82 protein-coding genes (2 of these 82 cut by a window edge) are annotated in these 115,343 nt (G+C 41.3%); 49 read left to right on the forward strand and 33 right to left on the reverse strand.

Translation table 11 applies throughout. The features are described 5' to 3' along the window. The 13 genes from R2S08_RS15640 to R2S08_RS15700 form a co-directional block, all read left to right on the forward strand. Positions 1-1,628, forward strand: partial view of a SusC/RagA family TonB-linked outer membrane protein gene (locus R2S08_RS15640; RefSeq protein ID WP_316836026.1) — the 3' portion only. The gene continues 1,306 nt to the left of window position 1, outside the view; the window shows 1,628 of its 2,934 coding nt (coding positions 1,307-2,934); the start codon falls outside the window, past its left edge; its stop codon occupies positions 1,626-1,628. A gap of 10 nt (positions 1,629-1,638) precedes the next feature. Then, positions 1,639-3,144, forward strand: coding sequence for a RagB/SusD family nutrient uptake outer membrane protein (locus tag R2S08_RS15645; RefSeq protein WP_316836027.1), 1,506 nt, complete (start codon positions 1,639-1,641; stop codon positions 3,142-3,144). Between the two features lie 95 nt (positions 3,145-3,239). After that, positions 3,240-4,163, forward strand: coding sequence for a fasciclin domain-containing protein (locus R2S08_RS15650; protein WP_316836028.1), 924 nt, complete (start codon positions 3,240-3,242; stop codon positions 4,161-4,163). Positions 4,164-4,174: 11 nt separating this feature from the next. Then, a complete protein-coding gene (locus R2S08_RS15655) occupies positions 4,175-5,221 on the forward strand; it encodes a DUF5007 domain-containing protein (RefSeq protein WP_316836029.1) in 1,047 nt (348 codons plus the stop codon). 38 nt (positions 5,222-5,259) lie between these two features. Beyond that, complete coding sequence (locus R2S08_RS15660; protein ID WP_316836030.1) at positions 5,260-8,412, forward strand: SusC/RagA family TonB-linked outer membrane protein; 3,153 nt, start codon at positions 5,260-5,262, stop codon at positions 8,410-8,412. Between the two features lie 10 nt (positions 8,413-8,422). Next, positions 8,423-9,892, forward strand: coding sequence for a RagB/SusD family nutrient uptake outer membrane protein (locus R2S08_RS15665; RefSeq protein ID WP_316836031.1), 1,470 nt, complete (start codon positions 8,423-8,425; stop codon positions 9,890-9,892). 15 nt (positions 9,893-9,907) lie between these two features. Then, on the forward strand, positions 9,908-10,597 hold the full coding sequence (locus tag R2S08_RS15670; RefSeq protein ID WP_316836032.1) for a fasciclin domain-containing protein: 690 nt from the start codon (positions 9,908-9,910) through the stop codon (positions 10,595-10,597). 110 nt (positions 10,598-10,707) lie between these two features. Then, on the forward strand, positions 10,708-12,246 hold the full coding sequence (locus tag R2S08_RS15675) for a DUF5008 domain-containing protein (protein WP_316836033.1): 1,539 nt from the start codon (positions 10,708-10,710) through the stop codon (positions 12,244-12,246). Between the two features lie 214 nt (positions 12,247-12,460). Continuing rightward, positions 12,461-13,027 carry an RNA polymerase sigma-70 factor gene (locus tag R2S08_RS15680; protein WP_316836034.1) on the forward strand — a complete coding sequence of 189 codons (567 nt, stop codon included), beginning with the start codon at positions 12,461-12,463 and terminating at the stop codon, positions 13,025-13,027. Between the two features lie 64 nt (positions 13,028-13,091). Next, a complete protein-coding gene (locus R2S08_RS15685; RefSeq protein ID WP_316836035.1) occupies positions 13,092-14,204 on the forward strand; it encodes a FecR family protein in 1,113 nt (370 codons plus the stop codon). 231 nt (positions 14,205-14,435) lie between these two features. Beyond that, positions 14,436-17,822, forward strand: a complete 3,387-nt coding sequence (locus R2S08_RS15690; protein ID WP_316836036.1) for a TonB-dependent receptor — start codon at positions 14,436-14,438, stop codon at positions 17,820-17,822. An 18-nt stretch (positions 17,823-17,840) separates the two neighbouring features. After that, positions 17,841-19,484, forward strand: coding sequence for a RagB/SusD family nutrient uptake outer membrane protein (locus tag R2S08_RS15695; protein ID WP_316836037.1), 1,644 nt, complete (start codon positions 17,841-17,843; stop codon positions 19,482-19,484). A 226-nt stretch (positions 19,485-19,710) separates the two neighbouring features. Beyond that, positions 19,711-20,163, forward strand: coding sequence for an alpha-L-fucosidase (locus tag R2S08_RS15700; RefSeq protein WP_316836038.1), 453 nt, complete (start codon positions 19,711-19,713; stop codon positions 20,161-20,163). 2 nt (positions 20,164-20,165) lie between these two features. Here the strand turns inward: R2S08_RS15700 and R2S08_RS15705 are convergent, their stop codons facing one another. Then, the gene (locus tag R2S08_RS15705) at positions 20,166-21,281 is read right to left on the reverse strand and encodes a thiol-activated cytolysin family protein (RefSeq protein WP_316836039.1); all 1,116 of its coding nucleotides are present in this window, start codon (positions 21,279-21,281) and stop codon (positions 20,166-20,168) included. Between the two features lie 252 nt (positions 21,282-21,533). On the opposite strand from R2S08_RS15705, the gene R2S08_RS15710 reads away from it, so the two are divergent. After that, positions 21,534-22,538 carry an aspartyl protease family protein gene (locus R2S08_RS15710; RefSeq protein WP_316836040.1) on the forward strand — a complete coding sequence of 335 codons (1,005 nt, stop codon included), beginning with the start codon at positions 21,534-21,536 and terminating at the stop codon, positions 22,536-22,538. A 54-nt stretch (positions 22,539-22,592) separates the two neighbouring features. On the opposite strand, the gene R2S08_RS15715 is transcribed toward R2S08_RS15710, so the two are convergent. From R2S08_RS15715 to hutH, 7 genes are all read right to left on the reverse strand, one after another. Then, entirely contained in the window at positions 22,593-24,191 is a 1,599-nt protein-coding gene (locus R2S08_RS15715; RefSeq protein WP_316836041.1) for a carboxypeptidase-like regulatory domain-containing protein, read from the reverse strand. A 10-nt stretch (positions 24,192-24,201) separates the two neighbouring features. After that, the gene (locus tag R2S08_RS15720; protein WP_316836042.1) at positions 24,202-25,170 is read right to left on the reverse strand and encodes a FecR family protein; all 969 of its coding nucleotides are present in this window, start codon (positions 25,168-25,170) and stop codon (positions 24,202-24,204) included. Between the two features lie 4 nt (positions 25,171-25,174). Then, complete coding sequence (locus tag R2S08_RS15725) at positions 25,175-25,798, reverse strand: RNA polymerase sigma-70 factor (RefSeq protein ID WP_316836043.1); 624 nt, start codon at positions 25,796-25,798, stop codon at positions 25,175-25,177. Continuing rightward, the gene (locus R2S08_RS15730) at positions 25,791-26,726 is read right to left on the reverse strand and encodes a sterol desaturase family protein (protein WP_316836044.1); all 936 of its coding nucleotides are present in this window, start codon (positions 26,724-26,726) and stop codon (positions 25,791-25,793) included. The genes R2S08_RS15725 and R2S08_RS15730 overlap by 8 nt, the downstream gene beginning before the upstream one ends. 136 nt (positions 26,727-26,862) lie before the next feature. After that, the gene (locus R2S08_RS15735) at positions 26,863-28,863 is read right to left on the reverse strand and encodes a urocanate hydratase (RefSeq protein WP_316836045.1); all 2,001 of its coding nucleotides are present in this window, start codon (positions 28,861-28,863) and stop codon (positions 26,863-26,865) included. 4 nt (positions 28,864-28,867) lie between these two features. Beyond that, on the reverse strand, positions 28,868-30,127 hold the full coding sequence (gene hutI, locus R2S08_RS15740; RefSeq protein ID WP_316836046.1) for an imidazolonepropionase: 1,260 nt from the start codon (positions 30,125-30,127) through the stop codon (positions 28,868-28,870). Between the two features lie 3 nt (positions 30,128-30,130). Then, entirely contained in the window at positions 30,131-31,702 is a 1,572-nt protein-coding gene (gene hutH / locus R2S08_RS15745) for a histidine ammonia-lyase (RefSeq protein ID WP_316836047.1), read from the reverse strand. Positions 31,703-31,783: 81 nt separating this feature from the next. On the opposite strand from hutH, the gene R2S08_RS15750 reads away from it, so the two are divergent. Further along, the gene (locus R2S08_RS15750) at positions 31,784-32,665 is read left to right on the forward strand and encodes a LysR family transcriptional regulator (protein ID WP_108554049.1); all 882 of its coding nucleotides are present in this window, start codon (positions 31,784-31,786) and stop codon (positions 32,663-32,665) included. Between the two features lie 2 nt (positions 32,666-32,667). On the opposite strand, the gene R2S08_RS15755 is transcribed toward R2S08_RS15750, so the two are convergent. The 3 genes from R2S08_RS15755 to R2S08_RS15765 form a co-directional block, all read right to left on the reverse strand. Beyond that, the gene (locus R2S08_RS15755) at positions 32,668-33,210 is read right to left on the reverse strand and encodes a GNAT family N-acetyltransferase (RefSeq protein WP_316836048.1); all 543 of its coding nucleotides are present in this window, start codon (positions 33,208-33,210) and stop codon (positions 32,668-32,670) included. 76 nt (positions 33,211-33,286) lie between these two features. After that, positions 33,287-33,871, reverse strand: a complete 585-nt coding sequence (locus R2S08_RS15760; RefSeq protein ID WP_316836049.1) for a PhnA domain-containing protein — start codon at positions 33,869-33,871, stop codon at positions 33,287-33,289. 32 nt (positions 33,872-33,903) lie between these two features. Further along, positions 33,904-35,754 carry a PQQ-binding-like beta-propeller repeat protein gene (locus tag R2S08_RS15765; protein WP_316836050.1) on the reverse strand — a complete coding sequence of 617 codons (1,851 nt, stop codon included), beginning with the start codon at positions 35,752-35,754 and terminating at the stop codon, positions 33,904-33,906. Positions 35,755-36,136: 382 nt separating this feature from the next. Between R2S08_RS15765 and R2S08_RS15770 the strand changes: the two genes are divergently transcribed. The 10 genes from R2S08_RS15770 to R2S08_RS28895 all read left to right on the forward strand — a co-directional run bounded on the left by R2S08_RS15770 (position 36,137) and on the right by R2S08_RS28895 (position 49,420). Continuing rightward, the gene (locus tag R2S08_RS15770) at positions 36,137-36,730 is read left to right on the forward strand and encodes an RNA polymerase sigma-70 factor (RefSeq protein ID WP_316836051.1); all 594 of its coding nucleotides are present in this window, start codon (positions 36,137-36,139) and stop codon (positions 36,728-36,730) included. A gap of 64 nt (positions 36,731-36,794) precedes the next feature. Then, positions 36,795-37,922, forward strand: a complete 1,128-nt coding sequence (locus R2S08_RS15775; protein WP_316836052.1) for a FecR family protein — start codon at positions 36,795-36,797, stop codon at positions 37,920-37,922. A gap of 158 nt (positions 37,923-38,080) precedes the next feature. Further along, a complete protein-coding gene (locus tag R2S08_RS15780; RefSeq protein ID WP_316836053.1) occupies positions 38,081-41,461 on the forward strand; it encodes a SusC/RagA family TonB-linked outer membrane protein in 3,381 nt (1,126 codons plus the stop codon). Positions 41,462-41,471: 10 nt separating this feature from the next. Beyond that, positions 41,472-42,932 (forward strand): RagB/SusD family nutrient uptake outer membrane protein, encoded by a 1,461-nt coding sequence (locus R2S08_RS15785; RefSeq protein ID WP_316836054.1) that lies wholly within the window; start codon positions 41,472-41,474, stop codon positions 42,930-42,932. 14 nt (positions 42,933-42,946) lie between these two features. Further along, positions 42,947-43,720 (forward strand): DUF4843 domain-containing protein, encoded by a 774-nt coding sequence (locus tag R2S08_RS15790; protein ID WP_316836055.1) that lies wholly within the window; start codon positions 42,947-42,949, stop codon positions 43,718-43,720. Positions 43,721-43,737: 17 nt separating this feature from the next. Then, on the forward strand, positions 43,738-45,279 hold the full coding sequence (locus R2S08_RS15795) for a PKD-like family lipoprotein (protein ID WP_316836056.1): 1,542 nt from the start codon (positions 43,738-43,740) through the stop codon (positions 45,277-45,279). 39 nt (positions 45,280-45,318) lie between these two features. Further along, complete coding sequence (locus R2S08_RS15800) at positions 45,319-46,701, forward strand: TlpA disulfide reductase family protein (RefSeq protein ID WP_316836057.1); 1,383 nt, start codon at positions 45,319-45,321, stop codon at positions 46,699-46,701. Positions 46,702-46,709: 8 nt separating this feature from the next. Continuing rightward, positions 46,710-47,867, forward strand: coding sequence for a TlpA disulfide reductase family protein (locus R2S08_RS15805; protein WP_316836058.1), 1,158 nt, complete (start codon positions 46,710-46,712; stop codon positions 47,865-47,867). Beyond that, positions 47,857-49,059, forward strand: coding sequence for an aspartyl protease family protein (locus tag R2S08_RS15810; RefSeq protein ID WP_316836059.1), 1,203 nt, complete (start codon positions 47,857-47,859; stop codon positions 49,057-49,059). Before R2S08_RS15805 ends, R2S08_RS15810 begins: the two co-directional genes overlap by 11 nt. 73 nt (positions 49,060-49,132) lie before the next feature. After that, on the forward strand, positions 49,133-49,420 hold the full coding sequence (locus R2S08_RS28895) for a helix-turn-helix domain-containing protein (protein WP_410479528.1): 288 nt from the start codon (positions 49,133-49,135) through the stop codon (positions 49,418-49,420). A gap of 129 nt (positions 49,421-49,549) precedes the next feature. Here R2S08_RS28895 and R2S08_RS15815 read toward each other — a convergent pair whose 3' ends face one another. From R2S08_RS15815 to R2S08_RS15825, 3 genes are all read right to left on the reverse strand, one after another. Continuing rightward, positions 49,550-51,016, reverse strand: coding sequence for a PAS domain S-box protein (locus R2S08_RS15815; RefSeq protein ID WP_316836060.1), 1,467 nt, complete (start codon positions 51,014-51,016; stop codon positions 49,550-49,552). Positions 51,017-51,139: 123 nt separating this feature from the next. Continuing rightward, a complete protein-coding gene (locus tag R2S08_RS15820) occupies positions 51,140-51,472 on the reverse strand; it encodes a helix-turn-helix transcriptional regulator (RefSeq protein ID WP_316836061.1) in 333 nt (110 codons plus the stop codon). A 73-nt stretch (positions 51,473-51,545) separates the two neighbouring features. Beyond that, positions 51,546-54,308, reverse strand: coding sequence for a substrate-binding domain-containing protein (locus tag R2S08_RS15825; RefSeq protein ID WP_316836062.1), 2,763 nt, complete (start codon positions 54,306-54,308; stop codon positions 51,546-51,548). Between the two features lie 284 nt (positions 54,309-54,592). Between R2S08_RS15825 and R2S08_RS15830 the strand changes: the two genes are divergently transcribed. The 7 genes from R2S08_RS15830 to R2S08_RS15860 all read left to right on the forward strand — a co-directional run bounded on the left by R2S08_RS15830 (position 54,593) and on the right by R2S08_RS15860 (position 66,995). Continuing rightward, a complete protein-coding gene (locus R2S08_RS15830; protein ID WP_316836063.1) occupies positions 54,593-55,927 on the forward strand; it encodes a sugar porter family MFS transporter in 1,335 nt (444 codons plus the stop codon). A gap of 11 nt (positions 55,928-55,938) precedes the next feature. Beyond that, on the forward strand, positions 55,939-56,868 hold the full coding sequence (locus R2S08_RS15835) for a carbohydrate kinase (protein WP_316836064.1): 930 nt from the start codon (positions 55,939-55,941) through the stop codon (positions 56,866-56,868). 29 nt (positions 56,869-56,897) lie between these two features. Further along, positions 56,898-60,002 carry a TonB-dependent receptor gene (locus tag R2S08_RS15840; protein ID WP_316836065.1) on the forward strand — a complete coding sequence of 1,035 codons (3,105 nt, stop codon included), beginning with the start codon at positions 56,898-56,900 and terminating at the stop codon, positions 60,000-60,002. Between the two features lie 11 nt (positions 60,003-60,013). Then, the gene (locus R2S08_RS15845) at positions 60,014-61,732 is read left to right on the forward strand and encodes a RagB/SusD family nutrient uptake outer membrane protein (RefSeq protein ID WP_316836066.1); all 1,719 of its coding nucleotides are present in this window, start codon (positions 60,014-60,016) and stop codon (positions 61,730-61,732) included. An 18-nt stretch (positions 61,733-61,750) separates the two neighbouring features. After that, positions 61,751-63,295, forward strand: coding sequence for a glycoside hydrolase family 32 protein (locus tag R2S08_RS15850; protein WP_316836067.1), 1,545 nt, complete (start codon positions 61,751-61,753; stop codon positions 63,293-63,295). Positions 63,296-63,407: 112 nt separating this feature from the next. After that, positions 63,408-65,477: a sulfatase-like hydrolase/transferase gene (locus R2S08_RS15855; RefSeq protein ID WP_316836068.1), complete on the forward strand. Its 2,070-nt coding sequence runs from the start codon at positions 63,408-63,410 to the stop codon at positions 65,475-65,477. A gap of 9 nt (positions 65,478-65,486) precedes the next feature. Beyond that, complete coding sequence (locus R2S08_RS15860; RefSeq protein ID WP_316836069.1) at positions 65,487-66,995, forward strand: arylsulfatase; 1,509 nt, start codon at positions 65,487-65,489, stop codon at positions 66,993-66,995. Positions 66,996-67,530: 535 nt separating this feature from the next. On the opposite strand, the gene R2S08_RS15865 is transcribed toward R2S08_RS15860, so the two are convergent. From R2S08_RS15865 to R2S08_RS15880, 4 genes are read right to left on the reverse strand one after another with little or no spacing between them, the layout of a single operon-like run. After that, the gene (locus tag R2S08_RS15865; protein ID WP_316836070.1) at positions 67,531-68,862 is read right to left on the reverse strand and encodes a DUF5690 family protein; all 1,332 of its coding nucleotides are present in this window, start codon (positions 68,860-68,862) and stop codon (positions 67,531-67,533) included. A 9-nt stretch (positions 68,863-68,871) separates the two neighbouring features. After that, positions 68,872-69,468, reverse strand: a complete 597-nt coding sequence (locus R2S08_RS15870) for an HD domain-containing protein (RefSeq protein WP_316836071.1) — start codon at positions 69,466-69,468, stop codon at positions 68,872-68,874. Between the two features lie 20 nt (positions 69,469-69,488). Beyond that, positions 69,489-70,652, reverse strand: a complete 1,164-nt coding sequence (locus R2S08_RS15875) for a TauD/TfdA family dioxygenase (protein WP_316836072.1) — start codon at positions 70,650-70,652, stop codon at positions 69,489-69,491. Positions 70,653-70,707: 55 nt separating this feature from the next. Further along, positions 70,708-71,862: a TauD/TfdA family dioxygenase gene (locus tag R2S08_RS15880; protein ID WP_316836073.1), complete on the reverse strand. Its 1,155-nt coding sequence runs from the start codon at positions 71,860-71,862 to the stop codon at positions 70,708-70,710. 580 nt (positions 71,863-72,442) lie between these two features. Here R2S08_RS15880 and R2S08_RS15885 point away from each other — a divergent pair. After that, the gene (locus R2S08_RS15885; protein ID WP_316836074.1) at positions 72,443-73,405 is read left to right on the forward strand and encodes a CorA family divalent cation transporter; all 963 of its coding nucleotides are present in this window, start codon (positions 72,443-72,445) and stop codon (positions 73,403-73,405) included. Between the two features lie 367 nt (positions 73,406-73,772). Here R2S08_RS15885 and R2S08_RS15890 read toward each other — a convergent pair whose 3' ends face one another. Next, the gene (locus R2S08_RS15890) at positions 73,773-74,267 is read right to left on the reverse strand and encodes a hypothetical protein (protein WP_316836075.1); all 495 of its coding nucleotides are present in this window, start codon (positions 74,265-74,267) and stop codon (positions 73,773-73,775) included. Positions 74,268-75,282: 1,015 nt separating this feature from the next. Further along, positions 75,283-76,275 carry a hypothetical protein gene (locus R2S08_RS15895; protein WP_316836076.1) on the reverse strand — a complete coding sequence of 331 codons (993 nt, stop codon included), beginning with the start codon at positions 76,273-76,275 and terminating at the stop codon, positions 75,283-75,285. Positions 76,276-76,759: 484 nt separating this feature from the next. Here R2S08_RS15895 and R2S08_RS15900 point away from each other — a divergent pair, with 484 nt between their 5' ends. Both R2S08_RS15900 and R2S08_RS15905 read left to right on the forward strand, forming a co-directional pair. Next, positions 76,760-77,704, forward strand: a complete 945-nt coding sequence (locus R2S08_RS15900) for an Rpn family recombination-promoting nuclease/putative transposase (protein ID WP_316836077.1) — start codon at positions 76,760-76,762, stop codon at positions 77,702-77,704. 390 nt (positions 77,705-78,094) lie between these two features. Beyond that, on the forward strand, positions 78,095-78,337 hold the full coding sequence (locus tag R2S08_RS15905) for a hypothetical protein (protein ID WP_316836078.1): 243 nt from the start codon (positions 78,095-78,097) through the stop codon (positions 78,335-78,337). An 88-nt stretch (positions 78,338-78,425) separates the two neighbouring features. Here R2S08_RS15905 and R2S08_RS15910 read toward each other — a convergent pair whose 3' ends face one another. Next, positions 78,426-87,662 carry a neuraminidase-like domain-containing protein gene (locus R2S08_RS15910; RefSeq protein ID WP_316836079.1) on the reverse strand — a complete coding sequence of 3,079 codons (9,237 nt, stop codon included), beginning with the start codon at positions 87,660-87,662 and terminating at the stop codon, positions 78,426-78,428. 21 nt (positions 87,663-87,683) lie between these two features. Next, on the reverse strand, positions 87,684-95,249 hold the full coding sequence (locus R2S08_RS15915) for a SpvB/TcaC N-terminal domain-containing protein (RefSeq protein ID WP_316836080.1): 7,566 nt from the start codon (positions 95,247-95,249) through the stop codon (positions 87,684-87,686). Between the two features lie 289 nt (positions 95,250-95,538). On the opposite strand from R2S08_RS15915, the gene R2S08_RS15920 reads away from it, so the two are divergent. The 9 genes from R2S08_RS15920 to R2S08_RS15960 all read left to right on the forward strand — a co-directional run bounded on the left by R2S08_RS15920 (position 95,539) and on the right by R2S08_RS15960 (position 102,957). Further along, positions 95,539-95,862: a DUF4870 domain-containing protein gene (locus tag R2S08_RS15920; protein ID WP_133779593.1), complete on the forward strand. Its 324-nt coding sequence runs from the start codon at positions 95,539-95,541 to the stop codon at positions 95,860-95,862. Between the two features lie 58 nt (positions 95,863-95,920). After that, positions 95,921-96,910 carry a hypothetical protein gene (locus tag R2S08_RS15925; protein ID WP_316836081.1) on the forward strand — a complete coding sequence of 330 codons (990 nt, stop codon included), beginning with the start codon at positions 95,921-95,923 and terminating at the stop codon, positions 96,908-96,910. Beyond that, a complete protein-coding gene (locus R2S08_RS15930; protein WP_316836082.1) occupies positions 96,907-97,560 on the forward strand; it encodes a hypothetical protein in 654 nt (217 codons plus the stop codon). Before R2S08_RS15925 ends, R2S08_RS15930 begins: the two co-directional genes overlap by 4 nt. Positions 97,561-97,660: 100 nt before the next feature. Beyond that, on the forward strand, positions 97,661-98,704 hold the full coding sequence (gene mnmH / locus R2S08_RS15935) for a tRNA 2-selenouridine(34) synthase MnmH (RefSeq protein WP_316836083.1): 1,044 nt from the start codon (positions 97,661-97,663) through the stop codon (positions 98,702-98,704). An 11-nt stretch (positions 98,705-98,715) separates the two neighbouring features. Next, positions 98,716-99,759, forward strand: coding sequence for a selenide, water dikinase SelD (selD, locus tag R2S08_RS15940; RefSeq protein WP_316836084.1), 1,044 nt, complete (start codon positions 98,716-98,718; stop codon positions 99,757-99,759). A gap of 78 nt (positions 99,760-99,837) precedes the next feature. Continuing rightward, positions 99,838-100,275 (forward strand): hypothetical protein, encoded by a 438-nt coding sequence (locus R2S08_RS15945; protein WP_133779588.1) that lies wholly within the window; start codon positions 99,838-99,840, stop codon positions 100,273-100,275. Between the two features lie 4 nt (positions 100,276-100,279). Continuing rightward, positions 100,280-100,942, forward strand: coding sequence for an MgtC/SapB family protein (locus tag R2S08_RS15950; RefSeq protein ID WP_316836085.1), 663 nt, complete (start codon positions 100,280-100,282; stop codon positions 100,940-100,942). 12 nt (positions 100,943-100,954) lie between these two features. Beyond that, positions 100,955-102,163: a DUF2252 domain-containing protein gene (locus R2S08_RS15955; RefSeq protein WP_316836086.1), complete on the forward strand. Its 1,209-nt coding sequence runs from the start codon at positions 100,955-100,957 to the stop codon at positions 102,161-102,163. 17 nt (positions 102,164-102,180) lie between these two features. Further along, positions 102,181-102,957 (forward strand): HAD-IIA family hydrolase, encoded by a 777-nt coding sequence (locus R2S08_RS15960; RefSeq protein ID WP_316836087.1) that lies wholly within the window; start codon positions 102,181-102,183, stop codon positions 102,955-102,957. 27 nt (positions 102,958-102,984) lie between these two features. On the opposite strand, the gene R2S08_RS15965 is transcribed toward R2S08_RS15960, so the two are convergent. Continuing rightward, on the reverse strand, positions 102,985-103,536 hold the full coding sequence (locus R2S08_RS15965) for a hypothetical protein (RefSeq protein WP_316836088.1): 552 nt from the start codon (positions 103,534-103,536) through the stop codon (positions 102,985-102,987). Between the two features lie 157 nt (positions 103,537-103,693). On the opposite strand from R2S08_RS15965, the gene R2S08_RS15970 reads away from it, so the two are divergent. Then, positions 103,694-104,674 (forward strand): hypothetical protein, encoded by a 981-nt coding sequence (locus tag R2S08_RS15970; RefSeq protein WP_316836089.1) that lies wholly within the window; start codon positions 103,694-103,696, stop codon positions 104,672-104,674. A gap of 124 nt (positions 104,675-104,798) precedes the next feature. Here the strand turns inward: R2S08_RS15970 and R2S08_RS15975 are convergent, their stop codons facing one another. From R2S08_RS15975 to R2S08_RS15985, 3 genes are all read right to left on the reverse strand, one after another. Continuing rightward, the gene (locus tag R2S08_RS15975; protein WP_316836090.1) at positions 104,799-105,881 is read right to left on the reverse strand and encodes an aminotransferase class V-fold PLP-dependent enzyme; all 1,083 of its coding nucleotides are present in this window, start codon (positions 105,879-105,881) and stop codon (positions 104,799-104,801) included. A 93-nt stretch (positions 105,882-105,974) separates the two neighbouring features. Then, on the reverse strand, positions 105,975-106,535 hold the full coding sequence (efp, locus tag R2S08_RS15980) for an elongation factor P (RefSeq protein WP_108554985.1): 561 nt from the start codon (positions 106,533-106,535) through the stop codon (positions 105,975-105,977). A 47-nt stretch (positions 106,536-106,582) separates the two neighbouring features. Then, a complete protein-coding gene (locus tag R2S08_RS15985) occupies positions 106,583-107,335 on the reverse strand; it encodes an NYN domain-containing protein (RefSeq protein ID WP_316836091.1) in 753 nt (250 codons plus the stop codon). Positions 107,336-107,406: 71 nt separating this feature from the next. On the opposite strand from R2S08_RS15985, the gene R2S08_RS15990 reads away from it, so the two are divergent. Continuing rightward, positions 107,407-107,895, forward strand: coding sequence for a GNAT family N-acetyltransferase (locus tag R2S08_RS15990; RefSeq protein ID WP_316836092.1), 489 nt, complete (start codon positions 107,407-107,409; stop codon positions 107,893-107,895). Between the two features lie 34 nt (positions 107,896-107,929). Continuing rightward, positions 107,930-109,288, forward strand: coding sequence for a sulfatase-like hydrolase/transferase (locus R2S08_RS15995; RefSeq protein WP_316836093.1), 1,359 nt, complete (start codon positions 107,930-107,932; stop codon positions 109,286-109,288). Here R2S08_RS15995 and R2S08_RS16000 read toward each other — a convergent pair. Next, positions 109,285-110,205, reverse strand: a complete 921-nt coding sequence (locus tag R2S08_RS16000; RefSeq protein WP_316836094.1) for an NADP-dependent oxidoreductase — start codon at positions 110,203-110,205, stop codon at positions 109,285-109,287. The two genes, R2S08_RS15995 and R2S08_RS16000, sit on opposite strands and share 4 nt — an antisense overlap. Before the next feature lie 51 nt (positions 110,206-110,256). After that, positions 110,257-111,036, reverse strand: coding sequence for an exodeoxyribonuclease III (xth, locus tag R2S08_RS16005; protein WP_316836095.1), 780 nt, complete (start codon positions 111,034-111,036; stop codon positions 110,257-110,259). 222 nt (positions 111,037-111,258) lie between these two features. Between xth and R2S08_RS16010 the strand changes: the two genes are divergently transcribed. Next, a complete protein-coding gene (locus tag R2S08_RS16010) occupies positions 111,259-111,798 on the forward strand; it encodes a GNAT family protein (protein WP_316836096.1) in 540 nt (179 codons plus the stop codon). A 1-nt stretch (position 111,799) separates the two neighbouring features. On the opposite strand, the gene R2S08_RS16015 is transcribed toward R2S08_RS16010, so the two are convergent. Genes R2S08_RS16015 through R2S08_RS16025 form a run of 3 tightly spaced genes read right to left on the reverse strand, consistent with a single transcriptional unit; the run spans position 111,800 to position 113,354 of the window. After that, positions 111,800-112,150, reverse strand: coding sequence for an MmcQ/YjbR family DNA-binding protein (locus R2S08_RS16015; RefSeq protein ID WP_316836097.1), 351 nt, complete (start codon positions 112,148-112,150; stop codon positions 111,800-111,802). A gap of 49 nt (positions 112,151-112,199) precedes the next feature. Continuing rightward, on the reverse strand, positions 112,200-112,805 hold the full coding sequence (locus tag R2S08_RS16020; protein WP_316836098.1) for an FMN-binding negative transcriptional regulator: 606 nt from the start codon (positions 112,803-112,805) through the stop codon (positions 112,200-112,202). Between the two features lie 6 nt (positions 112,806-112,811). Next, entirely contained in the window at positions 112,812-113,354 is a 543-nt protein-coding gene (locus R2S08_RS16025; RefSeq protein ID WP_316836099.1) for a GNAT family N-acetyltransferase, read from the reverse strand. Positions 113,355-113,580: 226 nt separating this feature from the next. Between R2S08_RS16025 and R2S08_RS16030 the strand changes: the two genes are divergently transcribed. Continuing rightward, positions 113,581-114,489: a hypothetical protein gene (locus tag R2S08_RS16030; protein ID WP_316836100.1), complete on the forward strand. Its 909-nt coding sequence runs from the start codon at positions 113,581-113,583 to the stop codon at positions 114,487-114,489. Here the strand turns inward: R2S08_RS16030 and R2S08_RS16035 are convergent. Continuing rightward, positions 114,482-114,958: a DUF6265 family protein gene (locus R2S08_RS16035; protein WP_316836101.1), complete on the reverse strand. Its 477-nt coding sequence runs from the start codon at positions 114,956-114,958 to the stop codon at positions 114,482-114,484. The two genes, R2S08_RS16030 and R2S08_RS16035, sit on opposite strands and share 8 nt — an antisense overlap. A 62-nt stretch (positions 114,959-115,020) precedes the next feature. After that, on the reverse strand, positions 115,021-115,343 hold the final stretch of the coding sequence (locus R2S08_RS16040; RefSeq protein ID WP_316836102.1) for a helix-turn-helix domain-containing protein. Its footprint extends 478 nt past the window's final position; the window shows 323 of its 801 coding nt (coding positions 479-801); the start codon falls outside the window, past its right edge; its stop codon occupies positions 115,021-115,023.

A 115,343-nucleotide genomic window follows, 5' to 3' on the forward strand; every position in this document is an offset into this window, starting at 1 on the left:
GGGTATATCTGGATAATTCATTGTCTTACCATGATGCAATTGGCGATGGCCATGAAGTTAAATTCTCCGTTGGTCAGACTTTAAGGTACGATAAGTACAAATACGATTATACCAAAGCTTACAGGGGGCCATCTGATTTTATTAAGATTATTAAGACCAACGGGTACTTTAATAACACATTTGATCCAACTATGGTTTATGCCTATAAGGACTATATTAACCAGAATGTTGTTTCTTTTTATGGAACGGCTGGCTATAATTATAAAGAGAAATATGGAGCAGACCTGATGCTCCGTACAGACGGCAACTCTTCTCTCTACCAAAATGGAACAAGTTGGTTTTTTTCACCTTCTGTAAATGCATACTGGAATGTAAACAAGGAGGATTTTTTCAAACCATCAAAACTTTTTAGTGAATTAAAATTATTTGCTGGATTTGGTAGAACAGGTAAAGAGTTTTTGGACAATAACAACGGTTATGGCCCGGGTTATACCGTTGATATTGGTTGGACTGGTAGTCAGAATATACCATCTTATGCAGGTATTCCTACTTTAAGTTTGCCATTTAGCAGAGGTTACAGTGGTTTTGGTTTGCGATCCGCTTATACAGAACAATTTAACGCTGGGGTAGATATGACCATGCTTAACAAAAGACTTAATGCAGCTATAGAAGTATATAACAAGACGGATAAAAATCTGACGATTCAGGTACCGGTACCTGGTGAGTATGGATTTAGCAGTGAGCTCTTAAATGGAATGAAGGTCAGGAACAGGGGGATAGAACTTACATTGAGTGGTCAGGCTATAAATTCTAAGAATTTCAAGTGGACTCCAGGTCTGGCGCTGCAGAATAACAGTAATACATTGTTGTCCTTACCAAATCAGGTCAATTCTATTGTTAATGGTAACCGGAGAATTATGGTAGGAATGCCTATTGATAATTTCTGGTTATTGCAGAACGAGGGTATTTATAAAACGGATTCGGAGATTCCTGTTAATCCTGCGACTGGTAAAAAATTAAGCTATAATGGAATTCCGTTTGCAGCAGGTGATCCTATCTGGAAAGATATGAATGGAGATTATGTGATCAATGATAATGATAAAGTACTTAAAGGGCATGTGACACCTGTTGTTGCGGGAGGTTTTAGTAACCTGTTCAGCTATAAAAAGCTATCCTTAAGTATTTTGATCTCTTATGCTTTAGGCCGGGATATTATCAATACGCAGGTTGCTAATCATTTTGATTTTGTGAATAGGGAGGGGGCTGATAATTTAAGTGGGATTAAGGAAATTACTTTCTGGAGTAAAACAGGAGATTATTCAAAATATCCGATCTATAATCCATGGAGCTCGGTTAATCCCTATCAGGCTGATCAGACTTTATTTCTGGAGAACGGATCTTATGCAAAATTGAGATCGGCCACTCTGAGTTATGATTTGAGTAATGAGGGCTGGGCCAAAAGGCGGAAAATATCCAATATCAGGGTATATGCAACGGGTACTAACTTATTTACAATAACTAAATATACAGGGGCCGACCCGGAACTGGTTGATTATATGGGATACGATACGGGTAACGGTATGAGGATACCAAGAATTTACACCATTGGTTTGAACTTAACTCTTTAAAAACAGGCAAATGAAAACAAAATTACTAATTGCCATAGCCGGATTGTCATTCCTGATTTTACCTGGCTGTAAAAAAACACTTGATACTGCTTCTACGAGTCTGGTTACTCAAGACCAGATGTGGAAGGTGAAAAATGATGCTCGTTCGGCCGTTTTTGCTACCTATGGTTTGCTGAGGGCAGCTTTATCTAATGAAAATGCATTTTTTGTTTATGGTGAACTGAGGGGAGGAGATTTTAAGGTGAGTACACGGCAGGATATTCGTTCTGTAACCCAACAGGATTTGAATGCCGATTATGGTTCAATGAATGAATGGAAAGATTGGCGGCGGTTCTATGCGGTGATTGCCCAGGCAAATTTATGTCTGGAGAAACTTCCTCTGGTTGCCAGCAGCGATTTTCGTTATCGCACAGAGGATTTAAAACTGGATATTGCCAATGTGAAGTTTCTCAGAGCGCTGGCTTATTTCTATCTGGCCCGGATTTGGGGAGATGTACCTTTAATTACGTCTTCTGTTGAAGGCGATTTTACGCTAAAAACACAGTCGCCTGAGGCAGATGTCTTGTCATTTGCGGCAACTGAAGCAGCGGCAGCAGCGGCCGATTTACCATGGCGTTATAATGGGGCCTGGCCGGAACAGCAAGGGCTTTATTATGGCCAGACGGATGCACAGTTACGTTCTATTATTGCCACCAAGGCTGCGGCTTATGCACTGCTGGCGCACCTGGCAGCCTGGCAAGGAGATTATGCAATAGTGGAAAGAAATTGCAGATTGATTATTGACAACAATTCGAACGGCGGTTATGATATTACTGCAACGGATAATCTGACTTCTGCTAATGGGATATTCAGCGGACAGGGTTCGAGTGTGATTTTTTCTATCAACTTTTCAATAAAGAACCAGGAGGCTTCTATTAAGGGGCATGTGGAGGACTGGACGTTGAGTGAGCCATTTGTGCCAAAGAAAACGGCGGATATCTATGTGCCCAAGGATAGTATTCTTAAAATTTTTAACGAAGCAAATGATGAGCGTTTCTCTTTAGCTGCTGATGGTTCTACTAACGGGGAATACTTTACAAATTTCAGCAACAGTGCTCCAATGTTCTCGAAAATTAAGAATTTAAGTGTTTCCCTTCCGCCAGTATTCAAAAGTTACCAGTCTGCCATTGTTATCTTCAGGTTTGAAGAGATCCTGTTGCTTCGTGCAGAAGCTGATGTTTTTTTGAATTTTCAATCTGATGCGGTGACCAATCTGAATAAGATCAGGATAGCCCGGGGGCTGGATAATTTTCAGTCTACTGATAGTAAGGTTATTCTGGAAAGTATTTTTAAAGAAAGAAGGAGAGAATTACTGGGGGAGGGTTGGAGATGGTATGATTTGGTGAGACTAAAGAGGGTGAAAGATTTTACCAGTTTAACTGCTGCTGATATTGCTAATGGCGCTACAAAGTGGCCGCTATCCAAAGCGACTTTAAATAACAATTCAAAATTAATTCAAAATAATTTCTGGCATTAATTCATCAGCATATGTACCTAAAGCAATTCATATTGAGTATTTCGTTATTTGTGACAGCCTGTTTTTTTATGCAGGGATGTTCAAAAACGGATAGCATGTATAGAAATAGTGTCCCGGCTAATAAAGTGGACGTTAATATGTACGATTATATCGTTAGTAAAAAGGAGCAGTTTGATACTTTAATCTACATTGTTAATAAGGCAGATCTTGCCGATACTATTAGAAAATCGAAGATCACTTTTTTTGCACCAACTGATCAGAGTATTTTAACTGCCATGGAAAACCTGAATGCCAGCAGGGCTACACTTGGTTTGCCTGAGTTGAAAATATCGGATATTTCTCCTTTTGTATGGAGGTCGATGTTGATGAGATACATCATTCCCGGACAATTTAACAGTGAGCAATTTATGCTCGCAGATGGTCTGGATGTGATTACCCTTAGTAAAAGAAGGTTGCATGTAAACGCTGTGGCAACAACGACTCAGGGGAGTGTAGGTTCGGGGAGCTTATTGATTAAATACAGTGATCTGAATGGTTCCCGTTTTACCAAAGATTGGGTGTTTTCTTATGTGACAATCAGTAACCTGCAAACCACAAACGGGGTGCTTAATATATTGGAACCTAATCATGTTTTTGGTTTTAAGTCCTTTGTTCAATTTGCGAGCTCTCTGCAGAATCCCTATTCGGATTTAAATTATATCTCATCTGGCCGCATTATTTTGCCTACTGCTACACGCGACTGGTTAGAGCTGAATAAAGAGCTGAAAGCCATTGATGATTTTACTGTAGAAACTGATGCTGCTGATCTAAAGGCAAATGGATATTTTATGCGTTTAAAAGTTGACCCGGTTACTTATAAGGTAACCGTTAGACCGGCACCATCTTCGGTAAACCAGACCCTTCAAAATAATGGGGACTGTCATTATGATTCTGTCAATCAGGAGTTCGTATTGAACTATAAATACACAACAACTGCAGATCGCCTGATATCTGAACATATAAAACTTAGAAATTATTAAATCAAGACCAAATGATCACTAAAAAAAACATGCATGTGCTGTACGCAGTATGCGTAATAACATTTTTTATGGTGTCTTGTAAGAAGGCGCCAGCGGAAAAGGACTATTTGAGCGATAAGGCAACATTTGCAAGTGTTGCAATTTATGAGCCGGTTTTGGGCAGGACGGTTTTGTATAAAACCAGTTTTAATGCCGACGGGTCTAGTTATCCACTGAATTTTTCACTTCAGAATATCCGTCATTTTGATGGTAGTCCTGCTCCTGAGCTTAGTCAGTCTTTTCCTACTCTGGAATGGACGGGCTTATATAGCGGGACGGAGAAAACATTGAAGGAAATTGAGGATAAGAGGAAATTGGTCAACAAGCCTTTTTTGGAAATCAGACCTGGATCGGGAGATTTTATCTTTTATAAATCAAATGCGCAGGTTATTAATGCTTATCCTAATGATGGTTATCTGTTTGATGTAAAGGTTACCAATAGTGGGAATGAGCGGGTGATGAAAAATTTCAGACTGCGGCCTGTTCAAGAAATTCCTTATGAGCCTTATGAATTTGATAAGTATACAAGACGGAGATTAACAGAATCGAGAATATCGGAAAACGGACTGCCATATACCGCAGCATTTTTTAACCATCCTGTGATGACTAATGTATATATAACCAAGGATACTTTAATGAATGATTCTTTAGCCAGGGTGTATTTTAAAAGGGTTGGTGAAGGGAATTCTTTAAGTTTTAAGTTTTTTGATAAAGATTCAGTCGGTATTGATCCGGCAAAGTTCAATTTAACAAAATGGACAGAGCTGGTTCATGGATTTAATATGACTAAAACGAGTTCTGAGGTGCGTTACGATGTGGCTTATCCTATACCGTTAACAGATCTTGATACCAAGTATGCTAAAGGGAATAAGGCATTTGTGAACATTGGGTTTTCCAGGACAGGTTTCAACAATACGAGGATAGATGCAAATATGCTCCTGAATTTTGGAATCTATGAAAAAGGGGATTGGGTGATCATATTTAAGTTCCTCCGGACCCCCAGGTTCCAAAACGATTAATACCGGGTAATAATTTAAATAAACCAAACTAAGATATTATGATGCAAAGATTTACAAAATTTCTGCTTATTGCTTCGGTATTTCTGTTCTTCCTTTTAGAAGTAGGATTTGCCCAGGATGTAATTACTGTTAGAGGTAAGGTGTTGGAGGGTAATGAACCGTTACCGGGTGTTACTGTTTCAACAGTCAACGCGAATGGAAAGCGGCAGGTTATTGCCAGTACGGACAATAGAGGTGAATTTTCTGTTAAGGTAAGCAAGACTGCGAAACTGGATTTCAACTATATTGGATACGCGAATAAAAGTGTCGAAGTAAAAGGTCAAACCTATCTGACTGTAAAAATGTCTTCTACTACGCAAACTTTAGAGTCTGCAATTATCGTTGGTTATCAGCGTAAAACGAAAGAAACTGTAACCGGTTCGGTAACCAGGATCACTGCAGACCAGATTAGGGATGTTCCCGTTTCAAGTGTGGAGCAACTTTTACAAGGTAAAGTCCCGGGTTTGAATATCCAGAATAATACTGGGGCGCCTGGATTCCGCGGGTCAACGGCCATCAGGGGCTTGTCTCAGATTGGGGTAAAGGGGTCTGGTAATAATGCCTATTTAACACCATCTTCTCCGTTATATGTTGTAGACGGTATTCCAATAGATGCCAATTCTGGTTTTGAATATGGATTTGAATCTAAAGGTCCCGGGACAAGTCCGCTTGCATTAATCCCTCCTGAAGATGTAGAGTCGATAGATGTTATGAAAGATGCAGATGCATCCTCTTTATATGGTTCAAGGGGTGCAAACGGGGTTATCGTAATTACTACAAAGAGAGGGAACTCACCGATTCCAATTGTCCGCTTAACGAGCAGTTTTTTTGTGAATTCTGTGCCGCAACTGCGCCCAACTATAGGTGGTAAAGAAGAGCGGGAAAGCCTGATCAACCGGATTTTGAGCACTAATAATTACGATGAAATTTATAAGATTTCTTTAACCCAGTTTCTGGCAGACAGTTTGAACGCTTTCTATAATAATGCTACAGACTGGCAGGGTCTATACTATCAGCCTACCTTCAATCAGACGCATAATTTATCAGTGAGCGGAGGAAATCTTGGACTGAATTACAAGACCAATTTAAATTATTATACTGAGCGGGGTGTAATCAAGAATACGGGGTTTGACAGATATTCTGTGTCTTCTCAAATTGGTTATAAACCTAATCCAAAGTTGAACTTAACAGGCTCTGTCACGCTTTCTCTGGGAAGTAAATTAAAGGGAAGCGGAAATGGATTAACTGATGTAGGGGCTGGAGGAAGTCTAAGTTCATCTTTATTGCCAGGACCTTCTTATTTCCTGAACGATTCCAGGTTTACCAGCGCATTGAATAGTAAAAATGATTCAAAAACGTATAGTCTCACTTCTTATATAGATGGTTCTTATGAGCTGCTTCCCCTACTTAGGCTGGGAACGACCTTGAGTGTTTCTTACATACAGAATAATGAAGACTCCTTTACGCCGGCCTTAGCCAATAATGAGCAATCGAAAGTTTATGGCTATGTGGCAAGAACCACCAATCTTTATAACAGGACCTCATTAAACTATTCTAAAACCTTTGGTCAGGGACACACCGTGTATGCGGGTCTTTTTTCAGAAATTACTGCCAATCAGAATATTGCACGTGAGGCTAATCTGGTTAATGGCCCCAATGATCATTATTTTGGTCCTTTGGGCTATTCTTCTTTATATAATGGATTTATAGGGATTACACCTAATCTGCAAGAAGCAAACGATACAAATGATTATACGGCCATCCATTCTGTGGGTGCAGGGGCAAACCTATCTTACGATTACCTGAAAAAGTATGTGATCAATTTAAATTACCGCGCTGACGGAAATTCTTATGCTGGTGTTAAGTCCCGCTGGGCAAAAAGTCCGGCATTAGGGTTAAAATGGAACATAGAGAAGGAATCATTCATGAAGAAGTTCAAATGGCTGGATTATGCTTCTGCACGGTTTTCTTATGGAATTAATTTAAGACCATCTACGAATGCCTATGCTTCATTGGGCTCTTACAGTGTAGCAGGTAATTATAATAATGTGCCCAGAATAAGTCCAAAGCTTGGTGTTATGCCAAATCCGTTCTTAAAACCAGAACGCGTTGAGCAATATAATGCCGGGTTTGATATTAGTGTATTAAACAGCAAGATCAGTTTAACTGTGGATGCTTATCAGAAGGTGATTACAGATATGTTGTTTACGCAGGATCTGCCAACTTCTACTGGATTTACAACGGTGGTAACCAACAGTGCATCGATGATGAATAAAGGGCTTGAATTCAGTTTAGGTTTTCGTCCGTTGCCAACAGGTTCAAAGCTGTATTGGAACCTAAGTTTAAATGCTGCAATTAACCGGGATGTTTTGTTGTCTTTGCCGGGAGGTGTTTCTCAACTACTCTCTGACGGGGGAGCAATATTGACCAAAGTTGGCAGGAATACACTGAGCAATTTCCTATACATATCTCAGGGTGTTTACAGTACAGATAAGGATGTTCCTGTAGATCCTGTAACAGGCAGGGCGTATAAAAATGCCGCTGGCGGAGACTATAAAGCGGGTGATGTTATTTACAAAGATGTTGATGGTAACTATATCACAGATAAGAATGACTTGCAGCTTGCGGGAAATCCTATTCCGAAAGTAACAGGTGGTTTTTATTCTGTATTGACCTATGGTCAGTTTGGTCTTACACTGAGCGGGAGTTTTACGTTTAAGCGTGATTTGTTAAATAATGCGCTTTCAACAAGTCTGAGTAATAATTATGATCCTTTTTCTCTGGATAAGACGACCATGGTAGACATATCGCGTTATAACTATTGGAAACAGCCTGGAGATGTTGCAAAATACCCGAATCCTTTACGGTATTTGAGCAATACAGATCCATTTAATTCTTCGCAAACTTTATTTCAGGAGGATGGATCTTACTTTAAGCTGAATTCTGCTACAGTAAGCTATTCTCTGGATAAAAATTTTCTAAAAAGGTATGGTATCAGCACGCTGAGGGTATATGCAACAGGAAATAACCTGTTTTTACTTTCTAAATATTCTGGTCCAAATCCGGAAAATGTAACGGAACTGGGTCGGGACAGGATAGATTCTTATCCAAATTCTCCATCCTATGTACTGGGTCTTAATCTTGAATTTTAATTAACGTATTATGAAATCAATAAAGTATTTTATCTTGTTTTTGAGTGCATGTTTCTTCCTGCCCTTAATCTCCTGCAAAAAATTTCTGGATGTTGAGCCTGTCGACAGGCTTGGGGCGAACTCTTTCTGGAAGACCAAACAGGATGTAGAGTCGGCAGTGGCAGATTGTTACGGATTGATTTACGATCGTTTAACAGTAGGCCCATACCATAATCTTAATGGAGATATCCGGGCGGGAGAATTTATTTGTCCTGGCTTTCCTGTGTTTCCTACTGTTGCTAAAAATGATTTGAGCAATAGCAGCCAGATTGCATTGCCTGCAAGATATAAAGGTGATTTACTGGCTGACTGGTATCCTTTTTATCAGAGTATTGCCGCTTGTAATATTGCTTTAGATCGTTTAAAGGATCTAACTTTCTTAAGTGACAATGAAAAGGCCCGGTATCAGGCGGAGGTTAGGTTTATCCGAGCCTTTACTTACTTTTATATTTCTCGTATCTATGGGGATGTTCCACTATATACGGAAGCTTATGATGCAACGCCCAGACCACGTCTAAACTTTATATCGGTGCTGAAATTTTGCGTTAAAGAATTAACCGAGTCTAAGGAATCATTGCCGTGGCAATATGACGATCCAACCAATTGGGGGGTACGGGCTTCACGTGCCTCGGCAGAAACTCTAATTGCGAATTGTTACATGTGGATGGCTGGCTTTGATAAAACCAACCAACAGACTTATTGGCAGGGTACTGCAGAGGCCGTGCTGAATGTAAAGAAGTCAGGTTTTTTTAAATTACTGCCTATTGAAGATTTTAAAAAGATATTCAAAGGAAAAACCCAGGAGAGTATCTTCGAGTTTTCTGTAAATAAAAACTATGGCTCAGAAACTAAATATGTGTCTTTGGGGCAATGGACAACGCATGATCCGATCGTAAATTATGGTGCCACCAGTGATGGTTATTTTTTGGCTTCTTATGTTCAAAAACTTTATCCTGCAAATTTACCAGATAAAAGAAGGGATGTGTGGTTTTACCAACCCTTTGTAAATAATCAGACCCAAATGTTCTTGAAATACTCTAACGTGACTGACGTGAATAATTTCCTTTTTGATGACAATATGATCATTTTCCGGTATTCGGGAACTTTGTTGCTAGGTGCTGAGGCCTTGGCCAATCTTGGAAGAGATAGTGAGGCGATTCCTTTACTTAATGCCGTTAGAAGCCGGGCAGGCGCAATTGAATATAGTCCTTCTGAAGGCTCGCTTGTGAATGCGATCTTTATGGAAGAGCAAAAAGAACTGATTGGTGAGGGGGTGAGGTGGTATGATCTTGTTCGTACCGGTCGCGTAATGGACAGCAATCAGTGTGTAGATTTCATGACCCCGGACCAGTTTGCGCAGGGGGCATGGACATGGCCTATAGACCCTAAGGCAAGGGTAAATAATCCGGGGATTGTACTGAATCAATATTGGGTAAGGTAATCTAAATTAAATTTTATGAAACGAAAAAATCAATGGCTCCTTCTTCTTCTGACCGGAATCTGTATTGGAGCTCTTTCCTGCAAAAAGGAATATTTTGCTGGTGGAAATTTACAGAAGGGTGTTTTTAATATAAGTTCTTATGAGTTTTTAAAAACAAAGCCTTTTCAGTTTGATACGCTTGTGACAATTGTGGAACTGGCGGGTTTGAAGGAAACAATAGATAAGGAAAATGTAACTTTTTTTGCACCTACTGATCATGCTATAAAGAAGAGCATGGATATGTTAAATCAGATGCGATACGTTGAGTCTAAGGATTCAATCTTCATAAAAGATATACCGCCATATATCTGGAAGAAGTACCTGTCGGAGTATATTATACGGGACAAATATTTGCTTAAAGATATCGCCAGGTATGATCCGCTCCAGTTGAATGTTTATCCTGGGCAGTATATGGCTTCTTATAACGGATATATTATGAATCTTGGTGTGAGATTTAGCGATTATCAGGGTACGAAGGACGTTGGCCCCCGTACAGTTATTTTTACAAATATTGGTGATATTGGAAATCCTTTAAACATTTCATCCGAGGTGGCAACCTCGGATTTACAAACGACCAATGGAGTGATCCATGTCTTAAATGATAACCACGCTTTTGGGTTTAGTTCATTTGCTTTTATTAGCGATGTCCAGGATTATTTTCAATAGTTAAAAAAGATGACACAAATATTTAACCAAACAAATGCATTTGTATGATTTTGAATTCTAGATATAAGACAGGTTATCTTTTTTTAACAGTTGGCCTGATATTGTTATGCATGGTAAGTGCATGTAAGAAAAATAATTATGTAGGTAAAGATCCGTATGCGGATGCTAAGCCGCCACTGGATATTAAAGTAAACACAACAGGTTCAGACCCTGTTGAAGGTGCAATAGCTTCGACTGTGACTTTGAGCGGAACAGGATTTTTAAAATATAAAACAGATCTGGTGGTGCTGTTCAATGGAGAAAAAGCAGATGTGATCTCTGTTACAGATACAGAAGTGAAGGCAAAGGTGCCTGAAAATGCAAGTACCGGAGTAATTACATTGATGATTGGAGCTCAGATTGTCCCAGGGCCCAAATTCAGAGTTAATGGAAGTGTGAAAATTGATAAAACATTCAATTCTTATGTTGGTGCCAATGGTTCTATTCTTAATATCACGGCGCTACCGGATAATCGAATGTTGATTGTGGGCGATTTTACAGATTATAACAATGCGGGTATCCGGGCAGGTTATAGCAAACTGGCGATAATTTCTCCTCAGGGAGTTTTAGATAAGTCTTTTAAACCCGGAAAGGGAATTCCTTCAGGTTATTTAAACCGTGCTGCGTTGTTGTTGGATGGAAAAGTTCTTATTGGAGGACAATTTACTACTTATGGTAATAAGAAGGATAAGGTTGCAAATATTGCTAAAATCTCCCTTACCGGTGCTATGGATTCTACGATCTACAGTTTTGTGGATAAATCGGGTGAGTTTAAGAAGGATACAGTTCCTTCTTTCGGAGCATTTTTTAGTGGATCAGTAAGTCAAATGATGGTGCAGTCTGATGGTAATGTTGTGGTAATGGGGAGTTTTAAGTATTATATGACGAAGAGATACTATCCAAATCAAAAGGATACAATTATTACTGATTCTGTAGCAGTTAACAATATGGTGAGGATTAGGGCTGATGGTTCATTGGACAAAACTTTTAATTTTAACACACAAAGCAATCAGGCGAATAGCGGTTTTAACGGGGCTATATACGATTCATTTATGCAGGCTGATGGAAAAATGATTGTGGTGGGTGGTTTTAGTAGCTATAATGGTGAAAATGTAAATAGGATAGTCCGTCTGAATGAAAATGGAACGCTTGATAAAACATTTAATACGGGAGCTGGTCCGAGTGGTGCTGTTTATTCGGTTCGACCTTATCACAACCAAATTCTTATCGCAGGTGAATTTTTAACATTTAATGGAAAGGCTGTTGCAAAGGCTGCCGTTTTAAACGGAAATGGTAGTGTTGATGAGACATTTAACACAGGCATAAGTGTTGATGGGCTTATTACTAAAGCCGTTCCATTGGGCAATGGAAAGATCTTGCTAACAGGTAGCTTTCAAAAGTTTAATGGTATTACCAGAAATGGGTTTGCAATAGTTGAGCCCACTGGAAAGTTAAGCGTCAATTACAATACGCTGGGTGGTTTTGGCGGAGGTTTTGGTTCTGTTAATGACGTGCTCAACGTGGATAATGGCACAGCATCGATACTTGTAGGCAGCTTTACGCTTTTTGACCTGTTGCAGAACAACCGATTGGTCAAGATTACCTATTAGGGTAGTTTCTGGTGTTCAAAGGCCAGTAGTTGCACAAGTGCAGCTACTGGTTTTTTTTTGACAAATTAGATTCGCATAAGCAAACCGGACAAACCGTTTTATTTTTTTATCACATTAGGAATATTTGAATTAGTTATATATACTTGATCAGAAATATAAACTTGAGGGAGCTCCAATAATAATTTTCGCCAGGCGGAAAGCGGAATCTAATATTATGAGAAAGTATAGTGGTCTGACCGATAACGAATTGATTGACTTATTAAAGTCAGAAGATCATGCTGCGTATACCGAAATCTACCATAGATATTGGGCTTTAATGTTCCGCCATGCCAGAAGGATGCTTAGAGATGATGATGAAGCTACAGATATTGTTCAGGAGATATTTGCCTCTTTATGGTCTAAATGCGCAGAACTTTCTTTTACGGGTTCTTTATCCTCTTATCTATACGCGGCAACTCGCAATAAAGTCATTGATCTGGTCAATAGGAATAAACTAAAAACAAATTATCTGGCTTCTTTGCAGAGCTTTATAGATAAAGGGGAATTTATCACTGAGAATACTGTCCGGGAACATGAGCTGGCCCATCGTATTGAAAGTGAAATTTCTCAGCTGCCTAAAAAAATGCGACAGATATTTGAACTGAGCAGGAAAGAAAACCTTTCTTATAAACAGATTGCGGATGTCACCGAGATTTCGGAGGGTACTGTTAAGAAGCAGATTTCCAATGCTATAAAAATTCTGAAAATAAAATTGGGCGGATTGTATATTTTCTTTTTTTAAATCTACCACTTTCCTTCTGGTTGTTCGTCTTACACATAAACAGGATTATAAGACAATTGGATTTATGGAAAGCAAAGACGCTAAAAGTTTACTGGAAAAGTACTCGAATGGAAATTGCAGCCCGGAAGAAAAGGCTATTGTAGAAAGTTGGTACCTTAATGCGTCTTTGCAGGCAAATGATGACGATCTGGATACACCGGATTTTAAAAAAGCAGATGAAAAACTGCAATCGCGTTTGGGCATTGCGCCTAAAGGATTTGTTAAATTATGGCCGCGTATCGCAGCGGCAGCTTCTATAATATTGATTGTTGGTGCAGGCTTATCTTATTATTTGCAAAAACCTGCAAAAAAAATGGAGATTGTTTATGCCAATGATATTGCTCCAGGTAAACACACGGCTACTTTGACTTTGTCGAACGGAAAGAAAATCATATTACAGGATGCCTCTACCGGAGAACTGGCCAATCAATCTGGTGTAAGTATCACTAAAACTGCAGATGGACAGGTGGTCTATCATGTGAAAAATGCAAAAGCCACTGGCCATGCGGCTTACAACACGCTTTCAACCGCTAATGGAGAACAATATCAGATAGAACTGCCAGATGGAACAAAAGTATGGCTTAATGCGGCAACTACTTTGAAATTCCCATTGAGTTTTGCAGGGCTTTCGCAAAGAAATGTCGAGCTCAATGGTGAGGCTTATTTTGAAGTTTCCAAAGACAAGCATAAACCTTTTATTGTACACTCGGAGCGGCAAAATGTTGAAGTACTGGGTACACATTTTAACATTAATACTTATGCGGATGAACCTCTTATTAAAACGACTTTACTGGAAGGATCTGTAAAAGTGAATTCGGGTAGTATCCTGAAACCTGGCGAACAATCTGCTCTGGATAAAGCTGGTGCTATTAAAATAGCAAAGGTAGACCTGGAGGAAGCCATAGCCTGGAAGAAGGGGTATTTTGAGTTCAATGACGAGAATGTATACGAGATTATGCGTAAGGTGGCACGCTGGTACAATGTAGAGGTGGTGTATGAAGGAAGTATACCTCTCGATGCGATGGAAGGAACCATGTCCCGTTTCCAGAGTGTATCGAAAGTTCTTGAAATTATGCAAAGTACCGGTCTGGTGAAATTTAGAATAGAGGGCAAAAAGATTTACGTGTCTAAAACCTAGACTAAAGAGCTCTGAATAAAATATTTAACCAAATAATTTAACCTTTAATCCAATGAACATGAAGAAAGAACTACTACGACGGTATTCATAACCAAACAGAGAGGGGCCTAAAAAACAAAACGTGAAAGTGTTCGTACCACTTCCACGCTAAATGTCCGGGTCACCCTTACCGGGATTTTCATCCTGATAAAAACTAACAGAATCTAGTAATAACCCAAACAGAACAAAAGTATGAATTTAAATGCTTTTCACAAGATGGCAGGGCCTGGACAGGGCATGCTGTCGAAAATCATGTTCGTTATGCGAATCACCACATTTTTATTATTTGCGGCCCTCATGCAGGTGAGTGCTGCCGGGCGTGCACAGAAAATAACACTCTCTGAAAAAAATGCATCCCTTAAAAAGGTCATAGAGAAGATCCGGGAGCGGAGCGGCTATGATTTCTTCTATGTAAAAGACAATTTGAAAGGTGCTAAACCTGTTAATGTAGAATTGAAAAATGCATCTATGCAGGAAACTCTGGATGCTCTGTTTGCAGAGCAACCTCTAAGTTATGAGCTTAAAGACAGGGTGGTTGTGATCAAGTTAAAAGAGAAATCTTTCCTGGATCGGATTGTTGCCGTATTTACAACAAAAGATGTCGTAGGGCGTATTGTTGATGAAAATGGCATTCCTGTGCCTGGTGCAAGTGTTAAGGTGAAGAACAGTTCAAAAGGTACCGTAACAGATATCGATGGAAAGTTCCAGCTTACGCTGGTTAAAGGAGATGTATTGCTGATCAGTTATGTGGGATTTGAAACTAAAGAAATTACCTACACGGAGGAGAGCTCATTGAACATTACACTGAAACAAGTTAACAATGCCTTGGGAGAGGTTGTTGTAATTGGTTATGGGACACAAAAGAAAGTTAACCTTACAGGCTCGGTAGCCAGCATTTCTGCAAAAGAGATTGAGGACTTACCGGCAACGAACATAACCAATTCACTGGCTGGCCGTTTACCAGGTTTAGTTGCAACGAATTCAAGCGGCAGGCCTGGATCTGGTTCAAATTTACAGATTCGGGGAATAAGTACTCTGAACAATAACAGTACGCTGATTGTGGTTGACGGTATTGTACGCACAGATGGATTTGATGCAATTAATGCAACGGATGTGGCGAGTATTACTATACTTAAAGATGCGGCCTCTACCGCTGTTTATGGGGCAAGGGCAGCAAATGGGGTAATTTTGATTACCACTAAAAGGGGTGTTGCCGGGAAGCCTGAAATTTCTTACACGGGGGTTTACGGTTTACAAAATCCAACCTATTACCCTCAGCTTTTATCGGCCTTTGATTATGGAACTTTGAGGAACCAGGGATTACTTAACGCAGGATATGACCCTAAGAACCCTACTCAAGCCTCCAATTTCTTTACACAGGATCAATTAGATAAGTTTAAAGCGAATACTGGGACCACTAACTGGTATGATGCAACTTTTAAAAAGAACAGCCCGCAAAACCAGCATACATTAACGGTAAGTGGTGGCAATGATGCGATTAAATATTTCAGCTCTTTAGGTTATTTGTCGCAAAATGGAATGTATGAGAATATTAATTATAAGAGGTATAATTTCCGGTCCAATGTTGATGCCAGGATAAATAGTAACCTGAGTTTATCATTCAACCTGGAAGGGCGTCAGGAAGATAGTAAAACTCCGGGTGCTGATGCCAATAAAATTTTCTATGATGTCATCAGGCAAAAGCCAACTATAATTGCTTATTGGCCCAATGGATTGCCTGTCAACACGAATGGCGAGCACCCAGTGGAAGAAATCCGTTCATCGGGCTATGGTAAACAGAGAACTAATGCTTATGTGGGGACGGTCTCTGCAGAGCAGAAACTGCCGTTTATAACACCTGGTTTATCTGTTAAAGGATTGGCTTCCATTTTTACTTCTAATGTAACGTCTAAAAATTTTATTTTACCATATAGTATGTATGATGAAGATGCCAAGGGTAATGTAATCAATACAAAAAAAGTTGGTGGGGTAACTTCTTTAGATCAACAGGTTACGCAAACCAATAATTATACCCTTAATTTATCTGTTAATTATGCCCGGACTTTTAAAAAACATGAAGTTAGTGCCATGTTATTGGGAGAGCAGTTTCAATCAACCGGAAATTTTCAGGACGCCTATAAAGCAGACTTTATATCTAATATAAAAGATGAATTTTTTGCCAGTGGTCCTGTTAATCAACAAATTAATGGCTATAGCTTTGTTAATGATACTCGCCGTAGTTTGGTTGGCAGGGTAAACTATGCTTTTGACCATAAATATTTACTGGAAGGTTCGTTCCGGGATGATGGATCATTTCTTTTTGCGCCGGGCAAGCAATGGGGCTTTTTTCCTGCGGTGTCTGTAGGCTGGCGTATATCTGAAGAAGGCTTTTTTAAAGCAGCTTCGGGATTGAATTTTATTAATAATTTAAAAATCAGGGCTTCGAAGGGGCTTGTTGGTAATGACAGGGTGAATCCTTACCAATATTCGGAATCATATGTGATTAATACTCAAGGTGGCCCGTCTTTTAATAACACAGCAGCATCTCTGATTAACTATGGTGTGTATGCTAACCCCAATATCACCTGGGAAAAACAGAATAGTAATAACCTGGGGTTTGATGCCGACCTTTTCAATTCTAAGCTGAATGTTTCATTTGATTATTTTAACCGGACTACAAGTAATATACTTCAGCCGCAGACGCTCTCCATTCCTGCCACTTTTGGCCGTACCTTGCCTGCAGTAAATTACGCGCAGGTGAAGAGTAATGGCGGTGAATTGAGCATTGGGTATGCAAATACTGCCGGACGCGTATCCTATAATATGCGTTTAACGGGAAGTTATTCAACCAATAAGGTGACCAAAATTGACGACCCTGCCAATGCACTTGATTTTCAAAAACAACTGGGACGGCCTGTGGGATTTGTTGCGGGTTATGACGCAATTGGTATTTTTAAAACGGATGCTGAGGCAAAAAGCTGGTATGGTGGTAAAGAGTTTGGATACACTACGCAGGCTGGAGACGTCAAATATGCAGATGTAAATGGCGATGGCTCTATATCTACGGCAGATCAAAAAGTTCTTGCCAGCGATGGTAATACACCGAGGATCATTTATGGTTTATCGGGTGGTGTAAGCTGGAAAGGGTTCGCTTTTAACTTTTTAATCCAGGGGGCAGCGAATCGAAATGTATTGCTTACAGGTACGGGCCGCACTTTATTTACCGGTGGCGGTTCGAGTAACGGTTTTAATTATCTGAAAGATTCCTGGTCGCCATCTAACCCGGATGCGCAATATCCACTGGCATGGGTTGACGCTAATCCGGTTAATAACAGGGATTCGCGGATTTGGCTTAAAAGTGGTTCTTATGCGCGTCTTAAGTCGGCCGATTTTGGGTACACCTTTAATAGTGATAAGCTTAAATCATTTGGCATAAAGGGTTTAAGAGTGTTTGTTTCGGGAACCAATCTGTTGACAGTTGCTCCATTTAAGGAGTTTGACCCCGAGGCAGGAGTTGGAACAGGGGCTTATTACCCGCAACAGCGCGTTTTCGCTTTAGGTGTTAATCTTGGTCTTTAATCAGTAATTTAAATTGTTATGAAAATCAGCAACATTAATTATATTTTTCTTCTTTTATGTGCAGGTATGATCAGTTTATCAGCTTGCAAAAAGAATTTCTTGAGTGTAAACAATCCTGCGGCTATATCAGATCAGGATGTTTACAAAGATGCTTCATTATTGAGGCTTTTGGTGAATGGGATATATAATGACCGCCCGGGTTGGGATTACAATACCTATAACAATATCACTGATGAAGCACGAAGTAATTATCCTGGTGGGCCAAATTCTATATTGGTAGGCAATTGGGATGCTGTAAATAACCCTATGGGGGTATACGAAACCAGTTATGTGAGTATCAGGAAAATGAATGAATTTTTTAGCAAGATCCCAGCCTCAACTATCGATGCTGCTACTAAAACAGAACTTTCTGCAGAAGTTTACTTTCTTCGGGCGTTTGCTTATTTGGATCTGGTTAAAAGATATGGTGGCGTTCCGCTAATTGATAAGCCTCAAGCACTGACAGATGATCTGTTTATACCCAGGAGTACAATAGATCAAACTTTTAGTTTCATTCTTGCCGATCTGGAAAAGGCTATTGCTGATCTGCCGGCTGCTGCACCAAGGGGGATGGCTACAAAAGGGGCTGCTATGGCGTTAAAGGGCAGGGTATTGTTATATGCGGCGAGCCCTTTATATGCTTCATCTAATAGTACAGCAAGCTGGGCTGCTGCTGCTGCTGCAAATAAAGCGGTGATGGATTTGGGCACTTATCAATTGTTTCCCGACTTGACTAAGCTTTGGTTAAATACCCCAAATAAGGAGAGCATTTTTGAAATTGATTATTCCATACCGCAAAAGCAAACCGGACTTGATGCTAAAGTAAAACCTGTAATTTTGGCAAATAACGATGCCGGACAGCTTTCTCCTACGCAGGATCTTGTTAATGCGTTTCCTATGGCAAATGGAAAAGCGATCACAGACCCTACTTCTGGTTACGATCCTGGTAATCCTTATATTGGCCGGGATAGTAGGTTCTATGCATATATCGCCTATAATGGGACTATGATGACAGGAACCACCAGTGGCCCGCCGCTTAAAACAATCACTTTGCAAATATATGATGGTGGCCGTGATTTTAACGGTGATCCGGCACTACAGATTTATAATACTATAACCGGTTATTACTGCATAAAGGCGATTAATCCTAATAATACTGTTTATACCTATGGAAGTGGGAGCGACCAGCCATTTATGGATATCCGCTATGCGGAGGTATTGTTAAATTATGCGGAAGCCCAGAATGAAGCTTCGGGCCCGGATCAGTCTGTTTATAATGCAATAAATTTAGTAAGAAGTCGCGCCGGGATTACTCAGCCTGTTACCGGGTTGAATCAGGTGCAAGTGCGGAACCTAATTATTAATGAAAGGTTTGTTGAATTTTGCTTTGAAGACAAAAGGTATTGGGATTTGAGAAGATGGAAACTAGCCGCTACTGTTATTAACAACAGAAAGGCTTTGGGTGCCTTTATTACAAAGAATGCAAATAATACATTTTCTTATCAGTATGTATCTGTTGATCCTCAAAACATGGTATTTTTAGATAAAATGTATTTTATGCCGATTCCGTTCAGTGAATTAACTAAAAACAAAAACCTGGTTCAAAATCCAGGCTGGCAATAGGATATTGAAGATAAAAAAGAGCCCTTCCTAAGAAGGGTTCTTTTTTATCTTCAATAACGAGATTTTTTATCTGATCGAATATAGATATAGTAAGAATACTACATGAAGATAGTGATCTTTTGCATTGTGACCGATGCCCCGGAATTCTATCTTTATTACCTGGGGAGTATATTCTGTTCCTGCTTATGTACCAAAAGGACAATATGCAGAATAGTATCAGTATTGGTTGCAAACGAATGCTTTTAATGGGGATGTAGCTAAATATTATAAACGGGTATTTGGAGATAAAACCTATTATGATTTGGCAAAGGATTTTAAAGCGGAATTATATAACCCGGATGAATGGGCGCAGCTTATTGAAAAATCAGGAGCCAAATATGTGGTTCCTGTTGCTAAACATCATGATGGTTTTTGCTGGTGGCCAAATAAATATGCCAATGAGGCCTGGGGATTTCCTTGGACTGCAATGGATGTGGGGCCTAGACGAGATTTGCTGGGAGAGTTGTTTGTTGCTATAAAAAAGACATCGGTAAAGGCTGGTGTATATTTTTCATGGTATGAGTGGTTTAATCCTTTATATAAATCAAACCCGGAAAAATATGCTTTAGAGCAGGCTATACCTCAGATACTTGTGTTGCTCTTAAATGATCTGGTGAGCAGAGGAGGAAACTACTTTTAGTATTAAATGCTGAAATCCAGACGGTACTTGAATTTATACCTAATATTACTGTAATCTGTGATTTTGCTTACATAGAAACTAATAGGCACACCATAATCTGTTTTGGAATAGGTACCTCCTGCGAGTAAGGCTTTTGTAAACAGACTTACTCGGTCATAACCCTGAGCGGTTTGGATTCGGCTAACCTCATCCGTTTTAAAGCCACGCATATAGATTGTAATGACTGCTTCCTGGAGTATTTTTTTATCTTCTGCACTTTCCTTGCCTGTTTGTACGGCTTGGAAAGCTGCTTTAATTTCCTGGAAAGCAGCGTCAGACTCTATGGCTATGATGGCTGTGCGTCCATAAATGACATCATTTACATAGACAGGATCTCCTGAGATGGAGGCAGGATCGATACCACTTTCAAAAATTTTATAGTCGCTGGCAGGGAAGTCAACGGCTATATCAAACAGAGCAAATTCATAATTTACATAAAATCCGGTTTTCTTTTTAATATGTCCTTTATCTCCTGCCTTGTGGATAACCAAACTTGAAAAATCCCAGTTCTTTCTGGTTGACATGGTGATTTCACTATAGTTCCTGAATTCAGTACCATTGCTATATGTAAAGCTGTTGATCTGTTTCCCATCTGTCTTTAGGGATGTCTTGATAAAATCGGTTGTACCAGACAATGAAGGGATGAGTTTGGTCATAAAGGGATCGAAACTGGGAGAAGAACTAAAAATTACCAAAGGATTTTGTTTATATCCGCTAAAGGTAAATGACTTATAGCCTGAGGTTGCTATACTGTTGCCCTGGAGTAAAGCACCGGGAAATATAACAGTGTTTTCTGTGGCTGGAAAAGATAATGCTGCTTCTGCAAAATCGTCTCGCATTTGTACTTTAAATGAGATACCGGCGCTGTCTGCCCAGATACTGTCGGAGAGCGCAGTATAAAATCCGTTTTTTTGCACAACAGATCTAATGGAATCAATTTTAAATGTTTTAGTACTGGCAATTGGTTTAACCGGGGGTGGAGTGGTTGGAGGTGGGGGCGTGGGTTCAATTTTGTCTCCCTTTTTACAAGCAATGAATAATGTAGAGAACAATAAGAAGAGTGTAAAATAATGTTTCATAGATAGAGAGGTTTAATACTACTAATATTTAAGTGATTGGGTAAATGATGTTTGCAAATATGCAATTTTAAATATTATGTCAATGTTAAACTTGTAATTATGGTGCTAGGCGAGAGTTTGAAAACCAATGAATTGGCAAGGGATTCCGGCGGCTGCCAATCAGACAAATTGAGAATGATATGTAAAAAAATAGTTTCTTTATGTTAACAAATGAATCCGATCCTACTCTAACTACTTAGATAATTTATAGAGATGACAAGAGAAAAGTATTTTAAGTACCCGCAGTTGAATGGTAGGAAAAGATTGATCTTCATAGTTTGCTTTTTAGCAGTTTCTGTTAATGTTTTTGGTCAGAAAAGGATGGGAGTGATGAAAGACAAATACCAATGGCTTTCTTTTAAATGGCATGGAGACCGTGTTAGCGGAAGGTATTTTGATAAATTAGCTATCATGCTGCCCGTTAAAATAAATGACTTGAAAGGGAACTTTATAGCGCAATTTGACTTAGGGGCGAACGAAAGCATTCTATATGGTAATGCCCTTAAAAATTATTTCCCGAGCCAGAAATATTTGTATGGGCTCCTTGATACTGCCCAAAAGGCCGTATCTGATGCTGGGATAATTAGTTACCCATCAAAAAATATCAATCTAAGTGTTGGAGCGTACCCTGAAAAGAATTTCTATTTTTTAGAAAATTATGGAGATGAAATTCCTAAAGACTCTTTATTAAGCCCTTCTGAAAAGCATATGGGTACAATTGGTGCTAACTTTACCAAGGACAAAGTTTTAATTATGGATTTGCCAAACCATAAAATATGTATTTTGGACACGATGGATAATTACTGGGCATCAAAGGTTTCATTTGTTGATTGCAGGGTGATGAAAAACCGGATTCAGTTGCCTCTAACGATAAATGGAAAAGCAGAATGGATCATGTTTGATACCGGTGCGAGTATATTTCCTCTTTTTACTAATAAGGAACTTTGGGATACAATGACTGATCTTAAAGAGAAACCCGATACATTACAGGTAAATTCATGGGGTGAAAAAGTAGTTTGTTATGGTGCGACAATTGTTTCAGATGTTTATCTGGGTGGCCATAAGCTACATAAAGCAAAAGCATGGTATACAGAGAACAAACGGCTGCTGGATTTTTATAGAGATGAGGGGACCGCTGGTACAACGGGTAATGCTTATTTTTTTAATGATATCATTGTAATTGACTTTAAGAACAAGAAATTTGGTGTTGTTAAATAGTTATATAAGTTATTGGGAGGTCTTTAAATCAATACTGACCGCTACTTGAAATATTTAGAAAATAGTAAACCCTGCTGTCCATCCAATCCAACCCTTTAATTTAGGGTTGGATAAATTAAACTGGTCCTTGCGCTGAATCATATCGGCGTAACCAGGATTGAGTGCAACTTGATCGCTATAATAAATATTTAAAGATGGGCCTGTTGTGATTCTGAGGCCATTGGTAAGCCTGAAATTTAAGTCCAGATCAAAACGGTTTAAAAGATTGATGTCTTTCCAGTTGCCCAGATAAAGGTATCTGCAGCTCAGTTCAGGACTCAAACTGAGCATTTTGCCCATATTGATCACTTTTCCTAAACCTGCACCAAAGAGGTACTGTTTTTCTTCTTTTTTAAGGTTCATGCCACCTAGCAGTGAAGTGTAAAGGTTGTTGTTTCCGGTTTTTAGAGCTAGATTCAATGTCGTCGTTTCATTGGTACTGATATTGATGCGTTGAAAGCCATTGCTGATCAGATTAAGTAAACCTAAACTATATCCGGTTGAAGAGTGCGCTACATTGATCAAGCCGAACTGAAAACCGCTAAGTTGATCTGCCTGGTTTAAAATACCGGACATTTGCAATCCACTTGACTTACCGTGGACCGTATTAAATATTCCGGCCAATTGAACACCTGTCCGGCTGCCTTTGACATCGTTGTAAACACCAGCCAGCTGAAGGCCATCGGCTTTGCCACCGTTGATGTTAAATATGCCCGCCAGCTGCACGCCGCGCATATTCATTTTATTGAGATTGAAAATGCCACCAACTTCAACACCATCTACACCGGCACTGTACCCACCAATAACATTGAGCGATATTTCATTTACAATCTGCCCGCTGAAATTGCCATGCGTATTGATTGCAGGCGTTAAAGAAGCCTGGTAGGGTGCAGTTGAAATCATGTTTCCAAGATTGAGCGCATGTATACGTTGCTTAGAGGAGATCAGGAATTGAGCGAGGCCATTAGTGATCAGATCTCCAGGATCTTCAGATATTTCTTCTGTTCTTATGGTTTTTCCAGATGGTTGTATTTTTACTTCCAGTAAATAATAAGTGGTCAGTTCCTTGTAATTCTCTTTGCTGATGCGGAGTGCTATGGGTTGATTAATATGTGAAAGACTAATTTCAAAATATCCGTTTTCGTCGGTCAATGTGGCTTGCGCCAGGTTTCTTTCATAGACACTTGCATCGCGGATTTTTTGTCTGGTATGCTCATCTATCACGTAACCTTTTATCGTATATTTTTCCTGGTCACCCCAGGCTTTATCTAGTACAAGAGAGAGGCGTTTGGGCGCGTAGCGCAGGATAATGAAATTTCGGGTTTCAGAATAGTCATACCGTTCGTCTAGTAATTTGTCTAGTACTTCATTTATACTCAGTTCCGTACACTGAAAATTGACCAGACTGTCTTGGGGGATGATCTTGCTTTGATAAGAAAACAGCAAGCCTGCTTTTTCCTCTATCTGGGTCATCACCTTTCCTAATGGTTGATTCTGACTGCGAACCGAAATGGTTCGATGTAGCAAAGACTGGGCTGTGGCTGTCAGATGAAGTCCAGTCAGGGTGGTCAGGAGCAAAAAAAAGAAAGGAAGATGATAAAATGAAAACTTCATGGAGCGTCTTTTATTTTAGCAGAATCTGTTGATTTTTATATTCTACCCGGATTTTAAATGTCTCTTTAATCACTTGTATGATTTCTTCCAGCGACTGATTTTTGAAATCGGCTGTAATCTCTTTGTTTTTTAAAGCATTTGTACTGATCACAATATTTTTGTGATGGATTTCATTCAGGATGTCGACAAGTTCCTGGAGAGGAGTATGTTCGCATTCCAGTTCATTGGTTCTGTAATAGTTGTACAATTTGCTGTGGGTTTTTTCTTTAGACAGTCTGGTTTGATCTTTGTCTATTGTACTTTGTTCTCCGGCATGTAGTTCTACAGTTTTGTTTCCCCTGCTCACCTGTACAATGCCTGTTTCAACTACTACAATGGTTTTGTTGTTTCTGTTTTTTACGTTAAAAGAAGTGCCGACTACTTTAACCGCGATCTCATTTACGGTAATAACAAAGGGTTTTTCTTTATCTGGTGTGACTTTAAAAAAAGCTTCCCCTGTTAATTTTACCGGTCTGTCCTTACCTCTAAAGACGCTTGAATAGATGATTTCTGAATTTTTGTTCAATGTGATCTCTGAACCGTCGGGCAACACTTTGTGGACTATATCTGCATGGCTTTGTACGGTTAAAAGTGCTGGATTGTGGAAATAATAAGAAGCAAACCAGCCAAGGCCGCCGATCAGCAGGATGGCAGCGGCAATACGGAGCCACGAATTGTTAAAACTTTTGCGTTTTTGAACAACAGGTGTGTTTAAGTTTAGGCGGTGTTCCAATTTAGTCCAGGCAGCAGATTCTTCTTCCTCACTGCCCTCCGCGAGGCTGGCACTTTCTTCCCAGATGAGTTGCAGCCCGTTCAAATATTGCTGGTTTTCCTTGCTTTCTCTGAGCCATGTTTCTACTTGCTGAACTTCTTCTGCATTTGCTTCCTTCATCAGGTATTTGACCAGGAGGCCATCGTTTATGGTATCGTTGTTGTTCATGGTATTACATTAAATACAGTAGGAGGATAATCAGTGGAAGGAATTCGACGAGTTTAATTCTCAAGACCTTCAATGCTTTTCCCATTTGATTTTCAACTGTTTTTATAGAGATGTTCAGTGCATCTGCAATTTGCTGATATTTAAGCTGCTCAAAACGGCTCATCTGAAAAATGGTGCGGCATTGCTCCGGTAATTCGGCAATGGCACGCTGGATATGCTGGTTCAATTCATTGGCAAGTATTTGATGACTAAGGTTGAGTTCTCTTTGTTCCATTTGCTGAGTCTGATAAGCCTGAAATGTGTTTTTAACTTTCTGATGGCGGAGCTGGCTTAAACTTTCATTATATACCGAACGATAAAGCAGGGGTTGCAGTGCGCCTTCGAGTCTTAGCTGGCCTCTTCGTTCCCAAATTTTGCAAAACACCTGTTGTACAATTTCTTCTGCGTCTTCATTGTCTTTGACGAAAGTATATGCATAGATGCGCAGCTTTTTGTAGAACTTACGAAAAGTTGTTTCAAATGCGTTTTTATCTCCGGCTCTGATGCGTTCCAGAAGTTGATGATCATTGTATTCCATGGAGAGCTTGTTCGCTGTGTTGTTCTTTAGACTACTAATATATTTAAACACCTGCTTTTTTTTCTGATTTTCTTTTAGCAATGTGGTCTGGGCTTGCAAAAATGTAATATAATTTTTTGCTCAAGCTATGGCTCTGTCTAACATCAGTAATGATGTCCTGAAATTCATGTATGTTAAGGTATATCGGATCAATTTTACTTTTTAGCGGACTGGTAATGCCGTATTTTGGCTTTTCCACTTCGTATTGGAATGTTCCAAACAAGTGGTCCCAGATCATAAACACGGCTCCAAAGTTCTTGTCGAGGTATTTTTCCTGGCTGCCGTGGTGTACACGGTGGTTGGAAGGTGTGCCCAGGTACTTTTCTGTAAAAGGACCGAGTTTGCCAATAGCTTCAGTATGTACCCAAAACTGATACAAGAGGCTGAGTTGATTGGCTACGAAAAAGATCACCGGATGTACGCCGGTAAGGAGTAATGGAATAAAAAAGATCACTTTTGTATACTGGAACCAGCTTTGCCTGAAATTGACGGTTAAATTGTAGTGATCTGCGGAATGATGGACTACGTGTGATGCCCAGAAAAAACGGCAAAAATGCGAAATCCGGTGTGTCCAGTAGCTGCAAAAATCATAGATGATAAAACAAGGGATCAATGTCCACCAATTGAATGACATCCGGTAGGGAAGTGCATTGTATAACCAAACTGCGCCATAAAGCATAATGGTCTTCATAGCGAGATTGATCAGCAGGTTTCCGGCGCCTACAAACAGGGATCCCAGTGTTTCTTTAGATTCGTAATTTTTCCTTTCTAAAAAATAAGAGACGAAAAATTCAACTATGGTGATGAGAAGCACCAGGGGCAGCACATATACAACAATATCAGGTGCTTTCTTTTCCAGGTTACTGATTTCGGTAAAGGCGATTTCAGGTGCAAAAAATAGGTTCTTAAGAGAATTTGTGAAGTCTAAGATGGGATTCATAGGTTATTGGGTTTAACTTACATGAGGCTTTTTTTGTCCTTTGTAAGTTGTTACGCCCAATAGTGGTTTTACCCCTATGTCTGCTCTGATTTTTTTTCTTCATTCAGCTTTTTAGGGCTGAATGAAGCTTTTTATTTTAAAATAAACTGTCCAGGATATTATCTTCTACCTGGTTTGCCAGGGTAACTTCCAGTGAAGGTGTCCTTTCCATCTCTCTTTTGATGGCAAAATTGGCTTCTGAATTTCTTGCCCAGCTGCGTCTGGCAATGCCATTGTTTACATCAAAAAACAACATGCTTTTTAATTTTACATCAGCTTCAGGGGAACCATCAAGGACCATTCCGAAACCGCCATTGATCACTTCTCCCCAGCCTACGCCACCTCCATTGTGTATAGAAACCCAGGTCGCTCCGCGGAAACTATCGCCGATGACATTCTGTATGGCCATATCTGCGGTATACCGGCTACCATCGTAAATATTGCTGGTTTCTCTGAAAGGAGAATCTGTACCGCTTACATCATGATGGTCACGGCCCAGAACAACAGGAGCAGTGAGCTTACCGTTTTTAACCAGTTGGTTAAACCGTTCTGCAATTTTTGCCCGGCCTTCTGCATCTGCGTACAGGATCCTGGCCTGAGAACCCACCACGAGTTTGTTTTTGGAGGCCTCTCTGATCCAGGTAATATTGTCTTGCAGTTGTTGCTGAATTTCTGCCGGGGCGGTCTCTTTAATTTCCTCCATCACCTGTTGTGCAATCTGGTCTGTTAGGGCCAGGTCGGCCTCCTTTCCAGAAGAACATACCCAGCGAAAAGGGCCAAATCCGTAATCGAAACACATGGGCCCTAGAATATCTTGCACATAAGATGGATACCTGAAATTGATGCCATCTGCAGCCATAATGTCTGCACCGGCACGGCTGCATTCCAATAGGAAAGCGTTGCCATAATCGAAGAAATAGGTGCCTTTAGCAGTGTGTTTGTTAATGGCAGCCGCATGACGGCGAAGGGAATTTTGCACTTGCTCTTTGAAGTTCTCCGGTTCTTCAGCCATCATTCTGTTGGCTTCTTCAAAGCTTAGGCCGACAGGATAATAGCCTCCAGACCATGGATTATGAAGGGATGTTTGATCAGAACCCAACTCTACATACAGGTTTGCTTCGGCAAAGCCCTCCCAAACATCTACCACATTACCAATATAAGCGAGTGAGACCGTTTCTTTTTTGGTTCTGGCGAGGTTGACTCTTTCTATGAGCTCAGGAAGATTTTCCAGGATTTCATCTACCCAACCTTGTTCATGGCGTTTTCTTGCCGCACTTGGGTTGACCTCTGCGCACACTGTAATGCAGCCAGCTATATTGCCAGCTTTGGTTTGTGCGCCACTCATACCGCCTAATCCAGCTGTCAGAAAGATTTTTCCAGCCGGTGGCTCATTCGTTTTTAATTGTTTGCGGAAAGCATTCATCACGGTAATAGCTGTTCCATGAACAATACCTTGCGGGCCTATATACATATAGGAACCTGCGGTCATCTGTCCGTATTGGGTAACACCTAGCGCATTGTATTTCTCCAGATCGTCGGGTTTGGAATAATTTGGAACCATCATTCCGTTTGTGACCACCACGCGAGGTGCATTTGCAGATGACGGGAATAAACCCATCGGGTGTCCGCTATACATATGTAAAGTTTGTTCGCCTGTCATTTTACTCAGGTATTGCATGGTGAGCAGGTATTGCGCCCAGTTTTGAAACACGGCACCATTGCCCCCGTAGGTAATTAGTTCCTGAGGATGTTGTGCAACAGCGGGATCCAGGTTGTTCTGGATCATCAGCATAATACAGGCTGCATGTTGGTTTTTTGCCGGATAAGCAGAAAGGGGACGGGCATACATCTGGTAATCTGGCCGGAACCGGTACATATAAATGCGGCCGTAAGTATTTAATTCTTCCAGGAATTCTACAGCCAATTCTGCATGCCATGCTTCAGGAAAATATCTTAAAGCATTACGCAGACTGAGTTTCTTTTCTTCGGGGTTGAGTATATCTTTTCTTTTAGGCGCATGATTGGCCTTGGTATCGTAAGGTTTTGCAGGGGGTAAATTTTGCGGAATGCCTTGTAAGATTTCGTCTTGAAAGTTCATGTTCTTAGTCTAAATTTGAAGTAAATACACATTCACCGTTTTTCCAGACTTGTGCAGGTTTCAGTTTTCCTTGCTGATATAGAATTTCTCTGTAATCATTGATCTGGAACAACAGAAAGTCGGCAAGCATATCTTGTTCTATGCGTCCACGGTCTGTTAAGTTTAGAGCCCGGGCTGCTCTGTAAGTAATGCCGGCCAGGATTTCGGCATTGGATAATTTCTCAAAAGTACCAAGTATAGATGCCTGAGAAAGCAGATCACCCATAGGTGCGGAACCTGGATTCCAATCGCTGGCAATGGCCAGGCAGGCACCGGCATCCAGCAATTTTCTGGCCGGGGTAAATGCGCATCCCAAACCTATTGTTGCTCCGGGTAAGGCCATGGCTATCGTATCGCTTTGGGCAAGTAGCTGGACTTCCTTGTCGGTACTGGCTTCCAGATGATCCGCACTTAGTGCATTTATCTGTACAGCGACTGCACTTCCGCCTGTACTAAACTGATCTGCATGGACCGTAATTTGGAAACCCTGTTCAATTGCCTTTTTAAAATAGGGAAGGATATTTTCGGGAGAAAAGGCACCTTTCTCTACAAAAGCATCTATCCGGTTACATAGGCTTTCTTCAAGGAGCACAGGGAATAACTCCTGGCTTATTTTCTCCAGATATTCACTATGGCTGCCTTCAAAATCTCTTGGGAGGGTATGTGCGGCCAGACAAGTACTGATCAGTTCTGCAGGAGTTTCGTGATTTGCAGCTTTTATAGCGCGGAGCATTTTTAATTCTTCTTTTACAGAAAGACCATAGCCACTTTTAACCTCTATGGTGGTTACACCTTCCGATAGGTGGCGATTGGCTCGGTGAATGGTTGATGTGGTCAGCTCATCAAGAGATGCTTTACGGGTATGTTGTACCGTATCCCAAATACCACCGCCTGCTTCAGAGATTTCCAGGTAGGTTTTTCCGGAGTTGCGCATGGCATAGTCCTGGGCCCTGGAACCTGCAAAACAAATATGAGTATGTGCGTCTGTAAGAGCCGGAATACAAACATATTCTCCTTCAAGGGTAACTGTCATTGCTCCAAGCAGCGCGGCTTCCTTTTCCAGACTTTCATAGTTGCCTGTTTTAAAGATCTTGTTCCCTTTTAACAGGATACCCGCATGAGCAAGAGGTACTATTTGTTCATCTGCAATGGCTCCCTTAAGGGGCAGGCCAGCTAAGGTAATGAGCTGGGTAAACGGACCTATGAGTTTATATGCTGTATCCATCACTTAAAATTCGTCAAAGTAACTACTGTATTCTGTAGCATAAGGTACGTTTTCCTGAGCAGCAGTTTCTCTGGCAATTTGTGGTAAGGTACCTTTGCTTACCAAATCAATGCAGTTCTGCATCAAATCGTACATGATCTGGTCTTGTTCAATATGTGGAACCTGCTGACGGACCAGTTTGTGTATGGCAACCGGAATTTTTCCCGATTGAAGTGGCGTGTGAAAGTCCAGGGCCTGGGCGGCACAAAACAATTCTATACCCAATATTTTTTCTACATTATAGATCACCTGTAAGGCTTTACGTCCACTGATGGAACCCATACTTACATGATCTTCCTGACCCAATGAAGTTGGAATACTGTCGGCGCTTGCAGGAAAGCATAAGCCTTTGTTTTCGCTGGCCAGGGCTGCAGAAGTATATTGCAGGATCATGAAACCAGAATTAAGCCCCGTTTCTTTTAATAGCAATTTAGGTACGGCAGGAGTAATGCCTTCGAGTGATAGATAAATTCTCCGATCAGCAATGTTTCCAAGTTCTGATGCAGCCAGACAAGCATAGTCTAAAGCCATGGCCAAAGGTTGTCCGTGGAAGTTTCCTCCGCTGATGGTTAGATCCTCACTGAAAATTACCGGATTATCGGTTACCGAATTCAATTCTATTTCTAAAAGTTCTTTTAAATGTAGCCAGGCATTTCTTGATGCGCCATGTACCTGGGGAATGCAACGTAGGGAATAAGGGTCCTGAACGCGTGTGCAGTTGGCATGAGAAACCACAATTTCCGAGTCCTGAAGCAGGTTTCTCATGGTGGCAGCTACGTGCATATTTCCTTTAAAAGGTCTTAATTTATGCAGTTCAGCACTGAAAGGTTTAATAGAGCCCAGAAGTCCTTCCAGCATCATCGCTGCAGTGAGGTCTGCTGTGGCCAGTAGATTATGTAATTTTTCAACCACTTTAACGCCATGAGCTGCAATAAACTGCGTTCCGTTGATCAGCGCAAGGCCTTCTTTTGGACCAAGGTGTATAGCCGTAATGCCGTGTTCTTCAAACAGCTTTGCGGTAGAGATGATATTTCCTTTATAATGCACCTGTCCAAAGCCGATTAAGGGAAGGAAAAGGTGGGATAGTGGAGCCAGATCTCCGGAAGCCCCTACAGAACCTTGCATAGGTACCACAGGAATTGCTCCGGTTTCTAAATGCCAGATGATACGGTCGAGCGTGCTTTCCTGAATACCGGAATAGCCTTGCGCAAGGGCTTGCACTTTTAGAACCAGCATCAAGCGGGATATGTCCTCGGGAATTGGTGCACCTGTACCTACAGCATGGCTCTTCAATATATTTTCCTGAAGTGTCTTGGTGTCTTCGGCAGAAATCATGGTGGTGCATAAGGGGCCAAAACCAGTGTTAATGCCATAAACAGCTTTGTTTGAGACTGCAATGTTTTCGACAATGGTACCGCTTTGTTTTACTTTTTCCCTTGTTTCGGGGCTTAATATGCCTTTTATTTTTCCTTCGCTAATGGCTAAAGCTTTTTTAGCTGTCAGAAAGTCGGTGCCGTATTTAAAGATCTGTTCCAAGATGATATGTTTTTATTTAACACAAATATATTTCATAGTTTTGATGCTTATAAATACCATTTACATCATTGATTAATAACTATGGGTTATCAGATAGAGCTTAGACACCTTAAATACTTCCAGGTGCTGGCCCAGGAACTGAAGTTTCGGGTGGCCGCAGAAAAACTATTTATCTCTCAGCCCGGTTTGACAAGGCAGATCCAGCAGATGGAGGAAATCTTTAATGTGACTCTTTTTGACCGGACCAAAAGGAAGGTGGAGCTGACCGCGGCCGGACTTTACCTAAAAGGGGAGGTCGACTTTATGTTTAATCACCTGGAGACCGTAAAGCGGCAGTTGGAAAATATTGGTCAGGGTAAAGAAGCCGAACTGAGAATCGGTTTTTTAGGCTCTGCAGCACAAAAGGTACTGCCGGAATTGTTATTGAAGCTGAATGCAAGCTACCCTGGAATTCAGACTACGCTGGAGGAGATGTCTAATAAACTTCAGGTAGAACTTCTGGAAAAAGATAAACTGGATTTGGGCTTTGTACGTTTGCCCCGTGTTCCTGATGGGATGAGCAAACATCTGGTGTTTACAGACTCGTTCTCTGTTGTACTTCCAAAAAACTATCCCTTAGATAAAGAAAGTTTTAAGAATGTGCGGCAGTTGAGTAATGAACCGTTTATATTCTTCTCCAGCGATGACAGCCCATTTTATTATGAACTGATCATGAGCATTTGCGAAGATCAGGGGTTCAGGCCAAAGGTTTTTCATAAATCAGTTCATGCGCTCACGATCTTTAAATTGGTGGAGGAAGGCCTGGGGGTAGCCATTGTACCCAGCTCTCTAAAATATGGTTATGATTTGGAAGTGAAGTTTATTGAAATTGAAAATATAGGCCAACGGACGGAATTATTTGCCATCTGGAAGGATACAAATAGAAACCCGGCTTTGAAAAATGCGGTTGATTTATTGGTTTGAAATTAAGACTTTGTTTCGTAAAAATCCTGGAGCATATCAAATTCTCCTTTGCGGGCAAAGTTAGCCTTTTCCAAAACACGCTTTGCAGCTGCATTTTTGCGGTTAACCACTGCACCAATACTCGGTATTCCCTGTGCTAATATTTCATCAACAATTGGAGGCAGGATTTGTGTCATAATATAGCATCCGGTGGCGCCGCTGCTCAGGTAAAACTCTATGAAATACGGATATTTATTGATCACATAGAATTCTTTAGCGACTTCAGGAGAGATCAAATCAATAATACCAACAACTTTGTCCTGTTTCTTATCTGTAATGAAATGCACATAATTTCTGCCAGAATGATAATTGACCACCATGGTTTGCAGAAAGATTTCTGCTTCTTCTAACGAATTTAAGCGTTTTTCCGGAATATATTTCAGGGTCTGGTCATCTGTTAAAATAGAAAACAAATCAGCAACAAGTTGTTCATACCTTTCCAGGTCATCCGGACGAAACGGGTGGATCAGCAGTTCATTGTTTTCATAAAAAATGGGCTTCAGCATAGAATTTAAAGGTCATTGGTAGAACGCCAAAATAAACAAATTCTATGGAAACCAATGGGATAAATGACAATACTTATTATCCCTGTTTTCTTACATATTTAGTTAGGATGACGATCACCTGACCTTCAATTTTTCCTTCGATCTGGTCGGTGTTGTTTTCAACCAGGCGAATATTCTTAACTACTGTACCTAATTTTGCACTAAGTTGAGAGCCTTTAACATCTAAAGTTTTGGTTAAAACAATCGTGTCTCCGTTTTGCAGTACCCCACCAATAGAATCCAGGTGCAGTTCAATGGTATCTGTATCGTTATCAAGACCGCCGGCTGCCTTTGCCCAAGCTAGTCTTTCCTCGTCAAGATACATCATGTCCAGATTATCCATAGCCCAGCTTTCATTGCTAAGTCTGTTCAGCATACGCCATGAAACAACCTGTACAGCTGGTACATCACTCCACATGCTGCCGTTAAGGCAATTCCAGTGTTTGCTGTCCAGTTCTTCTTTCCTTTCAATCTGGTTCAAACAGGTGGTACAGATCATCATGCAGTTGTTTTCATTGCTACTGGATTGAGGAGGTACTTCATAAAGATGTAGTGGTTCACTGCTTTGACACAATTCACATTTATTTTCACTTCTTCTAAGCAGTTGTTCTTCTAGTCTCATGTTTATTCCGTTAGTTAAAAGCCGCGAATATACTAGAATTTCAGACAAATAATCTTTCCATCCATGGTGGTTGCGATCAAGCTATTGTCTTTGACGAAGGACAGAGGGTTTACCAATGCATTAGAAAGTTTATGGATCCAGGCCAACGAACCATCTTTACGGTTAAAAGCGTAGATGTTTCCTGAATTACTTAGTCCAAATACCAGACCATCATATTCCTGAACTAAAGAAGGTGAAATTTCATAACCCATATTTTTGCCACTTTTCCATTTTACATCCATTTCATTTGCTTGTGAAGAAATGCCCAGTACATCACCGTCCATCGTTTTTACATAGACGAGGCTACTGTCTGAAGAAAGCCCCATGGACTCTCTGACCCTTATTTTTGGGTCTCCTTTGCGCCAGATCACGGCTCCGGTTGCCGCATCGAGACAGGTCATGTGGCGGTCTGGCGCTACAATGAACAGTTTGTTGCCGGTAATGACTGGAACACAGGAAGCGGGAGAGAACATGCGGTTGGTATAACCATCGTCCCAACGCCAGATCAATTTGCCTGTGTTTTTATCCAGGGCATAAAAGGAATTGCCCCAGCTGCCAAAATAGACCTTGCCATTTTTTACAACTGGTTTACTTTCGGTAAAACCCTTTACTTTTTTGAATTTCCAGAGCAGTTTGCCGGTGCCCAGATTGTAGCACATGAAATGTCCGTCTGAACTACCGCAAAATACTTTATCACCGTCAATTACAGGGGAAGCAACTATCGGTTTGTGCGATGCGGCTTTCCAATTGATTTTTCCGGTAGTATTGTCCAGGCAATAGATATATTTATCTGTGCTTGCCACTACAATAGAGTTTCCTGCAGCGTCTGGTGTGCTGTAGATCTTTCCACCGGTTTTTATGCCCCAAACTTTACTTCCATTGTTTATGTCATAGGCTTTGATCCAGCCATCTGTATTGGCTACAATAACATATCGGCCTGAAATCACTGTTCCTGAGCCAATGTCACTGTCGTCTTGCATGCTCCAAACCTCTTTTGTACCAGAATATTTTTCATTTACATCAAAATTGGGGCGTGGATATTTATCCAAAGTAGTGAAATCGTGTGGATAGAGTCTGGCAGTTGCCCAGGCATGTGGATTTGTAGCCATACCCGGCTTACGTTCATTGTAGAATACCGAGTCTTTGGTAATGGTCACGATATTATAACCACCGATGGAGTCTTTTGCACGAAGGTTTGAACGTCCCATTACCCCGGGGATACCTTCAAAATTCAACAAATGATTGTTGTGACCATGGCCGCAAAGGATGAGTTGAATGTTGTGGGTTTTTAGCCGGTCAATGCTTTCATACCAGTTATTCAGAGAGGAATCCTGAGGATAGTGGTTCACAAATATAATAGGAGTGGATTTTGGCGTTGCTTTAAGTACGGAATCCAGCCAAACTATGTTTTCCCGTGGAATTTGTCCAGGACTCATTCGCATATTTGGACCACAGTTGGTGCCCAGAAATAAAATGCCATTGTGTTTAACAGAAAAGGTCTCAGAGCCAAATACAGTTCTGAAACTATTGCCGCCGCTTTCTGACCAGCACATATCGTGATTGCCTGGAATAATGTACCAAGGCTTGTTCAATTTTTTTAAAATTGATTTGGAAAGCCGGAGTTCTTTGTCTGCGCCAAATTCAGTCACATCACCGGTGAATAGTACGAATTCAAGTTCTGAATTGTTGTTGATGTCATTGACCGTACGTCTTAAATCCTCTTCTCCAGTTTCGCTGCCGACATGCGTATCGGTTACGTGCGCAAATTTCCAGGGTTTGTTTTGGGCGTTAACTTGTAATAGTATCGAAAATAGGAATCCTGTAATAATGAATATCTTTTTCATGTCGCTAACAATAATACCAATACCATTTATAATAATAACGATACTTGTTGTAATTATTTTGTTTCTTATAAACAGAATTTATAAGAAGAATTATCTGTTTTCTATTGTACCAGGATTAGAAATTGATTTAATTTTTTAAAGTATACTAACTTAGTAGTATTTGATTATTGTTTTTATCTTTGATCCTGATCATGGCTGTAATTTTCATGGGCCGGCGAATTTATAAATAAGTAATTGTAAAGATTAAAGAGAATAGCTAGATTTATGCGCTCCTCATTAGCAGTTCTTACCGAATTATATAGTTGCTTACCCATCTAAATATTATATGTGATTTAGATTATAATTGTAGATAGTAAAATGTTTTATGTAAAGTAAAAACCTTATGGCCCCCTACACTACACTTAGTGACGCCGAATTAACTGTTTTGCTAAAACAGCAGGACCAAAGGGCATATACCGTTATTTACGAAAGGTATTGGGCGCTGTTGTTTCGTCATGCATGCAGGATGCTTAAGGATGAAGAACAAGCTGCAGATGTGATACAAGATTTATTTACTGTAATGTGGACAAATGCAGAAACACTGGAAATTAGTACCTCGTTGGCTTCGTACCTTTATACATCGCTTCGAAACCGGATATTAAAACTGATCAGGAGAGAAAAGGTACAAATCAATTATTTGATTACACTTCCCGATTTTGAAAAAGAGGGCCATAATATTACAGATGAAATTCTGCGTGAAAAAGAACTCCAGATGCAAATTGAAAGAGAAATTGAAATGCTTCCATCAAAAATGAGGGAAATTTTTGAATTAAGCCGAAATGCACATATGAGTTATAAACAAATTGCAGAAGAAATTAATATTGCAGAGGGAACAGTGAAAAAGCAAGTCTATAATGCATTGAAAATATTGCGGGCCAGACTGGGAATGACGTTTTTTATGGGCATTATGAAATTAATGTTATTTTTTTTTAAATAAATCTACCACTTTGTCTGTTTTAAAGGGTCATCTATTTAAACAGGCTAATACTGCGCTATAGAACATGACTGAACAAGAAGCAAAAGAACTGCTGAAGAAATATGAGAATGACTTATCCGGCCCGGAAGAAAAAGCTTTTATTGAAAGCTGGTACCTGGATTTGTCTACGCAAGCCGAGGATTTGAAGATAGAACCAGATTATACATTCTGGAACCAAAGAATAAAGAGAAATCTCCATGTTCAGGAATATAGTGGAACCTGGAAATTATGGACACGTGTTGCTGCTGCTGTAGTATTTATAGTTGCGGCGTCAGGTTTGTTTTTTTACTCCACAGATTACTTTAAGACCAAGAGTGAACAAAGTGATCTGAACTATGTTGAAAGCAAAATTAAGCCGGGAGGGAACAGGGCATATCTGACATTAGCGAATGGTAAAAGGCTATCTCTTACAGATGCAGGGAACGGAGAACTTGCTAAAGAAGCAGACGTTGAGATTACAAAAACTTCAGATGGTCAGTTAATTTATACGGTGAACAGGAATTCCAAACAAGAAAAGCCACTTATAAATACGATCGAGACACCTAAAGGAGGACAGTATCAGATACTTCTGCCTGATGGTACAAAAGTTTGGTTAAATTCGGCAACTACCTTTAGCTATCCTACAAAATTTACAGGTACCGAGCGTAGGGTAGAGCTTAAGGGAGAGGGGTATTTTGAAGTGGCTCGTGACAAATCAAAGCCATTTAGAGTTGTTTCTAAAGATCAAACCATTGAAGTTTTGGGTACCCATTTTAATGTCAATTCTTATTCTGACGAGGAAAATATAAAAACTACGTTGGTAGAAGGCAAAGTAAACGTAAAGGCTGGAGGTGGTAATTCAGTTGTTATTAATCCTGGTGACCAGGCGGTTGTTGCAAAGGGAGAGATCAAAGTATTGAAGGTAAATACAGATGATGTAATTGCATGGATCAATAATACTTTTGTGTTCAACCATGAAGAACTGGGTAGTATTATGAAAGAGATTTCCAGGTGGTATGACATAGAGGTTATCTGTTCTCCGGAAATTTCTAAAAGACCTTTTTCGGGCACTATTTCGAGACAAAAAGGAATACTTGAAGTGCTGGAAGTCATGAGTCTTACTCAATCATTTCATTATAAAATTGAAGGAAGGAGGATATCTGTTATGCCATAATTTTACTATTTCTTAACAGTATATTCCTGAACATAAAAAGATCCAGAAGCGGTAGGACGCTCCTGGACCTGATACTCTTCTGAGTAAGTGTTTGGGTAATACTGAAAAATAAATCGACTTTACTAAACATGATGTACTAAACCCAAACAAACAAATGTATGAATTTTTACAGGACATTTAGGCGCTGTATAAAAAACAGTGCCTGTGCCAATATTTTACTGAAATTGAAACTGACCTTTATTATCTTGACCACGGTAATTCTGCAAGTTAGCGCAACCGGCTACGCACAGATTACGCTAAAAGAAAAAGGCGCTCCATTAGAACAAATCATACAAAAAATACGGAAACAGACCGGTTACGATCTATTTTATGATGCCAGTACCTTGTCTAAGGCCCGGCCTGTTACTATAAATGTCACGAATGCTTCGCTAGAGGAAGCTCTTGAAAAGTGTTTCAAAGACCAGCCCTTTACGTACAGAGTGGCAAGAAAAACCATTGTAGTTCAATATGCCGCTTTGGAGCGTGTTGTGCTGGTACAGCCAGTTCGAACTATTGTTGGAAAAGTTATTGATGAATTAGGTAAGCCAATTCCGGGAGCTTCTATCCGAATTAAAGATTCCAACGGAAGACCAATTGCAACGCGTTCTGACGGAAGCTTTATCATTGTAGTCGGATCAGAGAACGATGTATTGATTGTGTCTTATATCGGCTATAAAACCCAGGAAGTGAAACTAAAACCCAATCAGGGGCCTTTGCTGATCAAAATGGAGATAGCAGAGAATAAGATGAATGAAGTGGTGATCAATACAGGTTTATTTAAAAAAGCGGACAAAAGTTTCACCGGTGCCTCCACAACGGTAACACAAAAAGAATTGAAACAATTCGGTAACCGCAATTTGATCACTTCTTTAAGGAATATTGATCCTTCTTTTAATATTATTGAAAGTAATTCATTTGGATCTAATCCAAACCGTTTGCCAGAGATTCAAATCCGCGGAGGATCCAGTATGCCAAACGTGAATGATTTACAGAATAATACCAGAGTTGACCTGAATACCCCTTTGATTATACTGGATGGTTTTCAGTCGTCACTTCAGGCGATGCTGGACATTAATGAGAACGATGTGGAATCCATCACTATGCTTAAAGATGCAGCCGCAACGGCCATTTATGGATCCAGAGGAGCAAATGGTGTAATTGTAATCACCACCAGATCCCCTAAGCCAGGTAAGCTTCGTTTAAGTTTCGGTTCCAATCTCAACATTGAAGCACCAGATCTGACGCAGTACAGCTTGCTTAATGCGCGGGATAAACTCAATTTGGAATTCATTGCGGGCTATTATAATAATGCAAGAGCAGAAACGGACCTGCCATTGAAAAGATATTATAATTACCTGCTCAATGAAGTAAACCGCGGCGTTGAAACCGACTGGCTGGCTATCCCGCTTCATACAGGGATTGGTCAACGTCATAACCTGCGCATTGAAGGGGGAGATGAAGCATTTCGTTATTCTGCTTCCGGTCAGGTGAATAACATACAGGGGGTAATGAAAGGATCTTCCCGTAATACCTTCAACGGGGGGATTACCTTATCTTATACCTATAAGAATATCAGATTCAGAGATAATCTCCAGGTGCAGCAGGGTAAATCTACAGAATCTCCATACGGGACTTTTTCAGACTACGCCAAAATGAATCCCTATTGGAGAGCTTATGACGATAAAGGAAATGTTTTAAAATTGGTTGGAGATCCGGGAAACCTGGACTGGACCAATTATTGGACGGGAGCATTACCTACAAATCCTTTATACAATGCAACTTTAAATGGTTTCGACAAATCTTCAACATCAAATATCATCAACAATGCATCGGTAGAGTGGAGTGTTCTGCCAGAACTTACTTTACGGGCGCAGCTCGGTCTTACCAAAGGTATTGTTCAGTCGGATAAATTCAGGTCTGCAGATAATACCGCATTTGCCAACTATGGTGTCGATGACGTGTTTAGAAAGGGAGATTATGTATATGGAGTTTCCAACAGCCTGGGATATGATGGCTCACTGAACCTTGCTTATTCTAAAACATTTGGAAAGAACCATGTCGTTTTTGCCGGTGTGGATTATAATGTGCGTCAAGATAAAATGTCTGCTTACAGCTTTACTGCAGAAGGTTTTCCAAACGATAGTTTTGACTTTATTTCGATGGGTTTGCAGTACGCCAAAGATGGAAAGCCGTCTGGTACTGAGGCCTTATCGCGTGCGATAGGGATTACGAGTAACGTAAACTACATTTATGCCAACAAGTATTTTGTGGATGCAACATTGCGTCTGGATGGATCCTCACAGTTCGGTTCCAAAAAACGCTTTGCTCCATTCTGGTCTACGGGTTTGGGCTGGAATATTCATAATGAAAGTTTTCTGGCAGATAACAAGATTGTTAACCGTTTAAAATTGCGGGGCTCTGTAGGAATAACAGGTTCCCAGAATTTTAGTGCTTACCAGGCTTTATCTACTTATAGTTATTATACAAATGATCGTTATTTTAACTGGATTGGCTCCCATCTTTTGGGAATGGGTAATGACAACCTGCAATGGCAGCAAACGTTGAAATATGATGTTGGTACAGATGCAGAGTTTCTAAACAGACGTTTGAAGGTCACGGCCGACTATTATATAGAAACCTCTAATGACCTGGTTTCTTCTGTTAACCTGCCTGCCTCAAATGGTTTCCCTTACTATACAGATAATATTGGTAGAATGAGGAATAAGGGCTACGAATTGAAAGTAACAGGTTTTTTGATGGCCAATCCTCAAAAATTTACCTGGAGTATATCTGCGGCTTTAATGCATAATGCAAATAAAGTTCTGGAAACCTCACAGGCGTTAAAAGATGCGCAGAAAACTGTTCAAAATGGCCTTTTAGGTAGTCCAGGCGTGCTATATGTAGAAGGTTATTCCAGTAAAGCAATTTGGGTAGTACCTTCTTTGGGAATTGATCCGAGTACAGGGAAAGAACTTTACCTGGGGGCCGACGGCCAGCCAACCTATGTTTGGAGTGGAAATAATGTACAGGCAATGGGCAGTACAGAGCCAAAAGCCTATGGTAATTTCAGTACGATGATCAGATATAAAAACCTGTCTTTGAATGCTTCATTCCGTTATACTATGGGTAGTCAGCAATACAACCAGACATTGGTAGATAAGGTGGAGAACGGAGATTACCACTACAATGTAGACTCCCGCGTGTTTTACAATCGCTGGCAGCAGCCAGGAGATGTTGCTGCGTTTAAAGGTTTACTGGTTACGGGAGCAACTTATAAAACCTCCAGATTTGTACAAGACGAAAATACGCTGATCTGTCAGAATATTGATATTCAATATGACCTGAGGTCTAAACGTGTGCTGAAAAAGCTTGGTCTTGAAGCCTTGAATTTTACGGCTGATATCGCAGATCCGATGTACTTGTCCACCATCAGGCGAGAACGGGGTACATCTTATCCCTTTTCAAGACAATTTTCATTAAGTATTAATGCAACCTTCTAAATCTATAGAAATGAAAAGAATTAGTTTTATAATAGTGGTTATTTTGGGGATTCTGACTTTTGCTTCCTGCAAGAAATTTTTAACAGTTGTTCCAAAAACAGAAAAACCACAGGATGTTATTTTTAGTGCCGAGGGTGGATTTAAAGATGCGCTTACCGGGGTATATATTCAAATGAAAGACAATGGCGTATACGGTGGTGCCATGACACAAACCACTATCGAACAATTGATCTCCAGTTGGGATGTAACTGCGAATACGACAGAGCAGAGGCTCGGCCTTTTCAATTATACTGATGCCGGCGTGGAAAGCGCACTGTCTTCCATTTATGCAAAGGAATACACCACAATTGCCGGTATAAACGCTATACTTGGTCAGATTGATGTCCGGAAGAGTGTATTCAAAACTCCGGGAATGTATGAAACGATCAAAGGAGAATGTCTGGCCTTACGTGCTTATTGCCATTTAGATATATTAAGGCTTTTTGGTCCAGTACCAACAGCACCCTCAAATGGAAATGCCCTGCCTTATGTTACCCAGCTGACCACAACCGCAAATCCAAGAATTTCGTTTAATGATTTTCAAACTTTATTACTGAAGGATTTAACCGATGCCGAAGCACTGCTCAAGGATATCGATCCGGTTACTAAATACAGTTTAACCCAATTGAGAACTCCGGGAGTTTCTTCGGGCTTTAATCCATCGGACACTTATTTTGCATATCGTTATCTAAGGATGAACTACTATGCCATAAAAGCCTTAGAGGCAAGGGCCTATTTATGGTTTAACAACACTCAAAAGGCCTATGATTGTGCTAAACTGGTTATTGATGCTAAAAACGATGATGCAACCGTTAAGTTCAGATTTGGGACTGCTGCAGATCTAACCGCTAAAAACTTTGTACTAACGCCCGAACACATTTTTGGTCTGTATGATTTTGATATGCTGAATAAATATACCTCCAGATACAGCGGAGGTGTTTTAAAGAAAGGGACATCTGCAACAACAATTACAAATCAGTTGTATGGTACAACAGGAACGGATATTCGGGAAAGTGGTCTTTGGGAACTAATTACGCTTTCAAACGGGGCAAAATGTTACGTAACTAAGAAATATCAAACATTGGATAGCAAAACAATTACAATAGCAACAGATTTTAAGCAGATTCCAATGCTTAGAATTAGCGAAATGTATCTGATAGCCGCTGAAACGGCACCATTTGCAGAAGGACAGAATTACTTTAAGACTTTCAGAACTTCCAGAAATATCGGGCAATTGCCTGTTCCTGCCGATCCGAATCAACTCCAGGCAGAAATTTTAAAGGAATATAGAAAAGAGTTTTATGCAGAAGGACAGGCCTTTTTTGCTTACAAGCGATTAAATGCCCCAAAAACCAGTGTGCTGTTTGCTCCTGCAGCAGCAACATTGAATTATTTGATCCCACTTCCAAAAACAGAAGCAATTACTCAATAATAAAGTAAAGAGAAATGAAAACGTTAAAATACGTACTGATTGTTATGGCGGTTATAGCTGTGGCGTCATGTAAGAAAGACCAGTATTACTTGTTTAATGATACCGCACGGATCCAGTTTGGCCCGAATTCTACCCGCATCTATACTGCTTCTTACAATCTGGCAGATACCCTAAAGCCTTTTACCTTCTATTATGAGTTGCCGTCTGTAACCGAAGACACCGTGTTTTTCGATATCTATGCTATAGGAGGGGTATCCAAAGCTGACCGGAGCTTTACGCTAAAACAGGAGCAGGTTCCGAATGTAAGTAATGCGGTGGCTGGTACACACTACGTGGCATTTACAGATCCAAGGGTAAGTAAATTCTATACTATAAAAGCAGGGACCGTACATACTTCAGTTCCGGTTATTGTATTGAGGGACCCCAGTCTGAAAACGAGCACAGTTGTACTTAAGTTAAATGTAGCGTCTGATGGCAACTTTCAACTGGGAGAGAAAAGCAATTTATGGAGAAAAGTTCAGCTCACCGATCGTTTGAGTCAGCCAGCATCGTGGAACGCCACTTTTAGCCAATATTATTTTGGAAAATACAGTACTGTGAAGCATGCCTTTATGATCCAGGCTACCGGCCAGAAATGGGATGATAGCTTTATTTCTGTGACGAGTGCAGATTATGCCTTGCTTCAATATTATATAGGTGTGGTCAAAACTGCACTGATTGATTACAATAAGAATAATCCTGGAAATCCACTTAAGGATGAAAGTGGAGAACTGGTTGTTATACCTTAAAAAACGGAACAAATAATATGAAACATATATATGTATTAATAGGCTCAGGATTGCTTTTGTTAATGGCTTCCTGTGCAAAGGATAAAACCAATTTTGATTTGAAGCCTAAGGAACAGATTACGGTAACAGGCCTTGAGTCTTCCTATACGACCATATCTCAAAAAGATCATCTGACCATTGATCCTATGGTGACTTCAACCGAGCCAGATGCTAATTTTGACTATTTATGGGGCATCTATGAAACTAATGTTCAAGGCTCCGCACCCGTTTTAGATACTATAGGAAGAACAAAGAAGCTGGATTATTTAGTTAAACAAGCTTCGAAGGGTTGGGTGCTGGTATTTCGGGTAACCAATAAAAAAACAAAATATGCCCAGTACTTTACTTCCGCGATTAATGTGGTTACTCAATTTACAAGGGGTTGGTATGTCGCTAAAGACGATGGTAACCAGTCGGACATGGATTTGTTTTTAACACCAGCTTCCCTTGTTCCGGATAGTAAAGTGGAGAACGTGTATAGTACTGTTAATGGCAGTAAATTGAATGGAAAGGCGCAATTACTGACTTATTTCAGTAGTTATAAATCTACGGTTACGGGCGTGCTTTCCAATACCAAGGCCTTATTTCTGACCACCGACAAAGATGTTTCTGCGATGAATATGAATACCTTAAAACAGATCAGGAATATCAATACACTATTTTATCAGGCACCAGCCACAGTGGCGCCAGATGCTGTATTCTTAGGCTCAAGTGCAAATTACCTGGTCAACGATGGGCAGTGCTACAGCATTTATGCCATGTCTGCCAATTCCGGTCAGTTCGGAGTGCGCAAGATGAAGGATGATGCAAATACGCCTTATCATTTATCCCGGTATTTTCTAACAAGTACCAGTACAGACCCCTATTTCTTTGATGATATGAGCAGCTCTTTTTTGATGGGTACCGCAACCGGTGCCGTAATGACAGCTGTTACAGATGACGCTGTTACAGCTATGCCCGCGCAAAACAACAATAAGAAAATGATCTATATGGGGTTCAAAACGACCACTTATGTTGCAAGTGAATATGCCTCTTATGTTAATGGTTATGCCATATTTCAGGATAAGGCTAATCCGTCATTAAAAATACTGGCACAGTTGAATCCAAATAAAACCAAAATGTCTATGGTCAATGACACCCTAAAAACTACCGATAAGATATTCAATGCCACGAATTATGCGCTTTTAGACGGAGATGAAAATTTGATTTATTTTGTAACAGGTAACCAGGTTTGGTCCAGGAATCTGAGCAATAAATTTGAGCAATTGCAATTTACCGCGCCAGCTGGAGAGGAGATTACTTTTATTCGCCACAAAAAATATACGGAAACAGGCTATACGCATAATTATGTGCTGATCGGAACGAAATTGGGCGATAGCTATAAGGTCAGGATGTTTACTAAATCATCCGGCAGTTTAGCTTCCTCACCCGACATTACCCTCGAAGGGAAGGGAATCGTAAGGGACGTGATGTATATGTCGCCCTCTGTAAGTGAATATACCTACAGCAACTCTTATTAAGCGGAACACCAATAAAAACCATACATAAAAAAAACAAACATGATTAAAAAATTATTTGGAGCAGCATTGATCCTTCTTATGGCTTCGTCTGCATTTGCACAATTGCCGGTTGAGATTACCGGATCGTTAAAAAAACAAAAACTGGTTCCTGTAAAACTTTTTAAAGTTCAGGACGGAAAACCGGTGGAGATTTCTACTTCAACACCAGGAGCAAAGGGGAATTTCGGGTTTATATTTTATCCGGAATATGAAGGCTTATACGTGATTGGTACAGGAACAGCGGGTAGCCCTAATGATAATTACAAGTTTTATTTTAAAGGAGGAGAAAAGCTTTCCTTATCTATCCTCGATTCAAGTTATGTACTTAATGGAAAATTAAATTCAAAAGAGAATGTCGTACTGACCCAATGGCATGATTTTACCAATCCTTTGGAACAAAAGGCTATTAACTTCATGAAAAACCAGAGTACTTTTGTTGATTTCTTTCCAAAACTGGAAGAAATCTCCGCGAAAAGTAAAGGCTTTTTGGCGGGCAAAGCCACAGGCAACGCGAAATTTGATAGAAATATGAAGCAATATATGGCATGGGATATGGCCAGTTACGCTACAAATTTTCTAAATACCCCGCGTTCCGCGCATCCATCTGTAGAAGAATACAGTCCGTATTACAGTACGCTTAAAGCAAAAGATTTTGCCGGAAGTGCAGCTGCAGTATACAGTAATCCATGGGGAATCAGGACGCTGTCGGGACTAATGAGTGTGAATATGAGGCAAGAGAATATAAAGTATTCCAGGGGGATCGAAGGCGTGAAAAATGACTTCGCTTTTTTGCCAAATGATACCCTTAAAGGAGACTTTATTTTAGATCATGCTGCCGGCTATAAAAACTACTCTGATTATAAGGAGCTTATCGATGCTTATGGTAAATACATCATTACATCGAGCCAGAAAAAGAGAAACCTGGATATCCTTACTCCATTGGCGCAATTGAAACCGGGAGATGCGGCTTTTGCTTTTTCATATCCGGATAAAGACGGTAAGACCGTAACTATGGCAGATCTAAAAGGGAAAGTCGTTTTGGTTGATGTTTGGGCAACCTGGTGTGGACCTTGCAAAGCGGAAATCCCACACCTTAAAAAACTCGAAGAAGAGATGAAAGGTACAGATGTGCAGGTGGTGAGTATCTCTGTTGATGAGGCCAAGGACAAAGATAAGTGGCTTAAAATGATCAAGGATGATCAGCTTGGCGGCTTGCAGCTATTTGCGACAGGATGGAGCGATATAGCGAAATATTATAAAATCAATGGAATCCCCCGTTTCATGGTATTCGATAAAGAAGGGAAAATCATTACTGTAGATTCTCCAAGGCCATCGGATCCAGCACTCAAGGCCTTGTTAGAAAAGACATTGGCTGGTAAATAATGAAAAATATGAAACGAATGTTCATGGCTATTGTTATGCTTTTTTTAAGCCTGGGGCTTAAAGCAGAAACTGACAGCCTTACCATTTCAGGTACTTTAACCGGACTTGAAAAGAATAAAGTGGTGATCTCATTTACAGATGAGAACGGAAAGAACCAATACCTTTCTGCTCAGGGAGTGAATGACCGCTTTGTTGTTCATATACCCGCTCAGCATCAGCCCGTTGCGGCCAGGTTATCTGTCTCCTTACCTTACAATCCTTCTGCAGGTCATGAAATGCCTCGGCCACCTTTTAATTTCTTTATATGGAATAAAGACTTGGCTATTCAAGGCAAGGCCAGCACTATCATTTCGCTGAAGGTTAGGGGAGATGCAGAGAATAACCTCTATAATGAACTTGTTCAGGAAACCGCTGGAGGAGAGCTTCGTTATCAGGAACTTCTTCAACAGATGATTAACTCCAAAAGTAAATTGTCGTCCATTGATTCTGCTGCGCAAAGTGAAGAGATCCATAAAATTTCCATGGAGAACTATAAAAGGCAAAAAGATTTTGTACGGGCACATCCGGATGCATTTGCCTCTGTTTTTTTATTGAGCCGTATGGAGAACTTATATAGTGCCGATCATTATGTAGAAGCCTGGAAGAGCCTTGCACCAACTTATAAAAATACAGCTCTTGGTCAGGGTATCCAGAAATCTGTAGATAAACTGACTCCAACCCTGGCTGGCACACCAGTATTTGCTTTTGAAAGATTGGACAAAGATGGAAAGAAAGTAAGCACGGAACTGTTGAAAGGAAAAACATATCTGCTTGATTTCTGGGGAAGCTGGTGTGGGCCTTGCCGGGCAAGTCATCCGCATTTAAAAGAATTGTATAAAAAATACAGCAACAAAGGCTTTGAAATAGTGGCGATTGCACAAGAACGAGGTAAAACACTTGATGAATCGAAAGCCAGTTGGTTGAAAGCGATTAAAGATGATCAGATCAATTGGGTGCATATTTTAAATCAAGACGGGATAGAAAAGCAAAATATCGTTAAAATGTTCCATATCAGTGCTTTTCCAACTAAAATATTGATTGATTCAAATGGTAAGATCTTAGTGCGTGTTACGTCTAGCGCTACCGACGATATCGATAAAGCATTAGAAAGGATTTATGGGCTCTAAACAACATCTATATTTATTTTTTATGCTGATGTTGGGATTTGGGCTTTCTTATGGACAAACTGGTGTAAGTGAAAATATACCCTCAAAATTACTGGTTAAGGTTCCATTTGAAACAGAACATGGCTCCATTATCCTTAAGGTCAGGATCAATAACAGTCCCAAAGTTTTGAGGTTATTATTCGATACTGGTGCAGACGGAATGGCTATAAGTCAATCGCTGGCAGATTCAATTGGTTTGAAAATAACCCGGAAACAAAATGCTTCTGTGGTTGGCGGCAATATGGAGATCCAGGTTTCTGACGGAAATACGGTTCATTTAGATGGCTTTGAGGTGAAGAACCAAGGTATCGCTGTTTTTAAAGAAATGCACAAAGATTTGGATGGAATTATTGGAAATAGCATTGCCAGAAGGTATATCACCAAAGTTGACTACGATAGGAAAGAACTTTCTTTATACAATTTTGGTGATTATCAATATGAAAAGGAGGGAGCGTCCATACCTTTTACAATGCCTTCTGGTTTGTTCATTATCCCCGGATCCTTGAGTATAACGACTGAACCTGTGCATACCGGTGATTTCGTTTTTGATACTGGTGCCTCTTACAGTTTGATTTGTTTCAGACCTTTTGTAAAGAAGAACAAGTTATTGGTTAGTGGATTTAAGGCAGAATACAATGGCAGCACAACCAGTATGGGAATGACTACACCTACCTTTGGCGGCAGGGCAGCAACGTTTTCTTTTTCCAATATGCCCGTTATAAAGAATATGCCTGTAACGCTGATGGCAGGAGGTGGGCAAAGCGAAAGCTGGAACCCGGGGTTTGATGGCTCTATTGGTGTCCGGTTGATCAGCCGTTATAATTTTACGATCAATATGCAGAAAAAAGAAATCCATTTTTCTCCTAATAAAACTTATAGTTATCCCTATGATTTTTCTATGGGAGGTTTTCTTTTTGGTTTTGATCTAAATGGTGATCTAGTGATACAAGGTTTGACTGCTGCTGAAAATCCTAAAGTTGGTTTAAAGTCTGGGGCCAAAGTGCTAAGCATCAATGGACTTTCTGCTCAAGTGCTTTTGAAAGACAACAAACAATTTAATAAGCTTATGGCATTGCCTGCAGGTGCATCGTATGTTGTAGAATCTGTTCAAAATAACAGGCCATTTAAAGACACCATTATTAAACAAGAATAATTAACTCATCTCACCTCTTATTAACGATTTCACATTGTTAATAAGAGGTTTTATTCGCTTCAAATTAACACTCATGAAAGGTAAGTCTGAAATAACATCTGTTAGCTTTGGAAATTACATTCGAAAGATTAGAATTAAAAGAAAATATTCTCAATATTTTATGGCCCATGCCTTAGAAATATCCCAGAATTCGTATTGTTTACTAGAAAATGGAAATACTAAAATCAATCTGGAACGTATTGTAGAACTGGCTTTAATCTTTGAAATTGATATCCACTTTTTTATACTCAATTATCTTAACGAATTTGATCCGTCAAGTTCTACATTGTTAACAACAAAACCGAGTACTTTATTGTTGTAGAAGTTATATGGCATGGAACCCAAACATCTACAACAAATTCAAATCAGAACGATTTGCCCCTTTTTATGATTTAATGATCCTTATTGACATAAAGCCCGATTTGAAGGTAATTGACCTGGGCGCTAAGTTTTAGTTGTCTATTCCCGGTAAATAGATCCTGAAGGTTGTACCGGTATTTACCCGGCTTTCTACTTCTATTCTGCCTCCTTGTGCTTCCACTTGGTTTTTGGTGATGAATAAGCCGATTCCTCTTGCATCTTTATTTTGGTGAAAAGTCTTATACATCCCAAATAATTCAGAGCCATGACGATCCAGATCAATCCCCACCCCGTTGTCTTCGATTTCAAGTGCCATTTCCCCATGAATAGAATACACTTTGATTCCGATTTTGGGCGTCCGGTTAGGAGAACGGTATTTTATGGCGTTTGTTAGAATGTTCAACAGTATGCTATCCAGATAGGCAGGATTGCAAAAGACAAAAAGGTTTGGATGTACATCTAAAGAAAACGATGATTTCTGCTCTTCGGCGATGGCTTTGATACTGAGCAGTACTTTTTTGATCTCCTGTTCCAGGTTCAATGCCTTTTTATGCTGATGACTATTCAGTTGAACCTTTACGACTTCGTTCAGGTTATCTATGGTTTCCGATAAGTGATCTGCATTTTGAAGAAGTAAGGAGATGATCTCTTTTTTTTCCTCCTCATTGCTGGTCTCTGCAAGTAATTTCAACATCATTTGAAAGTTTGAAGAGTGGGATCTCAAATTGTGTGAAACAATATGGGCAAAGTTTACCAGTCTGTTGTTCTGGTCATTGATGATCAGTATGGTCTTTTTTTGTTCCTGTTCGGCTTGCTTGCGGTCAGTAATATTTTTGATCTGCGAAACAAAATATAAAGGTGTGTCGTCTTTCCAGACCAGGCTCACATTAAGCTGTACCCAAACAATCTCCTTGGTTTTATGGATATAACGCTTTTCCATAGAATAAGAACTGATCTCCTTGCGCAGCACCTTATGCAGGTATTCCAGATCGAGGTTCAGATCTTCGGGATGGGTCAGTTTCTGAAAACTTCTTCTTAACAATTCTTTTTCCGAATAACCCAGCAGCTCGCAGAGACTTTTATTTACTTTGATCCATTTTCCTTTGGGCGAGACCAGAGCCATACCAATCGGCGCGAAATCGAAGGCTTGGTGAAACCTGTCCTGATTGATTCTGAGCGTTTCAATAAGGTCTTTTTGTTCCGTAATGTCCTGAACTGTACCTACTAACTTATAACAAATGCCATTTATGAATTCGGCCTGAGTGTGAGATTCTATCCATTTGATAATCCCTGTTGCGGTTTTTATTTTATACTCATTACTCAACGTCTCCTTGCTGGAGGTGAGCTGCCGAAGGAGTTGTTCCAGCCGATCTGGCCCTGGAGCGTCTACATGGTAAGCCATGGCCTCATTCAGATCTGGCTGATGAAATTCATCAACATCAAATATTTGTTTGGTCACAAGATCCCACGTGAGCTTTTGGCTCGGAAGATCGAGCTCCCATAACCCGATTTTAGCAATTCCAGCGGCTTTCTTATACAATTTGAGTTGGTGATCCATTCAGGTTTGTCGCAAATTTGGAATGATGATTTGGTTGGTCCAAAGATAATAGAATAAAAATGCCCATAGGAGCATTTTTATTCTGATATTGAATAGAGGTACTTACAGAGTTAACGGTTAAGTTTAGATTTTTTTCAGTTTTTCATAAAGGTCAATAATCTTGGCCTGTAGCTGGATGTATTCTTCTTCACGTTTGGCCAGTTTAGCTTTAAGTTCAGTAATCAGACCTTGTTCCTCAGATTTGGATCCGGCCAGTTCATCGATCAGAATATCTACGACAGAAACATTGAAAAAAGCAGCCACCTGATGAAGGCGATCAATGTTAATGTCTGTTATACCGGTTTCTATTTTAGAATATGCCGGAATTGAAATTTCAAGTCCCTTTGCGACTTTCTCCTGCGACCAGTTTTGTTTCTTACGCAAGCTTCTAATATTTTGTCCTATGTGGTTTGTCATTAGTTCTAAATTAATAAATTTTATTTATTTATAAAAATATAGCAAATATATGGAATCGTAAAGATTTTAGGATTTATTGGCTGTTCTTCTTGTAATCGCTTGGCGTACAACCATATTTAGTTTTAAATACAGTTGCGAAATAATTTGGCGTAGAAAAACCAACCATATAAGTAATTTCAGAAATAGAATAACTTTCGTTGATCAGCAGATAACTGGCCTTTTTTAACCGGCGGTTCAAGATATAATCTGTAATACTGCAATCGAGGAGTGCTTTTACTTTTCTGTACAACTGCACTCTGGAAACACCTATTTCTTTAGCCAGATCATCAACACTAAAATTTTCGTTTCCAAGATTCTGCTCCACAATACCTGCAAAATCGTTCAAAAATTTCTTATCCAGTGCTTTAGAAACGGGAATTTTTGAAGAAGAGCTGATGTCGCTGCTGTAATGCGCTTTAAGCAGGTTTCTGTTTTTGAGCAGATTATTTGCGCTGGCAAGGAGGTAATCAAAGTTGAATGGTTTTACAATATAGGTGTCCGCCATACTTTCCATTCCCTGGATTTGCTGTTCTACACTTCCTTTAGCCGTTAATAATATAATTGGAATATGGGAGGTCCGGACATCAGATTTTAGTTTGTTGGTCAGTTCGGTACCAGTCATTCCGGGCAGTACGACATCTGAAATGATCAGATCGGGGACTTGTTCGTAAGCTGAAGTGATACCACTAGTACCTGTATTGGCGGTAAAAACCTCATATTGATCTGCAAACTTATGGCTCAGATAGTTCAGCAGATCAGGATTGTCCTCGATAAGGAGCACAGACTGTTCTTTTAAAGTATGAAAGGCGTCGGTATGCCGTGTCTCTGCAGGTTCATCCAGATCTGTGGTGTAGATCTTAGCCTGCTCATAGAGTTCTTCTTTATCCAGGCTTTCTTTCTTTTTTTCTTCTTCTCTAAAATGTCCGTCGCCGGCAGGAAGCTTTAACGAAAAAGTTGTGCCCCGCCATTTTTCACTGAACACATTGATATCGCCATAATGCAGCAACATTAATTCTTTAGACAAGGCCAAGCCAAGGCCGGAGCCTTTGGCAGCATGCACGCCACTTTGATAAAAACGCTCAAATACATGGTCTGCTTCTTCCGACGACATTCCACTGCCATTGTCTTTTACATCAACATAAATATAATCTTCTTCTTTCCGTACAAAAATATGAATGGTCCCATTTGCACTGGTAAATTTTAAAGCATTGGAAAGCAGATTAAAGATTACTTTGTCGAGCATATTGGCATCAAACCAGACCATCAGTTGCGGCTCTTTTGTAATCAGGCGAAGATCTATATTGTGTTTTTTTGCATTGTGCTGAAAGCTCTCCAGAATTTCCTGAATAAATTCTATCAGGTTGTTTTTGGAAGCACTGATCCGCATTTTTTCATGCTCTATCTTGCGGTATTCAATCAGTTGGTTAATTAACCTCAATAGTCTGAACACATTTTTGTGGATCAGTTTAAGATTTCGCCCTGCTGTGCTCTTTATTTTCTCATTTTGAAGCAGGTCTTCCAGCGGAGAAAGGATGAGGGTTAGTGGCGTTCGAAATTCATGTGACATATTGGTAAAGAAATTGAGCTTGGCCTCTGTAGCCATCTCGGCCTTAGCCGACATTTCGATCAGCTGGTTCCGCTGTTTCAGGATTTCCTGATTATTGGCTTCCAGACTTTTGTTAATCTTTCTGTTCTCCAGCAAGGAATAAAAGGCAAGTCCTCCAAATACTACGGCTAAAACAAGGGTAATCACCGTAATATTCAATACGGTCTGCTGATTGTTAAATAAGGCTTTTTGTTCTTCGAGTAGCATTTTCTGGCGTTCAATGTCTTTCTGTTGGCTGCTGATCTTGCTCCATTGTAATTTCATCAATTGTACATTCGTTGAATCGATGACCAGCGATTGAAGGATGTTTTCTTTAGAAAATTCCTCTTTGTTCAGAATCTTAAAAGCTGTTTGAATGGCCTCCTTTCCACCAGTTGCATAGAGCATACTGGCATCCAATATCCGGTTGGCTACCATTTCTAATCCGCCTCCTGTTCCTGGAAGCGCGTCGATACCGATAATTTTAATGTTGTGGTCTAGCTTAAGCTGATTTACAATGCGCCTTGCACCCGAAGCCATCATGTCATTGTGTGCAAATATAGCGTCTGTCTGCTTCAGTGAAGCTTTTGCTTTGAGCAATTGTTTCTCTGCATTTTCTTTAAGCCAGTCTCCATAAATTTCCGTGCGGATCTGTACTCCAGGAAATTTCTTCAGGCCGTCGGCAAAACCCTTTTGCCGCTCAATGGTTGGAGAGGAGCCAGGTAGACCCATTATTTCCAGAAAATTGCCTTTTCCCTTCAGCATCATTCCTGCGTATTCACCTGCCATTTTTCCAATCTGGTAATTGTCGGCCCCCACATAGGCTGTGTAAGAACCAGAGGAAGTTTTTCTGTCAATAATAATTACAGGGATTCCTTTATTATAGGTTTGTTCTACAATTGGGGTTAGGGGCTTGGCTTCATTCGGTGAAATGATCAGCAGGTCAATTCCCTGCTCCAGCATGTGTTTAACCTGTTCAATCTGCTTCTTACTGCTATTGTCTGCGTCTGTATAAATGAGTTTGGCATTTGGATGCAGGGAGAGTTCCATTTTGATCTCTTCGAGCATGGTTCTTCGCCAGAGATCGGAGCCCACGCATTGCGAAACACCAATGGTGTATTCTGCATGCTGTTTTTTCTGACTGCAAGCCAACAGCAATATTCCGCTGCAAAGAAATAACAAGATCAGTTTTAAATTAAGACTTAAAGGCATATTTATAAGACACTATGCTTAAAGATATAGAAAATTAAAGTTTAGTCTAAAATCTGGCCACCTGTGAGCAGGTTGTGCAAGGTCATTTTATGTATCAAAACTATACATTTCAGGTTTTAAAATTGAAGATTGTCCAGTTATAAGGTTAATGATTTTAAAATAAATAACTGTAATACAGATGCTTGTGATTTTGTTCAAATTTTAATGCATTTGAAACAATATCAGTATCCCTCCACAACCATTTGATCTACTTTGCAATCGTTAACCAATATATAAACCCACGTATGAAAAAACATTCCGTCCTGGCCTGGTCCATGGTCGTTGCCCTAGGCGGCTTTTTATTTGGATTCGATACCGCAGTTATTTCCGGCGCAGAGAAATCTATCCAGCAATTCTGGCACCTCTCTGTTTTTGAACATGGACTCACCATTTCTATTGCCTTAATAGGGACTGTAATTGGATCTTTGGTAGGTTCCCGTCCGTCAGATTATTTCGGACGAAAAAACACGCTTTATTTCGTTGCAATTGCGTACCTGTTGTCTTCGCTGGGCACCGCCCTTGCAGATAACTGGTATGTCTTTTTAACTTTCAGATTGCTGGGCGGCTTAGGCGTTGGAATTTCTTCTGTAACTGCGCCAATCTATATATCAGAGGTTTCGCCGGCAGACAGGCGAGGCAGACTAGTTGGTTTGTTCCAATTCAATGTTGTATTGGGAATCCTGATCTCTTACTTATCTAATTATCTGATTAGTCAGGGAGGAGAAACCTCGTGGCGCTGGATGTTGGGCGTTCAAGCTTTCCCGTCATTTTTATTCCTGGTTCTGATCAAATTTATTCCAGAAAGCCCAAGGTGGTTGATCCTGAAGAAAGGAGCAACAGATAAGGCGCTGGAGATTCTTCGGATCATCAATCCACTTAATTGCGAACAAGAATTGAAAGCAATTCAAAACTCAGGCACAGTGCTTGCAGGTTCTTCCGGTCAGAAAGAAAAGTTATTTTCGGCCCAATATAAGAGACCTGTGATCCTGGCCATGCTGTTTGCTTTCTTCAATCAGGTTTCTGGTATTAATGCGATTATTTATTATGCGCCAAGAATATTTGAAATGGCAGGACTGGGCGCGCATTCGTCTCTGTTATCTACTGTTGGCATTGGCCTCATCAATTTTATATTTACGCTGATCGCCATTAATTTTATAGATAGAGTAGGCAGAAAGGTACTTATGCTTATCGGGTCTGTAGGTTTGATCGTATCCTTGTTCCTGGTGGGTTATACTTTTTATTCCGGTAATATGAGCGGTTTTGCCATCCCGGCTTATATGATGCTCTTTATCGCGTTCTTTGCCTTCTCGCAAGGTGCCGTGATCTGGGTATTCATTTCTGAGATCTTTCCCAATCAGGTAAGAGCAAAAGGCCAAACACTTGGAAGTTCTACCCACTGGGTAATGGCAGCAATTATAGCCTTCTGCTTTCCCTATCTCGCCGAAACTTTTGGAGGAGCAACCACTTTCTTCTTTTTTTCCAGCATGATGGTGCTTCAGCTCATTTTTGTCTGGCGTTTGATGCCGGAAACCAAAGGACGTTCCCTGGAACAAATTGAAACTACCCTGGTGATGCACTAGATGAACAAAATATGAAGACTAGATCCACAAAAAAGACAACCGTATGTTTTGGCGAAATCCTTTGGGATATGCTGCCAACAGGAAAGAAACCAGGTGGTGCACCAATGAACGTAGCTTATCATCTGCAAAAACTGGGGCTCCAAAGTTATATGATCAGCAGAGTAGGTCAGGATATTGCAGGAGAGGAGCTGATAGACTTTGTACAAAGTATTGGTTTGCCTGCAGACTATATACAGAAAGATAACCTGCATAAAACCAGTGAGGTACTGGCTACAATTAAGGAGAACCATGAAGTGTCTTATGATATTGTTTTCCCTGTGGCCTGGGACTTTATCAACTGGCAACCGGAATATGAAGCGCTATTGCGCCGCGCCGACGCTTTTATATTTGGAAGCCTGGGTTCCAGAAATAGCCAGAGTCAGCAAGCCCTATTCAGAATGCTTGAGTATACAGCTTACAATGTGTTTGATGTAAATATCCGGGAGCCTTATTACTCTCAGGAACTGATTGCTGCATTATTGCACCGTTCGCACCTGGTTAAAGTGAATGCGGCTGAACTGATGATGATCGCGGGTTGGTATGATGCCTCCTGCAACACAGAAGAGCGCGCGATAGCGATGTTGTTTAAGGAGTTCAATATTAAAGAAGTACTCATTACTAAAGGAAGTAAAGGTGCAACCTATTATACGGCGTCCTTCCGCTACGATTATCCAGCATATAGCATTTGCGTAGCAGATACCGTAGGGAGCGGAGATTCCTTTCTGGCGGCCTTTTTGGCCATGAAGCTTGGAGAACAGCCTGTTGAAGTGACGCTGGATTATGCGGTTGCAATGGGCGCCTTTATCACTGCACAATCCGGTGCCTGCCCGGCGTATTCCAAATTTGACCTGGACAGGTTCATCTGGAAACGAAAGCTGGGTATAGAAGAAAAAAGTATTTAAACCAATATATAACCAAAAAACCAAATTGTATGAAACGAACAATACTATTTTGCTGCCTTTTATTGGCAGTAACCTTGCAGGGGTTTGCACAAGTCCGTACATTAACCGGAAACGTAACAGATAAATCTTCCAATCCACTGGAAGGTGTTACGGTAAGCCTTGCAGGAACCGACAAGACCGTAGTAACAGATTCCAAGGGTAAATTCTCTATCCCGGGGCAAAGCGGTCAGGTCCTCAAATTTATTTATATGGGCGCCCAAACTGTTTCTGTAACCATAGGAAAGGATAATACAGTAAATGTACAGCTGGATGTGGCCGCTACCAATCTGAACGAAGTGGTGGTGACAGGCTATCAGAAAGAACGTAAAAAGGACATTACAGGAGCCGTTGCAGTGGTTAATGTAAACGAAATCAAGGATATCCCGGTAGGGAACCCGATCAAAGCCTTACAGGGAAGGGTTCCTGGTTTATTTATCACTGCAGATGGTTCTCCAAATGGAGCAGCAGCTGTTAGGGTACGGGGAAACACCACACTTCCTTTGCCTGGTTTGCCTGGTAACGATCCCTTGTATATTATTGATGGAGTGCAAACCCAGCGAGGTCTGCAGGAGATCAACCAAAGCGATATTGAATCCATCCAGATCTTAAAAGATGCGGCTTCTGCTTCTATTTATGGATCAAGAGCAGCAGCAGGTGTCATCATCGTTACCACTAAAAAGGCCAAAGCCGGCTTTAGTAATATCAATTTCGATGCCTCGGTTTCCCTTCAGTTCTATACTTCGAAACTGAAGACTTTAAATACCGAAGAACGCGGCAGAGCTTACTGGCAAGCTGCGGTAAACGATAAATTGGATCCAAATACCAATCAAACCTATCAGTATAAATGGAACAATGACTTCAGTAATCCGGTATTAAACCAGGTCATTCTTCCAGAGTACCTCGATGCAGCCAAAACGATGAAGCCAGCCAATACCAACTGGTTCAATGAGATTGCACAGACTTCGGTGACCCAGTCTTACAACCTGTCTATGGCTAACGGAAATGAAAAGGGAAACTCCCTCTTTTCTGTAAGTTATTATGACAACAAAGGTGTGATCAAAGAAACGCACAGTCAGAAAATGACTGCCCGTTTTAATTCTGAATACAGCTTTTTCAATAAACGCTTAAAAATAGGAGAAACATTTACAGGCACCTATATGAAGGATGTACTGATCCCAACGGGCGACGTGACCTCTCTTTCGCAAATTGAAGAGCCTGCCGTTCCCATCCATACCGTAGACGGAATAGGATGGGGAGGCCCGGCACCAGGAATGGCCGACAGACAGAACCCCGTAAGGTTAATAGAAGATAATAAACAGAACAAAAATAACTTCGGAAGAATATTGGGAAATGCTTATGCAGAAGTCAATATCGTTAAAGGCTTGAATTTCCGCACCAGTATTTCAGCAGATTACAATGGTAATTACGCCCGTACCTTAAGAAAGTCGTATGTGTCTGGTTTCCTCTCTGATCCAACCAATCTGGTAAATCAAAATGCGAACTACGAAGGCAACTGGATCTTTACCAATACATTAACTTATAATCTGAACAAAGGGAAAAGCAAACTTGATGTGCTGGCTGGCCAGGAACAGGTGAAATATATCAATCAGAGCTTTTATGGTACCAGACAAGGAGTTGGTCTGGAAAATATCGACTACGCTTACCTCAGCTCCGGATCAACAAACATTGACAATGGCGGTTCCGGTGCAACCTATGGCTTACTTTCTTTCTTCGGTAAAGCCAATTATTCCTATGATGATAAATACCTGGCCTCCGTTACGGTAAGGAGAGACGGTTCTTCAAGGTTCGGAACCAACCAAAGATATGGGGTCTTTCCTGCAGTTTCCCTGGGCTGGCGTTTAAGCGAAGAAGGTTTTATTAAAGACAATATCCACGCCATATCAGATTTGAAACTGAGATTTTCTTACGGACAAACCGGTAACCAGGCCAGCCCTTATTATGCTCCTTATACCCTGTATTCTGCAATTTATGGTGTTAACCATGTTTTTGGCTATGAAACAGGTTCTGCCTACGATATAAACGGAGCAGGAACGGGTCAGTTGCCTTCAGGTTTTACCCAGATACAGCAAGGTAATGATAATCTGAAATGGGAAACGACCTCCCAATCCAACTTTGGTCTGGATTTTGGTTTGTTCAATAATACCATTACAGGATCTGCAGATTACTTTGTTAAGAATACCAAAGATATCCTGCTTACACCGGCTTATTTAGCGGTTTTAGGCGAAGCCGGTAACCGTACCATCAACGCCGCCTCTGTTAGAAATACAGGTTTTGAGTTCCTTTTAAACTATAATGGAAGAGTTTCGCAAGATCTTTCCTTTACTTTAACAGGTAACATAGCGGCCTACAGAAGTAAGATCACCAGCCTGCCGCCAGATGCGATTGCATCTTACCCAGGTAATGGTACAGATCAGACCATTTTAGGTAGATCAGTAACCTCTATTTACGGCTATGTTGCGGATGGCTTGTTTACTTCCCAAAGTGAGGTTGACAATTCAGCCGTTCAGCCCGGAAAGGGTCTTGGCCGTATCAGGTATAAGGATTTGAACGGAGATGGTGTTATTGACAGCAAGGATCAGCAGTTTATCGGAACAACAGATCCAAACTTTACCTATGGTCTGAATGCGAGCATCAGTTACAAGCGGTTCGACCTGGTGTTCTTTTTCCAGGGGGTTCAGGGCGTAAAGGAATATAATACCTATAAGGGATTAACTGATTTTGCTTCTATTGCACCAGGCGCCAACTGGGGAACAAGAACATTAGATGCCTGGACACCTCAAAATTCAAATTCAACCATTCCAGCCTTAACTACCGTAGACCGCAACAACGAAGGCAGGAGTTCTACCTATTTTATAGAAAACGGATCTTATTTGAAGTTGCGGAATATACAGCTGGGCTATAATCTGAAAGATGCCTTAAGCAGTTTACATATCAAAACTGCGAGGGTGTATGTCCAGGCCAGTAACCTGTTGACCATTAAAAGCAAGTCTTATACCGCAACAGATCCGGAGAATCCTTCCAATGTTTATCCAATCCCGGTGATCGGAACCATGGGTATTAATGTTTCATTTTAATTCTTACAGACATGAATAACAAAATATATATAGCAGTTCTAATGTGTGTGTGTTTAATGTCCTGCAAAAAGGCTTTAGATACCAATCCGCAGGGCACAGCAGCAAGCAGCGATCTGAATACACCTGCTAATGTAGATAAAATGGTCATTGCTGCCTATTCTGCTTTAGGTAATGATGAATATATGACTCCTTACAGCAGCATGTGGCCCTATGGCAGTATTCGTAGCGGCGATGCTTATAAGGGGGGAGATGGTCCGGGTGATGTTAGTGAATTTCATGGTTATGAAACTTTTTCACTAAACCGTGTAGACTATGGACCTACAGATGCACTTTGGTTTCGTTTATACGTAGGTATAGGAAGAGTAAATGATGCCCTGGCTCGTGTAAACGCCATATCTGCAGCTGATTTTCCCAATAAAACCATCAGACAAGGTGAACTGAAGTTTTTAAGAGGACATTTTTATTTCCTTTTAAAAATCCTGTTTAAATATGTGCCTTATATTGACGAAACCCTTCCTAAAGAGAATTATGCGACCATTTCTAACCGGGCGCTGAGCGATGATGCTTTATGGAAAAAAATAGAAGATGATTTCAGTTTCGCTGCAGCAAATCTGCCAGCTACGCAACCGGAAATTGGAAGAGTCAATAAGTTTGCGGCTAAGTCCTACCTTGCCAAGGCACTGTTGTACCATGCCTATACCCAGGATGAGAGCAATAATGTAACTTCTATCGATCAGGCCAAATTGTCCCAGGTGAACAGTCTCTGTGATGAGGTCATTGCTTCTGGCTCCTATGCTTTAAGTGCTGATTTTGCCAATAACTTTTTATCTCAGTTTGAGAATGGCAAGGAATCTGTTTTTGCGATTCAATATTCTATTAACGATGGTACCCCACAGGGAAGGGAGGATTTTGGTCATGAGCTGGACTACCCAATGAACCAGGAATATGGTTGCTGTGGTTTCCATGTGCCCAGCAATAACCTCATCAATGCCTTTAAAACAGACGATAATGGATTACCGATGCCAACGACCTATAACAATAAGGATGTTGAACCGACAGGAGATTATCAAAGTAATTCCTTTGATCCGCGCATTGACCATACAGTGGCTACCCCAGGGCATCCCTACAAATACAGAGCAAGCTTTATCTTTCAAACTTCCTGGGCACGTGCACCTCAGATCTACGGTCCGCACCTGAGTATGAAAGAGACTGTATTGCCAGATGATCCAGCCTTTAAAAAGTTCCCTCCATTTATGTCGAGCGGAAAGAACTGGGCTATTATCCGTTACGCAGATGTACTTTTATTCAAAGCTGAAGCATTGATTGAATTGGGAAGAGCACAGGAAGCCTTGCCGCTGATCAACCAGGTTCGCCAGCGGGCCATAAACAGTGAATCTTTACTTAAACAGGCCAATGGTAATACCATCTCTAATTACAAGATAGATACGTATAAACCTGGAGTAAACTGTACCTGGACTGTTGATTTTGCCCGTCAGGCCCTAAGGTTCGAACGCCGCCTGGAATTTGCAATGGAAGGCTATCGTTTCTTTGATCTGGTGCGTTGGGGTATTGCGGCAGAGTATATGAATAGCTATTTTGCAATTGAAAAAACCAGGAAGCCACATCTTCTGGATGCAGTGTTCAAAAAGAACCGCGATGAATATTTGCCCATCCCGCTGAACCAAATCAATTTCAGTAAAGGATTATATAAACAAAATACAGGATGGTAGATTTAAAATCAAATTGATATGAAATATAAATTATCGTTAATATTGTTGTTTATCAGTGCTTTGACCGCCTTTGGTCAAAGCACTGATACACCTCAACAGAGGTCTCTGTATCAAACAAAGGTGGAGAAATACCGTCCGCAAATTCATTTTACACCCCAGGCCCACTGGATGAACGATCCGAATGGAATGGTGTACTATAAAGGGAAATATCATCTGTTCTACCAGCACTTTCCCGGAGGAAACAAATGGGGACCTATGCATTGGGGACATGCCACCAGCACAGACTTGGTTCATTGGGAACACCTTCCCATAGCGCTGTATCCGGACAGCTTAGGTTATATTTTTTCTGGCAGCGCTGTGGTGGATGAAAAAAATACTTCGGGATTCGGTAAAGATGGTAAAGCACCTCTGGTGGCCATTTTTACCCACCATGACCCTAAAGGAGAAAAGGCTGGGAGGAGTGATTTCCAGAACCAGAGTTTAGCCTATAGTTTGGACGAAGGAAAAAGCTGGACAAAATATGGTGGTAATCCGGTATTGCGTAATCCAGGTATTGTAGATTTCAGGGATCCTAAGGTGATGTGGTATGAAGCAGGCAAAAAATGGATCATGACCCTGGCTACGAAAGATCGCATCACTTTTTATGCTTCTCCAAATTTAAAGGAATGGACCAAAGAAAGTGAGTTTGGGGCTCATGAAGGTGGACATGGTGGGGTGTGGGAATGCCCGGATCTGTTTCCTCTAAAATTAGAAGGTAAAACCTATTGGGTGCTGATCGTGAACATCAACCCCGGTGCACCGAATGGGGGTTCGGGAGGACAGTATTTTATCGGTGATTTTGACGGAAAACATTTTACGCCTATAGACAACAAGACCAGATGGCTGGATTATGGCACAGATGACTATGCTGGTATTACCTGGTCAAATACAGGAGAGCGAAAGATCTTTATGGGTTGGATGAACAACTGGACCTATGCCAATGAAGTGCCTACGCCAAGCTGGAGAGGAGCTGCTACCTTACCAAGGGAGCTGAATCTGGAAAAAGTGAACGGAGAAGTGTTGTTAAAAACTCTTCCGGTTAAAGAATTGGATAACATTGGTTTGAATCCTGTATCTCAATCTAACATTCAGGTTAAAGACAGGCTTAGGCTTGTAAAAGAGCAGGTATTGAAAAGTCCATTTAAACTGGAACTCCAGGCAGACCAGCTGAAAAACTTTACGCTTTCTTTAGAGAATGAACTGGGTGATAAACTGATCATTGGTTATAATGAAAAGACCAATAGCTATTTTATAGACCGCTCCAAATCCGGAGACATCAGTTTCAATCCGGAATTTAAAAAATTGCATACCGCGCCGAGAATTGGAAATGGTAAAAAGATGGATCTTATCGTTTATGTTGATGTGGCTTCCGTGGAGTTTTTTGCAGATGGGGGTCTGACGGTCATGACTGATGTCTTTTTTCCTCAGAAACCAATGGACCAGGTCTATTTTAAAACGGGTGCATCCAATGCGGGGTATATCCTGAAGAAAGTGAAATACATGCCTTTGAAAAGTACCTTATAGCATTGATATTTACACAAACGTATTCATGCAATCGTTTGTGTAAATATTTCATCTTTGGCAAATCTAAATTCTGGTTAACTTGTGGCTTTAGCCACATCAATGAACCACATGAATGTTAGATCTTATTAATTCGAACCGTTTAAAAACCTATGCTTTACTTGCTGTAGCTGCACTTGCAGGTGTTCCTGCTGCTGCTCAGAAAAAACAAAATGCCCGGCCAAATATCATTTTTATACTCACTGATGACCTTGGTTACGGAGATTTAGGGGTGTTTTTTCAGAAACAAAGGGCTCAGGCAAATCAGCAAAATGAACCCTGGGAACTTACTCCAAATCTTGATCAGCTTGCGGCAGAGGGGGCTATTCTGCCCCAAAGCTATAGTGCAGCCCCGGTTTGTGCACCTTCACGTGCGTCCATTATGCTTGGGGTTAGCCAGGGCCATGCAAATGTAAGAGACAATCAATTTGATAAAGCCCTGGAAGATAATTATACCCTGGCTAATGTTTTAAAACAGGCTGGATATCAAACCACCGCGATTGGTAAATGGGGCTTGCAGGGTGTAAATGAAAAGCCAGACTGGCCTGCCCATCCGTTAAAAAGAGGTTTTGACGACTATTTTGGTTATATGCGGCACAGCGACGGACATGAGCATTATCCTAAGGAGGGCGTGTATCGGGGCAAGAAAGAAATTTGGGACAACTATACCGAAAAGAGCAAGGATTTTGACAAATGCTATACCGGAGACCTTTGGACAGCAGCAGCAAAAAACTGGATCATAAAACATCAAAAGAGTAAAAAAGCAGACCAACCTTTTTTTATGTATCTGGCTTATGATACCCCACATGCTGTACTGGAACTGCCTACACAGGCTTATCCTGAAGGTGGCGGGCTAAAAGGAGGCTTACAATGGCTCGGAACCCCAGGGCATATGATCAATACGGCTTCCGGAACGGTAGATTCCTGGGTAGATCCGGCTTATGCCAATGCGCCCTATGAAGATACCTATAAAAGATATGCTACTGTAGTGAGCCGGATTGACCATCAGGTGGGCGATCTGGTACAACTACTAAAAGACCTGCATATTGATTCCAATACCATAGTGGTGTTTTCTTCTGATAATGGCCCATCCATTGAGTCCTATCTGCCTAAAAAATATGTACCCTATGAGCCTACTTTTTTCAGCAGCTTTGGCCCTTTTGACGGGATAAAAAGGGATTGCTGGGAGGGTGGTTTGCGGATGCCGGTCATTGTTTCCTGGCCTAAACATATCCCTGCAGGAAGCAGTGTCAATTCGCCTAATATTTCCTATGACTGGATGCCTACATTTGCAGATGCAGCCGGAATAACTGCTCCAACCAGAACAGACGGCGTTTCCCTAATGCCTGCTCTGCTCAAAAAGAAGGGGCAAAAAAAGAGTCTGGTCTATGTAGAGTATTTTGAAGAAGGAAAAACGCCTGGTTTTAAGAAATTTGCGCCTGAGCACAGGGGGCGACAGCGAAATCAGATGCAGATGATCCGGATGGGCGATACGGTTGGTGTGCGTTATAATATTCAATCGGCCGAGGATGATTTTGAACTGTACGATGTGGTTAATGATCCCGGAGAGACTAAAAACCTGGCTGGCCGTCTGAACTCCGGTTCTAAACTTCAGCAGGTTATGAAAGATAAAGTCTTACAGGTCAGACAGGCAGATGCTTCGGCTCCAAGACCCTATGATAGGGCTTTTATTCCAGCTACGGAGGTTAAAAAGGTGGTTCAGGGCATACAAACGGAGTCGTATGATGGAACCTTTAACTGGATACCTGATGTATCTACGCTTAAAATTGCAGAAAAAGGTATGGCTAAAGTTATCGCAACCCATACCCTCAAGAAACACCCCGTTCATATTTTTAAGGGCTACCTTAACGTTCCTGCAGATGGTGAATATACCTTTTATTTAAATGCAGATACGAAAGCCTTTTTCCGTTTGCACGAAGCTGCTTTAATTGATGAAGACTACGGATATAAAGGGGCTGAGGTGAAGACTGCAAAAGTTTATTTAAAAGCAGGGATGCATCCTTTCCAGTTGTCTTACCTCGCAACTGCAGAACTTAAAAAACGAAACCTTAAACTGGAATGGGAGGGGCCGTCTATCAAAAGACAGGTTATTCCTGAAAGTACTTTCTATAGAAACAAAATTTAATCTTGAAGCATGAAAAAAATATATCTTAGTTTGTTCATGGTCTTATCGGTTTTGTTACCGGCTACCGCGCAGCAAAAACCAAATGTGATTTATATTTATGCTGATGATCTCGGTTATGGAGATCTTAGTTGTTATGGAGCAACCAAATTACATACGCCCAATCTGGACCGTTTGGCGCAGCACGGACTGCGTTTTACCAATGCCCATTCTACTTCTGCCACCTGTACACCTTCCAGGTATGCGTTGATGACCGGACAGTATCCATGGCGACGTACGGGGACCGGAATCTTACCGGGTGATGCGGCTTTAATTGTGCCTCAGGATAAAATAACGCTTCCTAAATTGTTTAAGCAAGCCGGTTATGCTACTGCTATTGTGGGTAAATGGCATCTGGGCTTGGGTGAGAAAGTAGAAAAGGACTGGAATGGAGAAGTTAAACCTGGGCCTATTGAGGTGGGGTTTGATTACTCTTTTATCTTTCCGGCAACTGCAGACCGGGTACCTACTGTTTTTTTGGAAAACCATCGGGTTGTAGCTTTGGATCCTGCTGATCCTATAGAGGTGGATTATCAAAAGAAAGTTGGTCATGATCCCACGGGTAAAGAACACCCGGAATTGTTAAAAATGAAATCTTCTCCTGGCCAGGGTCATGACAACACGATTGTTAATGGGATAGGCCGTATAGGTTTTATGAGCGGCGGGCATCAGGCGCGCTGGGTAGATGAGGAGGTGTCGAGTACGTTTATGGAAAAGGCGGCTCAATTTATTGATGAACATCAGAAACAACCTTTTTTTCTTTATTACACGCTTACGGAGCCTCATGTTCCGCGTATGCCTGCCACGCAGTTTAAAGGGAAAAGTGAGTTGGGCTATCGGGGTGATGCGATTTTGCAATTGGACTGGACTATTGGGCAGTTGATGAAGCAGTTAAAGTCTTCGGGTTTGGATCAAAATACACTGATCATTTTTACAAGTGATAATGGTCCGGTGCTGGATGATGGTTATCAGGATGGGGCAGTGACCATGCTTAAGGGGCATACTCCTGCTGGGCCTTTGAGAGGGGGGAAATATAGTGCTTTAGAGGGGGGGACTCGCATGCCGTTTATTGTTAGCTGGCCTGGTCATACACAGGGTAAGGTTTCTGATGCTCTGGTTTGCCAAATGGATTTACTGGCTTCTTTTGCTGGCTTGTTGAAGCAAGGTATTCCTGCCGGGGAGGCTGGGGACAGTGAGAATTTGCTGGCTGCTTTTTTAGGGAAGGATAAAACGGGGCGTAAGGTATTGGTTGAGCAGGGGCAAAGGGATGCAACTGCTGTTATCCAGGGCGAGTGGAAGTATATTCAGCCTCATCCGGGTGCAAGTTATATGGGAGATGTTGGGATTGAATCTGGTAATTCAACAGAGCCGCAATTGTATAATTTAAAATCTGATATTGGTGAAAAGCGAAATCTGGCAAAGCAGTTTCCTGACAAGGTAAAGGAAATGGACGATTTGCTGAGGAGGGTTAAGGGTAAATAGTTGGGAGGTGAATTTTTTCGAAAAGCTCTTATACTCTACTTCAAGGCTAACGATATCAGGTGCGCGAAGAGCGCACAGATCTCTGAGGCCTTTCCGCAGAGTATAAGAGTTTTTCGTAGCAAATTGCAGAGGTTGGGTGGTGATCCGGGTATGGTGTAGAGACGGGGAGGGTGCGGATCAGGTTATGGATGGGGGCTGGATTATACCTGGCTTTGTGTTAGTTGTTCGATGATCCGGCCTTTTAGCGCCGATTGTCCGGTAAAAGTACCTGTTTGCCTAAGTTGCGGCGCAGGAGCGGCGGAGAAGCGACGAACCAAGACGAAGCCGGGACAGGCTTTGGAGCTGCTTTTTCATAGGCTTGTCGTTTTTATAATCCGGTTAAAACTGGGCATCGTTATTTTTTAATCCTGAATTGGCTTAATAGGTGAAATATGTTTTCATGATCTAGCTGAATCTTACAGATTCTGAGGCTTGATCATGAAAACATATTTTCTTGGGTGCTGATCGGGGGTGGAGACAGGTGAAACTTCTGTTTCTACATTGAGTAGGATCCACTTTTCTGTATAGCAGAAGCTACTGTCGTTTGTGGTATATTTCGTGTCTTTTTCCTGTAAAAATAAAGATAAGATAAACCTGTTCCTGCAATGCCAATGATAGATACCAAACCTGCTCCATGCACAAAAAAGCTGCCCCATGATAATTGGGTATGCCCAAACTGTTTAAACAGCAAAATGCATACACTGCCCAGGTATCCCATGGAATCGGCCAGGTAAATCATGAAGCCTACGTTACTCTTGTATTTGAACGTAGCGATCAACCGTTCGAAGAAAATAATGGAATAAGGTACATAGGCCAGGTAAAGCCCCAAGGTAACCATATACATATAGGTCATGCCGTGGATAGCGCCGCCAATAAATTCCCATGAGCCGATACCAATAAGCAGAAACCCAAAGCCAATACTACTATGTGCCAGCATAAATGCCCGGAAATTACGCTTAACCAGTATAATGAGCGACATCAATATTAATACAATAATGGAAATAGGGATATCGATCTGACTGTAGATACCCGGGTTGTTTTTATAGCCAAAGTCTGACCAGATCTCCACCTCAAAATAATCCCTGAAGTCGCGCAATACGGTTAGCAAAATATAAATAGCAATATTAAAGATAAGACCGGCCAGAAAGTATTTTACAAAGGCTTTGCGTTCTTTGGCCATCATAGGCAAACGCTGCGTTCTTTGCTTGATATCTTCGGCAGTTGGTGGAGGAACCTGCTCTAACAGGTAAACAAAAAGGAAAAGAGGCAATACAAATAACAGCCCAAGCAAAAATGGCATCCATTTTTCAGATACATGCCCATGAGCCATCATAAAACGCCCTATGGTTTTAATAACCCCTGATGAAAAAATGAAACTGGTACATAAAACAGCTCCAATGAATTCCGCGCTTTTTCTGCCTTCTATGTATGAAAAAATTAGGCCCCAGATAAGCCCCAGGGGTAACCCATTGATAAACATACAAATAATATTATATGGGGCAGGAATGATGGCAAATCCCAATAATGCCAGCCAGGCTATCATTAGCAAAACAAGGATAGCCCTTGCCCGCCCTTTGGGCTTTATTTCTGCAATAAACTTAATACCAATGAATTTACTCATGGCATAACCGGCAACCTGCGTCATTACAAGCCATACCTTGAAATCAATCCCCAATAACGAAGTTCCTTGATAAGTGCCTGCCGTAAAACCCATTCGAAATGAATAGGTACAAACGTAAATACAAAATGTGGCCATGGCGCACAGTACGGCAGTATATGCCGGTGGCATTTGCATGAGTTTGGCTTTGATGAGACCTATATTTTCCATTTTGTTATTTTATTGACTGGTAAACGAAGCTGTTTCTGAGTACAGTTTCAGCAAATAATTGTAGGTCATATCCTTCATTTGCTGTATGTCGGCAGCGAGTATGAGCTTATCCGCGTCTTTTCCTAAATCGTCCCATTTACGTATCTTAACATATATGGGTGCCAGAGGGTCTTTTTCAAATTCCGCGGCTTCTTCGGGTGTCATCTTACCTCCCTGAAATTCAAGTGTTTTTTTGCTTGCTTCTGATAGTTCATTGTAATAAGCAGGTTCGGCATAAACCAGGTATTTTTTGGCAATCACATGGCTTGATACCAAATTGGCCATTCTTTGCGGAAAGCCCATATCTATGAGGCATTTGCCTCCCAGGTCATCGTGATTCTGCGTTCCGTATATGCCCATTTTTTCTTCATCTTCAAAAAAATGACCTATGTCATGAAAGAATGCTGCTAGTATAATTTCGTCATCCTCACCGGCTGCCTGGGCCAATTGAGCACATTGCATCATGTGCATCAGCATGCTTACTCTTTCGCCATATTCCTGTGCTCCGTGAGCTTCATACAAACTAAATATGTGCTCTACCGTATCGTGTATCCGTTGTTGTTCCATTGTAAATCTGTTTATCTGAATTAAACCAGTTGAGTTATCGCTTTACGTTTTAATACGCGGAGTTTACTTAGCAAGCCATCTCTATCGGCATAAGTGCCCTGTAAAAATCGCTCGCCGGTAGCTCCGTCATAGGCACTGCGCCCGTGCATTACCCGCTCATTATCTACAATAAAAAGATCGGATGCTTCCATCTTGAACTGTACAAAATAATGTTCATCATCAATCATCTTAGCCAGGTGCTGGTATGCGGCATAAAATGCAGCCATGTTATCCTCATCTACTTCAAAGGCCTGTACAGAACGGTTGTTGAATCTCATGGCATTCACTTCGCCAAAAACATCCAGACCGATAATGGTATCCGTTCTTTCAATCCACTCGTGCTGATTTTCAAACCGGAAGGTTACAGGAGTAGTAGATAACAGGTGGAACATCTGGGGCGAATGCAATTTCAGATCGGCAATGACCTTAAAGCCATCAACCACCACTGAGTTACCACCAACTGCACTTGATTGCAGGCAATGCAACAGTTGTAGCGTTGGTGTCGGGTTACGATAAGGATTATCAGTATGGGCGCTCAATCCAAGAGATGTAAAGGCGAGGTTATTAGGGTTAACTGTAGTTTTAACATCAAACAATTTCCCATAGTTGGTTTCGCGCACATAGCCAAACAATTCTACCACCTTGCATACCATACCTAGTTCAACAGGTACATTCCGTAATACGGCAAAACCATACCTGCTCACATTTTCGAGCCAGGCGCATAAAGCTTCATCACTTACCGATAGTTCTGTATAATCACCTACAGGAAAATTATTGTTTAAAGTATCATCCCATAATTCAACGGGTTCGCGTGCTATACGCTGTTGACGGCGCTCTGCAATGGCCTCCTTTGACAAGCGGTGATCAAATAACCACTGTGCGCTGAATAAGCTGGTATGCTCTTCGGAATCCCAATTGATCACTACTTCTATACCATTACGCAGCTCGCTATTTTTTGTACTGATAGCCGGATTGATGGCCGATGTTTCGATCAGTTTTTGCCCGTTGCTGTGTATAGTTGACGGCGACGGACAGTTGTCCCTCAAGTACAGATAGGGATATTTTGATATTTCTCCATTTTTCCAATAAACTATCAGTGTATCTGTAGTTTCAACTATTTTTTTGATGTGTGCTTGTGCATTCATACGGTTATATTTTATTGTTAAGTTTATAATTGATAGTTTATTTATGATGTGTTAATCAATCTGATATTTGTTTTTTTTTGAGCATGCGTAGCTTACTCAAAAGCCCATCTCTATCGGCATAAGTACCCTGAAGATGTCTTTTTCCTTGTTTGCTGTCAAAGCTTGTACGACCGTGGAGGATGCGTTCGTTATCGGCGATAAAAAGTTGCCCGGGCATCATTTTGAATTTTACCTGGAAAGTTGGATCATCAAGCATCCGGGCAAACGTTTGGTATGCCTTATAAAACAGGGGAATAAGTTGGTTTTCTATTTCAAAAGGCTGAATTGCCCTGTTATTAAATCTTAAGGAGTGTACTTCCTTTTGCGAATCAAGACCAATAATAGTAGCTTTTCGTTCTATCCAGTGCTCTTTGTCGCGAAAGCGAAAATTTACCAATACAGTACTCAATAATTCAAAAAGGTAGGGGTATTTTATCCTGAATGCTGCTGCCACCTTAAAGCCATCCACCACAATAGTGTCGCCCCCCTGCACCTGGTTATGTAAACAATGCAATAATTGCAGTGTAGGTACCGGGTCACGATACGGGTTCTCTGTACGCGGGCTTAATGCCAATGAAGTATAGGTGAGATTATTAGGATGAAGCGAGGTTTTATCGTTATAAATACGGCCATAATTTGTTTCGCGCACATAACCAAACAAACAGGCAACCTCGGCCACGGCACCGTTTTGAACAGGCACATTATTTAAAACCGCAAACCCATACCGGCGTATATATTCCAGCCAAACCGTCAATGAAATATCATCTTCAATAATTTGCTGGTATTCGGCTTGCGGGACGCCGATGCCGAGGGTATTATCCCATAATTCAATGGGGTCAAAAAGCCGGTTCTTCATTTCCCGTTTTTCAATTTCCTGTTTTGAAAGACAATGATTCCGTAACCATCTGGCTGGGAATTCGCTTTGATGTCCATCCTGTTCCCACAAAATGTTTATTGTATCGTTCTGTACAAGTTCAATATGTGCTGGTCTGATATCAGCATCAAGATGAGCAGTCTCCGTTATTTTTTGACCGTTTTCATGAATGTTCTTTGCTGAAGGACAGTTATCTCTTAAATAGATGTAATAGAAGATACTGGCATGCCCGTCTTTCCACTGGATGGTAAGCGCATTTTTAACTTCCGAATAACTAACAATACTATACTTGTCCATAACCAACTGATCAACAATATCTACCGAGGTAAAACTGGGCAAACAGTATTATCGAAAATTTAATACTACGTTAAGTATTAGGCCGTTTTGTTAATAAAAAGTAATGTAATCCAGGCGACAAAGGGAAATCAGAACCCGGATAATAGCAGAAAAAGCGACCAAAAAAGATGATTATTTAATTATTTGATAACGTTAAATTCATTTGTTGGTTTGCGGAAGGGGAAGTTATCTGGTTCTACTAGATGGTTTTAATAGAAAAAGGGACCAAATCTTTCGACTGGCCCCTTTTCATTAAATTAACGCTCTCGATGTAAACGTATAAAATTTTTCTGATATTCTGTTAATCAATTTTTTGACAAGTTGTTTTTTCTAGTTGGGTAAGGATTTTCTTTACGAAGAAAAGTGATACTTCAGCAAAATCTGCTGCTTGCTGATCTGTAAAGGCTAATTTTGCGATTAATTTCTTTACTAGTATTTCCACAAAACATTTCGAAAATATATTTATTCAGGAGTGCCAAAGAAAATAAAGCGTTGAATACCTTAAGATCATTACCTTTAATATCTTCTCTTTGGAAAAATTATGCTGACATTTCACTTTTCAAATACAACCAAATCACATCTGTGGCATCCCGGTGTGATTATAGATACAAACAACACACCTGTATGGCTGGACTTACTTAGTCCAACCGATGAGGAACGCAGCCAGGCCGAGCTGATTCTTGGTGGCAAATTGCCGGTGCGAGAACAAATTAGTGCCATTGAATTATCCAGCCGGCTCAAATCTGCCAATGATACCTTGCGGTTGAATATTCCCGCATTTGTACCTGCAGAATCTAGTCAAGGTGCCTTAACACCCCTTGGCTTCGTGCTTACACCCACCGTACTGGTGTCTGTGCGTTACGGTGAATCCCTGGCCTTTAAGCACCTGGCTGAGAGCATTGACAGCGACTTGTCAAATAATAGTAGTGTAGATATTTTCATTGAGCTGATCGAAGCAATTGTTAACGTGGCGGCAGACAGCATGGAGGCCGTTGGAGGTGAACTGTCCACACTCTCCAGCACGATTTTTTCCAACAGGAACCATCAGGGCGCCCTGCTCAAGAAAGCGTTATTTAAGGTTGGCCTGATGCAGCGGCAGATCGTGCAACTGCGCTCGGCGACACTGGGTGTATCCCGGGTGATCACCTATCTATGCGAAATCGCCCCGCCCTGGCTGGGCAGTGAACGTCATATCCACTTGAAAACTGTGCAGGCGGACATAGGTTCGCTTAATGAGTTTGACCAACAGCTCAGCGACCGTTTGCAGTTTCTGCTTGATGCGGTACTGGGTTTTATCAATAACGATCAAAACGACGTGATGAAGGTTCTCACCATTGTATCGGTTGTGACCATTCCACCGATGGTTCTGGCCGGTATCTGGGGCATGAATTTCAAGTCTATACCTGAATATGACTGGCCGCATGGGTATATGATGGCATTGATCGTAATGGCAATCAGCGTGATTGCCCCGCTACTGATATTCAAATGGAAAAAGTGGTTTTAGCAGCTAGCACATTGGCTCCAGGAAATAGTTAATTTATGTCGTTGCATTCAACAACATATTTTCTTGGGTGCTGACCGGGGTAGGTGGTGAAAGGGATTTTTGCGATATCGAAGTCGATCACAAAGCAGCGGACTTCCATTCTTTCGCTACCGATGCTTTATCTTTATGTGATTTCTAAATTAGTGATTTATGTGGAAATCTGCAGGCATATGTAAACCTGGTGATTTATGGGGGAAAATATGTTTTCTTGGGTGAAGACCGGATTGAAGATCTGATAATCAAAAAAGGATTTAAACCTGCCTGGAAACGAGGAACCTATTTTGGTGATTTAAGAATTGGGATTCAAAGGGAGAGGAAAAGAGATTCATTACCTACTTCGTTTGTTCATTTTGCGTTTTTCGTAGTCCGTCAGTAGTGTGTTCATTACTGCTATCCTTTCCTCATTCACGGGAGTTGTCTGGCATAAATAATCTACCATACTATTGATGTCATAGAACTGATTATCATTAGTAATTTTACCGCTATCTATAATCTTATCAATCCGTATATCGTAAGCATTTAGGATATTAATGTCAGATTTGGTTCTTACCTTCAAGTAATCATTAAATTCAGAATCCCTAGCTTCAACGAACCGTTCAGTTAGATCACGAAACCACTGTTTTAATCTGGTAAGCCTACCCTTGACATAGTTTTCCTCTACTTGTACCTTTAGATTAATATAATATTGTCGAGAGTCAAAATCCGAGGTTACAATGTGAAAAGAGGGGTTCTCTAAACAATAGTCTAAGGTTGCTATCAATAGCGCTTTATACTTATCAAGCTCAATAGCCTTCGCTTCCTTCGATAAAACTTCTTTCTTCATGGTAACACAATATGCACTTTTTATTGAATAATCTATTATTAAAGGAAGTTGCACTTTTTCGGAAAATCATCTGCTTATTGGAAATGTAAAAAGAGTTAGTGATCTTTAATATTTTACTATGGGGAAAAAACTATGTTTCGATTGTAAGAAGTCATTTAATATGTCATCAGAAGATTTGAATCTTTCAAATTTTAAATGCCCTGAATGTGGTAATCAGGCAATTGAGGTGACACATAGATTTCGACCACCAAAAGTGGACGACAACAGGAAATGGGAGGTCGTTAAATTTCTTATAAAAAATGGATTTCCGTATCAACATATATCAATTTATGAATCTGACCGGCATGGGATACAAAGATTTGTTAGGTATGCTCGATATCCGGAAAATATGATTGATGCAATCGAATTTGTAGAACAGTATAAAGTACAAGCTCTAAAAAAGTAAAGATAGGGCAGGAAAAACGTAATTTAGGTTCCTAAAGTCGAAATCAAGGGTCGTACTTAAAGCAAGTTAATTATGATTAGATACTGGATTAAATTTAACTTTGAGAATTACGCTTCAATACCGTATGGAACAAGAATCGGATGTGGGGTAACGGCAATCAATTATCAGGATGCATTAAATATAATCAACGACAAGTTGTTTCGAAACAACCCGATGGCTCCAATTGAGCACTTAGTAGAAAATATTGATATATCAACCTTAGATGCCGATCATGTTTTGCCGAATATGGGATTACCTAACAGACGTGGGATTTGGTTTCCATTAGGTTATAATTAGCTTGAGCAGTTAATACAGATTATTTATAAAAAAATCGCTCCTTAGGTTGGAGATCTGTGCTTGCTGCTGCAATTGCTTTGTCATTTAGTTTATGGAATAAGATCTTGGTTTCTGAAAGCGGCTCAACGGGGGAAATCTTAAAATAGAAAAAGGGACCAAATCTTTCGACTGGCCCCTTTCATTAAATTAACGCTCTCAAGGTAAACGTATAAAATTTTTCTGATATTCTGTTAATCAATTTTTTGATCGATTGCTTTTTTCTAATTGGGTACGGATTTTCTTTACGAAGGAAAGAGGGGCTTCCGCAACTTTAGCAGCTTGCGCATCTGAAAGTCCTAATTGGAGAATTAGGTTTTTTACGACCTTTTCTTGCTCCTCTAGCTTAGTTTTCCTTGTGCCAATCTCAATTCCCTCTTCAATATTGAGCATTTTCTCTGTTTCTATAATTCCCATAGTGATTTTTTCTCCTGTTAGGGTTCTTACTTGTTGTTCAAATTTAGTATTTAATTCTTCATCTTCAATGTGTATCATGTTCTTTAAGAAAAGAATAAATCTGGTGATGCCTTGTTGTGTATAGTTTCCATTGGCTGTTAGTTTTTCTATTATTTTTATTCTGGTGTTATGTAATTCAAGTGGTGTAAGTTTTTTCCTGAGAACTTCTTTCTGTGCGACCAGGACAACGAGTGCGAAAGGATTGTCGAATTGAAGGAGTTGTTCTTCTGTGTGCTGGAAAATCTGGTAGTATTTGTATTTGAAAGAAAGCTCTGTTCCCAGCATATTATATTGGTATTTGTCTGGACGTTTCTGGCCGGGTACGCCTGTAAATATGGTGTGGGATACAATAGGGTGGTCGTAGCGATCTGTTAGTCTGTACCAGTATTTGAATACACGGGATGGAAATGTAAGGTTGGTTTTAGTCTGGATTTCTAAATGTAGCATGAAGAGTTCCTGTTTTCCGGTACGGAGGTATATTTTGGCCAGCATGTCTGCGTTTCTGGTTCCGCCTTTTTTATTCCGGTCTGGAGAGATTTCCAGCAGCTCTTTGTCCATGAAGCTGATGGGCTTTTCCAGATCAAAGATCTGATCTGCGTCTTTGTACAGGAAGCGCAGCATGTCGCAGAAATAATCTTCGAATGCACTTTTGAAAAAGATGTCGTTCTTTTTCTGGATTGGTTTTTTATCTTTTTTCTGCGCTGGCCTGTTGGTCCGTTTTTCTGCTGCTCTCATTTATGCTAATGTAGATGTGATATTTCTAAATAAAAAACAATCACAAAATATTTCGAAAATATATTTATTTAGGAGAATTATAGGCGTGGGTTTAGTTCAGGCTAGGAAGGTGGGGGGTGAAAATATGTTTTCTGATCACGCTGAATCTTACAGATTCTGAGGCTTGATCATTAAAACCTATTTTTCTTGGGCGCAGACTGGAGGGGGTGGAGACCGGTGAGGGTGGTGATTGGGTAAGGAGCAGAGTTGGGGTGTTGTTTGGGTGCTGGATTTTGGTTCAAAAATCGATGTTGTTTTTCAATTTATTTAATTGATTTTCAAATGTTTAAAGTGAATAAATTTGTTTTGGAAACGTGGTTTTTATGGTTGGAACTGTATACTTTAGTGGCAACTAATTTTTTATAAAACGACTTTTTTGTGTACTTGTTTATGGTGTTACGTATTGGCATTGTATGGGGAGTAACTGGAAGGTTTGAGCGACAGCATGCAGAAGAAAACTAATCTTGCAAAACCAGTAAAACCGATAGAGCTATCTAGTAGCAGGTATATTAATGTAAAGACGGATTTTTCATTTAAGTATATTTTTGGGAGTGAGTCCAGAAAGAAGTTATTGATTGATTTTTTGAATGCTGTTTTTAAGGGCAGAAAGGTGATCCGTGATTTGACTTTTAATAACCCGAGTCATAAAGGGATGCGTAAGGAGAACAGGAAAACTGTTTTTGATGTGTATTGTACAGATAATAAGGGAGGTAAATTTATTGTGGAGATCCAACAGGTGAGCCAGCGTTTTTTTAAGGATCGTATTCTCTACTATTCAGCGAACCTGATCAGGGAACAGGGAAAATCTGTGGCGCCGGACTGGAATTACCGTTTACCGGAGGTGTATGTTGTGGCTTTGATGGATTTTAGTTTTGATCATACGCATCGGGATCAGTATTTGCATGATGTTCGTTTGATGGATGTCATGACTCATACGGTGTTCTATGATAAGCTCCGGTATATTTTTGTGGAGTTGCCTAAGTTTAAAAAATCGGTGGATGAATTGAAAACTAATGAGGATGGATGGTTGTACTCTTTAAGGAATATGGAAATATTAGATGAAATTCCTGTACCTTTGCGTAAGAAAAAGGTTTTTAGAGAGTTATACCAATTGGCAGAGGTCATTAATTTAAGCCCGGAAGATATGAATGCGTACCAAGAGAGTTTAAAGATTAAGCGTGATAACTACAGTGCTCTGGAGTCTGCGGAGTTGAGGGGGGAGCAGCGTGGGCAGAAGCAGGGTATTGAAATAGGTGTGGAACTGGGACGTGCTAAAGCGGAGCAAGAGAAAAGGGAAATGGCAATTGAAATGCTTGCTGGTGGAGAACCTTTAGAAAAGATTGCGAGATATTCTAAACTTTCTATAACTGAAATCCAAGCATTAGTATAGGATTAAGATCAATTTTAATATTTAGATAAGCCGGAGAAGAAATTCTTGCGGCTTTTTTTGTGAAAAATAGGTTTTCTGATGTCGCTGAATCTTGCAGATTCTGAGGTTCCATCATGAAATCCTATTTTTCTTGGGCGCAGACTGGAGGGGATGGTGACTGGGGAGGGGGGCAGAGTTGGGTGTTATTTTGATGCTGGATTTTGGTTCAAAAATTGATGTTGTTTTTCAATTTATTTAACTGATTTTCAAATGTTTAAAACGAATAAATTTGTTTTGGAATTGGGGGTTTTATGATTGAAACTGCATACTTTAGCGGCACCTAATTTTTTATAAAACGACTTTTTAGTTGCTTGTTTATGGTGCTAAATGTTAGCATCGTATGCGGAGTAAATGGAAGGTTTAAGCAAAAGCCCAGAAGATATGAATGCCTACCAGGAAAGTTTAAAGATTAAGCGTGATAACTACAGTGCTCTTGAGTCTGCGGAGTTGAGGGGGGAACAACGTGGTATTGAAATCGGTGCTGAGCAGGAAAAAAGGGAAATGGCTCGTGAAATGCTTGCTGGTGGAGAACCTTTGGAAAAGATTGCGAGATATTCTAAACTTTCTATAACTGAAATCCAAGCATTAGTATAAGGACAAAATGTTTCCAGGGATAGGTGATTTAAAAGAAAAGGCCAGCCATTTGAATTGATGACTATGGCCAGGCCTTTTCTAAATTCTACTAACCAAAACTATACTTCACTACCAATACCAGTTCTTCCAGATTTTTTAACTGCAAAGGCGCAACTGAAAGATTAAATGTAGTATCCAGATCAATTGCGTTGCTGGTTTCCTTACAAAGTTTCCATTCATCCACTCTTGCTAAATTTATTGTGGTGGCATCTATCTTGATTGCGTAATTTGCTGGATTGCCATTCACTTTAGCTACAAACATCACTTCTTCGATAGTAGGGTTCAGCATTTGAGCCATATAAGGTAGTCTTCCTTTATCAATCATTAAGTCTACCAGTGCATTGGTTTTAAGTAAATTCCACTGATTAGGGAGATCATGTTTCATATTGATGGCTACATGTAAGCCCTCCTCAGTAAGTTGCTGTCTGATCACGTCCAACCGATCTTTCAAAGAAGTGTTGGCCAACCCTTTTAACGAAGAGCCACCTTCGCGAGCGGTGTACTTAATATGTACAATTACATCAGCAATCGTATTGTAGTCAAATTGCTTGATTTCAGAAGCAGGAAGCTCTAATCTCCAGCTGCTGATCGCACCTGTTCCTTCAAAAGGCAAATAGCGCTCATCTTTAAAGTTCAACTCGAAAACTCCGCTGTCATTCTGTGCATTGCTGGCCGCAATAGACTGTATCGCACCCACATTGTACACAAAACGTTCGTCATTTCCTGGGTCTTCGGTATATCCTGTAGTGGCGATATTGTCTGGATTGGTCAACTTACGATATCGGTTATTCACTAAGGAAAGTTTAGCACTTACGGAAGTATAAGGGCCAGCAATACAAGGCAAACTAATACTCACTGATTTGATGCGTCTAAAATACTGACCCGCATAATCCAGATCAAACAAAGCTTCAGGGATGTCAAAATCACAGCTGCCCGTAGCTCTTAAGCGAAGAATGGCCAATGGATCGAGTTGCATTAAAGATACATGTTTAGTGATTTCGTACTCCCGTTTGTTCTTGTCTATATAACTGGTCTCCATGCGTTTTAGATCATAGATCAGCTTATCTGCAGTTTGCAGGCCTTTTTTCATGCTGTCCCAATAACCATAAGCAATAAAAGTGTCGTCGCTGCCCAATTCGAAACGATAACAACGTTCTGCTTTTTTGGCGATGTCAAAAGCCATCTGGTAAGATTTGAAATACACGGAGCTGATCTGTCCAATCATCCAGTCGTACAGTTCCTTGTTGGTGTATTTGGACCGCATAAAATCATCTGTTTTTTTCGCATTGTCAATCTGAAGGTCCTGATTTTTCAAATCTGCAGTGGCAATGTCCTTGCGGATCTGCGCGGCTGTAATTTGCTGATCAATCGAAGCAGATTCCTTAATGGCCAAACGTTCCTGTAGTTTCCAATCCGAATAGCGACGGTCATAACCGCCCATAATAGACGCTTTATTGGCTTCAAAAGTCGCAATGGTGCTAAATATACCTAAGCCTTTGGCAATCGCATCGGTACTGTGTGCGAGTGCACTTCCTCCAAATTTTGCTGCCCCATGAGGCGATCCTCCAAATCCGGAAACCCCTAAAGCAAAATCAGGAATCAAGGCCAGGCCGCTGCCTAAAGTGGCCACAATATTTGCTGCAGTTTGCCAGCCCACAGCCTGATCCAGTTTATCCAGGTTCAGTTGCTCGTTGGAAATGATCTTTTCAATCGCACCATAATACTGGACTCTTTCCTGTGTTACCAGTTGGGTTCTTTTCAAAACCTCTATCTGCGCAGCAGCCTCGTTAATCTGAAGCACTTTCAGGTCACGCACGGCATTCAGTACTTTCAATTCCAGTTCACTGCGGAGCAAGGACATGGCTTCTGCATCTTTTTTCTCTAAGCTTTGCAGCAATGCATTGCCCAGTCCACGAATTTCCTGGGCCAGCTCTGTGGCTTTTCCAGCCAGAACATTGAAGCGGTAATATGGCGTTGGGGCATTCATTCCAGCGATTACCGAAGAAATATCCAGACCTGCAGCTGCTGCACGAACCAGCATTCCCGGATCAATTGGCGGAGCAAATAAGGCCAGACTGCGTTCTACACCATCAATATTTTGGCTGTTCCTGATTTTAAACAAACGGTCTGCAATGGTGTCCCAATAGGTTAGCATCTGGTCGTTTTGAGGGATACAGAAATAAAGCATTGCAAGTGTAACCGGTGGTGGAGGCAATTCTTTTCCTTTTTCCGGCAAAACAGTCAAATCCGGAACCATATTTTCCATGTTGATTAATGCATTGCCAAAAGAATCCAGTTTACGCTCCAATTGGTTATAGGTTTCATAAGGCGCAGGAACTGTAGGCGGGATAATTCTAGGTTTTGGGCCCAGGATTTTATCCGCAAGGATATACATCTGTGTCGCTTGCCCAATGGCCTCCCAGGTATCTTGCCTGAACAAATTATCTCCCCATTCACACAGGTTGTCCAGGTATTTCATCAGCAAGGCTTTCTGATAAGCTACTGGTCTGAATTTAGCAATCACGTGCGGTTTAAATGGATTTTCGGCCCATTGTTCTATCGCATATTCCAGTTGCGTTCTTTCTGCGGAAGTTGGGCCTGCAACACTATAGAGAATGGTATCTATGCGTTGGGCGATATAATCGGCATCCTGATTTAAATAGAAAGGTTTGGTGACCCAGTATTTTTGAGGGGCATCACCAGATAAGGCACCTGTTGGATTAAACATATAATTGAACCAGGTCAATGCATCTTCGAAGCTCTGGTTTTGAGTGAGGCGGGTAGCCAAAAGGAAAGGCACATGGAAAAAAAGTTCCCAGTTGTAAATGCTGTAACTGCCATCACTACTGAAATCCAGGTCCTCAATAGGGTAACTCAGCGTTTTGTTGCCGTTGTTTTTGATGATCTGACCCAATGGAACGACATCCGGATTGGGCAGGTAATTGGCTTTGAAATCGAAGGCGGTTTTCATCAGCTGGGTTTCCCTTTTCATCAGTTCAGGTACGCCGTTTTTGTAAAGGACCGTACGCAAAGCACAAACTAAGGGGTGGTACATGTTTTTGAATTCTTCGCCGTATTCCAAACCATCTGCATCTCTCAACTGCTTTAATACTTTGTCAATTTCAGGGTTGCCGCTTGCGCCAATGAAAGCATCATATAACTTATCAAAACCTTCATAAGCACTCAATTCGGTCAGGATGTTCTGGAAATCTGGATCGGTGATCACGGTATGCGCAAAAGCAGTCAAGTCAGTTGGGAAGTTTTCAGTAATAATAGCTGCATATTTATTGATGAAGTTACCAATGTCTTTCAGCAGTTTAAATATATCTGAAGCCGTGCGTTCATCTCTGTCGGAGAAAATAACTCTGCCTTTAAAACGGGTTTTATCTTTTTGATAGTAACCAGGGATGATCACATAGGCATGGGCGCTGTCTTCCATGAAATAAGGCAGCATGGTGCCCAGGGCGAGTTTAATCTTCCTGCCTCTGTTGGACACATAGGCATAGTGTTCGTTACCGCCAGAATCACCGTCCAGGATCATGGCGAGGTATTCAAACAGCACCACCAGCAAATCGATATTGGTGAACTGGTGCGGATAACTCAGTCTGAAATTGCCTGGGGTTTGGTGCAGGATTTCGTAATATTTGGTGGGCGACATGCCGTTCCTCACACTCAGGTCATCTCCGGGGATTTGGTTCCACTCGTCATAACGCTGTGATTTGAGCAGGGTATCTCTGAAGTCAGGATAGAAATCATTAAAGTCTTTGCTGCCCTGGAAAATGAGTTCCGGATAGCCTTTACAACCGGTCAGGTTAAAAATTCCACTGATCTGCTGAAATTCGTATTCTCCTTCAAAACCACTTCTGAAAAACTGGACCTGCTGCACCTGTTCTGCATAGATCATATTGTAACGGTCTGTAGGCAGATCGTCGGTTACATAGGTGTCTGGCGTCATAATACCATCCTGTGATACCTTTTTAGGTTGCCATTGTTTGTTCGCAAATTCACTGATGGCCAACTGGATTTTTAGTTTTCTGCGGGGTTTGTCAATGCCTTGCTCTGAACTGTCGCCGGTATCGGGCAGGGTAGAGCCCTGGTTCGGGTCATGGACTTCGGTAAACACGGGCCAGGCCAGGCAAAGCCGGTTGTTGCGTACAAAGGCGAGGAGCTGATCACCGGTGATGTCCATGTCTACCTTTTCCCAAGGGGTCCAGGTCCGTTCCTGTTCAAACCTGCGGTAATAGTATTTGGCCGGATCGCCGCCTTTGGTGCGTGCAAAGACGTGCATGGTGGTGATGTCGGTCTGGTACCAGGTGGCCATGACTTCTAAAAAGGCCAGGTTGTCTAACTTTTCTAGGTAATTGATCAAGGCATCCTCGGCGGTAAAGGCTGTCAGTTCGTTTTGCTGCAATTGATCTTCCAGCTCTTCAAACAGGAAGGATTTTTCATCACGCAATTCTGCCTCAATCCAGTTTTCCGGATATAGAAAGATTTTTCGGTTGGCCTCCCAAACCCGGTAGTTTTTCATCCAGGCCCATTGTGTCCAGCTCGCATCATCGTCCAGATCTGCCGCGGCTTTGGGTTCAAGCCCCATCAGGCAGCGTTGTACAAAGAGTTGTATGGTACCATGTGCCTGCACAATGCGGGAAGTGGACATGACCGCTTCCATTTCTACATCAACCAGGAAATAGTCATAGAGGTCATCCGTATCTTTGATATCTGGATTGATGGCCAAAAGGTAAGCCACCAATGCATCCCTTTTTTGAGGACGGATGGCATCCATAATGTCTTTGAGGGTCAGGAGCCAGGTGTCTTCCTCATAACGGGATTTTAAAGCTGCGCGGAGCGTACTGACATCTGCATCGTTTAAAACCGGTTTGATGTATTGAAGGGCCTGTGCAAGTTCAATGCCTAAAGTATCCAGATCTGCCGCTGCTTGCAGCAAGCGATTCCAGGTTTTAAACTTGGTGTAGTTGTTTAGGTTGAATGGGCTAAACATATAATTGTCAATGGCATCCAAATCAATTTGGTCGTAGCCAGTCAATATAGATAGGGCAAGTAAAAACTGATCTCTTGTGGTGGTAGAGCCAGGTAAAAGCAGCGCTGCAAGGCTCAAAAAGGAGATGGATGCAGCTGCATCTGCAGGATCTGGGATCGCTGGATATTGCTGATCTATAGCCAGGAACTGAACAAAGTCTGCATAGAGCTGCTGGTCTATCGCGGTCTGACCTGTGGCATAAGGAATGCTGTCAAAAGTAAACCAGTTTAAAGTACTGTTGTTTTGGAAATAAAAACTTAGGGCTTCGGTGCTTAGTTTAAAGGAGCTTAACAGTGGGAATAACTTTTGAAGCAGTCTGAAACTGGCGTAGTGATTGGGGAAGGCAGCTGCGTTCAGCGCGGGGAGCACTGGAACATTATGGCTTGGATCGGTGTCAATCAAGGTATCTGAAATCAAAATATCCGAGAGGAGACCCAATCCTGGCGCAGGCTGTTTCAATTCTGCATATTGCAAAACCACATTGATGGTATCCGGATCTGCTTTAAAGGCGGTGATCAGGTTTTGCTGCAGGATGCTTTGTTTCCCGCTTAGGAGCTGATAAGCAGACAGGCCGTTTAAAAGGGCCTTTACCAAGTCCTTGTCGGTTCCGGTTCCAGCGTCTAAGGCATCTAATGCTGTATTGATATTGGTGGTGTCAAAAAGAACAGATAATTTGCTGTTGATGAATGTTTTTGCAGTGCTAACATTAATATATACTTTATTAGGGAACTGGAGAATGGTTTTAACATCATCATCGCTTAAAACGCTGAGTTTAGACAGTTCGCCTTGCAGGGTTGCCTGTTGTTCTTCTGCACTCAGATCTGGATTAAACTTGGACTGGTTGGCTTTAAAATTGTCCTGATAGGCTTTTTGTAGCGCCAGCAGGTTGCTCAGAATTTTATCTTCTTTCAATTCCCGGTCGCTCAAATTAGCCGCCTGATGCTGGAGCATAAACTGGATGTCGGCCGGTTTCAATGGGGCTGATTGAAGCAGGGTGCATTGGTTGATGAAATCCAGCATTTTTTGGGGACCAGCGAAAATATTGATGGCGGTCATGTTCATCAGGATCAGAAAATCATCGGTTTTCAGGTGTAGTTTTTTGATCAGGCGGGAGGCAGCCAGGAGGTAACTGAGGTTGGGGAAGCTCAACGTCGCATCGGGTAGCAAAGGATAGAGTTTCTCCAGATCTGCTGTTTTCATTTGCAGGCATACCGATAGGCTGTTGCTGTAGGTGGTTAGCAATTGGCTGCCATTTACTTTTTCCGGCAACAGACCATCATCAATGACACCGTTTTTGGCTTTGTTTAAGAAGATCTGCTGATAAAGCGGCACCAGGTTATTGACCGGGGTGTAAGAAATATGACCAAAGAATCCAATGATCTCCTCCATCTTTAAACCAGTTTGGTCTGCAAGTTTTTTCATTGTAGCAGCGAAGACCAGATCGATGGTGCCGGCTGTGCCCTGACTGATGATACTGTCGAGGGTTTGAAATTTCCAGCCTGTTTTTTTCTGCAGGCGCAGGAAGCGATGGATGCGGTCCAAGACCTTTTCATCCAGGTTCGCAATTTCTTTCCGGGTGGTGTCGCAGGTCAGGTCTTTGTTGTAAACGTATAGGTTGTCACTATTGTCGATATACTGCAAAGTAAGCAGCAGGCTCAGATCGCTAAAACTTAGTCCGGTTTTATCCAGAAAGTGATCCACTCTCTTCATATAATCCACTACATTTCCGCTTACTGCAGGACTGTCCCATTGCGCTGGCGTGTTCCAGATCAGCTGCTGATCCGCAATACCTGGTTTAGGGGTAGTGATGAGTGTATTTTCGCTGTCGGTTAAGCCCAGGATTTCAGCAGCCATGGCTGATGTAAGAGCTGCTGTTGTCAAATTGAAATCGTTCATTAGACTGGCCCTGGACAGATCAAAACGGTTGAAATAGGCGGTTGCTTCTACCTGATTAAGGTCAAAAGGCAAACCAAAAGCATAGGTGTTGTTTTTTAACTGATCATAAGCTTTCTGATTCACATAAGCCGGTGCAGCTGCCAGTTCATCTTCAGGAGCCAGGGTTTGGCGCAGCAGGTAGACTTTATATTTGTCGGTGCCTGTGGTTTCTATTTTGCAAACGGCTTTGCTGTCCCGCAGGTAATGTGGTAAAGCGGTACTTGAGCTGCCAGAGGAAACTTCAGTATGGAAGATTTGTGCTTTATCAGTTACAGGCAGCCCTTTGGCTACGAGTTTAGCCAGTAGTGCGGCGGAAATAGTACCTGTATATTGGTCGGGCCCGTCAGAAAGTTTGCCATGATAATTGATGCCCTGATCGGGTGCAATGGCCTCTTCCAGGAGTTCACAAACCAGGTCAATATAGGGCAGAGAAATATTTGCATTGGCACAGCTCAGGTCTATTTCACCCAGATCCGGCCGGCGTGCAAATAAAACGTCTTTGGCGATATTGGAAGTAACATGGGTATTGATGTCGGTCACGCTGCGTTGGTGCAGGAACTGAAGAATCTCCACCAGATAGGCCGCCGGACTGTATACGGACCTGCATTCTTCACAGGCGCAGGTATCGGTCACTTTAAACAAAGATTTAAGGTTTGGAAAGTCTTTGCTCACCGCTTCTAGTTTAAGAGAGAGGTTTTTGTTTTTCAACGAGGCAATATCGGCTGCCCGGAGGGTATCCTGCAATTCGCCAATCTTCATCATGGCAGCGGTATTGGTACTTTCCGCTTTACGAAACATTTCCTTGGATTCTGCAGGTTCTATGCCAGCCGCTGGTGCAGCAGTTTTTAGAAAGCGGCTTTTGCCCATAGCGACGATCTGGTGCGAAGAATGGATGTTTTGTTTCAATAACGCATTGGTCTTGCTGTAGCTAGGGGTGAGTTTAAAGATGCGTTGTACCGATTTCAATTCATTGCTGTAAGGCTGATTTTCCTGGATTGCATCTTTGGCGAGGTTAAAATCTTCGTTTTTATGGAGGAAGTCGAGGATTTGGCTCTGTGTTTTAAATACAGTGCTTTTTTCTCTTTTCAATTGAGCGGCATAGGCTGTTGTAGGGTAGGCCTTTTCCATTTTACGCACCATAGTGGAAGCATAAAGGTTTAAGGCCTTTTTTTGTTCTGCCGTTGGTGCTTTATTTCCACTGGCTTTGCTGAGTTCTGTTACCCACTCTGTTTTATTCAAGCTGGCCAGTTTTCGGATGTCTTCGGGTTTGCTGATTTTCCTTGATTTCATCAGATGAGGAATGATTTCGTTTCCAAAACCAAATAACTGACCCATGGCAATACTGGTTTTTACATCTGCAGCCTTCGCATTGCCGGAGAAAAAGGCCGGATTGGTGACTTTGTCAAAGAAGGCATTGAGGTCGTTCCTGTTTTCCTTAAACAGTTTTTTGACTTCCTGTACTTTGCCATCCAGCAGGAAACGGCCAACCGTACTGAGGATCTTTTCTGTGTGTTGCTCTGTCCTGTATTTTTCTGCTCTTTTTTTAAAACCTTGGAGCAGTTCCAGGTTTCTTTTGAGGCGTTTTTCCAGGGAGGGATTGACGATCTGGTCTTTTATGGCTGTTTTTACGGCCTGACTGAGGGTATCCGTGTCTTTCAATGCTGTTTCCAGTAATAAAGGTTCTGCGGGGCTTTGCAAACCAATGGAAAGCCGGATCGGCAGGTTCTGTGAAGCATCACTGAGCAATAAGGTGTTTTCGCGCAGTAAAGCATAAAAGAAATCCGGGTCTATTTTGGAAATGGCCTGGATTCTGTGTGCCAGGATCAGGTGTTCGATCTTTTCCGGTTTGATCCCGATTTCTTTAGAGAGGAAACTGACATCCTGGTATTCTGTACTTTCCTGAAGGTCGGTAATGGCGAGGTTTGCAGCCAGGTAGGTAACTTCTTTCAGGAGTTCATCAAATTCGATCAGGCGGTACTGAATAGGTTCCTGTAGCGCAATATCGATCACTTCGCTTGGGGAGGCATTGAAGCGAACTTTGTTTAGTGGGGAGGCATAGACAAGGACCCTTTTCTTAGGGGTGTAGACTTTCAATGCCAGGTCTGCCGTACGCAGATTGGGGCCGCTGAGTTGACTTTGCTGCCAGCTGGTCTTGTACTGACCGTTTTTATTGGTGCTGGTTTCTGCTAAAAGCACACCTGAACGCAGGTTCTGATCGTAGATTTCAACCACCAGGTTTTCTATAGGTTTGCCGGTGAAGTCTGTTATTCTGCCTAAAACGAAATTAGGTTTTTGATGTTGATTGGTGTTCATGACTTTATATTTTAAATAGGTTTATGGTGTTGGTGCTGGTGGTAATGCTGGTGGCGGTGGCGCAGGTGTATATACCCGCTGTCCGAACAGGCCTTTGAAAGCCCCGTCAAGGCCCCAGCCTCTTGGCCAGGTTACACTTTCCGGTGGTACAAGGAAGGCTTCTCCGCTGGCAAATGGTGCCCGGATATTGGTTGGATTGGGATCCCATTTGAAAGAGAAGAAATAGTTGAGCCAACTTGGAGATCCCGGCATTACCCAGTCGCCTGGCCTTAGTCCTGGTCGTCCCCATCTGGAGATCGGTGTAAAATCGGACAATGGCGTGGTGGTGGTTTGGGTGACCGACGCAGGTACCCGGTGTATCGGGCCGGTCGTTTCCACCGTGCTCACTGCGGCATCTATTTCTGCTTCAGAAAGTGCGGCAAAAGGATTGGATGGCGGTGGTTCTGCAGGCAGGCCAGGTCTTCCGCCAGCGGAACCCAGAGCTCCCATACCTGCAGAAACGACCATCGTAAACACGACGTTTTTAGCGCTTTCTGCGTGGGTATCTCCAAATGTGGCATAGTGGAAGCATTCTATAATGCCTACGGTATAGTTGAGTATGGAGGTGCCGTAGTCACCCCGGTCCCAGGCCCGCACGGCAACGGTTGCCCGTACTGTGGCATAGCTCAGGGAAGTGCTCCGGATGAAGGGATCGGTATGATTGAGTTCGACATTATCGATTAATGCACCTACGGAAGTATCTGAATAATTATCTGCTTCTGCGGCCTGCCATAAATTGTTGGTGATGTCTGCTGCAGTTGGTTCTGCAGGAGGAGGAGGTGGCGGCGGTGGCGGGGGCGGTGGTGGTGGCGCAGCATGGGAAACCGGAGGGCCTACAGGTCTTCTTCTGACACTTACCCTTGGCGGTGTAGCCGGAGAAGGTGGTTCTATCTCAGGGGAAGATTGAATTGGACAGGCATCTGCATGGCAGGTAGCGGTTTCTTCGTCCCAAACGCCGCAGGTCTCTCCGTCTTTTCCAGTCGGATCCAGTTGCATGATGGGGTTGTTTTTGACGTAAGCATAGCAGTTTATACCACCCTGGATGCCAATTGGGTCACAACTGAGCCATCTGCCCAGCCAGGGCAGGTAATACCTTGAGCCATGATAGCCGAAGCCGGTTTCTTCATCACGTTCCATGCCCGTGTAGCGGTAACGTTTGGCCGCTGCTTTGATTGCGCTGCTGTTGGCCTGAAATGCGGTGGTGCCAAAAGGATGGTATTCTTCATAGCTGATCACTTCGGCGGTATCACTGAGCTCTAAAGCTGCAGAACCAAGATGGTTGTGGAGCTGATAGCGGGTCAGTTGTTTTTCGGTGCCGTCGTTGATGTCGTTGCGGGTGTCAATCAGTACGAAACGGTGTTGTTGATCCATGATGCTCAGGCTTACCCTTTCCAGGCCTGCGTTGGTGCCGCTGTATTTCTTGTAGCGTTCGTAACTGCCGATATAGATCCGTTCTTCTTTTATAGAAGGTATGGCTCCGGTGCTGGCGCTGTTTTCGGTGATCTTGCGGAGGCGCTGGCCTTGTGCATCATATTGATACCAGGTGGTTTCTGCGGTTCCGTTTGCAGGGTTTACTTTCTGCTGGATGGTACTGGTGAGTTCTTCTTTGAAGTTCCAGCTTAGAGCATCCAGGTTGGGCATGTCCAGGATAAATCCGTGTTTTGGATGTGTGGTATAGCTGTAAGTCGTACTGCCTATTTTGGTGTTTTTTAGTCTGTTATTGGTTTTTTCGTATTCGTAGTTTCTGGTCCAGTTGTTTCCAGTGGCAAGTTGTGTCATTTGCTGGATATTGCCTACCTGGTCATATTGATAGTTCTGGGTATAAGCCCGTATGGCCATCGGATCACTTGGATTGAGTTGCTGGATAAAATCTTTGTCATTCCAGTTGTCCTTGGTGTCGTAACTTAAGGCAGCCTTGTTTTCGCGTCCGGTGGCCTGAATAAGGCGGTAGAGGGCATCGTAGCTATATTGTGATACACCATCTGTTTTCTCGTTGCCAAAAAAGGTTTTGGGAATGTTTTTGTCTTCGATATGGGTTACATTTCCTGTGGGATCGAAGGTATAATACCAATCCTGCAATGGATCATTGTTGAGCCTTTTAGACTCCAGCCGGTTGAGGCGGAAGGTTTGGGTGTCGTAATAAAAACGGGTGATGACATCATTGCCGTAAATGATCTTATTACGCTGACCTTTTTCATTATAGTCAATGTCTTTGATGTAGGGTACAGCTGCAGCAGATCCCTGTTTGATCTTTTGGCTTTGAAGCTGACCGGAACGGTTATAGCCAGGGCTAGAGATGCTGCCATCTGGTGCAGTTTGCCGGGTAATCCTGCCTAAAGCATCAGTTTCTATTGTATAGGTAAATTCTTTAATTTCCAGATCGTTGAGAAGATTAGCGTCGGTCCAGTTCGCTACCGTTTTATAGGATTTGAATAGCTGTCTGGTGGTTTCTATCGCCTGGCCTTTGAAATCGTATTTTGGAGTCAGTACAACACCGCCGGTATCGTAATGTTTAACCATTTTACCCCTTAGGTTTTTGCTTTCCGGGCTGGGTTCTGTTTCGCCATAAAAAATTCTTTCAAAGATATGGTTGAGCGGTTGTGCAGCATCTCCACCCAGGATCTGGCTGTAGAGTGGTCTTTGTAAGGTATCGTAGAAATAACAGAATTCGTGGTTGCGTTCGTCCCAGGTACGTAAAGGGCTGCCCAGGCAATTGGAAAGGAGCCAGCGTTGTCCGGCATCCATGCTGTTCTGGTACACTTTATGGCCTAGCATATCGTATTTATACTGCATCACCAGGTTGCCTTTGTTGCTGTTTTCAGGCAGTTCTCTGGCATCGGTAATGCTACGTAGGTTGCCTTCAACGTCTAATTTGACCTTGGTGTTATAGAATTCATCGGCGTTGGTTTGAGGATTCCGGTTGTGTTCTATGGAAAGTACCGGCCTTCCAAGCGTGTCGAAATGGAGGATATTGGGGGTGTTGGCATGTAAAGCGGCCTGATCGGCAGCTTCTTTTTCTTTGATAGGGTCTTTGCCCTGGGCGGTCAGCAGGCCATCGATCAGGTGGTTGGTTCGGTTGGTATACCAGGGTGAATCAAGGATGGTATCGCAGGTATCATAAATGCTTTGTTTCCAGGAGGAGAATTCTACCCTGGAAAAGGTTTCATCGGGCATGGTGGTTTTGACCAGTCGTCCGAGCGGATCATAGTGCATGAGTGGACTGACACCTGTTTCTACCACTTCTTTTGCGTCTTCATACTGCCAGGTGACCGAAAAATAAGGCTCGTATTGTTTAACCGGATTGGCTTTGTTGTTGAGGACGGTGCGGCCGTTTCCAATCCAGCGCAGTTGTGGCGGTACGGAAGCGCTGGTGTCTATTTCGGTAACTGTATAGCTTAGATCTGGGTTGAGGGTCGCTTTTTTAGCTATGCCTGGTTCGGCTTGCACCTTCTTCATCACGCTATTGCCTATTCCACTGCTGTATTCCAGGCTGATCTGTAAAGGGGAGTCTGGGTTGTTTTTGAAATGTTGTTCTCTTAAAATAGCGGCAATGACAGTCGGTTTTCCGGTGTTTTTGTAGGTCTCGAAATCGTAGATAAAGCAGGAAGTGGCATGATGGAGGAGCATTTTAGCCGTGCTGACCAGTTGCTGTCCATCTGTGGCGTTGAAGAACTGGTTGATCAGGGTGTTTTCTGCAGGACTGCTGAATTCGGTTAAACCGCTGAGCTCATCGGCTTCTGTGCCTTTTCCGTAGATGGCGGTTGCTTTGACCAGGCAGAGTTCGTCAGTGATTACTTCAGATAGGTTTTGATTGGTATCGCGCAGACGTTGTGGTGTTAAACTTCGGAAATTGAAGGCTTCAACGGTGGTGGTATTGCCCAGGGCATCTTTCGTTTGTTCTACGAGCAGGTTGTAATTGCCATAATAACTTACTGTAGTGGTGGCGCCATAAGGATCTGTATAGGAAACGGGCCTGTAAAACCGATTTTCGGCATTGCTTTGGGTTTCTGCGCCGTTGAGGTATTGTGTGGTTCCCGACTGGATCCACCAGTTGTTGTCGCCTTCACTGTGGGTAAATTTCCCTTCAGTTAACAAGGCATCGGTTGCTTTAGTGCCAAAGATGTCGGTCAGCAGGTCTGGCGTAAAGGCAAGCTGGTAGCTTTCGTAGCCTATGGCCAGGGATTCGAGCTGGTGCAGTGGAAGTGGACCACTGAGGTCATTTTTGTAATAGGTGCTGCGTACGTGTTCAATACATCGTTTTTGAGGGCTGGCCGGGCTGTTGTCTATTTGGGTGTAAGGAATTTCGGTAGCGAGGCTGAGGATGTTATCGAAGTCTTTTAAGGTGTAGTAAGGGGTGGTTTTGTTTATTCCTTTCAGCTCGAAAGTCTGACTTTCTGTTTGTAAAGCTAAACGGTAGTTGTTGGTTTCGTTGATGCTGTTGCTGAGTTGGTTAAACGTATAAAGGATATGCGTTTTGTTCTGCTCTTCCTGGGTTTCCACAGGTAAGCTCGCATCGCTAATTTTCCGCGGATAAACTACACTTGCTGATTCGAGGATATTGCCATATTCGTCCAGTTTGATGTTGAGGTTGTGGCTGATCCTTGGATCGTCGGTTGACCGTTCATAGGCATAGGAGATGGATTCGCTTTCTTTGGAAATGAAAATGGCGTATTTGTTTTGTCCCTTGGGCTGCAGCATTTCAAGAACTACGTTGTGGGTAGTTACTGAATATGGACTGAGCTGTTGCTGGATCTGATCATTATTGGGCTTGTTTAGTGGTGCATCTAATGCAAAGACTTCTGTACGCAGCCCCATGCTTTTACAGGTTCTTAGGGCCTGGCACCATTCTTCTCCGCTCAGATGATCAAGGAAACCAGGGTCTATGCCTGGCCCAGGCAAAATAGGAGCATCGGGCAACAGGCTTTCGTGATTGGTGACCGTAAAACCTTGTCTGGCCATTTCTTCGTACCAGTATTCGCTGGCAAACTGGTTCAGGATGTTGTCTTTTTGAAGGAAAGCGCCGGTATGGAACCAGTTTTTGGTATAGACGGGTGGTTGGTTATAATCCAGTTCTTCGAGTTGTTCAGTATCGGTTGTTTCGACCATGCCGAAGCCCCGGAATTCCTGTTCGGGGTGGTCGTAATAGCCATGGTGATATTTGTAACTACTGGTGAATCTGTAGCCGGTAATTTTATCGAGGGTTTCTGTTTTAGAAACGCAATGTACCGGGAAATGGAGTTTGGTGATCCAGGGCCGGCCATAGAGCTTGTCTTCGATATAAAACTGGGTAGAGGGCGTGTATTCCAGGTTCACTTCTTTGCCCAGGTTGTTTTTATAGCTGATGAGCAGGTGTGGTTTTTTGCTGTTCATCAGGTCGATGTAACGCAAAGGCGTATTGCTGTACTGGGGGAGGTTGCTGGACCAGACGATGCAGGAAAGGCCGTTGCCGAGTAAATCGGTTACGGTGATATTGGCCTGGTTGTGGATTTCCGGAAAGGCGTTTGTTTCAAAAGGAACGCTGTTGAAGCTGTTGCCGCTGAGGTTCATCCAGCAACTGAACTTGTTTTGGCCAAGGTAGATGAGGTCTGTGGTTCCGGAGCCGTCCAGGTCGGCCAGTTTGATGTAAATCGGGTTAAAGGCGTCCGGGAAGTCGAGGAATGGGGCGTTGTCCATGGTCACTTTGGCTCCGAACTGGCCGTAGCCCAGGTTGGGCCAGTAGCAGACTTCTCCATTCCTTATCCTTACGATGTCGGTCATTCCATCGCCAGACATATCGGCCAGGAAGATGGTTTGAAGCGGATCATAGAACAGAATGGCAGGACCCGCTTCTTCGTCTGTAGCTCTGATGGTTCTCTTTGAGGCGTCGTAACCGTCTTTGCCCAGGGATTCATACCAGGTGAACACATTGTCTTCGGTGATCAGCAGGTCTGGTTTTCCGTCGCCGTTCAAATCGATCATGCGCATGTTGAGGTCATCCAGATTGATGTTGAGGCTGTTGAGGAAGTTTTGGAAGGGCTGCCACTGGTCCTGATCGTCGAGTTCGAAATAACCAGAAGGCTGACTGCCCATGCTGACGATTTGTTTGTGGCCATCTGCGTCCAGATCCGCGATTTGAAGGGCTTTACCTAGACCGGTAAAAGAGGGTTTTGGGCTGATGAGCGTGGCGTTTTCGAACTGGCCCTTGCCCAGGCTGTGTTTATAGTACCATCCCGTGGCTTGTTCGGTGAGCATACCGGAGAGGCCTTCGTTAAAGAGGTCTGTAAACTGGTAATTCTGGTCCAGACCCGCTGGGGCATGGGTCAGTGCTTCTGTGGTAATGTCTTGAACTTCTGTACTCCAGTCGTGTTGCTGGTAGTCAAACTCGGTAGAAGGGAGGCTTTTGCTGCTGTAACTGCCGTCTGCTTTTTTGATGTATCCCCGGGCAGTTGTGCTTTTCAGATAGGTGAAATCCCGTTGGCTACTGGTGTCGTATTGCAGGTCCATGGATTTGACCAGGGCAGATCCGCCAGGGAGTTCGTCGAAGTAATGGAACAGCAGGACTCTTTTGCAAAGCCTGGTGGTTCGCAATTCAAATCCGGGTTTGTAGGTTGAAAAGCTATCGGTCCGGTAGTCCCAGTTGTTTGTTTTTTGGTAGTTGGCGTCGTATTCTCCGTAGTCGAAAATGGTCTGGAACAGATAGTCTGTTTCTGGAGGATAGTTGTCGTTGAGTTTTTTAAAGGGTGTTTTATTGCCGTAGAGCACCTTTGTGAGATACATATTGGTATAGGTGATCTGGCCGTTTTTAAAACGGTTTTTATTGGGCAGCTGGTTTTTGTCGAAGCCGCTGGCGTCTTCTGGTTTATATTGGTAGTGGCAGCAGTTGCCTTTGTCGTCAAAACTGAACTCTGGTAGCCACTGGTAGATTTTACTGGGGTTTTGGGGGTCTTTAATGATACTGTCGCTGCTCCAGCCATAAAGAACAGTGGTGTTGTTTTTGTTCATGACCTTCCATTTGAAGATGCCTGAGGCTTTTTCCATCCAGCGTTCTATTCTCGCAAATAGACCTTCAATCCTGGGGCGATAAAAGCGGATTCGGTAGAGACCGTCCGGAGAGTCTTGTTCTCTATATATGTAATTGTTATTGATGTCTTTAGAGAAGCTTTGGTCGGCTTCCCGCTGGAATTCGGGCACCAGATCTTCTGCATCAGAAAGCAGAAAAGTGTCCGAATCCTGTGGATCAAGGTATTGCGGTAAGCCTTTGTCTGTTTTTCTTTTGATCGAAGATAGGCTGATGTCCCATCCCAGGCCAAAAATTCCATTCCCTGCTCCGGAGCTATAGGCTAGTGTTAAACTTGGGGCCATTCCACGAGAGGCACTGACAGGAAGTTCTATGCCAAAAGATGAGGTGCCATTCACCGCATTGACGGTGAATTTTTCGTCAATGCCTTTTAGAGCTCCTCCGCCTTTAGGGAGATTGATAGAAGGGATTTCGATGGCGTTAGACTTGGTTTTGCCGCCTTCGGTGTTTAGAAACTGATCGGCGGAGTTTTTTTTTGATTCGCTGTCCATAGGTTTCAGATTAATACTGAGTAATTTAGCTAATCAAATTTGGTGTTTTTATGCTTGTGTTTGGCAGGGTGTATGTACGTATTTTACGCAGGTATTAATACTTGAATTTACCGTTGTGGGCTATAGAAATTTCTTCAAAATATCTTCAATTGCCTTTGGTGTAGTCGTATTGTAGATGCGCAGTATCACCCCGTAGATATATTGTAGTCGGTTAATATTTGGAAACAGATCTGTCTTAATTTGAAATTTGTGAAGGCAATATTGCCGGTGTTTTCAAACTAATAAAACTATGAACAACAAAACATTATCTGTAGTATCTTACATCACTCTTATAGGCTGGCTGATCGCTTATTTTTCAGGTAAGGAAAAAGCCGATTCATTATTGAAGTATCATTTAAGACAAGCTTTAGGTTTAGCCATTGTGAGTATTATTTTCAACCTGGCTCTAAATGCAATACTACTTGCTGCACCCAGTCTTTCTTTTCTAGGTTTTGCTGGTTGGGCTATTTTGGTATTTTGGATACTGGGTATTATTAATGCTTCTAATGGCGCAGAAAAACCCGTACCAGTGTTTGGTAAGATCTTTGAAAATCAGTTTGCCTTCATCGGTTAGAAAAAAGACCTATGTATATTTTCGGAATTAATGTGCTTGCTGTTATAAGACCAAAGGGATGAAAAAAGGATGGATGATATTCTGGATGCTTTATGCGCTGTTTTTTGCAGTACCATTTCCTATGATTATGTATTATTCGATTAATAATGAAGAGGATCTCAAAGGTCTTCAGGATAAATCACCTTGGTTTGCTTTAACGCTAGTTGCTCTGTCGATTGTACTCTGGTTAATTGTTTTGACTGGTTTTTTGAGAAAATGGGTATTAAAGGTTCTGAGTGCTAAAAATAATATAGAAAAGCTTAAAAAAGAGGGGGTAGTCCGCGAAGCTAAGATCATAAGCTCGACCAAGCTTTCAAAACCAGGCGGAGGTTATGATACTTATGAACTCCAGTTGTCTTTTAAGAACCTTTCTGGAGCGGAGATTAAACAGAGAGCGAAAGTGAATGATATTAAGCCTTATGAACGTCGTTTTGAAGTGGGGAAAACGGTAGAGTTAAAGATCGATAAAGACCTCATACATATTCCTTATTTTGTTTTTTCCAGTTCTGAAGTGCAAATTAAGAAGACTTCTGTTGTTTTGAGCGTATTAGGCTGGTTGATTGTTGTTGTTTTGGTGGCTGGGTATTATGTGTTTTCTTATCAGCATGAAAGCTATGGAATGGGCTGGCGTTTTATGAGTATAGGCCACCCATTACTGGTTTGCCCGGCCGTGTTTTTATTTTACAGAGGCTTGTCGGCACTTATTCTTAATTTTAATATGGAGTTCAGAAAGGCAATTCGTCTTAAGTTTAAAGGAAAAAGAGCGACAGCAAAAATTATTAGCGTACGTCAAACCGGAGTATTTATTAATGAACAGCCCAGAGTGGAGTTTAATCTGGAATACACGGACGATCAGGGGCGGTTTCATAAAAATAGTTTAAAAAAAGTGATCAATCTACTCGAGCTGGATATCACTAAACAAAAATATATTGATATCTTTTATTTGGATGAAGTTCCGGAACAAGTTGCAATGGCAAGTGATCTGGATGAAATAAACCCTGTATTATGAGAAAATGGAGTGTGTTTGTACTATGGATCTTTGCATTTTTGAGTTGCCGGCAAATCTCAAAAAGCATCGATGAAACTATTGATCCTGTCGATTCAGTTGCAGATAAACAGAAGCTGGTAAGTGCCGCTAGTACTACAACAAGTACAACTCATTCTATAGTGCATCGGGAGGGAGAAAATATAGGTTTTCTGAAAGATTCAGTTAACCTTCTGCGGGCGGAGGTTTTATTGAAAAACCTGCCTCAATATACAGGTAAAGAAATATATGTTTACTCCAGTGTTTCTTTTTTTGATGATGGGCGGATCTTTATTGCACTTCAGCACCCCATAAACCCAAAGTATGTAGACAATTATCAATACGAAAAAGGCAAATGGACAGGGCCGAAGCCAGAGCAATTATCGGTAAAGGACGATATTAAGGATAGATTGGTGCCGCTTTCGCTGATGAAATTTGTAAATGTGGCCAGAGTATGCCGGAATTACAATGAGAAAGCGTTGGATATCGAGGGTGCAAAGCCGGTAACTCATATTTATCTTAGTATCTGGAACAACAGGGTACAATGGTTTCCGAACAGTATTTCTGGAAGCCGTGAGCGCTATTCTATAGAATTTAATAACGAAGGAACTTTAAAGAGTTTCAAACGGGAGTAATCTATTTGGCTAATATGTCGAAAAAATGAATTTACAACTTTTCTGAGTGATTAAGATTGCGGAATTAGGTATCTTTGATTTTATCTAATTCCTTCAAAAAATGGTTCAGCAAATTGCGATTGGCGATTTTCTAAGATTACATGCTTCAATGCCTCTTGTCGATGTACGTACTCCAGCTGAATTTTTACATGGTCACATTCCAGACGCTTTTAATATTCCTCTGTTTACCAATGAAGAAAGGGTTTCAGTGGGTACAACCTATAAACAGATTGGACGTGAGCAGGCCATATTACTGGGTTTTGATCTTACAGGAAATAAATGGTCTGGCTTTATACAGGAGGCTTTAAAGATTGCTCCGGAGAAGAAAATTGCGGTTCATTGCTGGCGTGGGGGAATGAGAAGCGGAGCCATGGCATGGGCATTGGGACTTTATGGATTTGAAGTGTATGTGATTATTGGTGGCTATAAAAGCTACAGGAGATGGGCGCATAAACAATTTGAAAAAGAATATAACCTGAAGGTTTTGGGCGGTATGACCGGCTCAAATAAAACCAATATATTGCATCAGCTCAAGAGTTTAAATGAGCAGGCGATAGACCTTGAAGATCTTGCACAACATCAAGGTTCTTCATATGGTACAATGAACCATATGGTACAGCCCAGTCAGGAACAATTTGAGAATAACTTTGCTTTTGAGCTTTCGCTTCTGGATATCGGGAAACAAATATGGGTGGAAGACGAGAGTTTAACGATCGGAAAGCGGTGTATACCGAAACCTTTCTGGAATCAAATGAGAAGTTCTGGATTGATTAATCTGGAGGTGCCACTGGAACAGCGTATTCAAAAGCTAGCTCTGGAATATGGAAAACTCGATAAAGATTTTCTGGTGGAGTGTACCGAAAGGATACGTAAACGGCTTGGTCCGGAACAAACTAAACAGGCTATTCAAGCTATCCAGGAAAACAGAATGGAGGATTTTGTAGGGTTGGTGTTGGTTTATTATGATAAAACTTATCGTACCGGGTTGGGTAAAAGGGATATAGATCGGGTGTTTTCGTTGCCTTTAGAGCAGGATAGCCCCGAGCTTAATGCCAGAAAGATATTAGCATTTACAAAAAGCATCATGATTAAAAAAGCCGTATAGGGAAATTAAGAATGGATATAAACGATATAAAACTTACACAATACTCTCATGGAGCGGGTTGCGGCTGTAAAATAAGCCCTTCGGTTTTGGATAAAATATTGCATAGTGCAGTCCCTGCAGTACCGGATGCCCGATTATTGGTGGGTAATGATAAAAGAGATGATGCGGCTGTACTGGATTTAGGAAATGGAACAGCACTGATATCTACCACGGATTTCTTTATGCCAATTGTAGATGATCCTTATGACTTTGGGCGTATTGCCTCGGCAAATGCGATAAGTGATGTGTATGCTATGGGAGGAAAACCTGTGCTGGCTATCGCAATTCTGGGTTGGCCGATTGAAAAGCTAGCTCCGGAAGTAGCACAGAAAGTACTGGAAGGTGCCAGATCTGTTTGTGCTGAAGCTGGAATTACGCTGGCTGGAGGACACAGTATCGATTGCCCGGAGCCTGTATTTGGATTGGCTGTTAACGGCCTGTTAAATACCAGTAATCTGAAACAGAATTCTACGGCTACTGCGGGCTGCAGATTGTATTTGACAAAGGCATTAGGTGTTGGTATCCTGTCTACCGCTCAAAAGAAAGGGATATTGCGCCCGGAGGATGCGGCAATAGCACTAAAAAGTATGGTTACCCTAAACAAACCAGGTGAACTTTTTGGCAGAATGAAGAGTGTTAAAGCCATGACGGATGTAACGGGATTTGGTTTGCTGGGCCACCTTGCAGAAATGTGCGAAGGAAGCGGATTATCGGCTGTAATTGAGTTTGATAAAGTACCAGTGATTTCATCGCTTCCTTTTTACCTCAGTCAGAACTGTTTCCCGGGTGGTACTCAGCGGAATTGGAACAGCTATGGGGAAAAAATTGGTGTACTAAACGAGTTGCAGAAATTTATTCTTGCAGATCCTCAAACGAGCGGGGGCCTATTGGTTGCGGTAGAAGAAGAGGGGCGTCTGGAATTTGAGGAGTTGTTGCAGGAACTTGGATTGCCTGCTGTTTCATTTGGCTGGCTTGAAGCGCTTGATGAAAATAAACTAATCACTATCGCTCCGTAGGCGGTTTTCTGCGGATAATTTTATAGATTGCATGGGCAAACATTTATGGTTTAAGATTAATTAATGATAAAAATAAGAATGAAAAGATCTGTTTTAACTCTGTTGATGGTTTTGGGTACGGTAATTTTGGTTGAGGCACAACAAAAGTTGCCTACAGCTACTGAAATGGCGACAAAAAGCATAGAGGCCTTAGATAAAAAGGTGAAATTAAATCCAACCCAAAAGAACGTGATATATAATTACATGGTGGATATGTGTAAAGATCAGCTGGAGCTTTCAAAAAAACAACAGGCTGGTACGGCTGGTGAAGATGATATTACGCGCTTTTATAAAGGCCAGAATGCTACAAATGCCAGTATTAGAAATATTCTGAAAGGTGATCAGCAAGCACAATATGATGAGTTTCTGGAAGAGCAGGCACGTGGTGGGCAAAAAAAGAAGAAAAAAGGAAAACACGATAAAGAAGAGGAGGAAGTCGTAACAGGTATTTCCGGATTAAAGTTGCCAAATAACTAATTATATGGTTGTCGGACTGGGTGATCATATCCCAACAACAATGTATGGAGATGAAATATTGAAAATATTTCTTTCTGTATTGTGTGGTAGTATCCTTGGTCTGGAACGGGAGATCAGAGGTAAGTCTGCTGGTTTCAGAACGCTTGCCCTGATCTGTTTTGGTTCAACAATTTTTACCATTTGCTCTTATCTTTTAGGCGTGGAAGATAACCGAGACCGTATAGCGGCCAATATCATTACCGGCGTCGGTTTTCTTGGGGCTGGTGTTATTTTTAGAAACAATTTTAGCGTTTCTGGCATCACTACTGCTGCATCTATATGGATTGCAGCTGCTCTGGGTATGTTTATCGGCATTGGTGAGTTTTTACTGGCCGGTATTTCACTCGTGCTTTCTATATTCATATTGTTTGTCATGGATTATATCCAGTTTTGGATAGATGATCGCTTTCAGCACCGTGACTACAGACTGGTTTTTAAAGATAAGGCGGCTTTGGGGCCACTTCGTACTCAGGTCAAGGGTTTGAAAATGCAAGCCCGGTTTATCCGGACATCGAGGTCTGATGAGCAGGTTATTGTAGAATTCCAGGCTTCCGGAAGGGGCGAGAAATTGGATGCTTTTAATGACTGGTTGCTGGAACAGGAGGCTATCCAGTCCTTTAACTGGTAAATCGATAGCGCTATGGACAACATTATTGACAGAATTTCAAATTTTAATGCCGGATTGCTTTCAGACAAGATTCAATTGAAATATAAGGGGATGGCAGAAAGTGCTTTTCGCTTCTTTAGGGGAACTTGTCATCTCTTTTATGAGGACCTTAGTAAGGCAAAAGGATTTCCTTCTTCGCCTCTGGGATGGATTTGTGGTGACCTGCACCTGGAGAATTTTGGAAGTTTTAAAGGGAACAACAGGTTGGTTTACTTTGACCTTAATGATTTTGACGAATCGATGCTGAGTCCTGTAAACTGGGAATTGGCAAGGGTTTTAACCAGTATTTATATTGCATTTGATACCCTTAAATTAGAAAAAGCAGCAGCCCATAAAATGGCTGCTATTTTTTTGGATAAGTATATTGAAGTATTGGGTTCGGGCAAGGCTTATTATATAGACCCAAGAACGGCAGATGGAGTGGTGAGTTATTTTCTGAACACCGTAAGGAAGCGGACAGAGAAAGAATTGTTGAAAAAGACCGCCAATATTGACGGGAAGAAAATAACCATAAAGATAGATAATGTGCTGCATTTTAAATTGGAGCAAGGATTAAAAAAGGAATTGATGATGCATATCGCTGACTGGTTAAAAAATACATCTGCCTGGCCCAATAAATATGAAGTTGTCGATGCTGCATTTCGGGTAGCGGGCACGGGTAGTATTGGTCTTAAAAGGTATATGTTCCTGCTACAGGGGAAAAAGAATAAAGATAAATTTCTGCTGGTTGAACTTAAGCAGGGGACGCGGTCTTCTCTGGCTCCCTATAATTCTGTTACTCAGCCCAAATGGACTTCGGAGGCGGAACGAATGATTATGACCAAATATCGAATGCAAAATATATCGCCAGCCCTGTTAAGTACAAGTATCTTTAAAGGGGATGCTTATGTGCTTCAGGAAATGCAGCCTACAGCAGATAAGATCAACTTAACGCTTTTAACGAAAGATCTCGAAGAATTTAAAAGTGTGCTAAAAGATATGGCAATTTTGACTGCTTCAGCACAATTGCGTAGCAGCGGGATTCAGGGTTCGGCCATCAACGATGACTTAAGGGTTTTTGCTGCAAGGGAGAAGGACTGGAGAACGCAGGTATCTGATTATGCGAGTGGTTATGCCAGACAGGTAAAAAGAGACTATAAAGAATATATGGCTGGTTATCAGCAATTGATTAAAACAACTTAAAACAATTATAATAATAGATGAAACACGGACTTTTAATAGACATGGATGGCGTTATTTATAGCGGTGAAACTTTAATTGAGGGGGCAGATAAATTTATCGCCGATCTGCTTAAAAACGACATTCCATTTACTTTTATGACCAATAACAGCCAGCGTACCAGACTTGATGTGGTTCGGAAATTGAAATTGCTTGGGATTGAGGTGACGGAGAATCACGTATATACCAGTGCCATGGCAACTGGGAAATTTCTTGGCGATCAGGGAAAGAATGGTACAGCGTATGTATTGGGAGAAGGTGGTTTGTTAACCAGTTTACATGAAAATGGGATTAGCCTGGTGAACAGTGATCCTGAATTTGTAGTATTAGGTGAGGGTAGAAATTTTACTTTAGAAATGGTACAGCGTGCTGTAGATATGATTTTAGCTGGTGCAAAATTTATCACCACCAATCGTGACCCTTCGCCTAAAAAACCAGGGTGGAACAATTTGGGGATTGCTGCGACAACAGCTATGATTGAAGAGGCCACAGGCCGTAAAGCTTTTGTTATTGGAAAACCGAGCCCGGTGATGATGCGGTCTGCAAGAAAATATTTAGGATTGGAAACTGCCGAGACTACGGTGGTAGGAGATACGATGGAAACAGATATCCAGGGTGGGATCCAAATGGGCTACAAAACGATTCTGGTTTTATCTGGTATTGCACAGAAAGAACATTTAACTCAATATGCTTTTAAGCCAGATTTAATTGTAAGTTCAGTTGATCAGATTGAGTATCCGTTAAAGTGGTGGTCATAAATACCACCACTTTTTAATAACCATTTTTTAATGATCGTCGTCGTGTTTGTTCCATTTGTCTTTTCCATGGCCACGATCATTTCCTTTGTCTTTGTCTTTGTCTTTCCATTTTCCGTTGCCTCGGTCGTCTGAATAGTATTTTTTAGCTTGTCCTGGCGGCATTCCGTGTGGATGTCCTTTTACAACATAATATCTTGGATCGTCGCTGTATTTGATGATCTTCTGATTGCGGACTTTCTTATATTTTGCGTATCTGACTCTGTCATTGTCAAAGTTACGATAGGGGTCTCTTCCGTTGACAACCACTTTATAGCCATTGTAAAGATCATATCCTCTGTATCTGGATGGAAGCGACGCAGAGAAAATCCATCTGGAGCCTTCACGATAGATAAACTGGCGATCCGGAACATTGTAGTAACTTTCAATTTCGGGCAGGTAATAGTAATCTACATGGTCATAGCCAACAGGTCCCCATAAGGGTTGTGATCCAATGTTCACATTTATGCTTATTTGTGCTGATGCACGGTAAGGCAGTAGGGCAACTATACCAAACAGGCCTAATAATAATAACTTTTTCATCTTTTCTGTTTCATTTGTTGTATCAACAATCATACGATCGTTTCTTTAATCATCGAAAAATGATGCCAAACTATTTCTTTCCATTACCGCCACGAATTGCATTCCTCTTTCTGGCGTAAAAATTGATGTTTGGCATCAAACTATCTATTGAAACGTTATGGCAAAAACAGAATGGGTGATAGAACCCAACCAATTAACAATCTATCCGGCAAGGATCGTACGGTTATTGTCCCTTATTTATTTTATCGGATTTACATTATTGTTTGTTTTTCTTTACACCAGTAATGTTATTCCGGGTAGGGATACATTGTATATTTCTGTCGGGTTCATTTTTTTTATATGCATCATTTTATTTGGCGTAGGTGGACGTAAAATTGTTTTTGATGGCAGTACTCAGACCATGTACAGCAATGTTTTTGGAATAAATATGAAATCGATCGGCTTTGATCAACTGGCTGCCGTTACTCCTTACAATACGATGGGTGCAGTGAGTTACAGGGCATTTACTAAAGCCAACCGGCATGGAAAAGGCGTGGTCGTGTCGGCTGGTTATTCTAAGCAAAGTAATAAGAACCTGCTTGCATTTATTGAGGAGGTTTTACCTAAAATTAACGAACTGGTTTTTTCTCAGCAGCCAGCTGAGGCTAAGGAGGTCATTCGGGAATTTGAATTTTTTAAAGAAGAGGCTGGTGTATATACCGTAAAAGATACAAAAACGGCCAATATGATCTTTGGGGTCTTAATGATCGCGTTAACTGGTTTTATATTGACTATACCAGATTTTATGAGTAACGATGAAGGATTTAGAAGGATACTCGCTACCTATTTTCCTCTGGTTATTGGTGTGGTCCTGATCAATACGTTTTTTTCTTCTATTCGCTTTGATAAAGATCAACGTCAGATCATTTGTACTACTCTTGGAGGAGCTATTACCCGCATCTATTCTTTTGATGATTTTATTCGTTTTCAGATCATACGTAAAACGACCAATTTCATTTATGCAGGTACTGAGGTAAAGGCACTTATCGAAATTCCTGCTAAAGGTAAAACCCGGGAAATTTTATTGCGGAATTTTCGGGGGACCAAAAAGATAGAGCGTTTTATTGATGAGGCCAATACAATAATGGGGATTATATAGATTGAGCGATTAGCTGTAAAAAGCCAATATGGTTTACAATTCGTAATATAAGTTATACTAATTTTTCTGCTTTAAAGATTAACAATGGGAGGGGTGTTTCTGTTTCCGAACTAGGTGTGGTTACCTATTCAGCTCTGTCAATAATTTGAAGAAGTTTTTCGAGATCCTGTTCGGTATTATAAAAATGGAATGATACCCGCAATCCTGCACCACGAGGAGAGAATAATACATTGGCATCCTGCATCCTTTTTGTCAATACCTCGTTTGATTTGAGATTGAATATGGTAGAATGTATTGTTCTTTGAGCAACTTCTGAAGTGAGGAGCCCTCTTTCTGTAAAAGCTTTCTTTGCAAGCTCGCTTAGTGTTCGTAGTCTTTTCTCTATAACGTTCATTCCCAGTTTTTCTAAATGTAGTATAGATTGTTTCAGCGTTCCGAAAGCAAGTGTATCCAAATGACCTGGTTCAAAACATAGTGCCAAATGCTTCTTGTGTTTTAGAAAAGGTTCTTGTGGGAGGGTGTGGCTTATTCTGTCTTGATATAGATGTTCGTTAACATGATCTTTGATCAACATAAATCCGTTGCCATAGCCGGAAAGCATCCATTTATAACCACTGCCTAAGAGCACATCAAGGCCTGAATCCTGAAAATTAAAGTTTACTGTGCCGCAAAACTGCGTTCCATCGGCAACAATTAGCATTTCCGGGTATTCTTGTTTTAGCTTTTTAATGAAATCAAGATCAATTTTGATTCCGCTAATGTATTGGATCAGACTCAGTGCTAATATGGTTGGCTTAGAAGATCTGACTTTATTTAATATGTTTTGTTCCAGGTTTTCATCCAGTTCTGCATATTCGATATGCTTGAAATTCCTGCTCTCTATTGGATAGTTTACAGACGGGTAATCACTTTTTAATAGTAAGAAGCGATGAGAGCGATCTAATCCGTCAAGGAAAGTATTAAATGCAATAGAGAAATTTTGAACAAGAAAAGTGTTTTCTGCTTTGGCTTTAAAAAATTTGGCTACATGATCTTTTACGTCCTGGAGGAAATTTGCCTGATAAAGACGGAATTTGCTTCCTTCTTGTACAAATTGTTCGTCATGTGCTTTTCTCCATTGTTGTATAGATTGAGATAAGATGCCCGAACCGGCTGTGTCAAGATATATATAGTTATTTAGTACGGGAAATTGTTCGGTAAAATTCATGGTGTAAATGTAGCAGTTTACATTTATTTCGCTTAAATCTCCGCTATAAAAACATCTTTATCCTGGCTTATAGCCAGGATAAAGATATTGAGGTTATTTTACGCGTTCAACGTAATCGCCGGTGCGTGTGTCTATTTTAATCCTATCACCTTGATTTACAAACAATGGCACTTTTAATTCAATGCCATTTTCTGTCGTAGCAGATTTTTGAGCTCCTGAAGACGTGTCGCCTTTAACGGCTGGCTCCGTGTAAGTGATCTCCAGTTCTACAAAGTTTGGTGCCTGTGCCATGATAGGTTCTTCACTTTCAAAAGAAACGATAACATCCATTCCTTCTTTCAGGAATTTGGCGGCTGGTCCAAATAAAGATTTAGGAATGTTGAATTGCTCAAAACTGATGTTATCCATCACTACAAAGTATTCGCCTTCTTCATATAGATATTGGAAGTCATTGGTTTCCACACGACAGATTTCCACCTGTTCGTCTGTTCCTAAACGTGCTTCTACGATTTTTCCGGTTTTAATGTTGCGAAATTTACCTAAGTAAAAAGCGCCACCCTTTCCTGGTGTACGGTGTATGAATTCTGTAACCGTTACCAGTTCGTTGTTATAACGTAAAATGTTCCCTACTTTGATTTCGGATGCTTTTGCCATAAAATATAATTATAAAATTTGGCTAAAGATAGATTCTTTTTGCGTATTTATTTTCTTCTGATGTAAATGTGTTTTACATTTAATTTGCCGGTTTCCCTTTCATCTACCTCAAACCGGTTGATACTTTTGATTAAAGGAAGCAATCGTGGAAACCCATAGTTTCTGGAATCGAAGTCTGGTTTTTTCTTAAGCATTAAGCTTCCTAGCTCTGCTAAGGAGGCCCAGCCGTTTTCATCGGCCAGATCGGAGATGGTATCGGAGAAGAGTTTGATGACCTTAGGATCTATTTTACTCAAGGGCTGTTGTTCTTTTTTGCTTTGTGGTTTTTTGTTTTCTATTTCTTCTTCTACAGAAAGATCGGGTTTAAGGATTTCCATATAGATAAACTTATCACAGGCTTTAATGAATGGGGTAAGGGTTTTCTTTTCCCCAATTCCGATAACGGTCATTCCTGCTTCCCTTAGCCTAGTTGCTAACCTGGTAAAGTCACTATCGCTGGATACGATGCAAAAGCCATCCACTTTGCCGGTGTATAAAATATCCATCGCATCTATGATCAGTGCACTGTCGCTGGCATTCTTTCCTGTGGTATAGCTGTATTGCTGGATAGGGGTAATGGCATTTTCCAGGAGTACTTTCTTCCATCCTGATACCGTGGGTTTGGTCCAGTCTGCATAGATTCTTCTGAAGGTTGGAGTGCCGTATTTTGCAATCTCTTCAAACATTTCTTTTACATTGGCATAGGGTACATTATCTGCATCAATTAATACGGCAAGTTTTAGGTCTTTTTTGATATCCATGATTAGGCAATACTTATAGGCTCTGTTGAGTACAATATACATTTTTTTATTTTAGACTTAAGGCTGGCTAAATGAACTTATATTTGGCTATGGAATTTATTGAATTATGTAAGCCTTTTGACACGCTTAAACCTAAGGAACTCTACGATGTTTTGAAGTTAAGAAGTGAGATATTTGTTGTGGAGCAGCAATGTATCTATCTTGATGCGGATGGAAAAGATCTGTCCTGTCAGCACTTGATGTTGTACCATCAGAAGGAGCTTGTTGCTTATGCAAGGATCGTTCCTCCGGGTATTTCTTTTAAAGAGCCTTCCATCGGTCGGATTGTAAGTAGTAAGAGGGTGAGAGGAACTGGCTTTGGAAAGGAACTGGTGAGGTTGGCCATAGATAATTGTATCCGTCTGCACGGAAACAGAGATATTAAGATCGGTGCACAGCTGTATCTGAAATCTTTTTATGAATCATTTGGTTTCAAAGTAACAGGTGAGGTTTACGACGAAGACAGTATCGATCATGTACATATGCTGAGATCCGGTATTTCTATATCTGAGGCTATATAAAAAAGGGAAAAATTTAAGTCTATAACGTTTATATATGATCAAAAGAATTATAGTGGCTTTACTGGTATTGATTAGTACCAGTCTGTATGCGCAGCAACGCCCCAATATCATTTTCGTACTTGCTGACGACATGGGGTATTCTGATTTAAGTTGTTATGGAAACCCTGTAATTAGGACACCATTTCTGGATATGATGGCACAAAAAGGTGTTAGGGCGACAAATTATGTAGTCTCAAGTCCAGCATGCACACCATCCAGGGCGTCTTTATTAACCGGAAGGTATGCCTCCAGGATGAATTTAGGATCTGTAATTGGTCCGGGATCTTCACTAGGTATTCCTGATCAGGAGGTAACTATAGCGGAAATGCTTAAAGGGGTGGGATATACCACAGCTATGATTGGCAAATGGCACCTTGGTGACCATACGGTTTATAATCATCCAATGTCTCAGGGGTTTGATTCCTATTATGGAATGCTTTATAGCCACGACTATCGAACACCTTATGTTAAAACGGATACGACACTGAAAATTTTCCGTAATCATAAACCGGAGGTGCTTAGACCAGCTGATTCATCACTTACTGAATTGTATAAAACCGAAGCTGTGAAATATATTAACAAGCAAAAGAAGGGGAAACCTTTCTTTCTTTATCTGGCTCATAATATGCCGCATTTGCCTGTGGCTTTTGCCTCTTCGGTAAAAAATAAGGGACGTTCTGAAGGTGGACCTCTTGGTGATGTGGTGGAACAATTGGATGCCAGCCTGGCTGAAGTTTGGGCTGCTGTAGAAAAAAATGGACTTGCCGACAATACCATCTTTATATTCTCCAGTGATAACGGGCCATGGATAGATTATCCTGAACGCATGTCTGGCGATGGCGAAACAAAACGCTGGCATGCCGGGACGGCAGGTGTTTTTAGGGGAAGTAAGGGTGAGAGTTATGAGGGTGGAGTACGAGAACCTTTTATTGTTTACTGGAAAAACCATACTCCACCGGGCGCCTTTTTAACCAATATGATCAGTAACCTGGATGTATTGCCCACACTTGCACAATGGACCGGGGCGAAATTGCCTGAAGGACGAACCCTTGATGGTCAGGCGATTTCCGACGTTTTATTGCAAAAGGGTGGTAAACATCCTGCACACAGAGAGATCTACATTGTAAATAATGGTATTTGCGAGGCAGTGCGAAAAGGCAACTGGAAATATAGAGAAGTGAAGGGTGGGGAAGTTAAGAATGGGATTCTTGATAAAAATGTGAAAAGCAAGACTGAGTTGTTCAACCTTGCTTTTGATCCCGGAGAGAGGACGAATGTCATTGAAGATCATGCGGATATTGCGCAGGAGTTGAAGTTGTTATTCGATCGGTTTCCAGGTTATAAAGAAAATTAATCGACTTCCAGAACGATTTTTCCATTTACCCCGCCGGAGGATATCAAGTCTTGGGCTGTAGCCGCTTCTTCGAGCGGCATGGTCCTTGCAATTTGTACTTTGATTTTTCCAGCTTCAACAAGTGCTTTTCCGAAAGCCAGTTTTTCGTAACCGGGAGCTGAGTTTACAAATTTTGCTGTTATACCATGTTCCTTTGCCAGTTCATCTGAAGTTGGCATAACCAGACTTAATAGTTTTCCTCCCTTTTTAACTAAAGGGTAGGATTTTGTTTGTGTTTCGCCACCAACCAGGTCTGCAATCAGGTCGATATCGGAAACCAGTTGGCTGAAATCCTGAGATTTGTAATCAATGACTTCATCTGCACCTAACGATTTAATCAACTCTAAACCCTTACCTGAGGCTGTTCCAATTACATAAGCACCCAGTGCTTTGGCCATTTGTATTAAAATGGTCCCTACACCGCCTGAAGCACCATGGATCAGTATTTTTTGACCGGATTCCAAATCACCGGCTTCAATCAGCAGGCTGTAGGCAGTGGTTAGGGGAATGGTGAGGGCTGCGGCTTCTGCAAGTGTAACATTATTTGGAATGGTGGATACAATCTGTTCCTTTATAGAAATATACTCTGCATAGGATCCACTGGAAGGATTGGCAAATACCTTGTCCCCAATTTTTAATCTGTTTACCTGCTCTCCAACTGCTTCAACTGTACCTGCAACATCTATTCCAGGTGTATAAGGAAAAGAGATAGGGATTATTTTTTGCATGGCACCTGAGCGTACTTTGATATCCCATGGATTGACAGTTGTAGCAGAGATTTTAATGAGGACTTCTCCTGCTTTTGCTTTGGGTTGATCGGTTTGATGGAGTTCCAAAACGGAGGAATCACCATAATTTGAAAATTGGATGGCTTTCATATGCTGGGTGTTTTTGATATTGCTTTATGTAGGTTACAACAGCAGAATTCCTTACTTGTTTAAACTAAGTTCTATCCAAACTGGTCCATGGTCACTCGTTTTTTCCCAACCACGTACGTGTCGGTCTACTCCGGCAGCAAGTAAATGTTCTTTCAGTTGTGGGCTGAGTAGAAAATGGTCAATGCGTAAACCCGCATTTCTTCCATATGCATTTCTAAAATAGTCCCAAAAGGTATATATTGTCTCGGTTGGATACAGCTTACGTATGGCATCGGTCCATCCCTGATCTATTAGTTTTTGGAAGGCCTCGCGGGTTTCAGGCCGGAATAGGGCGTCATCTACCCAACGCTCTGGTTTATAAACATCGAGTTCGGTTGGCATTACATTATAATCTCCCGTTAATACCACGGGTTGACCGGAACTCAGTAATTCTGCCGCATGGAGCCTGAATCGTTCAAACCATTGTAGTTTGTAGTCGAACTTTGGTCCGGGAGCAGGATTGCCATTTGGTAAGTAAAGACAGCCCACCACAATTCCATCGATTAAGGCTTCGATATAACGACTATGCAGGTCTTCAGGATCACCTGGAAGACCGCGTCTGATTTCTTTAATATTATCTTTTCTGGAAAGTATAGCTACACCATTCCAGCTTTTTTGTCCATGCCAGATGGCGTGATAGCCCGCATCTTTTATGGCCTGTTCCGGAAATTTTTCTTGCGGTGCTTTTAATTCCTGTAAGCAAGCTACATCTGGAGCTGTTTCTTCCAACCATCGGAGCAATACAGGAAGACGTCCATTAACACCGTTGACATTATAAGTTGCTATTTTCATAAAGAATAAGCTAAATGAGTTTTTTGAATTTAAATATACAAGATTTAAAATTTAATCATCTGCAACGTAGGGGTAAAAGTAGATGGCTATAGAGACTAGAATCTGCGCCAGGCGGTGGAAACAAGGAATTTTGTAACTTGCATGATGAAGCAGAATATTTATGATCACGATGCGTTTTTTAATGGATACTTTGATTTAAGGTTTTAACAAATACGAGCTTTCATGACAATATATATAAATGACCAAATAAAGCTCGAATTAACCAATGCGTCGCAAGCAGATGTCCTATTTAATGCAATAGATAACAACCGCAAGCATCTTTCTGCATTTCTGCCCTGGGTAGACCGTATGCAATCAGTTAACGATCTGAAGGAATATATTGAGGCGAGTAAAGTACTTATTCAGCAGCAAAAGGAAATGAGCTTTGCTATCTTGTTTGAACAAGTTGTTGTTGGAAGAATTGGGTTACATCATCTAAATAGGCTAAATAAAAGTGGGGCGATCGGCTATTGGCTCGTCAAAGAGGCGGAAGGAAAGGGTATTATCACAAAGTCTTGCAAAGCCGTGATCAACTATGGGTTTAATGAATTAGGGCTGCACAGGATAGAGATTAAAGCGGCAGTCCATAATTTAAGAAGCCAGGCAGTTCCAGAGAAGTTGAATTTTAAAAAGGAGGGTATTTTAAGGCAGGCAGAACTGGTGAATAATGAGTTCCTGGATTTGGTTTTATATTCTTTATTGCGCCATGAATTAGATGTTTAAGTTATCTTGGAATCAGTTCCCGTTGGTTTTTTGGTAAGCTGTTTAAAACCAGTTCGTAGGAATGATCGATGAGCTCATGAATTAAGCTGCGTTTCAGCATTCTATCCATATAAATGGTGTTCCAGTGTTTTTTATTCATATGATAACCCGGAATGATCGCATCATATTGCTCTCTAAGTTCTATTGCACGTTCAGGATCGCATTTTGCATTAAAGCGGTTTCCTCCTTCAAGGCCAATAAGAAGAAAGATTTTGCTGCCTATTTTAAATACAAGCGTTTGATCACCAAAGGGAAAATCTTCTGTTACACCGGGTTTTTGGAGACAGTAGTCACGCAATTCTTCAATATTCATGGTGGATTTTTTAATAAAAGTAAGAATAAGTGTGTTTCCTGCAAAGAAATTATGTGTGTTTCATGTAGAAGGCTAAATCTTGTTCTGTGCTGTGTTTACTGTTTTCGAGGTCATTAATGATCTTTTTTCTTTCGTTTTCTGTTTTGTTCTGACTTAATTTTTGCTGGGCCTGCAGGTCATTGACAGTGATCTCAAAGGCAACAATCCCTTTGAGCATCTTTAGTTTAAAGGCCATGGAAAGGCTTGCCCATTGTTCCAAATAATCCTGGTCATAGGTGGCGATCATTTTTTCCATCAGTTCAAGTTGTTGTGTTTCTTCATGAAGAATAGCTGCCTTGCCATAAGCATGGACTGCAATATAGTTCCAGGTTGGAACATTTTCTTGCTTATCGTAGTTTTTTGGTGCTATATAGGCATGGGGTTCACTAAAAATAACCAATGCCGGACGATCAATCAATTCTTGGGCCTGTGGATTTGCTTTTGCAAAATGGGAGGAAAGAACAACTGTGCTCTCCCGTAGTTCAATATGAAACGGGAGATAAGTAGCCATGGGTAATTGATCTTTAGCGGTCACTAGCGTAGCAAAACTGTAACGTTGCATAAAATCGAGAACTTGCTGCTGGTCTTTAAACTGGAATTGAGCTGGTACATACATCCTTAATTAATTTTGAGAAGCCGATAAATAGTCTTCCTTTTTGATTTCATATATAAAATTCAATTTAGAAGGTTCACCATAATAGGCCACGTTCTCTTCAGCTATTTTTGTTGCTCCTAAACGGCCTACTGCAATCTGTGATCTAAGATTATTTGCACCTACATGAAGCAATACTTTATTTGCAAACTGAAAGATATAGTCCATCATTAATTTCTTTACCGATGGATTTAGTCCGGTTCCCCAGTATTTTGTCGCATAAAATGTATACCCGATCAGGATACTTTTGTCTGATTCTTTATAATCATAAAAACGCGTGCATCCTGCAATTTCATTGGTGGATTTATCTATGATTTTGAAGGCACCTTTGCTCTGGATAGCGCCCTCAAAGAAAAGTTGGAAAACTTCTTTTTTCCAGCGGTCTTTATTGGGATGTTGCATCCAGATATCTTGATCAGAAGCAACTTTATATAAGGCGTCAAAGTCATTGTTCTCCAAAGGAGCAAGCTTAACCCTCTCGTTTTCTAATTGTTGTTGTATGGAAAAATTCATTGTTTAAATATTTAGAATACACACAAAATTACAATCCGAATGGATGATAAGGATAGTCCAATATAAACAAAATGGGTAGTCCAGTTTTGATCAAAAGGATACCCAATTGTAGAGAAGTATGAGCATTATTCTGATTGGTGCTCATAATAATAACATTAAAATAATTGCCTATCTTCATGAAAATCTGCGTCTTAACATTATTGATCATATTTTTAATATACTGCTTATGAAAAAAAACGTTGTTGTTTTGTTATTTTATTTGAGTTGTTCCTATTGTTTTGGGCAAAGCAATGATCAAATATTTTCCAGATTGCAGGCTATTTCAAATAAAGGGACTAATTTTTATAACGTTGATGGAATCGAAATTACCAGCACGATTATTAATCAGGGGATATCAAAAAAAAATATCCTTAAAGGGGCAAAAAAATATGGCATAAAAGAAGAGGATCTTGGGGTATCTGACAGTTTGATCCTGCAACCAAATTATTATGTTTCCAAATCTGAACCGGGTCCGTATGGGATTACTCAAATGACTTCCTATTATTTTGTGGAAAATTCTAATAAGATGCTCATGACGATAACTTTTGCAAGTCTAAATAAGAAGGATAGGGTTTTTGAAAGGAGTTTTGTACAACTCTTGCTCAATAGAAGTATTCCAGATAGTGTTTATCAATCCTTGCAAATCGATAGTATAAACTTTGCCGGAAGAAAGATCGCTCTTGGAAATCAATGTTACTGGATGGGAGTTGGGAATACCCAATGCCCGGGACACGGTCAAATGAGTTGGAGTGTTCATAAAGATGAGTTGGAAGCAAGGGAAGATGTTCTGAACAGGTACAAAGTAATTAAAGCAAAAAAAAATGGAAGAGTGTTGTCAGAGGAGACGGTTAATGTAGTTTTTGAAGGGATTGAAGTTCGGGCAAAAAAGATCATTTATGATTTTAAAGGTTTGACCTCAGCATTAGTGAGGATGAGCGGAGGTCAAACACTGACGGTTTATTTTGTAAACGCGCCAGTTAGAAACCAATACGTAAGTTGCGTAATGAGTTTTTGGAACAACGATAAGGTTAATCCAGAAACTGGTCTTCCTGGTTTACTTAGCCAGGTGATGAAATTAAAGTCTGAAATTAATTGATTCTGACAAAATCGTAGTCCATACTCTTTCCATCTCCGGAGATCACAGCTTTGATGTTTTTTCCGTCATACCTATACGTGATTTTTTTAGGAAAATCATGTGCTGGATTTTCACATGTGAAACTTTGACTATCAATTCGTGTCAATTTGAAAAAAACAGGTTCTTTTTCACCCGTGATCGTTACAACGTAGAAAATGTCGCTCCCTTTCGTGATGAATTGGAGGTTCTCTGTGAAAGTAACGTCATTTCCTTTAAGTGTCACACCTTTTCCGATGAGTTTCAAATCCGAGACTTTATCCCAGATTTCATAGCCTGAATGCCCTGGCTTGGCATTGGTACGGATCCATTTTCCAGCTAACCAATCTAGTGCTTTGAATTTTTGTTTTTGGCTTTCCTGCCCTTGAACATTGTTCATGATCAACATGCATAGGCATGGAACAAGCAGAAGTAGTTTTTTGACTGTCATCATGTTTTTTCTTTCAAAAATAGGATGATTTGTTATTGCTGTATTGTACAAACCCGACTGTCTCTTTATTTTCTTAAAAAAAAATTGGCCATATTTCGTTCTTCAAAGAAATAAGATGATGGATCTTCACCTGTAAATGCTTTAAAGTTTCTGATAAAGTGGCTTTGGTCGTAATAACCAGATTGGTACACAATGTCCGACCAGGTACATTTCTCCTCTTTGATGAGTTGAAAGATATGATTGAATTTAATAATGCGCGAATAATATTTAGGCGCAAGCCCTATATACTTTTTGAAAAGACGTTCCAACTGGCGTTCATTAACGCCTGCCGAAGTCGCAAGCTCTGCTACAGATGCTGTTCCGTTACTTTCAAAGATGAGGGTCAGCG

It is taken from the genome of Pedobacter nutrimenti, from assembly GCF_032678445.1.
GTDB lineage: Bacteria > Bacteroidota > Bacteroidia > Sphingobacteriales > Sphingobacteriaceae > Pedobacter > Pedobacter nutrimenti_A.

What these genes read in the sequence shown, in the direction of transcription:
- R2S08_RS15645 (WP_316836027.1), top strand. Translation starts at nt 1,639, where the DNA reads ATGAAAACAAAATTACTAATTGCCATAGCCGGATTGTCATTCCTGATT.
- R2S08_RS15650 (WP_316836028.1), top strand. Translation starts at nt 3,240, where the DNA reads ATGTATAGAAATAGTGTCCCGGCTAATAAAGTGGACGTTAATATGTAC.
- R2S08_RS15655 (WP_316836029.1), top strand. Translation starts at nt 4,175, where the DNA reads ATGATCACTAAAAAAAACATGCATGTGCTGTACGCAGTATGCGTAATA.
- R2S08_RS15660 (WP_316836030.1), top strand. Translation starts at nt 5,260, where the DNA reads ATGATGCAAAGATTTACAAAATTTCTGCTTATTGCTTCGGTATTTCTG.
- R2S08_RS15665 (WP_316836031.1), top strand. Translation starts at nt 8,423, where the DNA reads ATGAAATCAATAAAGTATTTTATCTTGTTTTTGAGTGCATGTTTCTTC.
- R2S08_RS15670 (WP_316836032.1), top strand. Translation starts at nt 9,908, where the DNA reads ATGAAACGAAAAAATCAATGGCTCCTTCTTCTTCTGACCGGAATCTGT.
- R2S08_RS15675 (WP_316836033.1), top strand. Translation starts at nt 10,708, where the DNA reads ATGGTAAGTGCATGTAAGAAAAATAATTATGTAGGTAAAGATCCGTAT.
- R2S08_RS15680 (WP_316836034.1), top strand. Translation starts at nt 12,461, where the DNA reads ATGAGAAAGTATAGTGGTCTGACCGATAACGAATTGATTGACTTATTA.
- R2S08_RS15685 (WP_316836035.1), top strand. Translation starts at nt 13,092, where the DNA reads ATGGAAAGCAAAGACGCTAAAAGTTTACTGGAAAAGTACTCGAATGGA.
- R2S08_RS15690 (WP_316836036.1), top strand. Translation starts at nt 14,436, where the DNA reads ATGAATTTAAATGCTTTTCACAAGATGGCAGGGCCTGGACAGGGCATG.
- R2S08_RS15695 (WP_316836037.1), top strand. Translation starts at nt 17,841, where the DNA reads ATGAAAATCAGCAACATTAATTATATTTTTCTTCTTTTATGTGCAGGT.
- R2S08_RS15705 (WP_316836039.1), bottom strand. Translation starts at nt 21,281, where the DNA reads ATGAAACATTATTTTACACTCTTCTTATTGTTCTCTACATTATTCATT.
- R2S08_RS15710 (WP_316836040.1), top strand. Translation starts at nt 21,534, where the DNA reads ATGACAAGAGAAAAGTATTTTAAGTACCCGCAGTTGAATGGTAGGAAA.
- R2S08_RS15715 (WP_316836041.1), bottom strand. Translation starts at nt 24,191, where the DNA reads ATGAAGTTTTCATTTTATCATCTTCCTTTCTTTTTTTTGCTCCTGACC.
- R2S08_RS15720 (WP_316836042.1), bottom strand. Translation starts at nt 25,170, where the DNA reads ATGAACAACAACGATACCATAAACGATGGCCTCCTGGTCAAATACCTG.
- R2S08_RS15730 (WP_316836044.1), bottom strand. Translation starts at nt 26,726, where the DNA reads ATGAATCCCATCTTAGACTTCACAAATTCTCTTAAGAACCTATTTTTT.
- R2S08_RS15735 (WP_316836045.1), bottom strand. Translation starts at nt 28,863, where the DNA reads ATGAACTTTCAAGACGAAATCTTACAAGGCATTCCGCAAAATTTACCC.
- hutI (WP_316836046.1), bottom strand. Translation starts at nt 30,127, where the DNA reads ATGGATACAGCATATAAACTCATAGGTCCGTTTACCCAGCTCATTACC.
- R2S08_RS15750 (WP_108554049.1), top strand. Translation starts at nt 31,784, where the DNA reads ATGGGTTATCAGATAGAGCTTAGACACCTTAAATACTTCCAGGTGCTG.
- R2S08_RS15755 (WP_316836048.1), bottom strand. Translation starts at nt 33,210, where the DNA reads ATGCTGAAGCCCATTTTTTATGAAAACAATGAACTGCTGATCCACCCG.
- R2S08_RS15760 (WP_316836049.1), bottom strand. Translation starts at nt 33,871, where the DNA reads ATGAGACTAGAAGAACAACTGCTTAGAAGAAGTGAAAATAAATGTGAA.
- R2S08_RS15765 (WP_316836050.1), bottom strand. Translation starts at nt 35,754, where the DNA reads ATGAAAAAGATATTCATTATTACAGGATTCCTATTTTCGATACTATTA.
- R2S08_RS15770 (WP_316836051.1), top strand. Translation starts at nt 36,137, where the DNA reads ATGGCCCCCTACACTACACTTAGTGACGCCGAATTAACTGTTTTGCTA.
- R2S08_RS15775 (WP_316836052.1), top strand. Translation starts at nt 36,795, where the DNA reads ATGACTGAACAAGAAGCAAAAGAACTGCTGAAGAAATATGAGAATGAC.
- R2S08_RS15780 (WP_316836053.1), top strand. Translation starts at nt 38,081, where the DNA reads ATGAATTTTTACAGGACATTTAGGCGCTGTATAAAAAACAGTGCCTGT.
- R2S08_RS15785 (WP_316836054.1), top strand. Translation starts at nt 41,472, where the DNA reads ATGAAAAGAATTAGTTTTATAATAGTGGTTATTTTGGGGATTCTGACT.
- R2S08_RS15790 (WP_316836055.1), top strand. Translation starts at nt 42,947, where the DNA reads ATGAAAACGTTAAAATACGTACTGATTGTTATGGCGGTTATAGCTGTG.
- R2S08_RS15795 (WP_316836056.1), top strand. Translation starts at nt 43,738, where the DNA reads ATGAAACATATATATGTATTAATAGGCTCAGGATTGCTTTTGTTAATG.
- R2S08_RS15800 (WP_316836057.1), top strand. Translation starts at nt 45,319, where the DNA reads ATGATTAAAAAATTATTTGGAGCAGCATTGATCCTTCTTATGGCTTCG.
- R2S08_RS15805 (WP_316836058.1), top strand. Translation starts at nt 46,710, where the DNA reads ATGAAACGAATGTTCATGGCTATTGTTATGCTTTTTTTAAGCCTGGGG.
- R2S08_RS15810 (WP_316836059.1), top strand. Translation starts at nt 47,857, where the DNA reads ATGGGCTCTAAACAACATCTATATTTATTTTTTATGCTGATGTTGGGA.
- R2S08_RS28895 (WP_410479528.1), top strand. Translation starts at nt 49,133, where the DNA reads ATGAAAGGTAAGTCTGAAATAACATCTGTTAGCTTTGGAAATTACATT.
- R2S08_RS15815 (WP_316836060.1), bottom strand. Translation starts at nt 51,016, where the DNA reads ATGGATCACCAACTCAAATTGTATAAGAAAGCCGCTGGAATTGCTAAA.
- R2S08_RS15820 (WP_316836061.1), bottom strand. Translation starts at nt 51,472, where the DNA reads ATGACAAACCACATAGGACAAAATATTAGAAGCTTGCGTAAGAAACAA.
- R2S08_RS15825 (WP_316836062.1), bottom strand. Translation starts at nt 54,308, where the DNA reads ATGCCTTTAAGTCTTAATTTAAAACTGATCTTGTTATTTCTTTGCAGC.
- R2S08_RS15830 (WP_316836063.1), top strand. Translation starts at nt 54,593, where the DNA reads ATGAAAAAACATTCCGTCCTGGCCTGGTCCATGGTCGTTGCCCTAGGC.
- R2S08_RS15835 (WP_316836064.1), top strand. Translation starts at nt 55,939, where the DNA reads ATGAAGACTAGATCCACAAAAAAGACAACCGTATGTTTTGGCGAAATC.
- R2S08_RS15840 (WP_316836065.1), top strand. Translation starts at nt 56,898, where the DNA reads ATGAAACGAACAATACTATTTTGCTGCCTTTTATTGGCAGTAACCTTG.
- R2S08_RS15845 (WP_316836066.1), top strand. Translation starts at nt 60,014, where the DNA reads ATGAATAACAAAATATATATAGCAGTTCTAATGTGTGTGTGTTTAATG.
- R2S08_RS15850 (WP_316836067.1), top strand. Translation starts at nt 61,751, where the DNA reads ATGAAATATAAATTATCGTTAATATTGTTGTTTATCAGTGCTTTGACC.
- R2S08_RS15855 (WP_316836068.1), top strand. Translation starts at nt 63,408, where the DNA reads ATGTTAGATCTTATTAATTCGAACCGTTTAAAAACCTATGCTTTACTT.
- R2S08_RS15860 (WP_316836069.1), top strand. Translation starts at nt 65,487, where the DNA reads ATGAAAAAAATATATCTTAGTTTGTTCATGGTCTTATCGGTTTTGTTA.
- R2S08_RS15865 (WP_316836070.1), bottom strand. Translation starts at nt 68,862, where the DNA reads ATGGAAAATATAGGTCTCATCAAAGCCAAACTCATGCAAATGCCACCG.
- R2S08_RS15870 (WP_316836071.1), bottom strand. Translation starts at nt 69,468, where the DNA reads ATGGAACAACAACGGATACACGATACGGTAGAGCACATATTTAGTTTG.
- R2S08_RS15875 (WP_316836072.1), bottom strand. Translation starts at nt 70,652, where the DNA reads ATGAATGCACAAGCACACATCAAAAAAATAGTTGAAACTACAGATACA.
- R2S08_RS15880 (WP_316836073.1), bottom strand. Translation starts at nt 71,862, where the DNA reads ATGGACAAGTATAGTATTGTTAGTTATTCGGAAGTTAAAAATGCGCTT.
- R2S08_RS15885 (WP_316836074.1), top strand. Translation starts at nt 72,443, where the DNA reads ATGCTGACATTTCACTTTTCAAATACAACCAAATCACATCTGTGGCAT.
- R2S08_RS15890 (WP_316836075.1), bottom strand. Translation starts at nt 74,267, where the DNA reads ATGAAGAAAGAAGTTTTATCGAAGGAAGCGAAGGCTATTGAGCTTGAT.
- R2S08_RS15895 (WP_316836076.1), bottom strand. Translation starts at nt 76,275, where the DNA reads ATGAGAGCAGCAGAAAAACGGACCAACAGGCCAGCGCAGAAAAAAGAT.
- R2S08_RS15900 (WP_316836077.1), top strand. Translation starts at nt 76,760, where the DNA reads ATGCAGAAGAAAACTAATCTTGCAAAACCAGTAAAACCGATAGAGCTA.
- R2S08_RS15905 (WP_316836078.1), top strand. Translation starts at nt 78,095, where the DNA reads ATGGAAGGTTTAAGCAAAAGCCCAGAAGATATGAATGCCTACCAGGAA.
- R2S08_RS15910 (WP_316836079.1), bottom strand. Translation starts at nt 87,662, where the DNA reads ATGAACACCAATCAACATCAAAAACCTAATTTCGTTTTAGGCAGAATA.
- R2S08_RS15915 (WP_316836080.1), bottom strand. Translation starts at nt 95,249, where the DNA reads ATGGACAGCGAATCAAAAAAAAACTCCGCCGATCAGTTTCTAAACACC.
- R2S08_RS15920 (WP_133779593.1), top strand. Translation starts at nt 95,539, where the DNA reads ATGAACAACAAAACATTATCTGTAGTATCTTACATCACTCTTATAGGC.
- R2S08_RS15925 (WP_316836081.1), top strand. Translation starts at nt 95,921, where the DNA reads ATGAAAAAAGGATGGATGATATTCTGGATGCTTTATGCGCTGTTTTTT.
- R2S08_RS15930 (WP_316836082.1), top strand. Translation starts at nt 96,907, where the DNA reads ATGAGAAAATGGAGTGTGTTTGTACTATGGATCTTTGCATTTTTGAGT.
- mnmH (WP_316836083.1), top strand. Translation starts at nt 97,661, where the DNA reads ATGGTTCAGCAAATTGCGATTGGCGATTTTCTAAGATTACATGCTTCA.
- selD (WP_316836084.1), top strand. Translation starts at nt 98,716, where the DNA reads ATGGATATAAACGATATAAAACTTACACAATACTCTCATGGAGCGGGT.
- R2S08_RS15945 (WP_133779588.1), top strand. Translation starts at nt 99,838, where the DNA reads ATGAAAAGATCTGTTTTAACTCTGTTGATGGTTTTGGGTACGGTAATT.
- R2S08_RS15950 (WP_316836085.1), top strand. Translation starts at nt 100,280, where the DNA reads ATGGTTGTCGGACTGGGTGATCATATCCCAACAACAATGTATGGAGAT.
- R2S08_RS15955 (WP_316836086.1), top strand. Translation starts at nt 100,955, where the DNA reads ATGGACAACATTATTGACAGAATTTCAAATTTTAATGCCGGATTGCTT.
- R2S08_RS15960 (WP_316836087.1), top strand. Translation starts at nt 102,181, where the DNA reads ATGAAACACGGACTTTTAATAGACATGGATGGCGTTATTTATAGCGGT.
- R2S08_RS15965 (WP_316836088.1), bottom strand. Translation starts at nt 103,536, where the DNA reads ATGAAAAAGTTATTATTATTAGGCCTGTTTGGTATAGTTGCCCTACTG.
- R2S08_RS15970 (WP_316836089.1), top strand. Translation starts at nt 103,694, where the DNA reads ATGGCAAAAACAGAATGGGTGATAGAACCCAACCAATTAACAATCTAT.
- R2S08_RS15975 (WP_316836090.1), bottom strand. Translation starts at nt 105,881, where the DNA reads ATGAATTTTACCGAACAATTTCCCGTACTAAATAACTATATATATCTT.
- efp (WP_108554985.1), bottom strand. Translation starts at nt 106,535, where the DNA reads ATGGCAAAAGCATCCGAAATCAAAGTAGGGAACATTTTACGTTATAAC.
- R2S08_RS15985 (WP_316836091.1), bottom strand. Translation starts at nt 107,335, where the DNA reads ATGGATATCAAAAAAGACCTAAAACTTGCCGTATTAATTGATGCAGAT.
- R2S08_RS15990 (WP_316836092.1), top strand. Translation starts at nt 107,407, where the DNA reads ATGAACTTATATTTGGCTATGGAATTTATTGAATTATGTAAGCCTTTT.
- R2S08_RS15995 (WP_316836093.1), top strand. Translation starts at nt 107,930, where the DNA reads ATGATCAAAAGAATTATAGTGGCTTTACTGGTATTGATTAGTACCAGT.
- R2S08_RS16000 (WP_316836094.1), bottom strand. Translation starts at nt 110,205, where the DNA reads ATGAAAGCCATCCAATTTTCAAATTATGGTGATTCCTCCGTTTTGGAA.
- xth (WP_316836095.1), bottom strand. Translation starts at nt 111,036, where the DNA reads ATGAAAATAGCAACTTATAATGTCAACGGTGTTAATGGACGTCTTCCT.
- R2S08_RS16010 (WP_316836096.1), top strand. Translation starts at nt 111,259, where the DNA reads ATGACAATATATATAAATGACCAAATAAAGCTCGAATTAACCAATGCG.
- R2S08_RS16015 (WP_316836097.1), bottom strand. Translation starts at nt 112,150, where the DNA reads ATGAATATTGAAGAATTGCGTGACTACTGTCTCCAAAAACCCGGTGTA.
- R2S08_RS16020 (WP_316836098.1), bottom strand. Translation starts at nt 112,805, where the DNA reads ATGTATGTACCAGCTCAATTCCAGTTTAAAGACCAGCAGCAAGTTCTC.
- R2S08_RS16025 (WP_316836099.1), bottom strand. Translation starts at nt 113,354, where the DNA reads ATGAATTTTTCCATACAACAACAATTAGAAAACGAGAGGGTTAAGCTT.
- R2S08_RS16030 (WP_316836100.1), top strand. Translation starts at nt 113,581, where the DNA reads ATGAAAAAAAACGTTGTTGTTTTGTTATTTTATTTGAGTTGTTCCTAT.
- R2S08_RS16035 (WP_316836101.1), bottom strand. Translation starts at nt 114,958, where the DNA reads ATGATGACAGTCAAAAAACTACTTCTGCTTGTTCCATGCCTATGCATG.